General features: G+C 42.4%; 60 protein-coding genes and 1 pseudogene (1 of these 61 running past the window's edge). 25 read left to right on the plus strand and 36 right to left on the minus strand.

What is annotated here, in order from left to right:
• The 5 genes from BN3769_RS02870 to BN3769_RS02890 form a co-directional block, all read right to left on the minus strand.
• Positions 1-813, minus strand: partial view of a hypothetical protein gene (locus tag BN3769_RS02870; protein ID WP_068467350.1) — the 5' portion only. Its footprint begins 699 nt before the window's first position; 813 of the gene's 1,512 nt are visible here — the first part of the coding sequence; the start codon lies at positions 811-813; the stop codon falls past the left edge of the window.
• Positions 814-1,114: 301 nt separating this feature from the next.
• Positions 1,115-2,029 carry an alpha/beta hydrolase gene (locus BN3769_RS02875; RefSeq protein WP_068467353.1) on the minus strand — a complete coding sequence of 305 codons (915 nt, stop codon included), beginning with the start codon at positions 2,027-2,029 and terminating at the stop codon, positions 1,115-1,117.
• Positions 2,030-2,222: 193 nt separating this feature from the next.
• Entirely contained in the window at positions 2,223-4,034 is a 1,812-nt protein-coding gene (locus tag BN3769_RS02880) for a universal stress protein (RefSeq protein ID WP_068467354.1), read from the minus strand.
• Between the two features lie 270 nt (positions 4,035-4,304).
• On the minus strand, positions 4,305-6,113 hold the full coding sequence (locus BN3769_RS02885; protein WP_068467356.1) for an ABC transporter ATP-binding protein: 1,809 nt from the start codon (positions 6,111-6,113) through the stop codon (positions 4,305-4,307).
• Positions 6,110-7,903: an ABC transporter ATP-binding protein gene (locus tag BN3769_RS02890; RefSeq protein WP_068467359.1), complete on the minus strand. Its 1,794-nt coding sequence runs from the start codon at positions 7,901-7,903 to the stop codon at positions 6,110-6,112. The genes BN3769_RS02885 and BN3769_RS02890 overlap by 4 nt, the downstream gene beginning before the upstream one ends.
• Positions 7,904-8,607: 704 nt before the next feature.
• Between BN3769_RS02890 and BN3769_RS14635 the strand changes: the two genes are divergently transcribed.
• Complete coding sequence (locus BN3769_RS14635; RefSeq protein WP_154017792.1) at positions 8,608-8,784, plus strand: hypothetical protein; 177 nt, start codon at positions 8,608-8,610, stop codon at positions 8,782-8,784.
• A 96-nt stretch (positions 8,785-8,880) separates the two neighbouring features.
• Here BN3769_RS14635 and BN3769_RS02895 read toward each other — a convergent pair whose 3' ends face one another.
• The 10 genes from BN3769_RS02895 to BN3769_RS02940 form a co-directional block, all read right to left on the minus strand.
• Positions 8,881-10,839, minus strand: coding sequence for a site-2 protease family protein (locus tag BN3769_RS02895; RefSeq protein ID WP_068467361.1), 1,959 nt, complete (start codon positions 10,837-10,839; stop codon positions 8,881-8,883).
• An 18-nt stretch (positions 10,840-10,857) separates the two neighbouring features.
• Positions 10,858-12,003, minus strand: a complete 1,146-nt coding sequence (dxr, locus tag BN3769_RS02900) for a 1-deoxy-D-xylulose-5-phosphate reductoisomerase (protein WP_068467363.1) — start codon at positions 12,001-12,003, stop codon at positions 10,858-10,860.
• A gap of 367 nt (positions 12,004-12,370) precedes the next feature.
• The gene (gene acs / locus BN3769_RS02905) at positions 12,371-14,338 is read right to left on the minus strand and encodes an acetate--CoA ligase (RefSeq protein ID WP_079989376.1); all 1,968 of its coding nucleotides are present in this window, start codon (positions 14,336-14,338) and stop codon (positions 12,371-12,373) included.
• Between the two features lie 537 nt (positions 14,339-14,875).
• Positions 14,876-15,856, minus strand: a complete 981-nt coding sequence (locus BN3769_RS02910) for a hypothetical protein (protein WP_068467366.1) — start codon at positions 15,854-15,856, stop codon at positions 14,876-14,878.
• A 516-nt stretch (positions 15,857-16,372) separates the two neighbouring features.
• A complete protein-coding gene (locus BN3769_RS02915; protein WP_068467368.1) occupies positions 16,373-17,407 on the minus strand; it encodes a metal ABC transporter permease in 1,035 nt (344 codons plus the stop codon).
• On the minus strand, positions 17,397-18,752 hold the full coding sequence (locus BN3769_RS02920) for a metal ABC transporter permease (protein ID WP_068467370.1): 1,356 nt from the start codon (positions 18,750-18,752) through the stop codon (positions 17,397-17,399). The genes BN3769_RS02915 and BN3769_RS02920 overlap by 11 nt, the downstream gene beginning before the upstream one ends.
• Positions 18,753-18,757: 5 nt before the next feature.
• Entirely contained in the window at positions 18,758-19,555 is a 798-nt protein-coding gene (locus tag BN3769_RS02925) for a metal ABC transporter ATP-binding protein (RefSeq protein ID WP_068467372.1), read from the minus strand.
• A 73-nt stretch (positions 19,556-19,628) separates the two neighbouring features.
• Positions 19,629-20,639 (minus strand): metal ABC transporter solute-binding protein, Zn/Mn family, encoded by a 1,011-nt coding sequence (locus BN3769_RS02930; RefSeq protein ID WP_068467374.1) that lies wholly within the window; start codon positions 20,637-20,639, stop codon positions 19,629-19,631.
• Complete coding sequence (locus BN3769_RS02935) at positions 20,636-20,938, minus strand: DUF971 domain-containing protein (protein WP_068467376.1); 303 nt, start codon at positions 20,936-20,938, stop codon at positions 20,636-20,638. Before BN3769_RS02935 ends, BN3769_RS02930 begins: the two co-directional genes overlap by 4 nt.
• Positions 20,935-21,795 carry an Mrp/NBP35 family ATP-binding protein gene (locus BN3769_RS02940; RefSeq protein ID WP_068467378.1) on the minus strand — a complete coding sequence of 287 codons (861 nt, stop codon included), beginning with the start codon at positions 21,793-21,795 and terminating at the stop codon, positions 20,935-20,937. Before BN3769_RS02940 ends, BN3769_RS02935 begins: the two co-directional genes overlap by 4 nt.
• Before the next feature lie 1,615 nt (positions 21,796-23,410).
• Here BN3769_RS02940 and BN3769_RS02945 point away from each other — a divergent pair.
• Together BN3769_RS02945 and thpR are read left to right on the plus strand one after the other, a co-directional pair.
• A complete protein-coding gene (locus BN3769_RS02945) occupies positions 23,411-23,908 on the plus strand; it encodes a hypothetical protein (RefSeq protein WP_154017793.1) in 498 nt (165 codons plus the stop codon).
• Between the two features lie 66 nt (positions 23,909-23,974).
• Positions 23,975-24,532: an RNA 2',3'-cyclic phosphodiesterase gene (gene thpR, locus BN3769_RS02950; RefSeq protein WP_068467380.1), complete on the plus strand. Its 558-nt coding sequence runs from the start codon at positions 23,975-23,977 to the stop codon at positions 24,530-24,532.
• Between the two features lie 367 nt (positions 24,533-24,899).
• Here thpR and BN3769_RS02955 read toward each other — a convergent pair whose 3' ends face one another.
• Entirely contained in the window at positions 24,900-29,459 is a 4,560-nt protein-coding gene (locus BN3769_RS02955) for a protein translocase subunit SecDF (protein ID WP_068467383.1), read from the minus strand.
• A gap of 345 nt (positions 29,460-29,804) precedes the next feature.
• Positions 29,805-30,998: a SpoIIE family protein phosphatase gene (locus tag BN3769_RS02960; protein WP_068467385.1), complete on the minus strand. Its 1,194-nt coding sequence runs from the start codon at positions 30,996-30,998 to the stop codon at positions 29,805-29,807.
• 380 nt (positions 30,999-31,378) lie between these two features.
• Between BN3769_RS02960 and BN3769_RS02965 the strand changes: the two genes are divergently transcribed.
• From BN3769_RS02965 to BN3769_RS03000, 8 genes are read left to right on the plus strand one after another with little or no spacing between them, the layout of a single operon-like run.
• Positions 31,379-31,798 carry a chemotaxis protein CheW gene (locus BN3769_RS02965; protein WP_068467388.1) on the plus strand — a complete coding sequence of 140 codons (420 nt, stop codon included), beginning with the start codon at positions 31,379-31,381 and terminating at the stop codon, positions 31,796-31,798.
• Between the two features lie 11 nt (positions 31,799-31,809).
• Complete coding sequence (locus BN3769_RS02970; RefSeq protein WP_068467390.1) at positions 31,810-33,306, plus strand: CheR family methyltransferase; 1,497 nt, start codon at positions 31,810-31,812, stop codon at positions 33,304-33,306.
• Positions 33,299-33,814 carry a chemotaxis protein CheW gene (locus BN3769_RS02975; protein WP_068467391.1) on the plus strand — a complete coding sequence of 172 codons (516 nt, stop codon included), beginning with the start codon at positions 33,299-33,301 and terminating at the stop codon, positions 33,812-33,814. The genes BN3769_RS02970 and BN3769_RS02975 overlap by 8 nt, the downstream gene beginning before the upstream one ends.
• A gap of 17 nt (positions 33,815-33,831) precedes the next feature.
• Entirely contained in the window at positions 33,832-36,180 is a 2,349-nt protein-coding gene (locus BN3769_RS02980) for a hybrid sensor histidine kinase/response regulator (protein ID WP_068467393.1), read from the plus strand.
• Positions 36,181-36,196: 16 nt separating this feature from the next.
• The gene (locus tag BN3769_RS02985; protein ID WP_068467395.1) at positions 36,197-38,083 is read left to right on the plus strand and encodes a HAMP domain-containing methyl-accepting chemotaxis protein; all 1,887 of its coding nucleotides are present in this window, start codon (positions 36,197-36,199) and stop codon (positions 38,081-38,083) included.
• A 37-nt stretch (positions 38,084-38,120) separates the two neighbouring features.
• Complete coding sequence (locus tag BN3769_RS02990; RefSeq protein WP_068467397.1) at positions 38,121-39,878, plus strand: methyl-accepting chemotaxis protein; 1,758 nt, start codon at positions 38,121-38,123, stop codon at positions 39,876-39,878.
• Positions 39,879-39,914: 36 nt separating this feature from the next.
• Positions 39,915-40,979, plus strand: a complete 1,065-nt coding sequence (gene cheB, locus BN3769_RS02995) for a chemotaxis-specific protein-glutamate methyltransferase CheB (protein ID WP_068467398.1) — start codon at positions 39,915-39,917, stop codon at positions 40,977-40,979.
• Positions 40,976-42,292: a hybrid sensor histidine kinase/response regulator gene (locus tag BN3769_RS03000; protein WP_068467400.1), complete on the plus strand. Its 1,317-nt coding sequence runs from the start codon at positions 40,976-40,978 to the stop codon at positions 42,290-42,292. Before cheB ends, BN3769_RS03000 begins: the two co-directional genes overlap by 4 nt.
• 143 nt (positions 42,293-42,435) lie before the next feature.
• Here BN3769_RS03000 and BN3769_RS03005 read toward each other — a convergent pair whose 3' ends face one another.
• The gene (locus BN3769_RS03005) at positions 42,436-43,983 is read right to left on the minus strand and encodes an NTP/NDP exchange transporter (RefSeq protein WP_068467402.1); all 1,548 of its coding nucleotides are present in this window, start codon (positions 43,981-43,983) and stop codon (positions 42,436-42,438) included.
• A 730-nt stretch (positions 43,984-44,713) separates the two neighbouring features.
• Here BN3769_RS03005 and recJ point away from each other — a divergent pair.
• Positions 44,714-46,471, plus strand: coding sequence for a single-stranded-DNA-specific exonuclease RecJ (gene recJ, locus BN3769_RS03010; protein WP_068467404.1), 1,758 nt, complete (start codon positions 44,714-44,716; stop codon positions 46,469-46,471).
• Positions 46,472-46,476: 5 nt separating this feature from the next.
• Positions 46,477-47,820: a 23S rRNA (uracil(1939)-C(5))-methyltransferase RlmD gene (gene rlmD, locus BN3769_RS03015; protein ID WP_079989380.1), complete on the plus strand. Its 1,344-nt coding sequence runs from the start codon at positions 46,477-46,479 to the stop codon at positions 47,818-47,820.
• 85 nt (positions 47,821-47,905) lie between these two features.
• Here the strand turns inward: rlmD and BN3769_RS03020 are convergent, their stop codons facing one another.
• Complete coding sequence (locus tag BN3769_RS03020; RefSeq protein ID WP_068467409.1) at positions 47,906-48,328, minus strand: helix-turn-helix domain-containing protein; 423 nt, start codon at positions 48,326-48,328, stop codon at positions 47,906-47,908.
• Between the two features lie 689 nt (positions 48,329-49,017).
• Between BN3769_RS03020 and tsp the strand changes: the two genes are divergently transcribed.
• The 5 genes from tsp to BN3769_RS03045 all read left to right on the plus strand — a co-directional run bounded on the left by tsp (position 49,018) and on the right by BN3769_RS03045 (position 55,488).
• Positions 49,018-51,024, plus strand: a complete 2,007-nt coding sequence (gene tsp / locus BN3769_RS03025; protein ID WP_068467411.1) for a tail-specific protease Tsp — start codon at positions 49,018-49,020, stop codon at positions 51,022-51,024.
• Between the two features lie 310 nt (positions 51,025-51,334).
• Positions 51,335-52,843: a glutamate--tRNA ligase gene (gene gltX / locus BN3769_RS03030; RefSeq protein ID WP_068467413.1), complete on the plus strand. Its 1,509-nt coding sequence runs from the start codon at positions 51,335-51,337 to the stop codon at positions 52,841-52,843.
• Positions 52,844-53,070: 227 nt separating this feature from the next.
• Positions 53,071-54,213, plus strand: coding sequence for a mechanosensitive ion channel family protein (locus BN3769_RS03035; RefSeq protein ID WP_068467414.1), 1,143 nt, complete (start codon positions 53,071-53,073; stop codon positions 54,211-54,213).
• Positions 54,214-54,231: 18 nt separating this feature from the next.
• Positions 54,232-54,825, plus strand: a complete 594-nt coding sequence (locus tag BN3769_RS03040) for a DedA family protein (RefSeq protein ID WP_228840597.1) — start codon at positions 54,232-54,234, stop codon at positions 54,823-54,825.
• Positions 54,826-54,969: 144 nt separating this feature from the next.
• On the plus strand, positions 54,970-55,488 hold the full coding sequence (locus BN3769_RS03045) for a CDP-alcohol phosphatidyltransferase family protein (protein WP_228840598.1): 519 nt from the start codon (positions 54,970-54,972) through the stop codon (positions 55,486-55,488).
• A gap of 192 nt (positions 55,489-55,680) precedes the next feature.
• Here BN3769_RS03045 and BN3769_RS03050 read toward each other — a convergent pair whose 3' ends face one another.
• On the minus strand, positions 55,681-56,040 hold the full coding sequence (locus BN3769_RS03050) for a hypothetical protein (protein ID WP_068467419.1): 360 nt from the start codon (positions 56,038-56,040) through the stop codon (positions 55,681-55,683).
• 282 nt (positions 56,041-56,322) lie between these two features.
• On the minus strand, positions 56,323-56,694 hold the full coding sequence (locus tag BN3769_RS03055; protein ID WP_195155532.1) for a polymorphic toxin type 50 domain-containing protein: 372 nt from the start codon (positions 56,692-56,694) through the stop codon (positions 56,323-56,325).
• A 13-nt stretch (positions 56,695-56,707) separates the two neighbouring features.
• On the opposite strand from BN3769_RS03055, the gene BN3769_RS03060 reads away from it, so the two are divergent.
• The gene (locus BN3769_RS03060) at positions 56,708-56,986 is read left to right on the plus strand and encodes a hypothetical protein (protein WP_068467422.1); all 279 of its coding nucleotides are present in this window, start codon (positions 56,708-56,710) and stop codon (positions 56,984-56,986) included.
• Between the two features lie 448 nt (positions 56,987-57,434).
• Here BN3769_RS03060 and BN3769_RS14970 read toward each other — a convergent pair whose 3' ends face one another.
• Positions 57,435-57,623 carry a hypothetical protein gene (locus BN3769_RS14970; protein ID WP_068467423.1) on the minus strand — a complete coding sequence of 63 codons (189 nt, stop codon included), beginning with the start codon at positions 57,621-57,623 and terminating at the stop codon, positions 57,435-57,437.
• Positions 57,613-57,768: an Npt1/Npt2 family nucleotide transporter gene (locus BN3769_RS14975; RefSeq protein ID WP_079989381.1), complete on the minus strand. Its 156-nt coding sequence runs from the start codon at positions 57,766-57,768 to the stop codon at positions 57,613-57,615. The genes BN3769_RS14970 and BN3769_RS14975 overlap by 11 nt, the downstream gene beginning before the upstream one ends.
• Before the next feature lie 587 nt (positions 57,769-58,355).
• Between BN3769_RS14975 and BN3769_RS03070 the strand changes: the two genes are divergently transcribed.
• Positions 58,356-60,350, plus strand: a complete 1,995-nt coding sequence (locus BN3769_RS03070; RefSeq protein WP_068467425.1) for a PP2C family serine/threonine-protein phosphatase — start codon at positions 58,356-58,358, stop codon at positions 60,348-60,350.
• Between the two features lie 62 nt (positions 60,351-60,412).
• On the opposite strand, the gene BN3769_RS03075 is transcribed toward BN3769_RS03070, so the two are convergent.
• The 3 genes from BN3769_RS03075 to BN3769_RS03085 form a co-directional block, all read right to left on the minus strand.
• On the minus strand, positions 60,413-61,978 hold the full coding sequence (locus BN3769_RS03075; RefSeq protein ID WP_068467427.1) for an NTP/NDP exchange transporter: 1,566 nt from the start codon (positions 61,976-61,978) through the stop codon (positions 60,413-60,415).
• Between the two features lie 117 nt (positions 61,979-62,095).
• The gene (locus tag BN3769_RS03080; RefSeq protein WP_068467429.1) at positions 62,096-63,718 is read right to left on the minus strand and encodes an NTP/NDP exchange transporter; all 1,623 of its coding nucleotides are present in this window, start codon (positions 63,716-63,718) and stop codon (positions 62,096-62,098) included.
• A gap of 468 nt (positions 63,719-64,186) precedes the next feature.
• Positions 64,187-65,410, minus strand: coding sequence for a phosphoglycerate kinase (locus tag BN3769_RS03085; protein ID WP_068467431.1), 1,224 nt, complete (start codon positions 65,408-65,410; stop codon positions 64,187-64,189).
• Between the two features lie 437 nt (positions 65,411-65,847).
• On the opposite strand from BN3769_RS03085, the gene pdxH reads away from it, so the two are divergent.
• Positions 65,848-66,483: a pyridoxamine 5'-phosphate oxidase gene (gene pdxH, locus BN3769_RS03090; RefSeq protein WP_068467432.1), complete on the plus strand. Its 636-nt coding sequence runs from the start codon at positions 65,848-65,850 to the stop codon at positions 66,481-66,483.
• 72 nt (positions 66,484-66,555) lie between these two features.
• On the opposite strand, the gene BN3769_RS14645 is transcribed toward pdxH, so the two are convergent.
• Entirely contained in the window at positions 66,556-66,729 is a 174-nt protein-coding gene (locus BN3769_RS14645; protein ID WP_154017794.1) for a hypothetical protein, read from the minus strand.
• Between the two features lie 115 nt (positions 66,730-66,844).
• On the opposite strand from BN3769_RS14645, the gene BN3769_RS03095 reads away from it, so the two are divergent.
• On the plus strand, positions 66,845-68,770 hold the full coding sequence (locus BN3769_RS03095; RefSeq protein WP_068467434.1) for a zeta toxin family protein: 1,926 nt from the start codon (positions 66,845-66,847) through the stop codon (positions 68,768-68,770).
• On the opposite strand, the gene BN3769_RS03100 is transcribed toward BN3769_RS03095, so the two are convergent.
• From BN3769_RS03100 to BN3769_RS03135, 8 genes are all read right to left on the minus strand, one after another.
• On the minus strand, positions 68,729-69,151 hold the full coding sequence (locus BN3769_RS03100; RefSeq protein WP_068467437.1) for a hypothetical protein: 423 nt from the start codon (positions 69,149-69,151) through the stop codon (positions 68,729-68,731). The two genes, BN3769_RS03095 and BN3769_RS03100, sit on opposite strands and share 42 nt — an antisense overlap.
• 128 nt (positions 69,152-69,279) lie before the next feature.
• Positions 69,280-70,560, minus strand: a complete 1,281-nt coding sequence (locus BN3769_RS03105) for a glycosyltransferase (protein WP_195155533.1) — start codon at positions 70,558-70,560, stop codon at positions 69,280-69,282.
• A 264-nt stretch (positions 70,561-70,824) separates the two neighbouring features.
• Complete coding sequence (gene pdxT / locus BN3769_RS03110; protein WP_068467444.1) at positions 70,825-71,421, minus strand: pyridoxal 5'-phosphate synthase glutaminase subunit PdxT; 597 nt, start codon at positions 71,419-71,421, stop codon at positions 70,825-70,827.
• Between the two features lie 6 nt (positions 71,422-71,427).
• A complete protein-coding gene (gene pdxS, locus BN3769_RS03115; protein ID WP_068467446.1) occupies positions 71,428-72,333 on the minus strand; it encodes a pyridoxal 5'-phosphate synthase lyase subunit PdxS in 906 nt (301 codons plus the stop codon).
• 11 nt (positions 72,334-72,344) lie between these two features.
• Positions 72,345-73,094, minus strand: coding sequence for a putative quorum-sensing-regulated virulence factor (locus BN3769_RS03120; protein ID WP_068467449.1), 750 nt, complete (start codon positions 73,092-73,094; stop codon positions 72,345-72,347).
• 32 nt (positions 73,095-73,126) lie between these two features.
• Positions 73,127-73,762, minus strand: a complete 636-nt coding sequence (gene yihA, locus BN3769_RS03125; RefSeq protein ID WP_068467450.1) for a ribosome biogenesis GTP-binding protein YihA/YsxC — start codon at positions 73,760-73,762, stop codon at positions 73,127-73,129.
• Positions 73,740-74,189 (minus strand): tRNA (adenosine(37)-N6)-threonylcarbamoyltransferase complex ATPase subunit type 1 TsaE, encoded by a 450-nt coding sequence (gene tsaE, locus BN3769_RS03130; protein ID WP_068467451.1) that lies wholly within the window; start codon positions 74,187-74,189, stop codon positions 73,740-73,742. Before tsaE ends, yihA begins: the two co-directional genes overlap by 23 nt.
• A gap of 209 nt (positions 74,190-74,398) precedes the next feature.
• Positions 74,399-75,133 carry a DUF2709 domain-containing protein gene (locus BN3769_RS03135; RefSeq protein WP_068467453.1) on the minus strand — a complete coding sequence of 245 codons (735 nt, stop codon included), beginning with the start codon at positions 75,131-75,133 and terminating at the stop codon, positions 74,399-74,401.
• Positions 75,134-75,252: 119 nt separating this feature from the next.
• On the opposite strand from BN3769_RS03135, the gene BN3769_RS03140 reads away from it, so the two are divergent.
• The gene (locus BN3769_RS03140; RefSeq protein WP_068467459.1) at positions 75,253-76,332 is read left to right on the plus strand and encodes a Glu/Leu/Phe/Val family dehydrogenase; all 1,080 of its coding nucleotides are present in this window, start codon (positions 75,253-75,255) and stop codon (positions 76,330-76,332) included.
• Positions 76,333-76,566: 234 nt separating this feature from the next.
• Here BN3769_RS03140 and BN3769_RS14340 read toward each other — a convergent pair.
• Positions 76,567-77,673, minus strand: a pseudogene (locus tag BN3769_RS14340) (IS3 family transposase); the annotation flags it as partial.
• Between the two features lie 113 nt (positions 77,674-77,786).
• Between BN3769_RS14340 and BN3769_RS03155 the strand changes: the two are divergent.
• Entirely contained in the window at positions 77,787-78,176 is a 390-nt protein-coding gene (locus BN3769_RS03155; protein WP_068467461.1) for a hypothetical protein, read from the plus strand.
• Positions 78,177-78,427: 251 nt separating this feature from the next.
• On the plus strand, positions 78,428-82,095 hold a 3,668-nt coding region (locus BN3769_RS03160), incomplete at its 3' end, for a DUF6531 domain-containing protein (protein ID WP_195155534.1).

Raw genomic sequence — 82,095 nt, forward strand, 5'->3', positions numbered from 1 at the left:
TGGGTTTGTTAATATTTGTTTAAGTTCCCAAAGTCCCGTCAGCCGATTTAACTTAAAGGCAAAAGTTGCTCCTGCAGAAGGAAGCACCTCTCCTGTCAAGGGATTGATGGCCTCTTGACCGGACCCAATTAAAAGCCACCCTGTTTTAGCATCGACAACATTATTAAAACCCAAGCCTGCTCCGTCGCTTAGCCCTTCTAATCCAGGTGTAGATTGATCGATAACTTGTACAAGTTCCCATAGATGGGCCGTTGTTCCGCTAACCGGAATGGAAGACAAGTGATAGACAAGAAGCGCCCCTGCAAAATTTGGATTAGGATTGGAAGGCACCCCTAAAGGAGTTCCAGTCGCCGGAATGAAGAGATACTTGCCTTGCGAGCGGATCGTCCCTTCTCCAAAGACATTCTCCATACCGTTCGTTGTCAATGTCTGGGTTAAAATCCACTGTCCCCCTTCGTTAAGGTAAAAAATATAAACAGCGCCTGCATCTGCAAGCCCTCCGGCTTGTGCAAACGGAGCGCCGACAAATAGATATCGTCCATTAAAAGCGATGGAGACTTCTAAACCCAAGCCATCTCCTACAGGAGTTAAACGTCCTGGGATTGTGCCTTGAAGGATTGCTGTTTCCCGATACCCTAAATGGCAGGCATGGCGGCTTCTTAATTGTTCTTGAGCAAAAGGCAGCATTGCCTCTTCCGAAGGAGGCAAGATCGTTAGGGCCCCTTGCTTGGTTTCTTCAGCCAAAAGACAAGAAGAAAAGGCTGTTAATAAAATGAAGAAAGCCTTTTTAAGGGAATGCAGATAAATGTTCATTTCTTCTCCTTAAGTAAGAATGAAGAACACTCAATAGCAAATAAAATTTTTATTTAAAATTAAAAAAAATTGCATTCCAACTGTTATATTTCAGACGTTTTAAAGAAAAGCCCAATTCCCTCATTTCTTAAAGTGGATTTGCTGATCTTTAGAAAGTTAAGCTAGCCGAACAGCCTTCTGTTTTGTTAGGAGAGGAGGGATTAACAATATCCATGATTTATAAATCCTCTCTTTATTCATCCCCCTACCTTGCAATAGCGAAAAAGCCGGAAGACAAAGGAAAGATCCCCATACCTATCGTCTAATTAAGACGGTTGCGAAATCCGATTGCCCTTATCGCATCATTGAATTCTAAATCAGTTAGGAGGCGGCTATGAGGATCTTCGCAATCATCTTCGGCCGTAATGAAATGAGTGTCTGCATCCCTGCCATAAATGGATTGAAACAGCCTAGCGGGAGAATTAATAATGGGATCCTTCAAATGCGTGATCACGCATTTTCTGCCCCTAATATGCGGCCATGCAGACTTTGGACTAAAATCCCAACCCGTGGATTTAAGAGCCAGCCACGCAATTCCCCGAATAATTTTCAGCTTTTGGACAAGGAAGCGAAGAAAAGCATTGGGAACATATTGCTCAACAATGGCGTTGAAAGCCAACGATAATCTGGAATAGGAACGATCGCTAATGATCGCTACTCCGCTTCGCCTTTTTGCGACTTCAGAGGCAGGACCGACACCCAAAGAATGGGCATGCAGGGCAATTAGATGGCGAGGCACTTGAAACTTTTCCTCAATATAGTCAACAACAGATTCTCCATCATTGGTAATCCCAGATCCCGTCGCCTTACCATTGCTTTTTCCCACCCCTCGGTAGTTGAAAATAACGACGTTGATCCCTCTTTCTACATACTTCTCCACAAAAGCGCTAAACCAATAGTGATACGCTCCCATTCCAGCAAAAATCACAATAGTTTCTTCCGCAGAACTGACAGACTGATTTGTTTGATGATCCATTCCCGAAAAATAAAAGGCATGTAATTTATTCCCATCTTTATTAAAAATATCTAATACTCTGCCCTTATACTTTTCCCTCATTCTCTCCGCTTGCGTGTCATGCTCCTCTACGACTTGCGGCTTTAGAATTCGGCTTTGATTAGGAACAATAAATGTTCCCATTAATTCGCTAAAATAATTTAGACAATGATTAACAATCATAAGTCACACATTAGTTATTACATAAAAAAATTTATTACATAAAAAAAACATTGACTAATGTTATATCTTCTAATTAAAAAATCACAATTAAATTTAATTACAAACTTATAAGAATAGGAAATATCTGGACCGGTGGCGGCTTGCCGGGCTTAATCAATCATCAGCCAGTACGCGTTTCTAAAATTTTTATTTACTATGAAATCACTAAAAGGTCAATCTCTGGCGGTAAAATTTCCGATACTTCCCTTACAACATTCCCTCTCAGCATTTGCAACATGGCGCTATGGCGGGGTCTTCCCAGAATAATGCGGGAAACATGAAGGCGTTCGGCCATATCCACGATAGTATCAACGGGAGAATCGCTGACGGTGTAAAAGAATTTGATGACCATTTCATGCGAACTGTCTTTAGCATAGTCAAAGATGCGGCAGGCTTCCTCATCATCAAGCCACGTGCGGCTGCGATCTTCTTCCGTGATAATTTTTTGCTCGCGAATGAATAAAATATATAAAGGCTGCTCATACTTTTTAGCTTCCTGCAAGGCAAAATTGAGCGTTTTGCCGACGCTTCGAACAGCGCAAAGCATGGCACCTTGGTGCAAAGGAACGCGGGTATCATCTGTATAGAGAGAAGCGTGCTTGAGTTTAACTTTTTTGGTTGCCCATTGCCTTTGGCGATGTTCTATCACTAGGGCACGCAGGATTAATCCAGCAGTCAGCATGGAAATGGCAAAGCGGCGCGCATTCGGCTTATCGACAAAAAGAGTTAACTCAATGACAGCCATGATGGCGCACGTGCCCCACATAAAATAGCGTTCAAATCGGCTCATGGGTAGGGTTTGATCATAAGCATTAACGCCGAGGTTAGTGGCAATGGCGCCTACGAATCCAACAGCATATAAATCCGCCAAGGATGCCACATCATGGACAAAGAGCAAAATAATAGCGGGAGCAATTGTCGCTAAAAGAAGAGGGTAACGGGGAACGCCAAATGGAGTCAGCGTTTGAAATGCTCCGGGCATTTCGCCATCGCGCGACATGACAAATAAGAGCGAGATAAGAGCCGTGATAGCTGTATTGGTTGCAGAGAGAAGTAGGAGCGCAAAAACCAAACTCACAATATACCCGAAAGCATGGCCAACCACTTCCCCGCCCCAGTGATGGGAGACAAAGAAATCTCCCATATAGCGCAGCATTGAATCGCGGATATGAGATTCGTTCGGTGCATTGACATCGCCATTGACAACTTCAAGTCCTGGGATCGCATTCATCATAAATCCAAAGAGCGCCGTAAAGATGCAGACTTCTGTCATGACCCATATAATGGCTTTAGTCGAAGAATTGCTGACAGAGGGATTATCTTCCGTGCTTCCTGGATCAAGCTTCATGACTCCCGTCGTATTGGCTATTGCTTCAATTCCCGATAAAGCCACAATAATACCGACAAAATTGCTCCAGTTAGTCCACAAGCCTCCTTTAGGTGCCTCTATCCCTCTGGCAGCATCTCCAATAAAAGGCAGGGAAATGATTCCCAGCAAGACAACAACCGAAACTGTCGCAAGGGCTAAGACGAGCGCAAGATTGCCGGAATGGCGCGGCCCAAAGAAATTAATAAGCCCTATGACAAAAATCGATCCAATCGCCCAGTAGGCCGGATGAGAAACGCCTAAATATTCATAGCAGGACAAAGAGCTTAGGGCAGCTGTCACCAAGTAATCTGCAATTAAGAAAAATGCCCCGATCAAGGCTAAAACTTCGGATTTTCTTCTCGCTGATGTGTAAACGCCTCCTCCGGTTGGATTGAACTTGCAAATGGAAATATAATTGACACCGACTAGGAACATGAGCACGCAGACAGCTGCAATTAGCCAAAAGGAGCTGTATCCTGCAATAGCAAAAGCAAGCCCAATGACGTAGGCTTTGCTTGTTCCCCAATCTCCATATAAAATGGCAGCCGCTTGAAAAGCATTAACATTGCGAGGTCTTTTTGTATGAGAAATTGGCATGTCTCAAAAATGTTTAGGTTAATGATAATCGACGATCAAGGCCAATCAGTCCCGTCTGAAGCACTTGCAAACATGCACAACTAAGACTTAAGACTTTTTTGCTCATTTATGGCGTTATTCCTGATTTTGCGAATCCACTCCAAAGCTTCCTTTTTTTCTATGGATAGTTCCTTATCATATGTAAATAAAAATATTGATTTGAAGCAATTTTTATTGTCGCTTCTAAATTGAACTTGAGAAGGTATTAAAATTGCCAACGCCCTCAAGGTTTCAAATGGAATTCGAGAACTGCAAGCGATAAAGCTTCTCGTAAATGCCTTGCTTTTCAATTAGGTCTTGATGAGAGCCTTGTTCGATAACGATTCCATCGGACAAGACAAAAATGCGGTCGACATCTCGAATAGTCGATAAGCGATGAGCGATCACTAATGCCGTTTGATTGGCCAGCATTTTTTTGAGCGTCTCTTGGATGGCTTTTTCCGTTTGCAAGTCGATATTCGATGTCGCCTCGTCAAAAATAATGACGCTACGATGATGGGCAACCGCCCTAGCAAGAGAAATCAGCTGCATTTCTCCCACAGATAAGCTAATCCCCCTTTCTTTTAAAAGATAATCGAATTGGCCGGGAAGGTGCTCGATAAAAGGAGATAAATTCACAAAATCGGCACTTGCTTTAATTTGATTCAATTTTAAAGAGGAATCATACAAGGCAATATTATCGGCAATTGTTCCTGAGAAAATGACGGGATCTTGTAAAATTACGCTAAACTGGCGCCGCAAATCAGCCACAGAGTAATCGCGAATATCTTTCCCATTAATCCAAATATGCCCTTTTTGAAATTCATATAAACGCAAAAGCAGATTAAGCACACTAGTTTTCCCCGATCCTGTCATTCCAACCAACGCCGCAGATTCTCCTCTTCGAATGCTTAAGGATAGGCCACGAAGAATCCAATTCTCTTTTTCATAAGCAAACCAGACATTGTCAAAGACAATGGTTTGAATATCATTTAAAGGCAGACCGGGATGAGGCCCTTCGGGTTCTACAGGAACATCTAAAACTTCAAAAATTCTTTCCGCCGCTGCTAGGGCAGATTGCAACACATTGTAGCGTTCCGCCAGATCTGCAAGAGGGCGAAAAACCATGAGGCTATAGAGGCTGATGGTAAAGTACGTCCCCGCTTGGAACCCGGATCCGGGCATGGCAAATTGAACGAGAATCACAAAAACAGCGGCCATGGTAAAATTCTGTATCCACTCGATGCCGGCAAAGAAAAGAGCAAAGTGGTGAATGGTTTCAATATTGGCTTTAAAATAATCCCAGTTCAGCTCATCAAATTTTTCCCTTTCTTGCTTATAGAGATTAAAGCTTCGAATAATGCCAATTCCCATCAGATGCTCTTGAATGAATGCATTCATAGCGGATAAAATAGATCTGACGATCTGATAGCTCTGCCGCTGGTGATAGCGGAAGTCATGAGTGACCCACCAAACGGCCGGCATAATGAAGAGAATGGCCAACCCTATTTTCCAATTTAAAATGAAAATGCCAATCAAAATGCTGATAAAAAGAAATAAGCTTCCTAAAATGGGAATCACGCTTTCTGAAAAAAGCTGACTGATCTGATCGACATCATGAATGGTACGGGTCATCAGGCGCCCCACAGCATGGTGGTCATAAAAGGCCATAGGAAGCCTCTGAATATGCTGATAAACCTGTAAACGCAAAGCCAATAAGGCTTCTTGCCCAACCCAATTTTTAATAAATACATTTGCTGTGTCTAGAATAAAGCCAACTAAGATCCATCCAAACACTATTGAGCAGCTCCTTACCACATGATGGAATAGTTCATGGGAATCGGCTGAGGCAGAGTGCGATAAAATTGTTTGCACAATCCATCCAATCTCAAGGGGAACCCATGCCTCAATGGCTTTAGAGACCAGCAAGAGGATAACGGCTAAAATCACCAATAGGCGGTAAGGGCGCAAATACGCCAGCAGCCTTTTGATAATCGCATAATCAATCGATTTCGATTTAACTTCGTCCTGAATATAGCGCTGATGGAAATCTTTTTTCATGAGGCATGCATTTTTTGCAAGTTGACTAAAGCTTCATAAATTCCTTTGCGAGCAAGCAGCTGGGCAGGCGTTCCCTCTTCTATGATACGCCCATCCTTGAGATAAATCACTCGATCAAGCTGCTCTAAAATGGAAATGCGATGGGTAATCAAAAGCACTGTTTTACCGGCAAAATCATTTTTTATCGCTTCAAACACACGCCTTTCTGTCTCGACATCTAAAGCTGAAAAAATATCATCGAGAAGAAGAATCGAACGGTTGACAAGCAAGGAGCGTGCAATAGCCACTCGTTGCTTTTGGCCGCCGGAAAGCGAGACCCCTCTTTCCCCCACCATCGTTTCATATTGAAGGGGGAATTCTAAAATGCTCTCGTGGATATCCGCCTGCTTTGCCGCTTGCTCAATTTCTTCTTGCAAAGCATCCCTGCGCCCAAAGCGAATATTGTCGCCAATGCTTTTAGAAAACAAGAAAGGCAATTGTTCAACAGTCACAAAAGCTTGATGCAAAGCAGCTAAGGAATAATCGTGGATATCATGCCCATCTAGCAGGATTTTTCCACGAGGAATTTCATATTCTCGATTTAACAACCGAAGCAGCGTTGTTTTGCCCGCCCCAACCGGTCCGGTTATTCCTATAAAGGACCCTCCTTGAATGGATAAATTGAAGCTTTCCAAAGCCGCTTTTTTCTGATTTGAGTAGTAAAAAGTCAAATCACGGAACTCAACAGAGGGATGGGCCGGAATGCGATCAAAAACGGCATTTGATTCTTGCACTTCAATGGGTTCTTCATAGATTTCTACCAACCTAGCATAGGCTGCCTTCCCTTTCTGATACATGGGCAAAACCCATCCGAGCATGAGCAAGGGGCTAAAAATATAGGATTGAATCCACATGAAAGACAGAAAATCGGCCATGCGCATGTTTCCCCATCCCAATAAGATAATGGCTCCTGCAATTAAAACGATCAAAATGGTAACGGCTTTGATAATCAATGTTAAGACAGGAAATACCATTCCCTGAAAGCAGACAAACCGCATATTGAGCTTATTAAAGCGCAGGCAAATTTGCTTAAAGAGCGCGGCTGTCACTTTTTCAATCCCATAGCTTCTTAATATGCGAATGCCGGAGAAATGCTCGTGCGCCATCACGCTCATTTCCCCAAGAGATTGCTGCACTTCAAGCGAGACTTGCAAAAGCGGGCGGCGAATGGCTAAATGAAAAAAATAAATGCTCACAATCGGAATCAAGCTAATGGCAGCCATTAAAGGAGAAAGAAAGAATAAGGCGATAAGGGCAGGAATGACAAGCGTAATGAAAAAAACAGGATACATAATTCCAGGGCCAAGGAGATCTCTGTAGGCAGTGATGTCATTTGTCAGCCGGCTGATTAAATCTCCTATTCCATGCTGATCAAAAAATGCCCGCGATTGCCCCTGAATGCGCTCAAATAATTGATTGCGTACGCGCACTTCCACTTCACGCCCAATTGAGATGAAGATCATGCGCATGAAATATTTAAGAATAGCGGAAACAGTGGCTATGCCGATGAGAAGATAAGCCCAGCTATACGCACAATGGAACACAGGGCCTAGTAGGGTATGAAAAAAGGCCCCTTCCCAGCTGGAAATTCCTCCATCCGGCGTTGAGACGGCTAAGATTGCCTGCCTGAAGATGAGGGGATTCAAAATAAGCAAAAGATTTGAAGTCAATACTAAGATGAAAGCAAAAAACAATCGCACGCGATACTGCCGAACCATATCAAGCAAGCTGCCCATCAAACTTTTATTCATAAAAGGCTCTCTTCTTCAATAACCTTCTGCCCTCTCAAAGGACGTCTTAAACCGCAATGGCTTATATTCAAGATCCTCTTCTTAGCGCAAAGGAATGCGAGTCTAAGAGGATGTCTTGAAACCGCTAATGGCCTGGATTTGCGCTCTAAGAAATCCTTTAAGCCATCAGCAACTTGTAAATATATCCGTAACATAAAAAAGACATTAACAATTTTTCCAATAAAAATTTGATAAAAACATTTGGTTTACTGAATTTATTTTTTTAGAAAGTCAATAAGAGACCTGCGTCGAATTGCTAATTGCCTATATGCGAGATTCTTTTTCACTACGAGGCAATTATAAGGAAGCGAACAGCATTTAACCTTGTCTGTTACTTTATATCATTTCCCTGTGGCTGGCCTTAAGTTGCCAAATAAGCCACGCGATTGGCGCAGAACAGTATCGTGAATGGAGGCGTAGCCAAAGCCATGGACAAATCAGATAAAGCGCATTAAACCGCATCTGCGGCGCAGCTTTATCCCCTCCCAGTTCTATTGGCATGCCATATAAGATTGGTTTTGAAAAGAAGGAATTTAGCCTAATGGACAACTGCCTTAAGGCGCCCTCTTATGTGGCTGGTTTGATATCGTTGGGTTTTTTCTTATCTCACCTGAGTTTGGCGTTTTTTGCCCTTGGACTGACATGAAAGCTCTTGCAGATGAACAATGGCAAGACGCCCCTATTTTTTAATATTGACCGCCTTGCCATTTGTTCATCTCCGCAGCTTTGATGCAGTCAAAGAGCAAAAAAAACGCCAAATACAGGTTATCTATGCCGCTCAAATTGAGTTTAAGAAACCCCAAGCGCCAGATCTGAATACGGAAAAAATGGAGGCGAAGTAAAAAGAGTAAAAACTATAGCTAACGAGCAAGACAACAGCAATCCCAAGCCTTAAGAAATCCGTTGAGATTTCTTAAGGCTGTGCATGCAGCTAGTTATTAAAAGAAGTTCTTAAATAAACGAGCTAGATCGTGATAGGTCAAAAAGATAAAGAATCCGATTAACAGCAAGGCGAATGGAATGATCAGCTTTTCAATCGTTTTAGATTTAAGCTTTTTTCCTGTTAGCAATTCATAGAGAGAAAAACAGATCGTTCCTCCATCTAAAACAGGCAGAGGCAATAAATTTAAAATTCCAAGATTTAAGCTAATCGCCCCTAGCCAAAAGATGGATTCCTTCCAGCTGACCATCGAATTTTCTTGAACGACTTGAACAATTCCAATGGGTCCGCTCATCCATTTCGGATTCAATGAACCCGTCAATAAGGCTTTAAGCGTATACCAGATTTCTTCAAACACTTTATTGAAGAGAACAAATGGGCCCGGATTGTAATGGACTTTTTGATCTTGAACAAAGGGCAATCCTAAAAGCAGCTGTTGATCGTGGCTCTCAAGTACATGACGAGCTTGAGCTTTCTTTTCGGGATCATCAATATTCTCAATCTCCTCGCGGCGAGACTGCTGCTCTGTCGCTGCAATCGCCTGGTGTTCCGGACTAATCTCAAGATCCTTGCGCTTCTTTGGAACGACAGGTTCCAGTAAATAAAGATTGCCGGCTGATTTAGACTCATTGGACAACCCAATATGAGAAGCTAATGTTTGCAAATCTTCCCAGGAATACTGTTCGTCGAATAGCTTGTCCGCATTCCTCCAAGACGGGATGTCTTCCATCTGCTTAGAACGCTCAACAATAATATTGACGTGGCGTTGCTGAAGATGAGAGAGGATTTCATACGAATAAGTGATGGGAATCCCATCTACGGCCAAAATTTTATCTCCCTCTTCAAGAGGAGTTTCTAAAAGAGAAAAAGGAAGCTTGGGGAACGCTTCTTCTTCTTTGTCTTTATCAATGAATTTGACTCGTCCTTCGACAACACCTTCGTTATTGAGATTATAAGGAATCGTATAAAGCTTTTGAATTTTAGTCCCATTGAGCTGAGCTTCAAACTGCCAATCAATCAATTCTTCTTTAAATTCGGAATCCAGCTTTAGCTCTTCCGCCATGACACGAGGAACACGCCGCAGCATGATCTCCTGTCCTCTCTTAATGGTCAATAAAGCTTTGGAATCATTTAAAACATGGGAAAGCTCTTGAAGAGAATAAATAGGCATCCCATCTACCCAAACGATGCGATCGCCATATTGAATGCCGCTGTCTTCCATTGGAGAGCCCGATGGCAAAGGATTGTCCTTACCATTCGCCAACTTATCATAAATGACATAGTTGGCAGAATTGAGAATGCCGGCTGTTACAATATCTTTTTCGATAGCATGGGGATGAGGATACGTTTTAACTTTATAAGAAAAAGGCGTCTTTTCCTTTGTATGGAAGTTGACATGATTGCCGGTCACTTCTACCTCTCCAGCTGCCGTCATGGGGCCGGATAAATGGTCCTTCGCGCCCTGAAAAGATTGGTTGTTATAGGCGGTAATTTCATCTCCTGGGCGAATGCCTTTAAGATATAGCTCAGATTTTGGATCTACCCAGCCGATTTTATGCGTATAATCGCCGAAATGTTTTTCGCGTCCGCCTAATGCCCACAATAGCGTAAAAATGAGTAAAGCAAAGACAATATTGATAAAGGGCCCCATGAACGCCACTTTTATGCGGTCGATCGGACGTTTGCTAAAAAATCCGTCTTGAATGTCATAAAGGTCTTTTTGATCGTTTGTATCCATGCCCGCGATCTTGACATAGCCGCCAAACAAGAGCCATCCTATTTGCCATCGCACACCATCCCTCATCCAAGAGTAAATGGGTTTACCAAATCCAATTGAAAATGTTTCAACTCGCATGCCTAAGCGACGGGCCATATAATAGTGGCCTAGCTCATGGATAAAAATTAAAAAGCTAAGGCCGATAATGGCTAGGATGACATAAAGAATACTGATGATCATAATGATACAAACCTTATATTAACAACTCGTTACTTCGCATCTTGCCGCTTCCTCTCGCGCCAACGCATCGACAGCTAAGATCGCTTCCAGAGAATCTAGAGAGACTACAGAATGCCGATTCATCAAATAGTCCAGATGAAGGCTGATCTCCTTCCAACTTATCTCCCCTTGTAAAAACCTTTCCACCAATACTTCATTGGCAGCATTCATATAACAAGGCATACTTCCTCCTTCCCTAAGCGCTTCATATGCTAAAGCCAAGCAACGGAAAGTCTGCATATTGGGAAGAGAAAATTCTAATTTTGCATTCTTAAAAAAGTCAAATGGCTTAAGCATTCCAGGACAGCGATCCGGATAAGTCATGGCATATTGAATAGGGGTAATCATACTGGGCTCCCCCATCTGAGCCAACAGGGAATAATCTTGGAATTCAACCATGCTATGAATAATGCTTTGAGGATGAACGACCACTTCGATCTTATCTAAATCAATATTGAAAAGCCAATATGCCTCAATGACTTCTAACCCTTTATTCATAAGGGTAGACGAATCAATCGTTACCTTGGGTCCCATTTTCCAAGTCGGATGATTCAATGCCTGATTGACCGTCACTTGATCAAGCTGTTCTGCTGTCCATGTTCGAAAAGGCCCCCCCGATGAGGTCAAAATGATGCGGTGGATGGCGGCAGCTTTTTCTCCTTGCAAACACTGGAAGATGGCACTATGCTCGCTATCAATAGGAAGAAGCTGAACGCCTTTTTCTCGAACAAGCCGCATGACAAGCGCACCGCCGGAGACTAAAGCTTCTTTATTAGCCAACCCTACATTTTTTCCAGCTTGGATCGCCGCAATCGTAGGCTGCAGACCTATCGTTCCCGCTATGGCCGAAATGACCAAATCAGCTTCGCCGTAAGTTGCTACAGCCAAAAGACCTTCCATGCCAGCTAAAACAGTCTGATTAGGAAGGCGCTTTTGCAACTCATAGGCTTTTTGAGAATCGTAAACGGCAATAAGCGCAGGCGAAAACTCGTGGGCTTGGGCCTCTAAAAGGTCGATATTTTCACGGGCAGCTAAAGCCAAGACCGGATACCCTAGATGACGCGCTACGTTCAAGGCATTCCGTCCGATGGAGCCTGTACTTCCTAAAATAGCAATATGCTTCATAATTAAGAATTCTCTTAGAAATATTTTGCTAGTATAACACGTCGAGGGAAAAAGTCAATATGAAGAAAGCTTTCCTTATGAAGCCCTAACAGTAAAATAACCGTTTTAAAATTAATGAGATGAGCCATTTTTCAGTCGTTTAAGCGTTAAGATTGAATGATAATTTATTTTACTATGTCTGCCTCAGATGGCTTGCCTTTTGAGGTCTTGCCTCTTCTTTTGACAATAAATCATTCCATGACAAAAGAAGGACACGCCGGCTCAGATTAACAACAGAATGAAAGCGGTCATGGAAAATAAAAGCTTGAAATCGCTATTTGGCATTTTCTTCGCTTTTATTTTCCATTAGAATGCCGTTTATGAAAGCCTATTCGCCATCTTCCTCGTACTCTTTTTTGAGTTCATCTAGAATGGTGGGGTCCACTAAAGTCGTCATATCTCCCAATACGCGTCCTTCGGCTATATCGCGTAGGAGGCGCCGCATAATTTTCCCGCTACGGGTTTTGGGAAGATCGCGCACAAAAAGAATTTTCTCGGGCCTAGCAAACGCACCAATTTTTTTAACGATATGCTTCTTGAGGATATTTGCTAATTCTTCATTCGGCATAAATCCTTCTTTAAGCGAAACAAAGGCTGCAATGCCCTGCCCTTTGATTTGATGGTTAATCGCTACAACCGCCGCTTCTGCCACGCCGGGATGATCGACTAAAGCACTCTCAAGCTCTATGCTTCCTAGCCTGTGCCCGGAAACATTAATAATATCGTCAATTCGGCCTAATAACCAAATATAGCCATCTTCATCCAACTTAGCGCCGTCTCCTGTAAAATAGTAGCGGCCATTCCATTTTTTCCAGTAAGTCTCCTCATAGCGCTTCGGATCTTTATAAATCCCTCGCAACATCGAAGGCCAAGGAGATGTCACAACGAGAGCGCCTGATTGGGCATCCTGTCCTTTCTCATCTAAGATAGCCACTTCAATGCCGGGAATAGGAAAGGTCGCGCTGCCGGGCTTAAGGGGCGTTAACCCAGGGATCGGAGCGATTAAGATACTCCCCGTCTCTGTTTGCCACCATGTATCGACGATCGGGCATTTTTCTTGGCCAATGTTCGTATAGTACCACATCCAAGCTTCTGCATTGATGGGCTCGCCTACCGATCCCAATAAGCGCAAAGAAGACATGTCATAGCCTTTTAGCCAATCTTCTCCCCATTTCATGAATGTTCTAATGGCTGTCGGAGCCGTATAAAGAGTCGTGATTTTATGCTTTTCAATTAATTGCCAGCTTCGATCTCGTTCAGGCCAATCCAACGCACCTTCATAGATCAATTGAGTCATCCCATTTGAGAGGGGACCATACATGACATAGCTATGGCCTGTAATCCAGCCAACATCAGCTGTGCACCAATAAATATCGGAAGGCTTGACATCAAATATCCAACGCATGCTTGCCTTTGTTTCGACCATGTATCCGCCCGTCGTATGGATAATGCCTTTGGGCTTGCCCGTCGTTCCTGACGTATACAGAATAAACAAGATGTCCTCGGCATCCATTTTTTCCGGAGGATAGTAATCAGCGGCCTCTTGCATGAGATCATTATACCAATAATCCCTTTCAGCTTGCATCGCAATGGATTGATTCGTCCGTTTGACAACCACGACCTTTTCTACTGATGGACAATCGCTTAGTGCTTCATCAACCGCAGCTTTCAGGGGGACGATACCGCCTTTTCGAATTCCTCCGTCAGCGGTAATGACAATCTTCGCATCGCCATCTAAAATGCGGTCTTTTAATGCTTCCGAAGAAAACCCTCCAAATACGACCATATGGACTGCCCCAACACGCGCACATGCCAGCATGGCGACCGCAGCTTCGGGAACCATAGGAAGATAAATGGCCACTCGATCGCCTTTTTGTACGCCAAGCGATTTTAAAACATGGCTGAACTTGTTCACTTCATTGTAAAGCTCTGCATAGGTAAAGGTTCTCTGTTCTCCCCTTTCACCTTCCCAAATCAAAGCAATTTTGTCGCGGGTCTCGGAGCCCATATGGACATCCAAACAATTATAGCAAGCATTCAATTTGCCACCCACAAACCATTTGGCATAAGGGGGATTCCACTCCAATACCCGATCCCATTTCTGAAACCAATGAATATTCTCGGCTTGCTTGGCCCAAAAAGCTTCTCTATCCTGTTTGGCTTCTTCGAACAGATCAAAAGATTGAATATTGGCAGCCTTCTTAAATTCTTCAGAAGGATGAAATAGGGAATCGCTTGCAGCAAGCGAACTAAAAAGAATGATATTAGCCAAGGTAAAATTGGAAAGAATCTTCATTCATCGACCTATGAAAAAGAGTTAAAATGATAATTCAGCCAAGAATCTATCCCGATAATTTTTAACGCATCTCTGAATGATCCCGCTTCGAAATGATCTTTAATAAAATTTGAATAAGGCCATTAAAAATATCCGAATAGGCGCAACAAGGCACTTACATATAAAGGTTTTTATATTTTAAGAGTGAAAATTCAAACTGAGAGGAATGAAATGGAAAGAGCTAGACCGGATTCAACTAACGCATTTGACTGATTTTTAAACATTTAAATAAAAAATAAAGGATTGAACAAATTAAGAAAAGACGGATCGAGTCCACAAGTTTTTCATGAAAGGAAGCGACTTTTCTGCAGATAAAAAAATCACCTATTTAAGAGGATGTCTTAAAACGCCTAATTGACTAGATCCAAGCCTTTTCCCCATAGGAGAAAATAATCTTGAATATAGTCAATTAGCCGTTCAAAGCAGAATTAGGATCATTGAAATAAAAGACTGCATAGATAATCATTTTATTCAATGAACCTAAAGACTCTCTAGATTTTATTCCTCGTAGTCTTCGCTGGCTCTTCGGCTTCTTCCGCCCCTGCGACCAATTTCTTGATAAAATTCACGTCCATGATGAGAAGCTGCGGCCCTTCCACCTAATCGACCAGCCTCTTGCCGGCTCATTCTGCCATGTCCGCGGCCGCTATGCTCATGCTCTTCTTCGCCTTCATAGCCTTCGCCTTCCTCTTCATTCCAGCGAGCAAGGCCTCCGCGATGGCCTATTTCACGGTAAAAATTTGGGCCGTATTCATCTCGGACTCTTTCGCCTCCGCGACGGCCAATGTCTTCATAGAACTCGGGACCATATTCTTCACGAACTCTTTCGCCTCCACGGCGGCCTATTGTTCGATAGAAATCAGGACCATACTCATCTCGGACTCTTTCGCCTCCGCGACGGCCAATGTCTTCATAGAATTCGGGGCCATATTCTTCACGAACTCTTTCGCCTCCGCGGCGGCCCAGTTCATGGAAATATTCTGGACCATACTCTTCACGTAATCTCTCTCCACCTCTATGGCCGAGTTCGCGAAAATATTCTGGCCCATATTCTTCCAAAAGGGCACGTCCCCCTCTATGGCCGGCTTCTTGGCGGCTCATTCTGCCTTGACGGCCACGAGTGCCTTCTTCTTCCTCATGTCTGCCCCAGCGCGCCTCTGCGCCTCTGCGGCCAGCCTCCTGGCGGCTCGTTCTGCCTTGATGGCCGCGAGCGCCTTCTTCTTCCTCATGTCTGCCCCAGCGAGCTTCAGCTCCTCTGCGGCCAGCCTCTTGGCGGCTCATTCTCCCTTGACGGCTACGATTGCCTTCTTCTTCTTCATGCCTGCCCCAGCGAGCTTCAGCTCCTTTACGGCCCGCTTCCTGACGGCTCATTCTGCCTTGATGGCCGCGAGAACCTTCTTCTTCCTCATGTCTACCCCAGCGCGCCTCTGCGCCTCTGCGGCCAGCCTCCTGACGGCTCATTGTTCCTCTTGATGCCATAAAAACCTCCTTTGTTTTAAATAGCATTAAACAAAAAATCAACCATAGTAAGGAAAAATTTTAATCAAGGGAAATCCCCCATTAAAATTCGACCTTCTAATGGATCCTTTTTTAAAATGAATGATTACTTTATTGAATAGATATTACTCATCATTGGGCGAAACGATGATATAGGCGTTTTTTTTATTTGATATGGCTTCAATCAAAATGGTACGTGAACTCAGATTCTTCTCTTAAATCTATCGCGTTCCACTTCAGCAAGAGATGGTGTTCTTTCAGGTAAGCTGGAGGCTTGTTAGTTGCCCATATTAATTTTCTTTAGTTCCTAGGCTATTTTTTATCAACTTATTTTTTAAATCTATTAAAAAAAGCTATTCCCCGTCATTAAAGTTCAAATAGTTAGGCTAAATAAATATTTTTCTTTTGAAATTGTTCAAAATAAAAATAGCGTGAAGTTGGCTTGAAAAGGCTTTTTTGCATGCATTCAATTAAAGCCAAAATAGCCTGATTAGCCAATCAAGGAAGGGAAAGCTCTATTTTAGACTGCTTGACCGCTTTTTTCCGATGGCGCCACTTAGCAATGACGCCTCTTTCGGGAGCTATCAACATGACTAATAAATAAACAATCAAAATCACACACACAACGACGCCTGAGGTAGATAGCGCTATGCCGTAAATAGTCAGGACATGCCGCGTTAGTGCTACGCCGGAAAAGGCGGATAACATCCCTATTCCGACTGCCCAGACAAGCATATGCTTCAGGCGATGGGTCAGCAAACGGGCAGTCAAAACAGGACCTGTCATAAATGCCAATACAAGGATTACGCCTATGGCGCGAAAAGCGGTGATAGTTGTGACAGAGACTTGGGCCATCAGAAGATAATTGAACAAAGCCGGAGAAAATCCCAAAGCCAATGCCAGATTGGGATCGAATGTTGTCAGCTCAAATTCTTTATAAAAGATAATAAATAAAATAAGGTTGAATGCCAAAACTAAATAAACCCAAAAAGAGTCCGTGATATGCAGCGCATCGGCATTGCCCATGACTGCTTCTGTCCCAACATGGGCATCTCTTGTCAAAATGGTCACAAGAGTCACTCCTAAAGCAAAAAAACTTGTAAATACCAAGCCTACGCTGGCATCTTCTTGCAGCTGTCCAGTCTTTGTCAGAAATTGAGTTAGAAATGCCGTCAAAAAGCCTGTTATCAATGAAGCAATCAACATAGCCTGCATAGGAGCGATATAGGTCACCTGCTCTTTTTGATAGAAGGGATTAATTAAAGTAAAAAAATAGGCCAAAACAATTCCCATTAGAATGGTATGCGAAAGCGAATTTGCCAACATTGTCATCCGCCTCAATACAAGAAATGTTCCAACCAATGCTGAAGAAGCCGCAACTCCCATCAATACAAGCAATTGAATCTCATCCGCAGCTAGTTGTTGAAAGGCGAGCTGGCCGCTCATCAATTCCCAAACCCGAACAAAAAACTGCAGGAAAAACTCAAAGAACGTTTTATTATTATAGGGGTTTAAAAAAGGACTAGACGGCATGGACATCCTCCCTTGGAGGAATAGGTTGGTGATGGGGGTCTTTTTTAGGATCTTGGAGAAGATAGGTAAGCTCTTGCTCTATTTCAGGAGTGATAATATGCTCCATTTCCTCAGCATTGCGATGCACGCGTTCGGTTTGGGCCCCTAAATAGTTTACCAAATACACCTCCCATAAGCGATGCAAGCGAACAATTTTAGCTGCTCGATACTTTCCATCTTGTGTGAGCTGGTAAAGGTTATGGGGAGTCTTTCTTAGCCATCCATTAACAGTCATGCGCCAGAGAATAAAGCGTAGATAAATAGAAGAGATCGATTGGTATTCGGCTAGCTGTCTTGGACTGACAGCCTTATCGGAATCTAAACGCCAAAGGGCTTTGAGAAGGTTTTCGCAAATACACTCATAACGGAAAAAACCAATGCGCGCCAAGCGCACGAGAAGCCCTCTTTCGGGAGCGAGCAGCAGAGCGAGCAGACAAATGGCAGAAGCCACAATGACAATCATCGGACCGGTTGGCAATATGATGCGGGCAGCGGGATAATGGGAGGATAAATAAACCGTCACTTGAACGGAGAAGTAATTCCCCAAAAATCCGCTAGCCATTCCAAAGAGAGCGGCCAAAACAAATAAGACGGATAAGCGATTGGTAAATTGCCGGGCTGCCACAGCAGGAGCAATCAGCATCGCTGACATTAAAACGACTCCTACAGAGCGAATGCCGATAATGACGGAAATCGCCACTAAAATAAACAGCAGGGTATCGATTGATCTAACAGAAATGCCGATACTCTTTGCATATTGACGATCAAACGTCATGACTTGCAATTCTTTATATAGCACTGAAATAATGGCAAGCACAATAAGAGATAGCAGCCCATAGATGAAAATATGGATATCCGTCATCGTTGCCGCTTGGCCATATAAATAAGAGATCACTTGCTTATAGAGGGTCGTATAAGTAAATTGAACTTCGCTTGATAAGGCTAAGCCTATTCCAAAAAAAGCCGACAATACAAAGCATAGGGCAGCATCGCTGGCCACCTTAAGCCGCCTTTCCATGAATAGGACTAGGAATAGCCCCAATACGGCCGTTGCGAAAGCGCCCGCTAAAGTAAAGATGGAAAGAGTCAGCTCTTCCGATTCTTGAATAGATAAAGCGCCTGCTATTATGACGCCAAGGATCACCCCTGGATAAGAAGCGTGCGACAGCGTTTCACCTATTAAAACCTGCTTACGCAAAAAAACAACGACTCCCATTAAACTAGCCGCCAGGCACATAAACATGCATCCAATCGTAGGTGCTCTCAAAATGGGATCTGTAAAAAAAGAAAAAAAACTAATGTTCATGGCTACTAATTTTTTACACCTGCATTCTTTTGCTGGGACAATTTTAGCGCCTGATCAAAAAGGGCATAGCTTCTTCCATAAGCCGCATTGAGATAATGAGGAGTAAAGACTTTTTCTACTTCCCCATAAGCAATCAAACGCACATTGAGAATCATCACCCAATCGAAATAACGCTCGACCGTACTTAAGTCATGGTGCACGACAAAAACCGTCTTGCCTTTTGTCCGCAACTGTTGCAACAGCTGAACAATCGCCGTTTCCGTGGCAAGGTCTACTCCCGTAAAAGGCTCATCCATAAAATAAATATCCGCCTCTTGCAATAAAGCACGGGCAAGAAACACTCTTTGCTGCTGTCCGCCCGACAGCTGGCTGATCTGTCTATTGGCATAAGCAGACATTCCGACCACTTCTAGATAATGATCGGCAGCGGTCCGATCCGCTTCTCGCGGACGGCGCCAAAGGCCTAGGCGTCCATAACGCCCCATCAGAACAAGGTCGCGCACTGTAACGGGAAAATCCCAATCAACGGATTCACGTTGAGGCACGTAAGCAACCCTTTGTCGGACTTGCTTCAAGGGCTGCCCAAAAAAATCGATGCGCCCAGAAATGGGTTTAATCAATCCTAATGCCGTTTTGATAAACGTACTTTTCCCAGCTCCATTAGGTCCAACAATTCCCACTAATACACCTTCTGGAATAGAGACGGAAATATCCCATAAAGCCGGCGTTTTGCCATAATTGACAGTCATTTGGCTCACTCGAAGCGCAGAAGATGGAGAATGGGTATGAGAAGGATTATCCATAAAGATTAAAACCTGATTGATTACTCGTCTTTAACCAAATGGCTAAACAGAAAAGCGTGCTTTCATAAAACAATTATTTTGCATGGGGCACCTCTTTTGCCATATGCTCAGCCAAGGTATTGGCATTATAAAGGATCATTTTGATATACGTGTCGCCTTCCGATCCAGGCTTGCCCATGGCATCGCCATACAAAGGACAGCAAGCGATGCGAACAGCCATTCCATGCTCCTGGCAAGCTTGAACAATTTTTCTAATCGAGTCGCGGCTCACATTTGTTTCAGGAAATAAAAGAGAAATCCGGTGCTGCTGCAGATAATCTATTATTGCTTTAATATCCATTGCGCTTAACTGGCTTTCGGGAGCTAGGCCTTCAGGAGCTGCAAAACGCTTTCTCCATTCCTCATTCGATTGTTCGCCTTCTTCGGCCAAATAAGCACGGGTAAAATAATTAAAAGCATCATGGCTTGTCACTAAATAGCGTTTATTGGATGGCACCTGCATAAGAGCTTGCCGAGCCTGCTTATGCAAATCCAGCAACTCTTCTTGCAGGCGTTTTCCGTTAGCCGCAAATTCTTGCGCATGTACAGGATCTTGCTGGCTAAGAGAGCGGACAATCAAAGGGATGGCTTTCGACCATAGCGACGCGTCCATCCAAATATGAGGATCTTTTTGGCCATTGACTAAAATGATTAAAGAGGGGTCTTGCCGCTCAATCAAATCTCCCAGTCCAATCGCTTTTGGATTTTGAATGAGATACTGATGCAGGCTGGGGCCATGTTCCAATCCTAGCCCATTATAAAAAATTAATTGCGCAAACATTAATTTTTCATCATCGCCTTTAACTAATTGATAAGAATGCGGATCTAATTCTCCTTGGATCAAAGTCAACGCATCAATGTGACTTCCTCCTACTTGCTTGACCAAATCGTTAATCATGGCAGTGGTACTTAAGACCTTTACTTTGCCATTCGCTTCGATCCATTTTTGAAAAGCCTCTTGCCGATGGGATGGTTGCTGGCGAGAGCAGCTGGCAAAGCTAATGATCCATAGTGTACAAATAAGGCCCCATATAAATTTTCTCATTTTATCCCCATTTTGCGTAGCATATCAAAGCTATAAATCCCGGTTGAACAACCGGAAGTAAATTGAATTTGCAAAGCATAGCGGCCTACACTACGTATGGCCGTTGCCCGCACATCATCCCGGATTATCGTCGAATCCATGCGCCGCTTTCCCGTATGCTCATCTACGCAGTTTGCACATGGGCAAACCCTTTGCAAATCGCTGAGTCGAAAGCGCTGCTTCTGTCCATCGCTCCATGTAATAGAAAAGGTGTGATTATCTTCCTGCGTAATGCCGTGTATGGCAAGTGGCATATTCATGATGGCTTCATCTCCTTCCAAGCTAATTCGAAATGAGAAAGAGCGGATGAGGCTTGCGATTTAAGCGCTTCCGCATGAGCGACAAGCTGCTGGCTAAGCTGAATAAACGCTTGGGTAGCAGGTTTCTGCTTGAGTGGATCGAGAACAAATAAAGATTGGCCTTTATCTCCGCATGCGCAAAGATCAGGATCAATTGGAATGCCTCCAAGAAAAGGAGCTCCAACTTCCTTTGCCAATCGCTCTCCCCCTCCCCGTCCGAATAAATATAGCGGCTCATCCAATTGAGGAGAGGTATAATAGCTCATATTTTCTACAATACCCAAAATAGGCACTTTCACTTGCTCGAATAAATAAATAGCCTTCCGGACATCCAAAATAGCCACCTCTTGCGGAGTCGTCACCATAATAGCCCCAGTCAGATTGGCCTGTTGGCTTAACGTCAACTGAACATCGCCTGTCCCAGGAGGAAAATCAATTAATAGAAAATCCAAGCTTCCCCAGGCCACATTTTTAATAAACTGAGAAATTAAACCATTGGCGATAGGCGCTCTGACAGCTGTCGCTTCATATTCTTTCCGAAAATACGCCATCGAAATCATTTTAATTCCGGCGCATAAGGCAGGCTGAATAATTTCTCCTTTCTGACTTGGCAAGCGATCTTCCGGAAGCATTTTTCGAATCGATGGCCCATAAATATCCGTATCCATGATGCCAACACTATAGCCTTGATCTCTTAACGCTAAAGCCAGATTAACTGTCACGGAAGATTTTCCCACTCCTCCTTTTCCTGCAGCAATCGCAATAATAAATTTAATGGCTGCCAAAGGCGGAGATGGCTGGAATATTTGCAGAGGCATGACTATCATCCTTAATTTACATTTATGATATTCAATCCGCTTCTAAGAAGCTGTCCTAAACCCCATAATCGATATTTGAGATTATTTTCGCCTAGGGAACAAGAAGCGCTTCCTAGGGAAAAAGGCTTAAACTCAAGCCATTAGATGGTTTTTTAACACCTTCTAAGAGGATTTCTTAAAACTGCTAATGACCTATATTCAAAATTATTTAGGATAATTTAAAGGCAGCGAGCCCTATTGGATTCAAGATGGCTCGCTCCTTTAAACCGCTAAGAATCCTTAGTTCATGATGAACGCAAATCTAATCATTGGCGCCTTTAATATGCCTCTAAGCTTTCTCTATCTTAATAAGGCGTCTAACCTCATTCTTTGGATGCCTCGCATAGAGCAGACGCTTATCTTGAAAAAAGAACAGTTTAATTGATTTAGGTTTGGTTGCCTAGTAAAAGTTATCCTCTTGTCCTAGAAGAATTTTCAAATTTATTTTAAAATTTAAATTACCTTTGAGCCATTCAATGAATGGCTAATTGTCCCTCTTTAAGCTTGCTTTCTTCCTATCTAGGGCATCATGAGTTCGGCAACGGTCTCTTCCCTCTCCCCTTTATTTCTTTTTCAACGCTCTTTAATTAATGGGACGGAGAGGACCTAAGAAAATGGATTAAAACCGCTAATGATCGATATTTGAGGTTATTTTCTCCTTAGGGGGCAATCCTCTCAAATATCAATTATTATGAGTTTTAATTCCCCTTTAACAGAATACCCTTCCCTCCTAAAGCCATTTTTATGGCTTTTCGATTTAAATATGTTTTGATATTCAACAGACTTCATTCTATTTATCAGTTATTGAATTGATTAAAAGGAAAATTATTTCCAGAAGAAGGGAACTAGCGCTATCATTTGATAAATAATTCTATGCTATTTAGAGACTGTCCACGATCTGAAATAGTATGATTTGTATGCTGAATTTAGTTATAAACGTGTAAAAATTTTTCGTCAGATTAAAAAATAGGCTCAAAAAATTTTTCCGCGTTTCTAACAAAATTGAGCAGCAAAGCATACTTATTTGAGATCGTGGACAGTCTTCTAGACTCAACTAGAAAACTATTAGACACATACAAACTTTGACATTAGTTGATAATCCTTATTCTTCATCCAGTTTAGGTACAAAAACAGATTTGCATTATCTTGACTTAAGTTGAGAAAATTAATTAATGAAATTGATTGTTGGCAAAAAAAATGGAAAAATCTGGATTAATTTATCTTGCAAGAAAACATATAATTTCTTAAATTTCCATTAATAAATAAAGAGTAGCGATAATGTTGCGCTCTAAAGACATTTTGAAAATTCTGGAATCAATTGGTTAAATATTCAACAATGTTCAGATCTATTTTTTGAACATTAATTCTTGCAGTGAAGGGCAGGAGGTCTTTTTACCTAAAAAAGCGCCATCCAGCGAAACACACCTTGATTGCTAGAAACCATAAACAGCTCGTGCATTGATGAAAATTGTAACGTTTACGTTACAAGCTTGAAACGGCAAGCTAGATGCTTGCCATGGCCTTATGGCATAGGCCAATATTCGTAAACCAAAAAAATATGCTATTAGAGGAAAAAATGGACAATAAACAACTCGAACATTTGATTCAATCTGCTGTCAAAAAAGTTGGCGGAAAGAAAGAGAATGACATTTGTCATTATCTCCCGGTACCCACAGGAGGATATATCCACCACTTTACTATGCGTAAAATGAAGACAGAAGATCCTCAGCAACTATCCGAATTAATTACAAAATATATCATTAACGCTAGCCATCCACAGGAAGTGACTCCAAAGCAACGTGCGGCCAGAGGATCGCGTAAACGCCGAGATCTTTTCACATTCTCTAAACAAGATTTAGAAAGAATGTTGAACATGGCGCGCTTGGCTGGCGATAAAGAGATGATTCGCAAACTGACACCTAAGAAAGATTTGAGAACGATTAAAAGAGAACTCATTTCTTCTATTCGTCATGGTAGAATCGAACCAGAACTCTGGAATCTTTATGTTGAAACCATGACTAATCAAGCTAGTTTAGCTACTGCTCCTATTAACGGTGCAGCTGTGTCCGTATAAGAAAGCCTCTTTTTTCATCAGCCCTGCCCACCAAATGGGGGGCTGATTTCTATTTTGGCACTCCTCATGCAATCTTATTTCTTAGCCCTTGACTTCCCCTCCACTGTCAAATCCCGATTAGCTTCCCTCTGTTATGGACTTCCTCAAGTTCACTGGAAAGAGGAAAATAACTTTCATCTTATTCTACGTCATTTAGGTTCTCTATCCGCTGCTGAATTGGTAGAAATTAAAGATCGCCTAGCCCACCTATTCTTCCTCCCTTTTTCTTTAACCTTGCAGGGCGTTGGCCACTTTCATTCAAAGAGCGATCGAGGGACTATTTGGATTGGCATTCAGCCGAATGCCTCTTTGATGACTTTAAAAAGAGAAATTGATCGCCTTTTAAAGGGATTGCCAATTCAACCCGAAAAAATATCTTTTCAACCCCATATTATCCTTGGATATTACGATCGTTTAAACCCTCAAAAGTTAGGCGATTACCTAATGGCACACGCCGATTATTATTCTGTTCCTATTGAAATCACAAGCTGTACGCTTTTTTGTTCCCGTCAAACCTCTAAGCACACCATTGACGAAACATTAGAGCACTATTTAGCCTCAAAAGTAGAAACAGGCGAAGACTAACTCCAAACTCAGATTATTATTTAATTATTCTAGCCTTCTTTCGATATCATCAACGGACTGTGATGCGAAGCTCGATAGGCAGCGTTGAATGCGCCTTTCGAAAGAATAAGATTCCTTATTCTTTCGAATCGATTCCGCTCGTTTAAATAAATTTAAACGAGCGGATCTTTTTTCTTCCCTGCTCCCAGAGAATTTCTTGAAAAGAAGGAATTTACCCTCACCTACAACAGCCTTAAGACCGTCCTCGATTTCAAATAAATAGGCATTGCTCAATTTTTAAACGACTTTATCGCTATAAGCAAAAAAAAAGCCCCTCTTAGAGAGGGGCTTTTGTCGTATAAGCTAGAAGCTTGACAGCTTCTTTATCCTACGCTTTCTTTAAGTTGGATTCTCCGTTATGAGGAAGCTGGTTTTCCTTGTTGTGGAAATACAGCATAACGGGCGAAGCGATAAAGAGCGAAGATAGTGTTCCAATGAGCACACCTATTGTCATGACCAACGAGAAGGCAAAAATAGATTGTCCGCCTAGTAGAACCAAAGCTAGCAAGACGAGCAATGTAGTTCCGGAAGTCATGATTGTACGGCTAAGCGTGACGTTCAAAGCATGATTGATAATGTCTCTAAACGACATGCGTCGCATAATCTTCATATCTTCACGGATACGGTCAAATACAATAATGGTATCGTTCAAGGAATAACCGATAATGGTCATAATCGCGCCTACCACCTGCAGGTCAATTTGAACGGCAAATCCCATGGCATGGAATAAGGCTAGAACACCCAGCGTAATGACGACATCATGAACAAGTCCCACTACCGCACCGATAGCAAATTTAAACTCGAAACGGAAAGTGATGTAGATCAAAATGGAAATTAAAGCCGCCCCTAGGGCAAAGATGGCATTGTTTCTCATCGCATCAGAGAATTGCCCGCTCATAATTGTCCAATTCTTTTGCAGGTTAGCCAATTGAGAAGGCTGAACTTGCAATCCACTATCCTGTAGAGTTTTAACCACCCAATCCAAGCGAGGATCTTTTTGGTAGTCATAAGCATATTTGCCTTCCGCGTTCATCTCAGGCATTTGATAGAAAGGATGCCCTTTCTCATCCATGCTGGTTCCCAATTGAATGCGCAACTGGTTGGGATGGCTTAGCTCACGCACTTCGAAGTCACGGCGCGATGCTCCATGATCTAAGAAAGCATTGATGGCTTCTAAGCGATAGTTAGGATGATTGGGTTTCTCCATCAAATCCACTGTTAACGAATAGCCGCCGGTAAAGTCCATGCCAAAAATCGTCTTGCGCTCGGATATCAAGAAATACGTCCCAACCGTCATCACAATTAAAGAGATGACAATGGCTTTCTTAGCTTGTGCCAAGAAATCGAAATGCGTTTCTTTTAAGAACTGAGCCATGGACAAGTGCTTGTGCTCTGGATTTCTGACCCAGCCGGCAAAGAAATAACGCGTCATGAACAAGGCTGTGAACATAGACGAAATAATACCAATGATCAACGTGACGGCAAATCCTTTGATAGGTCCTGAATCGAATTGAATCAAAATCAAAGCAGCAATAATCGTTGTGATATTGGAGTCAATGATCGCACTAAATGCCTTGCGATAACCTGCTTGGATAGCAGAGGCAATGCGGCCCGAAAGCTTGAACTCTTCACGTATTCTCTCGAAAACAAGAACGTTTGCATCGACTGCCATTCCAATTGTCAATACAATACCTGCAATACCCGGCAGAGTCAATGCTGCACCTAAGTTTTGCAGAACTCCCCACATAATGAAGATATTTAGCAAGACGGCGCAAGATGCAACCAAGCCTGCAAAGCGGTAATAAGCGACCATAGCCACAACAACTAAAACTAGAGCGGTAGCAGAAGCAAAGATTCCCTTTGTACGCTCTTCTTGTCCTAATTCCGGACTGACGTTTTCTTCCGACAGAATGCGTGGAGTGAAGCTTAACGATCCTGCTTTCAAATCGGCCGCTAGCTGATTGACTTCTCTTTGAGAGAAACGGCCGCTGATCGTTCCCCCATCACGCAAAGGCGAATTCAATGAAGGGGATGTAATAATGCTGCCATTAAGAATCACAGCCATACGCCATCCTCGGCCATGAGAATACGTCTCTTTTGGCGTACCAGAAATCTTATCTTCTGCAAATTGCGATGTCCAGGCATAGAAATCATCCCTTGGACTTCCGCTTCCCTTCTCTTGAGAGCCTTCGTAAGAACGCTTGACTCCAAAAGTCAGAATATTGCCCTGCGTAGAATCGTAGCCCGCTTGAATATTTTCCAAGCTTGATCCTTCTAGCGCATAGTTGTGGAAGACAACTAAAAGAGGATGCGTTTGATTATCCCATTCGGCCGAATCGCCGCCTCTAAAGATGGCAATCGCGGAAAGGGTATCATCGAAATGAGAGCTGACCGATTTCTCTTTTGGGTTAGCTAAACGCAGACCATGGTCGTAAAGCAGCTTCGCTGTATCGCTACGTGGACGCAAGCTAACAAGCTCGTCATTGGCATCACCGCCTAAATGCTGCCAAGCAATTTCATTAATGCTGTCGATATCTTTGCGGTTAGTGACAACAGCTTCATTCCAAATATCTTGCAAGAATTGATTGACAGCGCCTGCCAGAGTTGGATTGTTCGGAGTGAACTTTTCGTTGACCACATGGAAATACATAGCCGAAGCTTTAACAAGATCTGCCGCAGACAAGTTCTGAGAACCAGGGAAATCTAAGAGAATATTGGAATTCTCAATACGGATGGTTCTTTCCGATACACCCATCTTATTGATGCGGTTATACAGCTCGTTAACAGCTTGCTTAAGATCTTCCGGATTTGTCACTGGACGTCCATTCTGATCCAACAGGCCAATGCGAACCGTCTTTCCGCCCGATAAATCCAATCCCCACTTAAGAATTTTGCGGTCATCTCCTCGGAAATATTTCACCGCGCTCAATTTAAAGTTTTCCCAATAAACGTTCTTAGTTGGAGCTGGAACTGTATAACGGCTTGTCAAGTTTAAATCGACTTGAGCCGCATGATAAGCCTCTCTCCACTTTAATAGGTCTTCCTGGCTCTGATCCTCAATCTTATTCAGCGTCAAGAGGCGCTGTTCGACATCGGAAAAATCCAAGACAGCAAAACGCTTACTGCCTTTCACCATAAAATCTTCACGCGTGCCTTTTAACAAGGTGCTGTAGTAGTCATTTAACTCAAAAATGTAATCCTTGCTAAACTCTTTTGGCATATTAAAAGCAGAACCGGGGTAACCGATAAAGCCCATTTGCTGCAAAATCGTATTAAGCTGATTAAAGTCGCTAGCCAATGTCTGATTGTCAGCGGCTTCTGGTGCCTCTTGGTATTTTTGTACAATAGCATCCATTCCTTTAGCAATGACATAAATCGAGCCATTGCGAAAACCAGTCGGAGCTGCCGTGTTGTACATGGCAGGGGCATAGACGACCAATCCCAGCTTCTGTTCTTCGGGCTTTAGCGTCTTATAGGTATCATAGGAACGGACAGGATAGGCATCACGGATCAAATCGGTGTGCGTAGGGACCCAAGACAGCAACAGCTGATCCATGATCTGCTGTGTACGCTTATTAGCTAAATGGCCCAAATTAAGCGTCAGATAGCTTTGGCTGTTTGTCAATGTATCCAAGTCCACAACGAAAGTATCTTCGCTTGGCTTAAAGCTCTCGTCCGACAAACGGGCAATACGGGCAACGTCGTTGATCAAATATTGGCTTATTCTTTCTTTTAAGAAAGCGTCTTTTTCCGTTTTACCTTCCAGATTGCGAATCGCTTGCACATCATCATAAAGATTAATGGCCAACTGACTGTTGTCCCAATTAATGGTCAATCCTTTAATAAAAGGATGATAGCCTGTCAAATCTATGTATTGAATCTGGCTGTTTGGCGTTCCTTTAGCAAGCATTTCTTGGATATTTTCTATTGTCAAAGGAGATTTGCCTTTTTGGAAATCAGCCGTATTTTTACGGACAATATTGATAGCCGAGTCCAAGGCTTGCGCTTGATTTGTTAAAACAGCCAAATGCTGCTCTTGCGAACTATCTAAGCCTTGCGCTTTCTCTTTGCGAAGACCATCGCGCTGGTCTTTTACTTTCTTAGCAAGTGTTTCCATTTTGGATAGGAACTTCTGAACAAGCCCGTCTCCCTCTTTGGCTGAAATCTGCGCAAAGCTTGCATAGTAGCGTTTTGTAATAGGATTGCTGCGCCCCAGCACATTGTCCATATCGACAATTTCCTTAGCTAAAGCAATAACAGCTTCTTCATAGCCGGCATCTGCCCGATTATCATTGACTATTGCCAACATTTGCAAGGCTGCCCTGCTAGGTCCGCCGACCGCTAAAGCCACTTGGGTCGCACGATCGTTCACAATATCACGATAAAAATCGGCTATTTTATTATCCGCTGCATATTTGGGCGTAAATTGGAAAAGTTGATCGATTTCGCTCGGATCAAGATGAAGAGCAATATTACGTTGAACTAAAACGGTGGCGACATCCGAGTTGGCAGACTCAGAGCTGAGTTCTAACTGAGCTGGAGTAAAGGGAATTAAGGCTCCGGCTCGAGGTAAAAACCGCTTGAATAGATCAGCGTCTTGTTCGTTTTTAAAAGAAACTTGAAAAAGTCCACTATTGGTAGGGACGAGGTCGATAGAGGTTGGTTTCACCCCTAGCAAGCGGCAGAACGAATATAACCATTCTTTAGAGTCCACCTCAATTTGGTTGACGCGATCAATGATAGCCGAAGCGATCTTTTCTGCTCGAGGAGCGTCAATCGGAGATTTAAGAGGTTTAGAATAAAAAAATAGAGTAGGCAGAATGTTATAAAGCGTGATGACCAAGACGGCAACAATTAGGTAAAATTGCCAACGCTTCTGTTTTTCCATATTGTCATGCTTCCTTCTTGAATGTCTATTTTCCCCTCTCTTGTTCCGCGTGGCTGATTCCTGGAATCAGAGTAGGACCAAGCCAAACAAAATTAAAGGAAAATTTACTGTGAATGAATGTGGAACATCTTAGATAAAAGAAGAAGCATAACAAATCATTATGCATTCTGTCTACATAAAATCAAATGATATTAACTTAATTTGAAAATAAGCAATAGACTAGACAATTTGAATGCTAGGGGCATGTCCCTAAATTCTTAATGGCCTAAATTCGCGTTCCTTTCTCCCATTAGGCTATTATAAATGTAGCGATACGCCCACGGACATATTCCCAAGACTTTATTCTTATAAACCCTTTCTTGGAGAATGATAACCTATGACCATCAAACTAATATCGTCCAGCGGAGGCTTATCCTTCGAAAAAGCTTTCAAGTCCAAACAAACGGCTTCCACTATTTCCGCCGAAGAACGATGCTTAACGCTTTCCAATAAAGCACAAAAACGCTCTTCGCCGTATAAATCACAATCCTGATTTGAATATTCAATAATTCCATCCGTATACAAAACAATCTTATCCCCTTCTTCTAAAAAAATAGTCTCCGCATGGCATGCGGATTCCACGGGATTAATCCCTATAGCCGAATCTTCCCCAGATAAAAGTTCTAATTGGCGCCGGCAATGAAGAAGAATGGCCGGCGGATGCCCTCCGCTTGTATAGCTTAACGCTCTCGTTTGAACATTCAAAACCATATAAAAAATAGTAAAAAACTCATTGAATCGCTCAAAAGGAAATTCCTTATTGAGTTCATCCATTATTGCTTTGGGCGAAGCCAATTTATTAATTGTTGACTCAGCAAGAAAACCGCTATATTGATGAAAGAATTGCGAAATAGAAACCGCAACCATCGCCGAGTGCACTCCATGCCCGCTCACATCCAATATATAAAAGGCAACAAGAGCTTCGTTAATGGGAATGATATTAAAAATATCTCCTCCCACTAAATTACAGGGAGAACAGACCCAATTAATATCTAAATCATTTATTTTTAATTGCTTAGAAGGAAGCAGACTAGATTGAATAGAGGCAGCGACTTGCAAATCCTCGTCCAGATATTTTTGCTTTTCGACCAGCTCTGCATTTTTCTCCTTAAGTTCTTTCGATAAAGCACTGATTTTCAAGTGGGTTTGAACGCGGGCCAAGAGCTCGCCCTTATCGCTTGCCCGTGTAATAAAGTCCACCCCTCCCATTTCTAGCCCCTGGATCTTATCCATTGGTTGGGTCAAAGAGGAAAGAAAAATGACGGGAATATCTTTAGTAAGAGGATTTTGTTTTAATTGTTCGCAAACTTGGTAACCATTAAGGCCTGGCATGACAATATCAAGCAAGATTAAATCAGGAGAAGCCTTTACAGCCTGTTCCATTCCCGAAAAGCCATCTTCAGCTTCAATCACTTCATATTGTTTTTCTTTTAAAAACAATGTCAGGATGTCGCGAATGTTTTCATCATCATTGATAATGAGAAGTTTTTCTTTCTTCACATTAAATCTAACCTCTATTTTTAGAATCAATCAGGCGTAAGAAGATGGATTAAAACCGATAATCCCTCATATTTGAGCTTATTTTTCCCTCTCAGCCAACATCAGATAACAGCCACAATCTCAAATATAGGCGATTAGGCGTTTTAATGCACTCTCCTAAGAGACTAGCCTTAAATCCATCATGACTGGATTCAACGACAGCCTTCTTACCTAGCTTATCTGAATACTATATTGATAGTCTGTCATTTACATTCAACGCATTTCCTATCTCTTTCCTTTATCTTAAAAAAGAATTTACATAAAATCCGGTTCATATAGTCTTCATAAATCTTTTTAATTGTATTGGATAGAGACCGGTTGAATTTGAGAAAGGACACATCATGCATGCGCTTATTTTTTTAATCGATAAACAACAATTTGCGTTTGATTTAGCGTGGATAGAAAGGGTCATACGGATTGTTGAGATTACTCCTAAGCCGCATGCGCCTTCCTCCCTTTTAGGAATGATCAATTTGCAAGGGCAAATTATTCCTGTTTTCAATCTGCGCGCTCTCATGGGGCTTCCTCAAAAAGATATAGATTTGAACGACCAATTGATCATCTGCCAAGTGGAGAACCGAAAAATCGCTTTATGGATAGATGCCGTTAAGCAAGTGATTTCTTATTCTCACGACCAGCTTTCTCCCGCAAATGAAATATTTCCAAATGAGGAGGCGAGGAATTGGATTATCAAAAATGAAGACCAGATCACCTTGCTTTATGACCTTCATCAGTTATTAACATTAGAAACATCGTCATAAGGCGGCTTGAAATGCTGACCAAGAAATCAATGGATATACCTGAAGAGATATACGAGCGCTTGATTCAACATTTAAATAAAGAAATAGGCCTTTATTTTTCTAAAAGGAATAAGAAGGATTTAGAGAAAAAATTGCAGCTTGCCGTCAAGGAGTTTGGATTTGAAGATCCTTTGGCTTGTATTGAATGGCTATTGCGGTCTCCTCTTCATAAAGAACAAATCGATATTTTAGCCCGTTATCTGACAATCGGCGAAACCTATTTCTTCCGCGATCCACATTTTTTTGCTCTTCTGGAAAATAAAATATTGCCCGGCATCATTCAAGCTCATCAAAAAACAGATAAAACCATACGTATTTGGTCTGCGGCTTGCGCAACAGGCGAAGAGCCTTATTCTATTGCCATCCTACTCCATCGGCTTATCCCCAAAATAGAAGACTGGAATATTCATATTATTGCAACGGACATCAATACGGGTTTTCTAATTAAAGCGCAACGCGCCCACTATACCTCTTGGTCGTTTCGATCCACTCCTCCCCCTATTATTAAGAACTATTTTGTTGAAAACAAAAAAGATGAATTTGCCCTTATTCCCGCTATTCGCTCCTTAGTCAAATTTAGCTTTTTTAATCTCATGAATTTTCCTTATCACGAAATGCATAGAGAGCTCAATCATTTCGATCTTATCGTTTGCCATAACGTTTTGATCTATTTTTCTCCCGCACAAGTGAAGAAAATTATTCACAGCCTTGTTCAATCCCTTGCGGATGGGGGCTGGCTAAGCGTCTCATCCGTTGAAGTGCCGTTTGTAGAAGATCCGTATCTTAAGGCAATTTCGCATCAGAACGTCACGATTTTTAAGAAAACATTATCTAAAGACCCTCTCTTGGCAGCCACGCCTGCCCTTCCGGCCATTCCCCCCCCGTCCAAGCCATCTTCCCTTTCTCCTCCGGCTTTTAAGGCACCGCCCCAGCAACCAAACAAGCGGGAAGAGTTTTATGAAACTTGTCTTTCTCTTTATCAAGCTGGAAAATATGAAGAGACGACAAGGCTGCTTAACCAGCTTCTAACCCCTTACCTTCAGCAAAGTCAAATTTTAAAAGATAAAATAAAAGAGATTAAGCTTCTCATTCGCGCCTATGCTAATCAAGGCCGCTTGGATTTGGCCCAAGTATGGTGCGAAAAAGGATTGCTGGTCAATAAATTCGATCCTTTGCTCCATTACGCTTATGCCACTATTTTGCAAGAAAAGGGCAATCTCGAAAAAGCCCTTCAGGCCCTTAAGACAGCTTTATATTTAGATCCGGATTTAATCGCCGCTCATTTTTTGGCCGGCATTATTCTAATTAGACAACAAGATAGGGAAACAGCAAATGTTTATTTGCGAAATGTATTAAAACTTCTTAGTCATCGCCCTGCTGAAGAAATTGTTCCTGGAACAGAAGACATGTCCGCCGCAAGATTAACCGAAATCGTGAAAGAATTGGTTAAGGAGAGCGTAAATGAATGATAATAAAAAACAAGACATTCTAAAGGCAAGAGCCAGAAAACTCGCACAGCAAGAAAAAGAAAAGCAAGCAGGCCTAGCCATCGATGTCATCAAATTTCAGCTTGCCAAAGAAAGCTATGCGATTGAATTAAAATATGTTAAAGAAGTTTATCCTTTAAAAGACTACGCGCGCTTGCCCGGCGTTCCCCCCTTTGTTTTTGGCCTGATCAATGTCAGAAGGCGCATTATTTCAGTCATTGATTTGCGGGTTTTCTTTGACTTATCTATGCCTCAAGACACAACGGGGGAAAAAGTCATTATTCTAGAAAACGAAAATATGTCTTTTGCCATTCGCACGGATAAAATTTCTGAAGTGCTCTCCATTCCTTTAGATCAAATTCAACCGCCTCCGCCTACTCTAACAGGCATGCGCCAAGAATTCTTAAAAGGCCTGACAGCAGACGGCACCGTCATCTTGGATGGCAACAAGTTATTATCTGCTCCGAAGCTAATAGTAGAAGAGAAATAGAAAGATGAGGCGCTACAATGACAGATAAAAGGGAAGCAGAATTTCAGGCCAATCTGCTGGCCATGTTCAAGATAGAGGCTGAAGAGCACCTAAAAGCCATTTCAGACGGATTATTAGCGTTAGAAGGCAATTTATCAAATGAAGAAAGAAAAGCCAAGGTAGAAACGATATTTAGAGAATCGCACAGTCTGAAAGGAGCGGCGCGATCGATCAATTACCAGTCTATCCAAAGTATATGCCAATCCCTCGAGAACATTTTCTCTGCCTGGAAACAAGGCCGTCTTCCTATCTCTAAAGAGGTATTTGATCCTTTATATGCGGCCATTGATCTGATAGGCAAATTGGTCGCTTACTCCCCCTCGGATAAACCCAAAGAAATCAGCGCCATTTTTCCTCTTATCGATCAATTGGATCAAATTGCGGCAGCAGCTTCGGAACAGGCATCCATTGAACCGCAGCCTTCCTCTCACACTCCCTCCCCTATCGCCGAACAGCAGCCTGCTCCAAGCCTAGACATTCCCTCTTCCATTCCTAAGGACGAGCCCAAAACCGGCCCTATCCCGACGTCTTCGCTTTCTCCAAGTGGATTAGCTCAAGATAAAACGATCCGCGTTTCTTTGAATAAATTGGATAAGCTTTTTCAGGAAATAGAAGAAATGCTCATGCTGAAGCTGGCCTCGCGCCAGCAAATGAACAACTTAATCCTTTTGAGAGATACTTTAAAGCAATCGGATAGAAAATGGAAAACCGTTCAACCGGATATTCATACATTAATAGAGCGCTTAAAAAAGAGTGATAAGTCACCTGCTATCCATAAAGAGCTTGCAAAAGCTCTGGATTATATTAACTGGCAGCAAGAGTTTATTAAATCTATCAAGAATCATCTCTCTCATTTAATTAAAATGTCCGCGCAGGATCACCGTGCAGCCAGCGTCATCGTTGATACTTTGCTAGATGACACCAGAAAAGTCTTGATGCAGCCCTTATCTACTTTATTGGATGTCTTTCCCCGTATGGTAAGAGATATTTCACATTCTCAAGAGAAAGAGATCCATTTTGAGGTGGTAGGAGAAGACATTGAAATTGATCGGCGAATTCTGGAAGAAATGAAAGATCCTTTAATGCACATTATCCGAAATAGCATTGACCACGGCATTGAAACTCCGGCTGTCAGGGCTAAGGTTAATAAGCCTCCGAGCGGCACAATCAGAGTAAGCGCCTCTCAGACTAGCGGGAATAGCATGGAGTTGATCATTAGCGACGACGGACAGGGGATTAATCGCGCCAAAGTTAAAGAAAGCGCAATTAGACAAGGAATTCTAAGCCCATCCGATGCGGCAGCAATGGGAGATCAAGAGAGTTTGATGCTGATCTTTCAGTCCGGCATTTCGACTAAAGATATTATTACAGAGCTTTCGGGAAGAGGGTTGGGATTAGGAATTGCATCAGAAAAAGTCGATAAACTAGGAGGCCATTTATCTGTTGAATCCAAGCAAGGTGAAGGAACGAGTTTCCGCATTGTTCTTCCCTTGACTTTAGCCACCTTTAGAGGCATGCAGATCAAAACTGCAGGCCAAGATTTTATCATGCCTTCCCATAATATTAAGCGAGTCATCAGAATCAACCGAGAAGAAATTAAATCTGTCGAAAACCGGGAAGTGCTTTATCAAAATGGCAAGCCCATTTCCTTTGTGCCTTTAAGCCAGGTCCTCGATCTTCCGGCTGAACAGAGCAGAGAAAAAGAACGCATGGTGTATGCCGTGATTGTCAAAGCAGCCGAAAAAACAATCGCTTTCGGAGTAGATAAAATCCTTTACGAGCAAGAGATCTTAGTCAAAGGCCTAGGTAAGCAATTGAAACAGCTCAAATATGTTTTAGGCGCTTCTATTTCCGAGTCAGGGCAAGTCATCGCCATTTTAAACCCGCAAGATTTGGTCAAATCGGCCGTGCAATTAGACATTGCCAAGAAAATGGAAAGTACTCCAAAAGAATTAAAAAAGGGCAAAAAGACGATTCTCATAGCGGAAGATTCTATGACCTCCCGCCTTTTACTTAAAAACATTCTAGAAATAGCCGACTATGAAGTTAAAGCCGCTGTAGATGGTTTGGAAGCTTTTTCTATTTTTAAAATTGAACATATCGATCTTATTATCAGCGATGTGGAAATGCCCCGCATGGATGGTTTTACCCTTACATCCAAAGTACGCGAACTTGATAAGGGGAAAAACATTCCCATTATTCTTTGCTCGGCCAAAGAGTCGCCCGAAGATTTGGAACAAGGGATGAATGTCGGAGCGAATGCTTATTTAGAGAAGAGCCGATTTACCCAGAAGAGCCTGCTAGATATCATTCAAAAATTATTATAAATAGAAGGAAAAACAAATGTTTTCAAATTATACGATTAAAGCACGCTTGTTGATCCTTGTCAGCCTTATGTCCGCTACTCTAATAGGAATAGGCATCCTTGGGTGGTATGGCAATCATTTAGCAGAAAAAAGCCAGCAAGATATTTACGAAGGAGGAAATGAAGAACTGACTGCCTTGCATAAAACATCTAAGGCTATTGACAAAACCATGATCGACATAACCAAAATCTACAGCCATGTATGGACTATGGAGGAAGGCGAAAAAGCTTTGAATGAATTGGAAGCAATAATTAGAGAAAATTGGGGGAAATACCGGAATTTTTCGACTTCGGAGGATCCTTTACGCCGAGAACTCATTGAACAAATCACGCCTATGATCCAGAGCATTTTCTCTATCATTCAGCGCTTTCGCACCTTATCAGCAAGTAATGGAATAGACCAGCTCCAAAGTTTTCTTAGAGTAGAATCTTCAACTTTTGAGAATGTGACCGACAAAATCGAGCAGCTGATGAAATCCCACTTTATAGAGACCGTTACAGACTATCAGCATGCCCTTTCCACCTCTAGACTTTTTACCGATATTACGCTTTTTAGCATGCTTATCGCCATTCTGCTCATTTCCTTTTTTGCTTGGTTCTTGATCAAAAACATCTTGAATATGCTCGCTTATGCAATTAGCAATGTTAATAAAGTCGCAGAAGGCGACACGTCTATGCAAATAGAAGTAAAATCTCAAGATGAAATCGGCCAGCTCCTATCGGCCATGCAGCATATGGTTGCCACGACCAATAAAATGACATCAACCCTAGAGTCTATTGCAGCTGGCGATCTGACCGTCAATGTCCAGCCGCGTTCAGATAAAGACACACTTGCCTTAGCCATGCAAGACATGATTGAAAAGCAAAGAAGAATGACCGCAGCCTTAGAATCAATTGCCTCAGGCGACTTAACCGTCAATGTCGCCCCCCGCTCAAATAAAGATATTCTAGGGATGGCCATGCGGGACATGATTGACAAGCTGCGCCGCATGATCAGCAAGATCCAAGCGGAAGCCAAGACGTTGTCGGATTCCTCTAACGAGATTGTCACCTCCGTTACGCAAGTATCGGCAAATACAGCCGAGACGGCTTCGGCAGTGACGGAAACAACCACGACTTCTGAAGAGCTCAAACAAACCGCCCACATCGCTTCTGAAAAGGCGCAAGGCGTGCTAAATTATGCCGAAGACACCTTGAAAATCGTAAAATCCAGCGAACAATCCGTCAATAGCACAATCAACGACATGCACGAGATTCAAGAAAAGATGCGCACGATTTCAGAAAGCATCATGAAGCTCAGCGAGCACAATTTGGCTATCGGGGAAATTATCGACACCGTGAACGACTTGGCGGAGCAATCGAACCTGCTTGCCGTCAATGCCGCCATCGAAGCTGCCAGAGCCGGCGAACAAGGAAAAAGCTTTGGCGTTGTCGCTTTAGAGATCCGCAACCTTGCCGAACAGTCCAAGAATGCAACTGTTCAAGTACGCTCCATTCTCAATGATGTCCAAAATGATACAAGCTCAGCCGTCATGGCCACTGAACAAGGGTCCAAGGCGGTGGCCAAGGGCGTCGATCAATCCGCCCAAACAGCAGAAGCGATCAACACCTTGCTGAACAGCATCAATATGGTCGCGCAAGCTGCCAAGCAAATCGCCATTTCAAGCCAGCAGCAGCTAGTAGGCGTCGACCAAGTCAATATCGCCATGTCAAATATAAACGAAGCCAGTAGCCAGCATGTCGAGCATATGAGGCAAATCGAGTCGGCAGTGATTTCTTTAAATTCTGTCGGCACAAGCCTTAAAGCGTTGACCGAGCAATACAAAATGGCGCATATGAATAGTTCGGAATATATTGCAGCATGATGCCTATTAAAATTGTTATAAATAGAAGGGATGACTGATGTTTTCAAACTACTCCATTAAAACACGCTTGTTGATTCTTGTTAGCCTCATGTTTGCTACTTTGGTCTTATTGGGCATCCTCGGATGGTATAGCAATCATTTAGCAGAGGAAGGGCAAAGAAATATTTACGAAGGGGGGAATGAAGAGATTACAAGCCTGCATGAAATAACAAAAGCCATCAATACTGCCATCATTGATTTGACTAAAGTCACCAGTCAAATCTGGAATATTGAAGAGGGAGAAAAGGCTTTAAATCAAACAGAATCCGCAATTAAGGAAAATTGGAAAAGATATCGCACTTCTTCTACATCGCAAAATTCTTCGCGAAAAGATCAAGTCGAACAGCTCGATACAATGCTTCAAAATACCTTATCATCCTTCAAACAGCTGGGCACTTTATTGACGACTCGACGGGATCAACTTCATGATGCGCTTTTCAGAGACATCTCCTCTACTTTTGAGCCTGCCAATGAGAAAATTGAGCAGCTGATTCAATCTCACTCTTCTGAAACGGCATCTGATTATCAAAATGCGCTTTCTACTTCTAAGACGTTTACTGATATTACTCTCATAAGTATGGCGATCGCGATCTTGCTTATCTCCTTATTCGCTTGGATTTTAATTAAAAATATTTTGAATGCGCTTGCCTATGCAATCAGCATCATCAATAAAGTCGCCGATGGGGAGACAGACTTGCAAATAGCAGTAAAATCACAAGATGAAATCGGCCAGCTTCTATTAGCCATGCAGCATATGGTCACAACAGCCAATAAGATGGCGGCAGCCTTAGAATCAGTTGCCTCCGGTGACCTAACCGTCAATACGGCTCCCCGCTCAAATAAGGACATTCTAGGGATGGCCATGCGGGACATGATTGACAAGCTGCGCCGCATGATCAGCAAGATCCAAGCGGAAGCCAAGACGTTGTCGGATTCCTCTAACGAGATTGTCACCTCCGTTACGCAAGTATCGGCAAATACAGCCGAGACGGCTTCGGCAGTGACGGAAACAACCACGACTTCTGAAGAGCTCAAACAAACCGCCCACATCGCTTCTAAAAAGGCACAAGGCGTGCTAAATTATGCCGAAGACACCTTGAAAATCGTAAAATCCAGCGAACAATCCGTCAATAGCACAATCAACGACATGCACGAGATTCAAGAAAAGATGCGCACGATTTCAGAAAGCATCATGAAGCTCAGCGAGCATAATTTGGCTATCGGGGAGATTATCGACACCGTGAACGACTTGGCGGAGCAATCGAACCTGCTTGCCGTCAATGCCGCCATCGAAGCTGCCAGAGCGGGCGAACAAGGAAAAAGCTTTGGCGTTGTCGCTTTAGAGATCCGCAACCTTGCCGAACAGTCCAAGAATGCAACTGTTCAAGTACGCTCCATTCTCAATGATGTCCAAAATGATACAAGCTCAGCCGTCATGGCCACTGAACAAGGGTCCAAGGCGGTGGCCAAGGGCGTCGATCAATCCGCCCAAACAGCAGAAGCGATCAACACCTTGCTGAACAGCATCAATATGGTCGCGCAAGCTGCCAAGCAAATCGCCATTTCAAGCCAGCAGCAGCTAGTAGGCGTCGACCAAGTCAATATCGCCATGTCAAATATAAACGAAGCCAGTAGCCAGCATGTCGAGCATATGAGGCAAATCGAGTCGGCAGTGATTTCTTTAAATTCTGTCGGATCATCTCTTAAAGCCTTGACTCAGCAATATAAAATGGCGCATATGAATAATCCGGAATAGATGACATCATTATCCGGCTATTAGAGAAAGAATGCTATGCCTGAACATCAAATTAAAGTCCTCATTGTAGATGATTCGCCTGTGGCACGCGAGTTTCTTCGACATATCATAGAATCCGATCCTTCTATAAAAGTCATCGGATATGCTACAGATGGAGAAAAAGCCTTGCAAATGCTGCAAACAATTACCCCAGATGTCATCACCATGGACATAGCCATGCCTAATCTTGATGGATTTGAGACCACGCGCCGCATCATGCAATCCAGGCCTATTCCCGTCGTCATTGTAAGCGGAATTTATTCGCCAGACAATGTTCAAGCCAGCTTTCATGCAATAGAAGCCGGCGCTTTAGCCATCCTGCCGCGTCCCGTAGGATTAGGGGATCCCCATTACGAAGAAGTGGCCAAATCTTTGATAGATACCATAAAGACGGCGTCTGGAGTCAAGCTCATTACCCGTTATTCAAAAGCCGCTCCTTTAAAGCAAATAGGATCAGTTGCTGAAAAAGTCAATGCAGCCATCGAAGCCGTCGCCATTGGAGCGTCTTTGGGAGGGCCATCCGCTATTGAGATGATTCTTTCTGAATTGCCGGGCACATTCCCTGTTCCCATTTTTATTGTTCAACACATCTCTAATGGATTTGCCTTGGGATTTGCGAACTGGCTGCAAAAATCCACTCAATTAAAAGTCCAACTAGCGCAAAATAAGGAAATGGCTCTTCCTGGGCATGTTTATATTGCCTCCGATGGCTTCCATATGCAGCTAAGCCGGAAAAACGAAATTGCCCTTATCAAAGGAAAAAATCGAGAGCTATGCCCTGCTGTAAGCCGCCTCTTTAGTTCTATCGCCACAGTTTATGGCCCCAATGCGCTTGGGGTTGTTTTAACGGGAATGGGAAACGACGGAGCCGAAGGATTACTTATGATGAAACAAAAAGGCGCTTATACCTTGATTCAAGATCCCGACAGCTGCATTATGTATAGCATGCCAAGGGCCGCTTTTGAAATCGGGGCATCCAAAAACAAAGTTCCTTTGGAGCGAATGGCCAGCACAATTGAATATTTGGTCCATACTTCTAGGTCAGAGAAGGAGAAATTATGAATTTTACAAAAGCAACGCCCTCTTTTCAGCCTTCTACAGATTTATTATTAGTCGAAGACAGTCTGACGCAAGCGATGCTGCTTAAAGAAACTTTGGAAAAGCATGGCTTTCATGTCAACCTGGCAAAAGATGGAATCGAGGCCATCGAAATGTTAAAGGTTCATATGCCGGATTTGATTATTAGTGATATAGAAATGCCTAGAATGGATGGTTTTGAATTCTGCCGCTACGCCAAAAACCATCCCCAATTCTCCAAACTGCCCGTTATTATCTTGACCAATCTGTCAGATTCCATGGATGTCATCAAAGGGATCGAATGCGGAGCCGATAGCTTTCTGACAAAGCCTTGCACAACAGAGCTTCTCCTCAATACGATTAGCGATGTCATGGAAAACCGAAAATTGCGAAAAACAGCGGAAGAAAATCTAGCTTTAGAATTCTCCTTTCATGGGCAGCATCACCTCTTAAAAGTCAATCAAGCTCAGATTACCGACTTGCTTCTCTCCACCTATGCCAATGCCATGCAAAAAAATAGGGAATTAGAACAAGCCTATCGCAAGCTGGCACAGATTAACCAAGATATCGAACGCAAAAATGAAGAATTGCAGGTATTAAATAATCAGAAAAATCTCTTCTTAGGAATGGCGGCTCATGACTTGCGCAATCCATTGACAGCCATTCAAGCTTATAGCGATATTCTGTTGGAAAAATTAACCGACTTGGGCAATCCAGATGTCATTAAACTACTCAATCGCATTCAGAAGTCCAGCCATTCCATTCTTGTCCTTATCAATGATTTGCTCGACTTGGCAGCCATTGAATCCGGCATGGTTAAGCTTAATTTGGTTCAAACTAATTTGGACGAGCTGATTAAAGAAGGCATTGCTTTAAATGCCATAAAAGCGGAGCAAAAACAAATCGACATTTCTTTCAAACAAGAATCGCCTCATATTCCGTCTATTTGTTGCGATCCAGAAAAAATTGAGCAAGTCCTCAACAACCTTATTAACAATGCCATTAAATATTCTCGTCCTCAGACCCATATCACTATTTCTTTAGCCAGAGTCAATGAAAAAGTTTTAGTGACCATCCAGGACCAAGGCGTGGGTATTCCTCAAAAAGAAATGGAAAATCTTTTCAATCCTTTTACTAAAACGAGCGCTAAAACCACTGGCGGAGAAACCAGCACGGGGCTTGGCTTAGCTATCGCCAAACGCATCATTCATGAGCATAAAGGCAACATCTGGGCGGAGAGCGAGGTCGGCAAAGGATCCACCTTCCATTTTACCCTTCCTTTAGAGACCGCTTCTTAAGCTTGAATCGTGTTCCACAAGGAATCAACTAGAGCTAATACACATTTCTATTTCCATAACTGATCATAAATCAAAAAAAAGCCCCCATCCTTAAGAAGGATGAGGGCTATTATTCAATTCATCGAATGATGAATCGTCTTCTATTAGCTAGCTGTTGTAGCTGTAGAAGTTTTATCTGTATTCGCTGCAGCAGCGCTTTGATCAGCTGTCAACTTGGTAAATTGCTTATTCAATGAACGAGCAGCAACAATCCAAGCGGCAATGATCACCATGAGGATAGCCCCGATATAAGGCGTAATCGTGGCCAATGTACCAAATGCCAATAGACCCATTTGAATAATCGAACCACCAGATTTTCCTAAGCGTGCACCGACAACGTCAACAGCCGCTTTTCCTTTTACCTTGGAATCTTCATCCAATGGAATATAAGCCATCTCTTTTGTTGGATCAAATAAGGAGTATTTAGAAGACTTACTCATAATATTTTGAGCCGCACCAAAGATAACAGCTAAGAAGAGAGGAGTTGTTCCTAAAGCTGCGATATAGCCTAGCAAGTGTTGTTTAAAAATAACAAATGAGAAGAAGGCAATACCGGTGATTAACAAGACAACAGGCGTAATGAGAGCAGCAAAGCCCCATCCCTTACGGCGAATGACGTTACCACCAACAAACAGCATCATTAAAATCGTTACAGCACCAGTCATTGTAGAGAACCATCCCATAAACGTACTATAGTCGTTGGGGTTGGGGTACTGAAGTTTAACTTGGCTCTTCCAAGTAATTTCCACGAGGTTGATCGAAATACCGTAAGCGATAACCAAAATCGCTAGGCAAAGGATATATTTAGAGGTAAAGAGAAACTTGAAGCTTTCGCCCAAAGACATCTTCGCTTTCTTCTTCTTGCCTGGCGCTCTTTCTTGATTTGGATCATAAAAACGCGGATCTGTCAAGATATTGCGGTTGATCCACCAGTAAATGGCCAAAATGGCAATCCCAGCAATAACAACCATTCCCATTAAATAGTTAAGGGAAATCTGCCATGCATCGACATCAGCTGGCAATTTTTTACGGATATCAGAAACGTAAACGATAGCTGGACCGGAAACCAAGAGAGCTAAATTAGCACCCAAGCCGAATAAGCTATAAAAACGCTTAGCTTCTGTCACGCGTGTAATTTGGTTGGCAAATCCCCAGAAAAGCAGAGATAAGACAACACTTCCCCAGAGTTCAGCTAGAATGTAAAAAATAGAATACATCCAGTTATGATAGGCAGCAGCCAGTCCTGTCCATCCGCCTGGCAGATAAGCGCGCAAAGCGTTGGCCGATTCTGTCGGCAGCAAGAGTTCTCTGGCTGGATACATGACAAACGCAAATAAGCCAAAGAAGATAATGAAAGGCAAAAGAGTCACATAGAAAAGATTTTCTCTGCTCAATACGTTACTCAGCTTGGCATATATGATCATAAAGATAATCGCGGCTGGAACAACTCCAAATGACTTTAAAAATGGAATAGCCTCCGCACCGGCAGCTGTAACGATTAAGGTATCCTTTGTATCCCTCAAGATTGTATAGTTGAAAGAAATACAGAAGAACATAAAAAACATTGGAAGGAGTTTTTTTAGCTCATAGCCATGCACAGGCCAAAAAAACGCCCGCCATTTACCAAATTCTTGTTTGGTATCTTGCGACATAATAAAACCTCAAACTAGTTTATTGTTTGCAACCTTCGATAATAAATTGTTCTTTTTTTCCAAATTTCATCAAAAAACATTACCGAGAACCTAAATTATTAAGCTGACTTATTTAAAAATGCAAGAAAAAACTAGCCGCAAATAAGACCTTATTCAATAAAGCTTGAAATTTTTAGCACCTCTGCCCCAAAATCGCTAAGCCAGGCCTTCGACTCCCGCAGCCTTCTCCCCTCATTTAAAATTCTTTAAATCGCTAAAATCGATTTAAATACTTAGAGGGGATATTAAACCTTAATAATTTATATTTGAGATAATTTTCTTCACGGAGCTTCCCTCTAAGAATGAACTCGAATCTGGACATTATGACTTCGATGACAGTCTCTTCTGCTCCGCATCATTAAAATAAAGATTAGATGAAAAACTATTTTCAAACTCTATTAATTGATACAAAAACTTCAAGCTTAATTATTTATTCTAATGAAATAGATTCATCAAATTAGGCTTTTTTAATCAACAAGATGGATAAAGTCAATCATTTAGCTTGACTTTGAGCCTATGAATCATAAAATGGTAACAAATCCATTAATCATCTACCACAACCCTAGTGAGATTTTAATTTTCAAGCGAGATTTAATGACGGAAGGCGGCTTAGGTAAATGCCTACCTGGCAAGACAATCCTTACGACTAATAAACACATGATTTTTTTTAGAGAAACGGAGTTAGAATTTGATGCATTCCCCTGCCTATGGCCAAGAGGAACCCATATGGGTTTACCCTAAAACGGACAATGAATTAAAGGAAAGCATCATCAAAGAATTTAAGATTCATCCTGTTATCGCACAAATTCTTGTCTCACGGGGCTTTCAGTCTTTTCAGCAAATTCATGACTATCTGTACGCCAAGCTTCCTGAATTGCATGACCCTTTCTTAATGGCTGAGATGCCACAAGCTGTGGAGCGCGTTTGCCATGCCATTAAAAATGGGGAAAACATCTTAATTTATGGAGACAATGATGTCGATGGAATGACCGGCACGACATTGTTGACGGAATTTTTACAGGATTTAGGAGCGAATGTTTTCTTTTACGTCTCCAATCGGGGAACTTTGCGCCAAAGCTTGATTGTCGAGGCGTTGGAATATGCCTTAATGAATAATTGCAAGCTCCTCATTACGGTGGACTGTGGGATTACGGCAGCCGTAGAGATAGCCAAAGTCGCTGCCCAAAACGTGGACGTCATCATTACAGATCATCACGAGCCGACGGATAAAATCCCCCATTGCATTGCAACGCTCAATCCCAAGCTGCTAAATAACCCCTATCCAAATCGCGATCTGACAGGAGTCGGAGTCGCCTTCAAGCTTGCCCATGGAATCACCAATCAATTGACGGCGGAGGGAAAAATTCCGCCAAAAAAGATCGATTTAAAGCGCTACTTGGATCTTGTCGCTCTGGGCACGATTTCGGACATGGGCTCTTTGCTGGATACAGAAAACCGCATTTTAGTCCGCTACGGCTTGCGCCAGCTACGCAAAGGCAGACGCATGGGGCTTTCGAAGCTGTTTTCTATTTGCGATGTGGACCTCAATGACTTGACGACTTTTACAATTGCCTCCAAAATCGCTCCCCGCTTAAATAGCTTGGGCCGAATTGACGATCCACGCAAAGGCGTTCAGATGCTGTTGGTCAAGAATGCCGATTTAGCTGAAAAAATGGCGTTGGAGCTGGATTTAAATAACATTGAAAGACAAAAGATCGAGCGGACGATGTCTTTGGACGTTGACACGACGATTCAAGAATATCCGGCCATCTTGAATAACAAAGCCATCGTCATGGTTTCCGATAAATGGCACCCTGGAGTGATTGCCATTATTTCTACCCGCATTTCCAAACAATATAATCGACCGACTGTGATGATTGCCATTGACAAAGGTATCGGTAAAGGATCTGTCCGTTCTATTCGAGAATTTCCTTTATTGCCGACTTTAAAGCAATGCTCCGACATCTTGATTAATTTTGGGGGGCATGATTTTGCAGCTGGCTTGACAGTCAAAGAAGAACATATTGAACAGTTTAAAGCGCATTTTATTGAAGCGGCCAACCAGAAGCTCAAAGATTCGGACGTGATGAGCAAGCTTGCCTTGGATGCCGAAATCAAATTCAGCGAACTCACGTTTGACTTTATGGAATCGGCCAAGCTATTGGAGCCTTACGGAAATGAAAATCCCCAGCCGATTCTTTATTGCGATGCCTGGCAGACATGGCCGCCGAAAATTGTCGGTAAAACTCATCTTAAATTATATTTAGAGCAAGGAGATCGGGTTTTGGAAGGAGTCGCTTTAGGAAAAGCGGCCCATAGCGCCCAGCTTCGCAAAAAGAACCTCAAATTACGCATTGCCTTTACTCCTCAAATTAATAAATCGAGCATCCAGCTGCTAATCCGGGATTTCAAAATTTTAGAAGATCCCTCAGCCGCTCCTGCCGCCTAATAGCCATGATGGGAAAGTCTCAACTCAACGACATTATTGAAGGGGAAATTCAGACGATTGCTTTCGGCGGAGAAGGCATTCTCCGCTACCGCGGCTTTGTCGTCTTTGTCCCCTTTACGGCCATAGGGGATAAAATCACCTGCCGGCTCATCGAAATAAAGAAATCCTTTGCCAAAGGCGAACTTGTCTCAATCGAGCGGGCTAGCCCGCAACGGACACAACCGCTTTGTCCTTACTTCGGCACATGCGGAGGATGCCAGATTCAACATCTGAATGATCAAGCCCAGCTTAACTATAAGCAGCATGCCGTCCTAGATGCTTTAAAACGCATTGGCCATATTAGCTTGCCTCCCCCCAAAATTATTCCCGCTCAATTAAAGTGGGCATACCGCCGCCATATCACTTTGCATATGCGACCGACAGAAAACGGCTTTGAGATGGGCTATATCGGAGTGGACAATCGCTCTCTTATAACTATACAAACATGCCCGATTTTCAATTCGCCGGATGATGCGATTGTCAAGCAGCTGCGGGAATTTATTCATACGCTTCCCAATCCAGGCCGCCAAGAAGGCAGGGTCACCATTTTAAAAAATCAAAAAGACCGCTATATCCTCTCTTTTCAATTTTCTTCTTTGCAGGGATTGCAAAACCGGCTCTTCCAAAGCGCCCTTCAAAATTATCCCGCATTTGTCGGCATCCTTGTCTATAGCCCGCAAGAACAATGGCAGTTCGGCGATCCTTATTGTGAACAAAAAGTGGAAGGCCTTCTTTTCCGCTTTACCCCGCAAGCCTTTGTTCAAAATCATCCGGAACAAAGCGCCAATATTTATCGCCAGATCTGCTCCGTCACTGCCCATCAGACCGGCAAGCAAATTTTAGACTTGTACTGCGGTTTTGGCATTACTTCGCTGCTATTGGCCAGACAAGGCCATCAAGTGACGGGAATGGAATTTAATCCCGAAGCCATCAAATTTGCACAGGAAAACAGCCAATTAAATCATCTCAAACAAGCGCAATTCATCCAAGGAGATGTAGAAAAGATTCTGCCTAAATGGCTTAAAGGGCACGAAAAGCCGCATTTGATCTTAGTCAATCCTCCGCGAACAGGCCTGTCCAAAGGCGTGATACACACTCTCTTGCAAGCTAATCCAAACGAGATTATCTATGTCTCATGCATGCCCTCCACTTTGGCAAGGGATTTGGCTTTCTTCTACGCGAAAGACTATGAAATTCAACAATGCGTTATCTATGACATGTTCCCACAGACAGCGCATGTTGAAACGTTTATTTATTTGAAAAGGAAAAAAAAGAATATAACCGTTCAGTCCTTGCTAAGAGGAGATTAACCTATAATAAAAAAAGGCTTGACTGTCTTAGCCTTGAAGTGAACGGTTACAAAAGACAATGCTAGCAAAAAGACAAAGAAAGCTATTAGCTAGCTTGACGACGACGGTTCTTCTTTTGAATATACTTCTCTTGATATTCCTTTACATCATCAGAATGGATTACCCAAGCAGCTCCTTTACGCTGAGCCTTTAATAAACCAATGCGAGTGGCATAATAAATCTTTTGCGCAGGAACGCTTAACATCTCAGCCACTTGATTAACAGAGAAGTATCCCTTGTTATTGTCAAATAAAAGTTCCCCATCATAAACAGATTTACTTCTAGAGTATTTCTGACGGCGATAATCTTCTAAGTCTTCTAAGCTAATTGTCCATCGTGTCGTTTCTTTTCTGGCTTTCAGCTTATTTAATTTAATCGCAACATAAATAGCTTGTCGCGTTACTTTATTCAATTTAGCTGCTTCTGTAATAGAAACAACTTTCTTATCATCAGTTTTATCCTGTGACATTATATTTATCCTCCTAAAAAACTTAATTGCTTATAAGCAAGTAATCCTCATTAATAAATTTTGATTATTTATATCAAAGGAAAATCTATATTTACATAATAAAGAATTTAAATCAACCAATTTTTACAACTTTTAAATATTTAGTCCTATTTTTATAAAAAAATCGTAAAGACTATTCGCCATAATATTTTAGAGCGTTTACTTTCTCCAACTAATCGAATAAATTAATTTAAATTTACGATCTTTATAGAATTGTAAAATCTATTTATGAATATTATAAAATTTTACAAAACATATAGTTATTAAACAAGTTCTATTTTTAAGTTTATCTGAAAACTCCTCTCTTTTCAGATAAAGAGATTTTGTTTAAAATAGGATTTTGCTAATCGCTCTTTTAAGAGCCTATTAAAAAACCTTCTAATGGCTTAGATTCGAGTTCTTTTCTCCTAAGAAGCACTGCTTGCTTCTTAGGAGACATAATCAAATGCAAGCTATTATAAGTTATTTAACACCCTTTAAGGGTATACTTGCACTGCCAGTCGGCCTTTTTTCTACGGTTTTTAGGCAGAAATGCTACCAATATGCCATCTTATTGGTAGCAATTGCTAGTAAAATTTTTATAAAGAGTCCTAAGATGATCAATCTACTGACTTTATGAACACTCTTAAGCAGAAACCCAAGGTTATTTAATGCGTAGATATATCGCTTTGCTACTTTGCCTCTTGATTGGTTGCTTGGAAGCCAAGGCTCCAGATTTAACCCCTGCCGATGTCACTGCTAAAGCCAAAGAAATTATGAAAGCGCATGCTTCCTATAAAAAACTGACTCCTATACTGGCTCAGCGCATTTTAAATAATTATTTAGATTTATTAGATCCGACCAAGACGTATTTTATTGAATCTGACATTCAGCAATGGACGCATCCTTCCGATCAACTATTGAATCAATTGATTGAGGACTATAATAGCGATAATTTCCGCATTTTTGAAGATATTCAAGCCGCTTTGGTCAAGGCCATTCAAAGGCGGCGTTTATTAGAGCAAAAAATTGATTATAACAATCTCCCCACGCATGTGACAGCTGAAGAATTTAAAGACATGGCTTGGGCGAAATCCGAAGAAGAATTGGTCGAACGCTTAAGACGCATTCGCGCCCTTCAACTGGAGACGTCGGCTAAATTAAGCGAAAACATGAAAGAAAATGCCATGCAGCGCATTGCAAAGCGGCAGGCAAAGTTTGAAGAGGAGCAATTAGCTCCAAATCCGGAAAAAGAACACTTAATTTTATCCAATGTACTCAAGGCTACCGCATCCGCTTTAGACTCGCATACAGCTTATTTTACTCCGACTGAGGCAACTCAATTTATGATCAATGTCCAACAGCGTTTATTTGGAATTGGAGCCCAGCTGCGCGATGATATCAATGGATTTACGGTCATCAAGATTGTCGAGGGCGGGCCTGCAGCTTTGGGGAAACAATTAAAAGCCAAGGACCGCATTGTAGCTGTTAATGGAGAGCCTGTTGTTGGAATGGATATTTCAGATGCCGTGGATCTCATTCGGGGGGAAGAGCATACACCCGTTGTCTTGACTGTCATCCGCGAGACGCCGGCTCCAGACGGAACAAAGAAGGAAGAAAAATTAGACATCACCATTTCAAGGGGCGAGGTTGTTTTAAAGGAAACCCGTTTTAAAAGTTCTTATGAACCTTTTGGAGAGGGGGTTATCGGCTATTTAAAGCTCTATTCTTTCTATCAGGACCGCGATAGCTCTTCCGCAACAGACCTTGAGCATGAAATCAACAAGCTAAAAAAAGATCATCACTTATTAGGCCTTATTCTCGATTTACGCTACAATTCTGGAGGCCTTCTTTCCCAAGCGGTAGCCGTTACCGGACTGTTCATTACTAAAGGGGTTGTCGTCTCTATCAAAGATGAGAATGGCCGCATTCAGCATTTGAGGGATCTAGATGGGACAATGGCTTGGGATGGGCCCTTGATTGTCTTAGTCAATCGCATGAGCGCCTCCGCATCAGAAATTGTCGCACAAACACTGCAAGATTATGGAAGAGCCCTCATTATAGGCGACGATCACACGTATGGCAAGGGATCTTATCAAACTTTTACTTTGACGACTTCGGACAACGAGCAAGTCAATCCGCAAGGCGAATATAAAGTCACCCGCGGGCGCTATTATACCGTATCGGGACAAACGCCTCAGCTGACGGGGGTTTTATCGGATGTAGCAGTTCCAGGCCCATTATCGGAATCGGACATCGGCGAGCGCTTTGCTAAGTATCCGCTTGAAAATGATCATATCAAATCGAATTTTGATGACGACTTGTCCGATATTCCCTTTTTGCAGCGGGAGAAAATCCGCAAGCTTTATAAATTTGGTTTGCAAGAAAAACTGGATACGTATCGCCCTTATTTAGAAAGATTGAAAACCAATTCACAGCAAAGGCTAGCGCAAAATTTAAATTACCAGAACATGCTAAAGGAAATTAAAAAGAAAGACGAAGCCGAAACGGATGAGCAAGAAGATTTTGGACAGAATGACCTGCAGCTTGAAGAATCCTATAATATTATGGAAGATCTGCTGCTCATGATGCAGGATAAAGGGGCGCTTTTCTCCCCTCAGAAAAAAGAATCGCTTTCTTCCGTTCCCTTTGACCCGCTTTTGCAAAAGGCGTCTTAGAGGGGGGATTAAAAACCGCTAATGACCTAGACTCGCTTTCTTTTCCCTAGGAAGCGATAAGAGAGAATGGGCCCTATTCACTCAATATGGCCCCTCTCTCCGATTGCCTTCTCGAGAGAAAATAACCTCACCTATCGATTAGTATGGATTTTAATACACCCGCTTAGAGATGTTTGCAATCTTAGAGCCGAAAGAAGCGAATTCAGGCTATTCCCGTTTGTAAACACACTCTTATACTTGAAATCTATCTAAAAATCGCTCACAATAATTATCTATTTTAAATTGTTTTTAGTTAAAGGATTTAATTTTTATGTCAGTCCGTGTTCGCATCGCTCCTTCTCCAACGGGCGACCCCCATGTTGGAACAGCCTATATGGCCTTGTTTAACATGATTTTTGCCCGCCACCATAAAGGCCAATTTATTCTGCGCATCGAAGATACAGACCGGACGCGCAGCCGTCCGGAATACGAGGAAAATATCTACAAGGCTCTTAAATGGGCAACCATTCAGTGGGATGAAGGCCCAGATGTTGGCGGGCCCTATGGACCCTATCGTCAATCTGAACGCTTTGATATCTACAAGCAATATGCAGAAGAACTCCTGCATAAGGGAAAGGCTTACAAATGCTTTTGCACTCAGCAAGACCTTGATGAAATGCGCGAACTTGCAGCAAAGCAAGGCGGTCGCCAAGGCTATGACAGGCGTTGCCGCCATTTGACTCCCGCCGAAATAGAAGAACGCGAAAAGGCAGGCCTTCCCTATGTTATTCGCCTCAAAGTTCCTATAAGCGGCGAATGCGTTTATGAAGATGCCATTAAAGGGCGAATGACATTCCCGTGGGCCGACATTGACGACCAAGTGCTTTTGAAATCGGACGGCTTTCCGACTTATCACTTGGCAAACGTAGTCGATGACCATTTAATGAAAATTTCCCATGTCATCCGCGGAGATGAATGGATGAGCTCGACTCCCAAGCATATTCTTTTGTACGAATCGTTTGGCTGGACTCCTCCTACTTTTATGCACATGCCCCTGCTTCTTGGACGCGATGGGAAAAAACTATCCAAGCGCAAAAACCCCACGTCCATTTTCTTCTATCGCGATAGCGGGTATCTGCCAGAAGCCTTTGTCAATTTTTTGACTTTAATGGGCTATAGCATGACAGGCGACCGCGAAATTTACAGCTTCGATGAAATCGTTCAAGAATTCGATTATAAGCGCATCGGGGTCTCGGGCGCTGTTTTTGACGTGCAGAAATTAGATTGGATCAATCAACAGTACTTAATTAAAAATATCCCTGTCGACCAGCTATGGAACCGCATGAAGGAATGGAGCTTTAATGACGAATTTATGCAAAGGCTGATGCCGCTTTGTCATTCGCGCATTAAGACGTTTGGCGATTTCATGGATTTATTTAACTTTCTTTTTATCAATCACATCAAATATCAAGACGATCTTTTTGCCGTCAAAGACTTATCTAAAGAGCAAGTCTGCTATCTCATCCAAGGCATTATCTGGCGTCTAGATGAACTGGAAAACTGGGGAAGTTCGGGAATGAACCAGGCGTCGCGTGACGTGGCGGAAATTTTCGGGGTCAACCATAAAAAGATCATTATGCCGATTTTATTTGCCAGCTTGATGGGAAAAACGCAAGGACCTCCTTTGTTTGATTCCGTTGGCTTGCTGGGTAAGGACCGCACAAGAGCGCGTCTGCTTGCAGCAATAGAATACTTGGGCGGAATTTCCAATAAGCGTCTCAGCCTCTTGAAAAAAGCATGGGAAGAGCGCAATGCTCAAGCCTTGATGGTTAAAGAATAGCCTCTCCTTAAAGGCTAGTCTCAAATTGCCTATACAATTGACCGACTACAATAATTTTTTATGGTAGTCGGTTATTCTTTTCTTTCTTCTTAGAAGTCATTATGCTTTATCTTTAAAGAAAGTTATCCCTACTCGTTTTAAATTTGAAACTAGGCTCGTTTCATTTCAAACTAGAACAAGGAGGGACAGACATTAATATTCACTTGAGTGGAAAGGAGGATTGTTTTATGGAAAAAGTGCCACCGCTTCTTTCTTTTTTTGAAATTTGTTCGGAAATTTTGGAAGGCGATTTTGGGCCTGCCGTTCAAACGGCGGGAATTGTCTTATTTGTGATTGTCTTCAATTTTTTTATCCGCACCCTCCTTTATAAATTAAGCGAGCGGTTTCTAAAGCAACAAAATATTTGGGCGCTCAGTTTTATATCCGCCCTTCACCATCCCCTCACCTACTATGTGTGGCTGGTTGCTGCGGTATGCTCGCTGGATATTCTCAGCTCTAGCTTATTGAACTTCCACATTGATGGGCTGCATGTCATTTTAAGTGTGTCCGCCGTTCTAGCCTTCGGCTGGTTCCTCATGCGTTGGAATAATCAAGTTGTTAAAAATATGATGGAAATGAGCCAAAACCATCAGATCGCACTGACTCCCGGAAAATTGGATTTGATCAGCAAAGTGGCAACAATGGCCATCATTTTTATTACCGTCTTCCTGCTGATGGACGTAACAGGCCGCAATATGCAGACGTTGATCGCTTTTGGAGGAATTGGCGGCCTGGCCTTAGCGTTTGCCTCGCAGCAAGTCATCTCCAATTTCTTTGGCGGCCTGATGGTCTACATTACCCAACCCTTTACAATTGGGGAATTTGTCAGCCTCCCCGAGAAAAAAATTGAAGGGAATATTGAAGAAATCGGCTGGTATTTGACGCGCATCCGCAATCTGGAAAAAAGGCCCATTTATGTTCCCAATTCCATTTTTACGCAAACCATCGTCATTACCCCTTCCCGCATGAGCCATGAACGCTTTCACCATACCATCGGACTGCGCTACGAAGATATCGGAGTAGTCAGGCAAGTGGTCGATGACATTAAGTTGATGCTCTTGCAGCAAGGGTATATCGACCGCCAGCAAAAAGTAGAGGTGTTTTTTACAGGCTTTGGATCGTCTTCTTTAGATATCAATGTATCCGCTTATATTTCAGCCTTATCCGGCGCAGACTTTCCGACAATCCGACAGGATATCCTATTAAAAATTGCCGATATTGTCGCCAAGCAAGGAGCAGAAATTGCCACTCCTACCAATATCGTTGAAATTCAAGGCGGGGTTATTTTAAAAGACCCTGATTTGACGACTATTAATCCTGCGGCCACTTAACGGCATATGGAAAACCTATTGAATTACATTTGCGAGCATGCCAATCAAGCGCATTGGATCATGTTTTGCTTGCTTTTACTGACAGGCCTTAATCTTCCCATCAGCGAAGAAATTATGTTGATCGGCGGAGGGGCCATTGCCAGTACCTGCATTCCAGACCACGCTTTACGCTTGTACATTTGGATTTTTTTGGGATGCTATCTATCCGCTTGGGAAGCTTATTGGATTGGTAGGCTTCTCGGCCCACGCCTGTATCGCATCCGCCTATTTAAATTTATTATAACCCCTCATCGCTTAGATTGGCTCCGCCACTATTATGCCAAGTTTGGAATTTTTACATTTATTGTGGGACGATTTTGCCCGGGAGGCATTCGCAATGCCCTATTTATGTCTTCGGGTTTAACCAAAATGCCCTTTCATCTTTTTATTTTAAGGGATGGACTAGCTTGCCTCCTCTCAAGCCTGGTTTTTTTTCACTTGGGCTACCATTTTGGAGAAAATATCGATCCCATTCTTGTCTATTTTCAACGCTATAGCGATTGGTTCTTAATAGGCATATTGACTTTAATCCTGGCAGGATTTGCCTATCTTTGGTATATTCATCGGCCTTAAGGGTTATTTAATGAGAATTAAAAATTCCCGTTAATTTTCTAAAATTCCATGAATTTAAGTAGCACTTAACCTTTGAAGGCGTTAACATACAAAATATTTGACAATCAAATTGATTAGCTAAATTAATCTAACCAAATGCTGAATATGACGATCCTTACTCCATCTAATCTCTTATCCTTGATGAGGGGACCGCTCGCCCTTTTATTTATCGTCGATAATGCATTTTACAGAAGCCTCGCTATTTTATTGGCCATGATAACAGATAGCCTCGACGGCTATTTAGCACGCCGCTACCGCATGACAAGCCAAGTGGGAGCTTTCTTAGACCCTTTAATGGACAAACTGTTTGTTTTTATTGTCATTGGTATTTTTATCCAAGAAGGACGCCTGCAGATGTGGCAAGCCCTTGCTCTGCTTTCCCGCGATTTTGCAGTCTTGGTATTTGGCCTTTATTTGGCTTTAAAAGGTGCCTGGTCTAATTTTCAATTCCGATCCATTTGGTCCGGTAAAATTACAACATCCCTTCAATTTTTCATTCTGCTTGCCTTAATCTTTCATATTTCTATCCCTTCCTATTTCTTTAGCTGCTTTATTGTACTCGGTTTTTCAGCCCTATTGGAATTATATTTCACAGAGCCACAACCGATCCAGCAAGCTAAATGAATGCTTTTCATCAAGCTTATATAAAACCGCAAGAGACCTTTCCCGGTATTTACCCATAAAGGCTCTTTTTTAAGTAAGGAATATGTCCTTTTGTTGTGGGTAAAGAGTGAATACCTTCTTTATCTTTCCATGAACCTATCCCCCATCTGTTCACCAAAGTTAACCCATTCTCTATAGTGGGAATCATATTGTTTAATAAAAACCAGCTTGCTTCAGAATTTCTATATTCGGCTGCTCAACAGCATACCAAGTAGATAAATCATTATTTGTTTTTAAAACCCAAGCAACAATAAATTGTATTTGAATTTTTTCTCCTTTTATCAATGAAAAACATGTTTCTAAACCTTGATCTAAATAGCGAATATTATCTGGCATTATTGTAGTTTGAAGTCGAAGAGGAACCCAATCATTATTTTTAGCTCGAAGTTCGATTTTCTCTTCATCTTCAGTGCCAATAGATAAGTTTATTGAATTATGCTCAAAAGATTGAGAAATTAAATGTTCGCCTGAATCAGGAAAACCTATTAAACTGGTTTCTAAGACACATTGCAAACTTATATTTAAATTTTCTAAAGCTTGAATTCTCCAAATATACGCAAAACAGCATATCAGGAGGTAGAATAGGATTAAATTTAGTTCGCAAACAATCTATCTCGCAATTTTTACTTTTCCAGGAGCTTAAATAACAATCAAATCCATTAGATTTAACAGTTTCTAAAAAGTTAAAATAGTCTTCATTAATTTTAACCTTAAATACTATATCACCTAAAGGTGTTTCTAACTTCAAAGGATTTTCTACCACTGAATTCAGTATATGATTTGTGCCAAATAATTTCATTGTTTAGGCCTCGTAGGAACTATATGAGCTCCATTTTTAGAATAATGAATTTTCCCCCATGTAGTAGGTATCTTTTCCCCTGTTTGATCACAAATATTATATCCTATAAATTCTTCAAAATTTATTATTTCCTGATATCCAGGTTCTCCAAAATTTCCCCTAACAGGCTTTCCTTTTCCACTATATTTTTTCAGTAAATCTTCCGCATTAGAATGTTCAAATATACTCTTTCCAGGCTGGTAATTATGTGTACCAATCTTGGGGATTGGTTCTTGTAATGGAAGACAACGTACAGAAATTCTGAAGATATTGTCAAAAATTGCAAAAGGGGAACGCTCATGAAAGAAAATTTCAACAACTTTTGACAATATCTCAAAGCAATTGCCTATTCCAGAAACAACCGAAAGAAATATTCATAAAATAGCAGATCAAATAAAAGCCCAAGAAGGGCATCCGCAGTCTACAGAAGTCGCAAAGGATTTAGCAACGCTGCAAATGCGGCAAATTTCCACGCCGGAAAAACAAGCAGCCTTAACGACAGTGAAGACCGCGCTGAGAGTGTTTAGAACAAATGAAAACGGAAATTCAGAAGAAGCGGCAAAGGCCACTGCTTTATTAAAACAAACCTATCTTCTTTTTCACCAGGCTGAAAAAAAATGATCCTGAACTAAAAGAAGTAGAGAAAAAAATTAATGAGAGTTTTTTGCAAGCGGCAAAAGATGCTTTTACTTTTTGCCAACCGGAACAATGGATAAGCTAGCCAAACAATTGCGAATTGTTTTAAATCTTTTAAAAAATCGAAGCTCGGATTTCTCAAACTCAAGATTGAGAAGGCTATCTTCAAATCGTCACTGTTGAGAAAAAACTCGTTTCTTGACAAGCTTTAAAGGAAAAATTCCCCATCAAAAGGGATGAGGAAAAATGGATATTGCGAATATGAGAATTTTTTACTTACCAATAAGAAAGAAATCTAATTGAAAAGGCAGTTCTCAAAAATTAAGCGTAAAAATTTATTTCAATCCAAAAAAATAGCCTTTCAAAGATGAAAGGCTATATCGTTATAAAATTTTATTTAATAATACACTTTAACTAGATGAAGATGAACAACTTAAGTATATTTCGTCACTGTCTCGCCTATTTCTTCGCGCCCTTGTTCGCCAATAAGTGCGGCAAATTGCTTGCCCAACGAACGGACAGCCAAGACCCAGAGGCCGATGACAATCATTAAAATGACAGCCATATAAACCTGAGTTTTGAGTTTATCTGCCTGACTTGCCCAAGCGCGATCAGACACCATCTATGACTGCCATTCTCTTTAATTTGCATTCATGACTTAAAGGAATAAAGGTCATCTCACGGGTTGAATCAAAAACAGAGTACTTATACGCTTTGTTCATGCACACTTGAGCGGCTCCAAAAAAGACGGTGCTTGTGATCAACATAATGACAGGGGTAATTAAAACCGCCCGTCCTAATCTTCCACTCTTCTATTCCTTCCTATTTCTTTAGCTGCTTATTGTGCTCGGTTTTTCGGCTCTGTTAGAATTATATTTCACAGAGCCACAACCGATCAGGCAAGCTAAATGAATGCTTTTCATCAAGCTTATATAAAACCGCAAAAGACCTTTCCCGGTATTTACCCATAAGGGAAAATTTCCCTTAGAGGGTAAAGACTATGAATACAGAATTAGCAGTAGCGAACGTTTATTCATTTAAGTCTGCCTAGGCTAATGCTGACAAGAATGAGGATTTTGTGAACACCCTTAGAACTTGTCCAATCCCTTTTTATATCGCTTAGCTATTATCTAAACTAAAATTAATCAATATTAAAAATTCAACTGTTAATTAACTAATCATTTTTTTGTTATAATAAAATAAAATACTTACAATAGTAACGTGCGCTTGAGTTTTTTGCCCTTTCGGCTAGATCAACTCTTATAAAGAAGAATAGATTTAACGGCTAACAGCTAGGATTGGACAAGGCAAAAGATCAACGCCTAAAAGTCATTTATTAATAATAGAGGTCAATATGTCATTTATTAATAGAGATACGCCTCACCTAACAGGAGTAGAGAATTCCTCTACTTTCACCAACTTAGAGCCATTAAAGCACAATGAATCCTGCCAATCCAATGGTAGACAATATGCTGTTGTCCATAGTGAAAGCGGATTGATAGGAAGCACACAGGATAAAAGCTTAAAAAGTTCTATCAATGAAATTCATCAATTTGTAAATCAAAATTTAGATACCTTAAATTCCGATCAATTGAAGCATCTGCAGAATGCGTTAGAAAATCAAATTTCCTCTTTAAATGGGCGAGCAGAGAAGCTAGTTAAAGAAAGCAAGGTTCTATCTAAAATGCCCCGCTTTTTACAAAATATCGCCAAAAAATTTGCCGATGTTGTCTTTAAAGGAATTGACTTTGTCAGAAATGAAGGCAATCAAAAGGTCGCGGAAGCAACCATACGCATGCTTGAAAAGCAATTGCCCATTCGAGAAACAACCGAAAGAAATATTCATAAAATAGCAGATCAAATAAAAGCCCAAGAAGGACATCCGCAGTCTACAGAAGTCGCAAAGGCTTTAGCAACGCTGCAAATGCGGCAAATTTCCACGCCGGAAAAACAAGCAGCCTTAACGACAGTGAAAACTGCACTGAGAGAGTCTTTAGAACAAATGAAAAACGGAAATTCAGAAGAAGCGGCAAAGGCCACTGCTTTATTAAAACAAACCTATCTCCTTTTTCACCAGGCTGGAAAAAATGATCCCGAACTAAAAGAAGTAGAGAAAAAAATTAATGAGAGTTTTTTGCAAGCGGCAAAAGACGCTTTTACTTCTTGCCAGCCGGAACAAGTGGATAAGCTAGCCAAACAATTGCGCAGTGTTTTAAATCCTTTTAAAGATCGAAGCTCGGATTTTTCGAATTCGGGCTTGGGAAGGCCATTAGAAGGGATTATTACCCAAAAGACCTGGGAGCGTTTTGATGATTTGAAACCGGCAGTTGTAAAACAAACAACTAATATTGCATTTGGAGAAGCTAGCTCGACGCCCCATGAAGTACGCAATGCCGTCTTCAATAATTATGGGCTCAGGCCCGATCCTGACTCGGTCAAATACCAGACAGATGGATCCGGTAAGGAATTGCCATTTGTCGCCTCTTTTTCTTTTAATGGAAAAGAGTATGATTTAAGGGAATCCGATCAGAAAGTCATTTTTAACCGAGAGCAAGGGATGTTATTTAATCAAGCAATGGGTGGCTCCCAAGTCAATTATGATCAAGTAAATGTCAAGACACTTAACTCAGGAGCCGTCCTAATGACACTTTGCGATGGATGCGGCCAATCGGGCGGCGCCCTTAGAGCAGCCAAAAGAGTCCTCGACTTATCCGAAGAAAACGCAGAACAAGATTTTAATGGCCTGGCAAATTCCCACTCTGTGACTTCAAAACAATTAGACCGCTTGCAGCAAGCTCAACGTAAACTGAGCCAAGAGAGCGAAGAGATAGAAGGAGATACAACGTTTGTTCAAGCGTATATTCAAGGAGGTGTGTTGAGTGGGGTGGCTGTGGGGGATGCGAAATTATTTGTCATGAGGCCAGATGCAGAAGGCAATTGGATGTGTATAGACCTTACAAAAGATGCAAGAGCGCTTAATGATGCAACAGACTCCGGAGGAAGATTTTGTGGAAACTCAAGAGGATCGCCCGAATTAGATACCGTCAGAGGCCTCAGCTTTCCCTTAGAAAAAGGAGATATCGTCATGGTATCGAGCGATGGAGTTGCGGACTGCTTCGATCCCCATACCCTCGAAGATGGATCAAAGGACATCGAGACTAACATGGCTTCGCTTGTCAAGGATTGCCGAAATTCCGAAGAAATGCAGCAGCGCATTGAAGGCCATCTTCAAAACGTTACTGTTGAGGAAAAACTCGTTTTCTTGACAAGCTCTAAAGGGAAAGTCCCTCATCAAAAGGGATGGGGAAAAATGGATAATGCGAATATGGGATTTTTTACTTATCAATAAGAAAGACATCTAAAAGTATAGCCTTTCAAAAGATGAAAGGCTATATCGTCATAAGATTTTAGTTAAGAAGACACCTTAATTGGCTGAAGAGGAACATCTTCAGTAGATTTCGTCACTGTCTCGCCTATCTCTTCGCGCCCTTGTTCGCCAATCAATGCGGCAAATTGCTTGCCCAACGAGCGGACAGCCAAGATCCAGAGGCCGATGACAATCATTAAAATGACAGCCACATAAGGGGCGCTTGCACTGACTGTGGCAAAGATCATCAGTAGGCCTTGGTGAATTAGAGATCCGCCAGACTTGCCCAGACGCGATCCGACACCATCTATGACTGCCTTTCCCTTCAATTTGCATTCATGACTTAAAGGAATAAAGGTCATCTCGCGGGTTGAATCAAAAACAGAGTACTTACACGCTTTGCTCATGCACACTTGAGCGGCTCCAAAAAAGACGGCTATCGCCAGAGGAGTAGTCCCCATTAAGCTCATGACAGGCTCTGATAGATCGTGACGGAACAGCATAAAGGCAAAAAAGCCGGCGCTTGTGATCAGCATAATGACAGGGGTAATTAAAGCCGTGCGAGTCCAGCCAAAGCGAGCGATCAATTGCGACATAAAGAGCGAGGTGAAGGTAGCAATGATCCCGACAGCCGATGTCATGGAATTCATATAGCGGCTATATTCAACAGTAGAGGAATAAAGCTGTCTTAACTGATCTTTCCAGACAATTTCTACCAAGTTAATGACAAGATTATAAGAGATCACTAAAGCGGCAATACAGAGCAAGTATTTAGAATTGGATAAATAAATCAAGCTTTCGCGCATAGACAGCTTTTTCTTAGGCCCTTTAACAGGTGCCTTCTCATCAGTATTGGAATCATGGAGGGCATTAAAGCTTTCGCCTACTAAGACATGCTTATTCATCCAGCGGAAAATCATCATGGTTACACAACCACACAGGATAATTGCCAAAACAAGAATGTTAAGCGTCTGCTCCCAGCTTTGATCATTGGTCAACAAATTGGCCACTACGCCTGCAATAATCCCGGCAAAGCTGGCCACGACCCCTAGCATGCTATAAAAACGGCGCGCTTCCTTAATGCGCGTGATTTCATTGGCGAATCCCCAGAATAAAACGGTCAAAACAATGCTTCCCCATAATTCGCAAACCACATAGAAGATTGTGAACGACCAATTGCGGAACATGGCGATCAGCCCTTTAAAGCCCGCAGGTAAAACCGTCTCCAAATAATCGGATAATTGATGCGGATGCAAAACATCGCGAAGAGGATAAAAAATATAAGTAAAAATGGCAAAGAAAAGCAAAAATCCAGAAATAATGATATAAAAGACTTTTTCTTGGCTGAAGCGGTTGGATAGCTTAGTAAATACCAACGTAATGAGGACGGCCATGGGCAGAAGAACCCAAACTTTGATAAACGGAATAACTTCAGCTCCCGAAGACTTTGCCGTGATAACCACAGCATCTTTAACGTTTCGTAGAATGCTATAATTGAAACAAATCAAAAATAGCATCAACATCATTGGAACAACTTTTTTGATTTCATGCCGGTAAATGGGCCAGAAAAAAGCTCTCATTTTACCGAATTCAGACTCAGGAATGGACATTTAAAATCCTTTGTATACCAAAAAGTATATCACAAATTCAAATAATTTTCAAATAATTAATAAAAAATAAAAAGCACTTTGACAATTAAAACATAATTATCAAAGCGCTTTAAATAATTATACTGCTTGCTTTTCTTTCAAAAGGGTATGTTCAGATAATACATCTACTGTAGGTCTAATAGGCGTAATGGTAGGTATCGCTGCCGAATTTGCATTGTTTTCCAATTGTGCAGTCAATTCATTAAACTGTTTTCCTAACAAGCGAATTGCCACTACCCAAACGACAAGGACTGCCAACAATACGACTGCAACATAAGGGGCGCTTGTCGAGAGAGTTGAGAAGAGAAGAAGTAAGCTCTGATGAACAACAGATCCGCCCGATTTACCCAATCGCGAACAAACGCCGTCGATAGCGGCTTTGCCGATTAACTTTGATTCGGGACTTAAAGGGACAAAAGCCATTTCTTTAGTCGCATCAAAAACAGAATATTTGGCTCCTCGGCTTAAGACGTTTTGGGCAGACCCAAAGAAAACAACCAGAGCCAGCGGAGTAAAGCCGAGCAAAGAGACAACCATATCGGGCGAAACCCTTTTCATAAAGAAGAAGGTAAAAAATCCTATGCTTGTCAGCAGCAAGACCATGGGTGTGAGCAGAGCTGTAAACGTCCATCCAAATTTGCGAATCGCATTGCCTGAGACGAATAGAGAGCTTAAGGTCGCCACAACTCCAATGATAGATACAATGTGATTCATGTAGAGGGTATAATCACTGGGATTGGGATAAAGTTCTCGCACTTGGTGCTTCCAAATGACTTCGGTCAAATTGATAATCAAATTATAAGAGATGACAACGGCTGCGATGCAGAGAAGATATTTAGAGTGCAAGAGATAAGAAAGGCTTTGCCTTAAAGATAATTTTCCCTGCACTTCGCCTTCCGTTTTAACAGAAGACGGATCATAATAGCGCCTATCTGTCAATACTTCAACGTTCATCCAGCGGAAGAGAGCGAGTGCAATTCCCCCTGCAATCAAAATAAGAGAAACCATTAAGATCAAAGATTGATGCCAAGGATCCTCGCCTAAGGGAAAACTCCCGCCTTGCCGCGTATAGTTGCAACAATAAACAGAGGCCTGCCCTGCAAAAATTCCTGAAAAATTCGCACCTACACCAAATAATCCATAAAAGCGCTTCGCTTCGCTAATCTTGGTGACTTGATTGGCAAATCCCCAAAATAACACAAATAAAACAGAGCTTCCCCATAGTTCGGACATGACGTAAAAAATCGTAAATGTCCAGTAGCGAAACATCGCTACAAAACCCTTAAATCCCATCGGAAGAAGAGTCTCTAATTTATCGGCTGTGGCATGAGGATGAATAAAATCCCGGATAGGATAAAGAACAAAAGTAAATACAAAGAAATAAGCTAAAAAGATTGAAATAATAATGTAGAAGACTTTTTCTCTTGGCAAACGATTGGAAAGCCAAGTAAACAGAAGCGTCATTAAAATAGCGCCGGGAAACATTGCCCATACTTTGACAAAGGGAATAACCTCGGCTCCAGATGACTTAGCTGTAATAAGAAGAGAATCTTTTAAAGTTCTTAGAACGTTGTAATCAAAGGAAATAAAGAAAAAAATAAACAACATTGGGATGAGTTTTTTAAGCTCATAGTGATGAACGGGCCATAAATAGCTCCGCCACGGACTAAATTCAGGGGACGCCGTTGGTGTCTCTGACATGTCAACCTTTCCCTATATTAAGATCGGTAAACTTTTTATCATTTATCTCTATCCCTTGATAGCTTTTAGAAGCACCTTAGTTAAAAATAACGTAAAGCAAGCGGAGAACAATGAGGGAAGCCAAGAGAAGCAGAGTCGAATTTTAAGGTGATTCATATCATTCAACTTACGCAAGCCTCGAAAAATTGAGAGTCTTTTAATAATCATTTAAAAAACCTTAGAAGCTAATAGGTATAAGCTTTTGCTTCTATTTAATCAAGATCTTTCTCAAAATCTTTTAAGAATGGATTAGGTTCTTTTTAAGTTTAAAAAATTATAATACACCCCCTATTAATTTTACAATAACTTTATTGTTTCTTTGCCTTTTTATAACTATTTATTTCTAGTCCTTGAACGCTGTATGAAAAATTCCATTTAATCTATATGTGAGATTTCTTCTAAGGCACATCTTCAGTTAGGAAGGGGCTCTTATTTAGTTGTCTTTGCAGTCGCTTGTTTATCTGTTAACGCCTCAACTCCCGGTAACTTACCAAATTCAATGTACTCCAAGGACGCTCCTCCTCCCGTAGAAATATGACTCATCCGATCAGCTACTCCCGCCTGTTCAACAGCAGCAACCGAATCTCCACCTCCGACAATGGTTGTTGCCGATAAATTGGCCATTGCCTTGGCTATTTCTTGCGTTCCTTTAGCAAAAGGCGGACATTCGAATATACCCAAAGGGCCGTTCCAAAAAATTGTTGCTGCTTTGTTTAATTCGCTTATATAACGCTGAATTGTTTCAGGACCTATATCGACTCCCTGATATCCCTCCGGAATGCCCTCTTGGACTCGTACAATTCTCGTCTCAGCCTGAGGATCAATTTGGCGCGCAATAACCACATCGGTGGGAAGCAAAATGCGGCAGCGCGATTGCGTATCGACTTCTAATAGCTCGCGGGCAACATTAATAAAATCCTCTTCGTAAAGCGAATCTCCAATGGGAATATTTTCTGATTTAAAAAAGGTATAGGCCATGGCTCCCCCGATTAAAAGGACGTCGGCCTTCTGAATGAACGCTTCAATTACTTTGAATTTGGTAGAAATTTTAGCTCCGCCCAGAACGGCGCAAAATGGCCTGCGAGGATTCAGCAGAGTGGATCCTAGATAGGCTATCTCCTTCTCCATTAAAAAACCGGCAGCTGCTCGCCCGGGAAAGAATTGTGCGATAGTTGTGGTAGAGGCATGCGCTCGATGAGCACTTCCAAAAGCATCATTTACATATACCTCTCCCAGTTCCGATAAAGCGCTGGCAAAGGTCGGTTCTTCCTCTGGCTTTTCTTCGCCTTTATGAAAACGCAAATTCTCTAATAAAAGCACATCGCCCGGTTGAAGATCATGCGCCATCTTTTCAACTGTTGGACCACAGCAATCAGGGGCCATTTGGACCGGCCGCTTTAGAAGCTCTGATAAGCGTTTCGCACAAGGAGCTAGCGAAAACTGTGGATCAGGCTTGCCCTTCGGACGGCCTAAATGACTCATTAAAATAGCCGATCCACCTTGGTTCAAAACATATTGAATCGTTGGTAAGGATGCCCGAATCCGCGTATCATCTGTAATAGTCCCATTTTCCAAAGGCACATTAAAATCTACGCGAATCAATACCTTTTTGCCTGCTAAATCTAAATCTTTGATGGAAAGCTTTTGCGCCATGCTTGACCCTCGGATGTTAAAGGAGAGCTGCTCCAAGCCTTTCAGGATTGCTAAAAGTCAGCTCAAAACCTTTATGAAATGAAAGGAAGTCTCATTCATAACTCAACGCTTCAAGCCTGTCAAGTTTTATCATTTTTTTTGTTAACTTCTTATTCTTAGGCTTTTAATCCAAAATTTAAGATCCAAATCTTTGGTTGTAAACCACCTAAAATTTTAAAATTTCTTCAACTTTAAGGGGACGCCCGCGCTTAATGACCTTGATTTGCGTCCTTCAGCCTTAGCCCATTAGCCATTCGCTCATAGTCTCTAAATAGAGATTTCTTTTACAAGCAATGATAAAATACCTATCATTATCAGTGAAAGCTCTCTAATGACTACAAAGCGCTTTCTCATTCATTTTATTAATCAAATAATCTTAAACGTGGTCTTATGCGGCTATGCTAGATATTCATAAATTAAGGCAAGACTATCAATTGCGTTCCTTGGATTTACCCGACCTTGATCCTGATCCCATTAAGCAATTTGAACAATGGTTTCAGGAGGCTTTACACGCCCATGTACTGGAACCCAATGCCATGACTCTGGCCACAGCCTCTCTTCAAGCCGCTCCTTCTTGCCGTACAATGCTGCTAAAAGCCATTGATACGGGTTTTATTTTTTTTACAAATTATGAAAGCCGAAAAGGAAGGGAGCTTGATGAAAATCCCCAAGCCAGCCTAGGCTTTCTTTGGAAAGAATTGGAAAGGCAAGTCATCATTGAAGGATGCGCCGAAAAGCTTTCCCGCCAAGAATCCGAAAGGTATTTCCTTTCTCGTCCTCGTGGCAGCCAGCTAGGCGCTTGGGCTTCCCATCAAAGCCAGGTTATTCCTTCCCGCTCTGCTTTAGAAGAAGCCTTTGAACATGTAAACAAGGAATATGAAGGCAAAATCATTCCTCTTCCTCCCTACTGGGGCGGCTATCGCCTATTGCCAAAACGTTTTGAATTTTGGCAAGGCCGCCACAATCGCTTGCATGATCGCCTGAGCTACAAACTTATCAATCAAATTTGGACAATTGAACGACTGGCCCCTTAGGCGTATTCCTAAATTGCCAAAGGCTTAGAGAGGCATTAAAACTACTACTAACCTAGATTCAAGTTCTTTTCACTAAGAAGCGATAGGAGAAAGCGGGCAATATTCACCCGCTATTGTCCGCTTTCTTGTCTCCTTTTCAATTTCCCATTTATTAACCCGCGTTTGGAGGTTTTTTCCCCTTTCGACTGACGCAAAAGCGCTTGCCATTTGTTCATCTCCGCGGCTTTGACGCAGTCGAAAGAGCAAAAAAAACTCCAAACTCAAGTTATTACTAAAAATCAATTAAATTAATAAAATATTAACAAAAATTAAATAAAATAAAAGGTGAATAGATAGATTATAATACAAAACAATAATTAACATGATTACTCCTTCTTTTAATTCAAAACCCGAGAAAGAAGACTCTCTCCCTGTTTCAGGAAAGAAGAATCAATATCAGGCTAAAGCGAAAGAAAGGCTTTATTATTTAAATAAAATTAAGCATCTCTTCAGCGATTCATTACGGAATTCGAGTGTTAGTCATTCCTGGATGGGGCAATCGGGAGGTTTAGAACCCGAACTAGATGCTTCGCTTTTCTTGCCTGCGAAGGAGTCCCCTATTCTCCTGACTGGAAATGTGCCACCGGTTCAAGATCTCATTTCAAACATGCAGTCCAAAATAAGCGCGCATGTTCAATTCATGCTAGAGACAGTCCGCACTAGCCAGCTGGCCAAGCGATTAAATGCAGCTCATGAGCTTGATCCGGCTTTCCTTTGCTCCGATGAAGAAGAAAAAGCGTTGAATCCTCTTCTTGATCAGGAATTGCAAAAAGCAGAGCCATTTGATCTTGCCGCTTTTTTAATCGGCCCACAGGCAGCGTCGAAGGAAGCGGCGGCGGCAAATGAGTTAATTCTCGACCAAGCGATTTCCTTTATCCAGAATCAAGTGAGGGAACTGAGGCAAAAAGACAACCTTCCTCCCGAGAAAGCCTATAAAAAACTGATTGGAATGCTCGATAAATATGACGACCATGCGAATGCGCAACATGCCCTTCAAGCCGATTTTGTTCCTCAAAGCACGTTTGTTTTGCGCTCAGCCCTTTTGCTTGCTAGCCAGCAAGAAGGCGTGAATCTTCAATCTTGGATGGTATATACCAAAAGCGGCAAGCCAGACTATAAACACTTATGGCCTTTTTTGGATAACTGGAAAAACTGGGTTCCCGAGGCTCAAGCCGCCATGGCCAAATTCTCTGAAATCACTCTTATTAAAGCTAAGCGCATGGCTGAAGTAAGTTTGGAAAGTAAAGTGATCTTATTGAAAGGCGGCTTCGGAGCAGGGAAAACCCGTTTGGCTAGTCAATTGATGGGAAAAAAAGCCGGAGGAGTAATCGCTCCCGATCTAGGCAAACGGGTTGTCAGACGGGCCATGGAAACCGTGCCCCATGCCTCTGCTCACATTCAAGGCTCCCAGCTTGCCTATAAACTTTTTGACGAAATGATTGCTAAGCAGCAAGGCACAATCGTTTATGATTCTTCGCTAAGCCGAGCAGACGATGTCAAGAATTACCTGCAAAAATGCAAGGAAGCCGGCAAGAAAATGGTCATCTATGACGTCTGCCGGCACGACATGGCGCGGGTCCTTTCCGTCTTGAAGAGAGACGTAGGAGGGGACGATCCGCGCATTCCGCCAGATTTTATCATCCGGTCTGCGATTCAAGATAAACTCAATCGCGTTGAATGCATGAGAACCATTTTAGAAGACAAGACTAAAGAGGCAGCTCTTCAGCCCGAATATCACTTTATAGGCGGCGATAAAGAGGGATGGGATACGCAAGAAGTCCTCATCTTAAGCTCCAATGGAGATATTCAGCTTAAACAGCCAGAGGCTAAGGACAGGCTTCTCCTAGAAGGCATTAAGCTAGAAGATAATAAACTGACTTTTTTGTCGAACGAAGAAGAACTGGCTAACTATTTTCAAAGCCAATTTGAGCAACCCGTCAAAGAAGTCATGCAGCAGCTCTCCCTGATAGAACAAGCTGCTCTTTTTACTGAGTTTCAAAGACGCAAGCTTCCTTTAAAGACCGGAGACATTTCGGACGCAACTAGTTTTTACGAAGCACTTCCGGCCTCCATTCAAGCGGTCTTGCCTCAAAAAGCAGTGGAAGAAGCCTTTAGTTCTTTGACAAAAGAGAAGAGAGAAGCTTTTTTCAAATCGCTTAAGACAACTCCTGCTCTCTCTTACTTAGATCTTCCTTTACGAGCCGCTTTAATTATCCATCATAATTTGCAAAGAGATCCGTGGAAATAACTCTTTCAATTCGTTAAAGATTCTGCCTTCTCCTGTTTTGATCCCCCATCCTTTCAGCCTAATTTGATAATACCCCTTCTTCATACTTTCTTCCCCAAATGGATCTTCTCGTTCATAGAGGGGCTGCAAGAGATACAAATAGGAAGCACTTTTAAGCAATGGCAGCGCTGTTTGATCAACTTTTTCGATCTTGGGCTTATTTGCCAGCTCTGAAAAAAGAATGCGGATATAGCCGAATTGCTTCACGCACTCTGCTTCTTCATCCACTGGAGGATAATGAAGCAAAGGAGAGTTTATTTTAATTTGTTTGGGAACTTCATCTAGAATGCTTTGCAGTTCTTTAGAAAAGCTTGGATAGGTAGCAAAAAATAAAATATTCATGGACAACCTGTTACGTCTATTGAGAGTGAAGTGATTACATAGCTGTTTCTTTAATTCAAAACGGGCATTTCAAGCCTGCCCATTTTGAATTAAAAGCTTATTACGTAAGGAAATAGCGAGAAAGCAAATTAGCTATTCCAGGATAAATTCCACAAATGCAGTCCCTTAGTATAAGAAAGCACATGCGACTCCGGATTCTCGCCGGCTTTTTCTCTCAAACTAGAGTGGAAGGGATAAAAATAAGCAGGGGGCAGGACCAAGGTATGATGGGTTTGCCTTCTCTTATCTTCCCGTAGACCATCTTTTACGCAATTGGTTAAAAGACCGGGCCCGGTACGCCAAATAATCGCCCACGGATGCTCGTTTGCTTTGTGCGGTCTTAAATTTTCTAAGCATCTTTGCATAACAGCACGCCCGGGCTTTGCTCCAATAAGGGCATTTCCCACATACATAATTCCCAAACTATGGCAATTTTCCTCTATTCCTGCGTAAAATTCAGTTTGGTCGTGAAGATCATCTACAGGTCCATAGCAAGGCAAATCAGAATCTGCATAAAGCCCCCCATGCTCGTGAAGAATGCAATAGCGGGCAATGTCGGCCTTTTCAGCCCATTTCGTTGCCACATCCCATGCTTTTCCTACAGCAGGAAATTCCCTTCTTTTTTGTTCAATAATAGCACCGACGTCTTCATTTGTCCATAATTTCACTTGCCATCCTGCTTGCTCAGGATGATGCTTAATCCATGAATCCCGCACACGGAACACCTCTTCATTGGGAGGCGCCCCTAGCCAAACAAGATGAATCACTTTGGGAATCTTAGGCTCCGTATTTTCCGATGGCCGTTCTAACCGCGCGCAAAAATCAATATAATTGGCACGCATTTGGTCCCATTGCGCACTATCGACTTTATTATCGATCATCGATTGTGTAAGAGAAACCGGTTGGTTCGCATTCAACACATCAAAATAATTTTTATTGTAAAGCCCTCCCTGTGGACCGGCAATTAGTTGACTCTGAGTAGCTTCTTTTGGATCCACTTTTTTGAAATACGCGCCCGGATGGATAAGGCCAAAAATAGCCTTAACCATTTCAGCGACTTGCCCGATGGGAGCGGCAAGGGCACTGCTCGCAAAACCGATAGATAGTTTTAAATTTTCCTTTGTCTTTTCGCCTAGTTCATGCGTATGACCGAGGTGAAGGGCATGGCGCATATTTAAGCCCATTGTAAAGACAACCAAAGCAACAGCAGCAGCCGTGTACAAGATAGGCTTTACAACCAGTCCAACTAGATGAGCGGGAATACGCAACAAACAGATAGCCCTGCCTTGCAAAGAAGAAAACTTGCAAAGCGCGTCGTTCTCTTCTAACTTAAACGTATTAGCCAGCTCGTGTTTTGCATTAATATTCACCTGACTTACTAAAAAGTTAGTAATAGACATAGCCCTCTAAATCATTTATTTTAAAAATAGAATTTTATTTTAATTTAATATGTTTTTACATAAAAACATAAATTATAAAAGATAATTCATTAATTTACCAGAATTAAATTAAAATATTAATTTTATATTAAAAGAAAAAGAAGAGTTTGCCAATCGTTCAAATTCCATTTGAACGATTGGAATCAATTCGGAAGAATAAGGTGCCCTTATTCTTCCGAATGACGAGGAGGGCCATCAATTAGCTAATGGTTTGGAGAGGCTCTTTTTTACCATTTCTAGGAAGTACTGATGAATGGTCGGATCGGCTGTTAGTTCGGGATGGAAAGAGGCCCCTAGTAGATGCCCTTGCTGGATCAAGACAGGTTCCCCTTCATAAGAAGCCAAAAGCTGAACATGAGACGCATTGGATCGAATGCGAGGCGCCCGAATGAAATAGGCGCGGAACAGCTTTTCATGATCCGGTTGTAGGTGAAGGGGAACAAAAGCCTCAAAGGACTCGATTTGTCTGCCGAAAGCATTGCGCTCTACGGTGACGTCCAGCAATCCGAGCGATTTCAAACGCGATGCCTGCACTTTAGAAGAGAGGAGAATCAATCCTGCGCATGTTCCGAAAACGGGCTTGCTCTCGGCAAAAGAGCGGAGAGGTTCCCTCATTTGGATAAAGTCTATTTGCCTTAGCATGACAGTCGATTCCCCACCGGGAATGATCAAGCCGTCGCATTGCGCCAATTCTTCGGGCTTGCGCACTTCTTTGACTTCAACGCCAAGCGAGCGTAGCATTTCGCAATGCTTGGCAAAGTCACCTTGTAGAGCCAGCACACCGATTCGCATGGTCCCCTACCACCCTCTTTGCGCCAATAATTCTTCGCGCTTCAGCTGCCGAATGTCCAAGCCTTTCATGGCATCCAGCAGGCCCATTGAAATTTGGGCAAGCATCTCCGGATCTTGATAGTAAGTTACAGCAGCGACAATCGCGCGCGCGCGCTCGGCAGGATCTTGAGCCTTAAAAATGCCTGAGCCTACAAAGACGGATTGGGCTCCAAGCTGCATCATCAAGGCTGCATCAGCAGGAGTTGCGATTCCACCAGCGGCAAAATTGGGAACAGGTAGCACACCTGTCCGCGCCACTTGTTGGACCAAGTGAAACGGCGCTCCTAAACGCTTAGACTCCGCCATTAATTCCGATGCATCCATGGCCATCAAGCGGCGGATCTCGCGATTGACCGATCGCATATGACGGACTGCTTCGACAATATTTCCCGTTCCAGCCTCGCCTTTTGTACGGATCATTGCAGCCCCTTCGCCAATGCGTCTTAACGCCTCTCCCAAATCGCGGCATCCACAGACAAAAGGCACTTTAAACACATGCTTGTCAATGTGGTTTTCTTCATCTGCCGGGGTCAATACTTCGCTCTCATCAATAAAATCAATCTGCAGGGCTTCTAAGATCTGCGCTTCCACAAAGTGCCCGATGCGACATTTTGCCATGACAGGAATGGTGACAGCTTCTTGAATTTTTTGAATAAGCTCCGGATTTGACATGCGCGCAATTCCACCTTGAGCGCGGATATCCGAAGGGATTCTTTCCAAGGCCATGACGGCAACAGCTCCTGCTTCTTCAGCAATTTTAGCCTGCTCAGGATTGGTGACATCCATGATGACACCGCCTTTCAGCATTTCTGCTAAAGCCACTTTAACTTCAAATGACCCTTTTTCACTGTGGGCTGAATTTTCTTTTGTCATAGACTTTCTCATTAAAGTTGTAAAAATGGATTACTGGCTTGATTAAACAGGTTGCCCTTTCTGCGGCGCTTAAGTTCTGAGCGCACGGAAAAAAGCAAGTCCTGATCAAAATCTTTATTGGAAATCCACTGAAGATATTGCAGAGGAACTTCTTTTAGCGGACGTCCTTTATGCTTGCCAAGCGGCATCGTCGACATTAAGATCGGCCGCGACAAGGCGTCAAACAGCTGCTCTGTCGTTTTATAGCGCTTTGAAAGGTGCTTAAAAACTTCCTTATTGACGACCACATCGCTCATAGCCCGATGAGCGCCTTCTAAAGGAATATTAAAATGCTGACGCAGATATTCAAGCGAGTTGATTGGACTTTCTCCGTAAAGGCGTGCCATTCTCAGCGTATCTAAAAATCGATTCTGGCGGATTTTGCAAGGAATGCTATGCCTTTCAGCAGAAGTTGCCAAAATATCGATATCAAACCCTACTCCATGCCCTACAATAATATGATCGCCAATCATTTTCAAGATATCAGGCAAGACTTGGGCAATAGTCGGCTTATCCTTCACCATGTCCGGCGTAATGTGATGAATGGCTATTGACGTTTCTGGAATGGGGCACTCGGGATTAACCAAACTCTCCATTTGGGCATAAATTTGATTGGCATCGAAACACATAACCGCCACTTCAATCACGCGGTCCTGCTGAGCATCTAATCCCGTTGTCTCGCAATCGATGCAAACAAATTTTTGTTTTTCTATATCTGGCATACTTTCTCTTTTATTCGCATAAAGCGAAGCTTTTATTCCTCTTCCGATGCGTCTTCCTGTGCTTCATCCTGCAAAGCATCATGGATCATCGACATTAATTCCCGCTGTCCTCTATTTTTGAGCACAGAATAATAAACGTAATGCAAATTAGCTACATTTAACGTATCTAAGATTTTTTCTGTATTGAGCCTCAGCTCTTTTTGATTAACTTTGTCCACCTTAGTCAAAACTAAAATCAACGCTTTTTGCTGATGCAATACCCAATCCAAAAATTGCAGGTCTTCCTCATTGGGAACCCGGCGAATATCCAATAAAAACAAAATCAGCTTCAGCGTTTCCCGTTGCTGCAAATAGGATTGGACCATAGGCCCCCATTGCTTTTTAACAGCCAGCGGCACTTTTGCATATCCATATCCTGGCAAATCAGCAAAGGCAATCTCATCGTTCAAAGTAAAGAAGTTAAGCGCCTGCGTCTTCCCAGGTGTCGCCGACGTTTTGACAAGATGTTGGGTATGGAAAAGATGGTTGAGCAAACTCGATTTTCCGACATTGGAGCGCCCCGCCACAGCCACTTCAGGCAATAGTTGTCCTGAAAGTCCTCGAATGGCAGGATAATCTTTCGGAAAAACCGCCGTTTTAACAAATTTAGCCCGAACAACCTTTTTCATATTCCCCTTCTTTTAAAATGATAATCATTCGCTCATCCCCTCCTTGGTGGGCAAGAGTCACATGAATGCAATGAAGAGGAAGAATAGGCGCAATTCTTTCAGACCACTCAATACAACAGATGCCATTCGCCTCAAAATACTCTTCAAACCCCATGCTCAAAAATTCATCCGCATCACTAAGGCGATATAAGTCAAAGTGATAAATGGTTTTTACGCCCTCATAAATATTTAAATAAGTAAAAGTGGGGCTTTGAACAATAGAGGGATCCAGCTGGCCGGCTCCGGCCACTAATCCTTTAATAAACGTTGTCTTTCCTGCTGCCAAATCACCAAAGAAACAAATGACAGAATGAAGGGGTAATTGTTTTCCAAAAGCATGCCCAAGCAAAAAAGTCTCTTCGGCTGAATGCGAAAAATACTGTTTCATGATAGGCACGCTTTTCAGGCTCTTAAAGCCTGTCCTCAAACTGCTAATAGTAGATTTCGAATTCTTTCCCGCTTGGCGTGTCCCTAAATAGCTAATGGCCTAGATTCGAGTTCTTTTCCCTAGGAACTATGAGATAGCGGCTTCAGATTATGCCTCCTAGAAAGAAAATAATTGCGAATATAAGCCATTGTAAGTTTGCAGATAGGTTATTAGTCCTCTGCCTCAACCCATCTTTCAACATAAGGAATAAATTCGTCAAATTCAGCCAGCGCTTCTACAAAAGCCGTAATTTTATCCTCTACGAGCTGCTTTTGAATAAAACTTAAGAAATGGTCTTCTATCTTAAATTTATTTTGATTCTGCACCTCTACTAAAGATAACTTTTTCAAATAGTTTCGCTTAAAATCCTCTACGACCGATTCTTTGCTATTAAATAGCTTGCCGCTTAAAACGGAAGAATAAACGACTTTCTTGATTGGCTCTTTGGGCGCCTTTGTCTTATTGATGTAGCTTTTAATGACTTCCGGATCTTCGGAAACAAAGAAACGCTTAACTCTCAGTCCACCGACCCTTTCCGTATTTTCCGGACACTTAGAAACCCAGTCATAGATGGCATCCTGCGGATTAGGATGCGTATTATCTCCAAAAACTTTTCCTGTAAAAGGACAAATATAAATCTTCTTAGTCTCTTCATTGACGCTGGCATGGCCAAAGCCGATCTTAATTTCTGTTTCATGCCAGAGTTTGCCTTCGCTTTCCAACTGACGGACTGCATCCTCTGCACTTTGATAAATAATTTTATCTTTTGGAAAAAGAACCGGTTGAAGGTTAAATTTATGTTCAATAAAACATAAATAAGTGTTGATCAATTCTGCAGGACGATTTTCTTCAAGAAATTGTTCTAACACTTTTTTTTGTTCATCTGTTATGACAACTTTTGTCATTGAAAACCTCTTACCGGAAATTTAAATTTTAAACTTACTCATGAAATTACTGTAATAAGATTAGCCTGTAAAGTATTATCATTCAAGACAATTTTCACTGGAAAGACGAGGAAAGGCATATGCTAAAGATTCAAGAAATTCCTACACCTGGCTATGAAAAAGTCCTTGAAGCCCAAGATTCAGAGATCGGCCTTCACTGCTTTATCGCCATCCATAACACGGCAATAGGTCCGGCTATGGGAGGCATGCGCGTTTATCCCTACGCTTCTCGTGAAGACGCCCTTACTGATGCTCTTCGTCTTTCTAAAGCCATGACATATAAGTCGGCCTTGGCAGAAAATGGACTCGGAGGAGGAAAGAGCGTAATTATTGCCAATTCCAAAACAGATAAGACGCCTGCTCTTTTGCAAGGTTTTGCCGAAGTCGTCAACACCTTGAAAGGCAAATACATTGCCGCCGAAGATGTCGGTTCTACGCCTGAAGATATGGCCATTATCCGTACACGCACTCCCTATGTAGGAGCCTTGCCCACAGAAAAAAGCAGCGGCGATCCCAGCCGCTTTACAGCCTGGGGCGTCTACCGAGGCATGCGGGCTGTTGCCAGAAAGCTATGGAACGACGAAAGCTTAAGAAAAAAAATTATCGCCATCCAAGGCCTTGGCCACGTGGGAAGCAAATTGGCCAATATATTATTCTGGGAAGGCGCTTATCTTATCCTCTGCGATAAAGATCCCCTAGTCACTCAAGAACACGCCCGTCTTTATGGAGCTCAAATCATTGATACTAAAGACTTTATCAGCATCCCTTGCGACATTTTAGCCCCTTGCGCCCTGGGAGGAATCATTAATGAAAAAACATTACCGCAGCTGCACTGCAAAGCTGTTGCCGGAGCAGCCAACAATCAACTTTTAAATGCTGAGGCAGGACGCGAATTAATGCGCAAAGGCATTCTCTATGCTCCTGATTTTGCAATCAATGCGGGAGGCATTATTAATGCGGCGGCAGAGTTTGACCCGCAAGGCTATGATCCCAAACTGGCGCGCGACCGTGTTAACCATATTTATGATACGCTTTTGGAGATCTTCAATAAAGCGGAAAAAGAGCATAAGCCCGCTAATCAAGTGGCCGATGAATTAGCAGAATACAAACTTCAGCACTTGATAGGCAAGCGCCAGTCCCCTCTCTCTTTTGCAAAATAAGGCACATGGTCGATCTTGCAGGTGTCCGCCTGCGTTTGGAGGATAAAGGCAAAGAGCATGTCTTGTAAAATTTTTCCAATTTCGGGAAAAGGCCTCGACAATCACTGTTTGAGAAAGGATAGATTGTAGCTGACGGTTCTCATGATGATTTGTTGAAGACAAATGAATCGTATAAAAGGTTATGGAATAGGCAAGTATTAATCTAGCCAGATTAAGTCTAGATCAGCTCATATTATTGTAATCATCTATCCATTTTGGCAGCTGATCCAAAAAGCCTTAGCATCTTGAAGATTGCCAAAATAAACATAATCTCGTTTAAAAGTCTTAACAAAAGCCTCAGCCATGCCCTTACTTTCTGGACTCTAAGCTGGAGCTGCTCTTATTTCTAAACCAAGCAATCTTCCAAAGTTTACTGCTTCTTTGGCTGTATAACAGCTGCCATTATTGCAACCCTATATGGACTTTTGGCCGGCCAAAGCCATATTCGACAGTCTCTAGCATTAAGTCTCTAATCATTTGGCCATCAATGCCTATGGTTGAGGCAACATAGCGCATAATCTCTCTATCACAAGTATCTAAAGAGAAAGCAACATGAACGCGATCTCCATTGAAGCACTGAATAGAGAAGCTATCCGAGCACCATCTTGTATTGCTAAAAAGAGTCTCTACTTTACCTGTATGAGCTCTGCTTGGCTTTCTTGCAGGCTTTTGTAATAAAAGATGGGATCTGCTCATTAACCGAAAAATCCTTTTATGATTAACGAGTTTTTCTCCTCTTGCCGCTAGCTGCTTATTAATAAGAGCTGTCACTCTTCGATATCCATAACTCGGCCTGTCTTTAATGACTTCTTTTATTAAAGCAATCATCCGCTCGTCATGTGCCTTGCAAGAAAGGGCAGGCTTAGGAGAAGAGGGGTTGCATAAGATTAGACCGAGATACGTGCATAGTTCCTGCTATTTTCCTTATGCTAAATCGTTTAAGTTTGATAAGGACTGCCGCGAGATGAGTTTTTTTTCCTGCCCTATCTTGATCGCTTCTTTTAAAATCTCATTTTCTAGCGTCTTCTTACCCAGCATGCGCTCCAATTCTCGGATGCGCTTTTCCATTTCCTTGGCTTGGCTCTTAGGGATAAGTTCTTCTCCACTTTGAATTCCTTGAAGGGCTCCTTCTTCCATCTGTCTCCTCCATGCAAAAAGTTGATTTGGTGTTATACCCTATCTTCTTGCAACTTGGGAAACAGATTGTCCTTCCAAATAAGTCTCTTTAATGATTTGTTTCTTCTCTTCCAAAGACCAGCGTCTTCTTTGTTCTACTGATGTAATGAGTTTACAATTAGTCATAAATCTAGTCATACTCCTATATTTTAAGAGCAAACTAGGTGGTCCTGGGGAGCACGACATCATTGATCTAATGTAATTAGCCATCCAAAAACTTTGCTTGCTGGGCAATAGTCATGGCGCCGAGCTTGGCGCGCCATCCTAATCCCCTTAAAGGCTTCCGTCCGCCAACCGAATCCCCTGAGAAAAAAACAGAGAAAAAGAAGACCGATGTCGATTCTTTGAAATTGCTTCTTGCGACTCCTGAAAGCATAGTCAAAAATGTCATAGCTGCTGAAAGGGCTATGGAAGCCAAGCAACAAGAAAAAGACAGGGTTGCAGCAGAAAAGAAAAAACGCATCCGTGAACAGGAAGAAAATCGCGAAATCCGTCATGAAAGCTATAAAAAAGCGGAAATCCAAGGAATTGAAAAACAGCATGACACTTTAAAGCATGAAATAAACGATCAGGAAAGAGGCCGTCCAGCCCCCTTAAATCCGACGAAACGCAGGCGCATCGAACCTTGATTCATCCCTTTTCTTATTGCTTTTTCAAATAGGAAATCCACAAGTTTCCTTTCACCAATCTATCAAGTTAAAGTTTGAGTTTTCTTACCTTTTAGTGTAGTCCACAAGGCAAGAAAAACTCAAAACTCAGGTATTAACAGCCAGTCATCCAGTCCAATCGTTTACCCTTCTATAAAAAAATTCCTCTAGTCAAAAAAAAACTCGTTGTCTTACTGTCTTAAGTCATCTTTGATAAACTAGAAGGTGGGACAATGAAACGTATCTGGATTTTCCTGTTGGCATGCTTATCTTTTTTTTCCTTGGCAGCCGAAGAAGACAACTCAGAAGGAGATCCCTTCTCTTCCCCTCAAACCCAGTTGCATAATGCCCTCCCCCTTTTGGTCAATGATTCCGTCTCTGTCATTTCGGGAGAATTGCTGCTATCCGAAACAGACTTTGTGCTGTCGGGCCCTGATTCTTTAGTTCTCACGCGCCATTACTCAACAGGCCATTTAGATAAGACGATGGGATATAATTGGGAGTTCAATCGACCCGGTTACATGGATATAGATAGAGACGCTGATAATTATATAAACGGCGGCCGGACAAGAAAAGTTCGCTTCAATCAACCTTCTGGACTTAAGACGCTTCATCAATCGCATAAAGACGCCAAAGAAAATCTACTGTCCTTTGAGTTAGTGCACAGTCCGGGACTGACCAATTGCCGCTCTCACGAAATTAGCGCCCGCACAAACCTGCATAATATTGAAGTGCATTTAGATAGCAATACCGCTCACGCTATCGCCATGACAGGCAGCGGCCATTTGTTCTATTTTCAGGATAGGGGAAAAGAGACCGAAGATCGCATTTTTCTTCATCGCCGCTTAAAGCCTTTATTCGAGCGCAAGCCCAATGGCCACTTTGTCATTTTCCACAAGAATGAAGTCCATGCGTTGAATCCCACGCAGCAACTGGACTACAGCCATTTGATTTGGGATTCTCATGGTCCGGAAGAACTGGAAATCAAAGCTAGCGATGGGCGGTCTGCGATCTATAAGTTCGTCTGTTATGAGCATGGGCAGAAAGAGCCGGAAGATCCGGAAGAAAGGGACCGGCAATTAAATTTACCCATTGAACCAAAAAAGCCAAAGACCAAGCGCTATTACCTATCCGAAGTCAACTGCAGCCATAAGCCGAAAGAGATTTACGAGTATTCGCATCTCTCCTTTGAAGAGCCGACAGAAAGACCGGCATGCCTGCGCCTGACCTGCAAACGTTTGCCGAATGATCGCTTTATCAAAACGAAATACGATAGCCAAGGAAGGGTCAAGCAGCAGTTAGCTCCTGTCGGCACAGATCAAACTCCAATTGTCACCCATCGCTTCGTCTATTCTTCCGGAGCGCCCAAGGATTCAAACCGCTCGGACAGCCCACGGTCTGGAAAAACAGAAGTCTTTGATGCCCTTGGACGTAAAACTGATTATGAATACAACACCGACCAACGGCTTACCCAAGTCACAAAATACATGGGAAATAAACCCTATGTTTCCGAACATTATATTTGGGATGACGAGCCCGACTATTTGTCTTCCCCTTTTTTACAATTCATCGGGTTTCCTATATGGGATTGGCTTTTATCTCAAAGCTGGATTCCCATTCCAGATGCAGCCCTTCTGGACCGCGGACAAACCCCACCCCCCCCTTCTTTTGTTGAGCTGGCCCAAGAGGCTCATCAAGAATCTAGCACCTCGCAAGACAGCGTGAAGGTACCTCTGACAAGAGGGCATTCCCGTCCCCCTAAAGTCATTGAAGATATGCAGCAAGAGCAGGTTAATTTTCCCTTACAGGCAAAAGTCGATTTCTTAACCCTTTTTGAAGCTTGCCTTAAAGGCCATCGCATTCAAAAAAGCGGAAAAGGCAATCTTATGGGAAAATATGTGCAAGATGCGGCAGGCCATATGGAATCCCTCCTATGCTTCGACTATGATGACAAAGGCAATGTCTTAGCCGAATTCGTATATGGCAATTTAACCGGACAGTGCCAGGAGAAGCTAGAGTCCCATTCCCGGTGGGATGTGTTCAATAAAAGAGTGGAATGCTATGCCAAGCGGTTTGCCTATACCAATGATCACCTGAACTTGGTCATTGCCGAGCTGGAAGATAATGGCAAAGGCATGCTGCACGGCTATGTTCCCGGCACTAATTTGGTCTCAGCCAAATATGTCATGGATAATGGCCGCATTATCCTCAGGCAATTCTATGACTATGACGAAAATACGACCCTTGTCAAACTCATCAAAGATGACGGATCCGATTTTTACCGCTATGATTTGAAAGATGTCCATGAACGCCATGTCACCTATTTCTATCCCAGGCAAACGGCTCCTTTCGGTTTGCCTGAACGCATTGACGAAATGTACTGGGATGTGAATAGCAATCAGGAAAAGCTACTCAAACGCGTTATCTGCCATTATTCAGCCCAAGGTAAGCTTATCCAGCAGGACCATTATGACAGCAATGAGATGTACCGCTACTCGCTTTTTTGGGAATACGATGCCCATGGCAATGTCATCCGCGAGGTTAATGCCCTAGGACAGGTCATCACTAAACAATACGATGAAAATGACAATTTGATCTTTGAACAAGGGCCTAGCCTTGATTTCTTTACAACCTATGTCTATGACTATGCCAACCGTTTGATCGCCAGCAAAGAAGACCATGGCGGCAAAGTTCTGGCCACTTCCCATCGCTATGACTATGTCGGCAACCGCGTAGCGACTATCGATCCATTCGGGCAAGAGACCCAATATGTCTATGACGACTTGAACCGTTTGGTCAAGACCATTCATCCCCCTGTGCTGAATGAAGCCGGCCATGTCATCCAACCGACAGTCTCCACGGATTATGACTTCATGGGACGCCCGATTACAGTCACGGACGCTAAAGGCAATCAGACCCGGACAACTTACAACGCCCGCGGCAAGCCGGTCAGCATCCTGCATGCCGACGGCACTCTGGAAGAACTGATTTATGCCCTCGATGGGTCACTAGCTGCGTCCATTGCTCCCAATAAAACGAAGACGACTTATCAAAGAGACTGCTTGGGGCGCGTCCTCAAAGAAGAGATTTGGCAAGGCAGCACATTGCTCAGCAGCAAAAGCTATGCCTATCAAGGCCTCCGTCTCATCAAAGAAACCGATGCGGAAGGAATTGAAACCAGCTATGAATATGATGGTGCAGGAAGGCTGATAAAAGAAACGTGCGGCCGTTTCCGCAAAGACATGGAATATGACAGCTTAAATCACTTAACTAAAGTCACCTCTTGGTTTGGAGATGATTCGTCCTCTGTCAGCATCAAATGCATGTCTTACGATTTGCTTGGCCGCTTGCTCGAAGAGAAAACCGTCGATGCCTTTGGCCAACTCCTCGAGCAAAGCGCTTATATCTATGATTGTTTAGGCAACCGTACCCACGCCATCCAGCAAACGCAAACCGGCTTAAGCATTAACCAAGTGGAATATGACAGCCAAAGCCGTCCGATTAAAATGATCGATGCCGAAGGGCATGTCACCCACCTCTTCTATGATGAATCGTTTTATAATGCCCTTGGCCAGCAGGTCCTACGCATTGAAACGACCGATCCGCAAGGCAAGATCACGGAAAAGATCTTCGATGCTTTAAATCGCGAATCCGTTCTTTCGCGCAAAGATTCATTCGGTAATCTTTTGGCCAAGCAAGAACGTTATTATGATCCTTGCAGCAACCTGTGCAAGACTATCGATGCTGTTATGGTCGACGGTATCCAGCAAAGCGAATCGATCAATAGCTGGACGTATAATGAAATGGGGCAGGAAACCAGCTGCATAGAAGGCCTAGGCACACCCGAACAAAAGCATACCTATACCGACTACAATGCTTATGGGCAAAAAAACAGGACCAC

This window comes from Candidatus Protochlamydia phocaeensis (assembly GCF_001545115.1).
GTDB classification, from domain to species: domain Bacteria; phylum Chlamydiota; class Chlamydiia; order Chlamydiales; family Parachlamydiaceae; genus Protochlamydia_A; species Protochlamydia_A phocaeensis.

What these genes read in the sequence shown, in the direction of transcription:
- BN3769_RS02875 (WP_068467353.1), bottom strand. Translation starts at nt 2,029, where the DNA reads ATGATTGTTAATCATTGTCTAAATTATTTTAGCGAATTAATGGGAACA.
- BN3769_RS02880 (WP_068467354.1), bottom strand. Translation starts at nt 4,034, where the DNA reads ATGCCAATTTCTCATACAAAAAGACCTCGCAATGTTAATGCTTTTCAA.
- BN3769_RS02885 (WP_068467356.1), bottom strand. Translation starts at nt 6,113, where the DNA reads ATGAAAAAAGATTTCCATCAGCGCTATATTCAGGACGAAGTTAAATCG.
- BN3769_RS02890 (WP_068467359.1), bottom strand. Translation starts at nt 7,903, where the DNA reads ATGAATAAAAGTTTGATGGGCAGCTTGCTTGATATGGTTCGGCAGTAT.
- BN3769_RS14635 (WP_154017792.1), top strand. Translation starts at nt 8,608, where the DNA reads ATGGCAAGACGCCCCTATTTTTTAATATTGACCGCCTTGCCATTTGTT.
- BN3769_RS02895 (WP_068467361.1), bottom strand. Translation starts at nt 10,839, where the DNA reads ATGATCATCAGTATTCTTTATGTCATCCTAGCCATTATCGGCCTTAGC.
- dxr (WP_068467363.1), bottom strand. Translation starts at nt 12,003, where the DNA reads ATGAAGCATATTGCTATTTTAGGAAGTACAGGCTCCATCGGACGGAAT.
- acs (WP_079989376.1), bottom strand. Translation starts at nt 14,338, where the DNA reads ATGAAGATTCTTTCCAATTTTACCTTGGCTAATATCATTCTTTTTAGT.
- BN3769_RS02910 (WP_068467366.1), bottom strand. Translation starts at nt 15,856, where the DNA reads ATGGCATCAAGAGGAACAATGAGCCGTCAGGAGGCTGGCCGCAGAGGC.
- BN3769_RS02915 (WP_068467368.1), bottom strand. Translation starts at nt 17,407, where the DNA reads ATGCCGTCTAGTCCTTTTTTAAACCCCTATAATAATAAAACGTTCTTT.
- BN3769_RS02920 (WP_068467370.1), bottom strand. Translation starts at nt 18,752, where the DNA reads ATGAACATTAGTTTTTTTTCTTTTTTTACAGATCCCATTTTGAGAGCA.
- BN3769_RS02925 (WP_068467372.1), bottom strand. Translation starts at nt 19,555, where the DNA reads ATGGATAATCCTTCTCATACCCATTCTCCATCTTCTGCGCTTCGAGTG.
- BN3769_RS02930 (WP_068467374.1), bottom strand. Translation starts at nt 20,639, where the DNA reads ATGAGAAAATTTATATGGGGCCTTATTTGTACACTATGGATCATTAGC.
- BN3769_RS02935 (WP_068467376.1), bottom strand. Translation starts at nt 20,938, where the DNA reads ATGAATATGCCACTTGCCATACACGGCATTACGCAGGAAGATAATCAC.
- BN3769_RS02940 (WP_068467378.1), bottom strand. Translation starts at nt 21,795, where the DNA reads ATGCCTCTGCAAATATTCCAGCCATCTCCGCCTTTGGCAGCCATTAAA.
- BN3769_RS02945 (WP_154017793.1), top strand. Translation starts at nt 23,411, where the DNA reads ATGGACAATAAACAACTCGAACATTTGATTCAATCTGCTGTCAAAAAA.
- thpR (WP_068467380.1), top strand. Translation starts at nt 23,975, where the DNA reads ATGCAATCTTATTTCTTAGCCCTTGACTTCCCCTCCACTGTCAAATCC.
- BN3769_RS02955 (WP_068467383.1), bottom strand. Translation starts at nt 29,459, where the DNA reads ATGGAAAAACAGAAGCGTTGGCAATTTTACCTAATTGTTGCCGTCTTG.
- BN3769_RS02965 (WP_068467388.1), top strand. Translation starts at nt 31,379, where the DNA reads ATGCATGCGCTTATTTTTTTAATCGATAAACAACAATTTGCGTTTGAT.
- BN3769_RS02970 (WP_068467390.1), top strand. Translation starts at nt 31,810, where the DNA reads ATGCTGACCAAGAAATCAATGGATATACCTGAAGAGATATACGAGCGC.
- BN3769_RS02975 (WP_068467391.1), top strand. Translation starts at nt 33,299, where the DNA reads ATGAATGATAATAAAAAACAAGACATTCTAAAGGCAAGAGCCAGAAAA.
- BN3769_RS02980 (WP_068467393.1), top strand. Translation starts at nt 33,832, where the DNA reads ATGACAGATAAAAGGGAAGCAGAATTTCAGGCCAATCTGCTGGCCATG.
- BN3769_RS02985 (WP_068467395.1), top strand. Translation starts at nt 36,197, where the DNA reads ATGTTTTCAAATTATACGATTAAAGCACGCTTGTTGATCCTTGTCAGC.
- BN3769_RS02990 (WP_068467397.1), top strand. Translation starts at nt 38,121, where the DNA reads ATGTTTTCAAACTACTCCATTAAAACACGCTTGTTGATTCTTGTTAGC.
- cheB (WP_068467398.1), top strand. Translation starts at nt 39,915, where the DNA reads ATGCCTGAACATCAAATTAAAGTCCTCATTGTAGATGATTCGCCTGTG.
- BN3769_RS03000 (WP_068467400.1), top strand. Translation starts at nt 40,976, where the DNA reads ATGAATTTTACAAAAGCAACGCCCTCTTTTCAGCCTTCTACAGATTTA.
- BN3769_RS03005 (WP_068467402.1), bottom strand. Translation starts at nt 43,983, where the DNA reads ATGTCGCAAGATACCAAACAAGAATTTGGTAAATGGCGGGCGTTTTTT.
- recJ (WP_068467404.1), top strand. Translation starts at nt 44,714, where the DNA reads ATGCATTCCCCTGCCTATGGCCAAGAGGAACCCATATGGGTTTACCCT.
- rlmD (WP_079989380.1), top strand. Translation starts at nt 46,477, where the DNA reads ATGATGGGAAAGTCTCAACTCAACGACATTATTGAAGGGGAAATTCAG.
- BN3769_RS03020 (WP_068467409.1), bottom strand. Translation starts at nt 48,328, where the DNA reads ATGTCACAGGATAAAACTGATGATAAGAAAGTTGTTTCTATTACAGAA.
- tsp (WP_068467411.1), top strand. Translation starts at nt 49,018, where the DNA reads ATGCGTAGATATATCGCTTTGCTACTTTGCCTCTTGATTGGTTGCTTG.
- gltX (WP_068467413.1), top strand. Translation starts at nt 51,335, where the DNA reads ATGTCAGTCCGTGTTCGCATCGCTCCTTCTCCAACGGGCGACCCCCAT.
- BN3769_RS03035 (WP_068467414.1), top strand. Translation starts at nt 53,071, where the DNA reads ATGGAAAAAGTGCCACCGCTTCTTTCTTTTTTTGAAATTTGTTCGGAA.
- BN3769_RS03045 (WP_228840598.1), top strand. Translation starts at nt 54,970, where the DNA reads ATGACGATCCTTACTCCATCTAATCTCTTATCCTTGATGAGGGGACCG.
- BN3769_RS14970 (WP_068467423.1), bottom strand. Translation starts at nt 57,623, where the DNA reads ATGGTGTCTGATCGCGCTTGGGCAAGTCAGGCAGATAAACTCAAAACT.
- BN3769_RS14975 (WP_079989381.1), bottom strand. Translation starts at nt 57,768, where the DNA reads ATGTTGATCACAAGCACCGTCTTTTTTGGAGCCGCTCAAGTGTGCATG.
- BN3769_RS03070 (WP_068467425.1), top strand. Translation starts at nt 58,356, where the DNA reads ATGTCATTTATTAATAGAGATACGCCTCACCTAACAGGAGTAGAGAAT.
- BN3769_RS03075 (WP_068467427.1), bottom strand. Translation starts at nt 61,978, where the DNA reads ATGTCCATTCCTGAGTCTGAATTCGGTAAAATGAGAGCTTTTTTCTGG.
- BN3769_RS03080 (WP_068467429.1), bottom strand. Translation starts at nt 63,718, where the DNA reads ATGTCAGAGACACCAACGGCGTCCCCTGAATTTAGTCCGTGGCGGAGC.
- BN3769_RS03085 (WP_068467431.1), bottom strand. Translation starts at nt 65,410, where the DNA reads ATGGCGCAAAAGCTTTCCATCAAAGATTTAGATTTAGCAGGCAAAAAG.
- pdxH (WP_068467432.1), top strand. Translation starts at nt 65,848, where the DNA reads ATGCTAGATATTCATAAATTAAGGCAAGACTATCAATTGCGTTCCTTG.
- BN3769_RS03095 (WP_068467434.1), top strand. Translation starts at nt 66,845, where the DNA reads ATGATTACTCCTTCTTTTAATTCAAAACCCGAGAAAGAAGACTCTCTC.
- BN3769_RS03100 (WP_068467437.1), bottom strand. Translation starts at nt 69,151, where the DNA reads ATGAATATTTTATTTTTTGCTACCTATCCAAGCTTTTCTAAAGAACTG.
- pdxT (WP_068467444.1), bottom strand. Translation starts at nt 71,421, where the DNA reads ATGCGAATCGGTGTGCTGGCTCTACAAGGTGACTTTGCCAAGCATTGC.
- pdxS (WP_068467446.1), bottom strand. Translation starts at nt 72,333, where the DNA reads ATGACAAAAGAAAATTCAGCCCACAGTGAAAAAGGGTCATTTGAAGTT.
- BN3769_RS03120 (WP_068467449.1), bottom strand. Translation starts at nt 73,094, where the DNA reads ATGCCAGATATAGAAAAACAAAAATTTGTTTGCATCGATTGCGAGACA.
- yihA (WP_068467450.1), bottom strand. Translation starts at nt 73,762, where the DNA reads ATGAAAAAGGTTGTTCGGGCTAAATTTGTTAAAACGGCGGTTTTTCCG.
- tsaE (WP_068467451.1), bottom strand. Translation starts at nt 74,189, where the DNA reads ATGAAACAGTATTTTTCGCATTCAGCCGAAGAGACTTTTTTGCTTGGG.
- BN3769_RS03135 (WP_068467453.1), bottom strand. Translation starts at nt 75,133, where the DNA reads ATGACAAAAGTTGTCATAACAGATGAACAAAAAAAAGTGTTAGAACAA.
- BN3769_RS03140 (WP_068467459.1), top strand. Translation starts at nt 75,253, where the DNA reads ATGCTAAAGATTCAAGAAATTCCTACACCTGGCTATGAAAAAGTCCTT.
- BN3769_RS03155 (WP_068467461.1), top strand. Translation starts at nt 77,787, where the DNA reads ATGGCGCCGAGCTTGGCGCGCCATCCTAATCCCCTTAAAGGCTTCCGT.